Origin of the sequence: Pontibacter korlensis, from assembly GCF_000973725.1 — a bacterium.
GTDB lineage: Bacteria > Bacteroidota > Bacteroidia > Cytophagales > Hymenobacteraceae > Pontibacter > Pontibacter korlensis.
Window position 1 is genome coordinate 3261563 of the sequence record NZ_CP009621.1, and the last position, 115343, is coordinate 3376905.

Consider the following 115343-nt stretch of genomic DNA (forward strand, 5'->3'; position numbering starts at 1 on the left):
ATGTTTTGGAGCTTAGGCTCTGCATCTGTGTCTGTTATTTTAAGTTCAGGCCGCCTGAAAAGGCAGCATAAAGTATAAATCTACTGTAGATTATTTTAACAAGTATGAAGGGGGAATAGTTGAGTTATACCGAAATTCCTGTCAAAGCACATTTTGTGGCAAATTACTTTGTGCTACTTAGGTTCTGGGGACGGTGTTTTAAAAAGCATGGGAAACGGCTGGTGCGGCAAGAAAAATATCTAATACGGAACGTGTGACGTATCTACTTTGGAACCATAAAATAAAGCTACGAATAATGAAGAATGCAAGCTCTAACACCTCGCTGCGAAGCCTGATAAAAGACCCTTCTCAACTGGCTGATATCGTTCGGGACCCAAAGAGTGGTATCGACTTTTACAATGGCCTTTCTGCTAAAGAACAGCAGTATATCGTTTTTGCTGCCGCAGCAGGACTTATCGCCTACGGCATCTATCTGGGTAGACAAAACAAATAGCAAGCCCAGGCTTCAAAAGTACGGTTTTTGATAACCGTACTTTGACATTCAATCAAAAGGTTCAGGCTTTTTTACCGCCTGCCTTTTCCTTTCTTTGCTTTGTGCCTATCTGCTTTTATCTGCTTAAACTCTTCATTTGATACTGTTACAGTATAATAGGCCTCAGTTAAAATAGTCAGGTCTAAGTCAAAGTCGTAGGTAGCAGTAACAGCGAGCTCTTTGTTTGGGTTTAGCTCATACCCTTCACCTACCTTGTCATAAACTTCAAACTCATACTCACCCTCCTCCAGGTGTTTGTTTGGTATGCGTGCCAGGCAGTCGCCGGTAATTACCAGTGGCGTGTCCAGGTCATCTTCAAAATTGAATGGCTGGAAATACTTTCCGTCTTTTTTATGTGTGAGGTACTCCACACGGTCTATATGGATTTCAATTTCCTTGTTGCCACTGTCTCTGCTGGTCTTGATATCCTGTAAGTTGCCCTTTAGTTTCATATGCTATATTATACTGTGTTAGCCCGCTTTTCATACGATGTAGTTGCAAACTTAAGTAAAATGCCCAGCAAGGCGGGTAGGCATGTCTAAAATAAACTCAGTAAGTTTGCTTAAGCAAGCACAAAAAACTATGTCACAACCAAAACTCTTTATGCTCATGCTGGGCTGCAGGCCAGCCGGAAGAAATACCGAACAGCATGATATGTTCTTTAGTATCGCCGACTCTGTTAAGGATCTGGTTCCTGAAATAAAAGCTTTCTGGCCAGAGGCTAAAGGCAATATCCATGTGGATGCCTGGCGGGAGGTAACACAGGTAAACGGCCATAGTATAAGTGTAGTACCGAAAGAAACAGGAGAGCCAGCTGCTGATGCAGAGAAGCTTTTTTTCCTGAACCTAGGCGGCTATAAGCCAAATGAGTTCGACGAGTTCCACTATAAAATGCTGGCCGTAGCACAAGACAGTGCAGGTGCTGTAAAACAAGCCAAGAGTACTGCCTTCTATAAGCACACCGGCTTTAAAGGTGCCACCTCTCACATCGACGATAAGTTTGGTGTAGATGTGGACGAGCTGTACCCGGTGCAGGATATTCTGCCAGAGGAAGTAAAGCAGAAGTATAGCCTCAAGATTACTCTAGGTGCAGGTGGCGCAGAAGATGAAATGCACCTGGGCTATTTCCAGCTACATAAGCTATAGATGGCCGTTTCTTGCTAAGGAATGAGGGTGTAGGAGTAGTTGCTCTATCCTCATTTATCAGCTCAGAAACAAACATGCTTTAGCCTGCTGCGTTATTAAGGGGAAGTGATATAACCAAACTACAGAACTATGAACAGAAACTTTGGAAATAACAACGGCCCCAATAAAAACCATTACGCCGACTTTGACGAGCATGGAAATCCGCGTACAGGCAATATCAACAGCCTCTCCCGCTATAATCCTGAAAACCGTTACCCAGGGTCAGAGCAGCAGCACAGGCACAGAGGCGATTTTAGTAATTTCCGAGAGCAGTATGAGCCTGACAACCGTCATGGCGACCGTACCACCCATGCAACACGCGCTTACGGCGATTTTAGCCGGGGCTCACGCTACGGCGAAGGCGGTAGCATTTCCGGCGGCGGATCGGCTTATGGCCACTCATACTATGGCTTGTCTGGCAACGAGGGGCCGCGCATAACGCAGCACGACATGAACCGCTCCGACAGCAGGCAGTACGATGCCTACGGCGATTATGAGCACTACCGTAACCGCGACCAGGGAATCAGGTTCGGGCGCAGCAGCGACGGTGGTTACATCAATGATAACAGAAACAGGGATAATCGCGGCGCAAACTACTATGACGACAGCTATCCTGGCTCACAGCGTGGTATGGGAAATGGCAACAGAAGCGACGATAGCGGGTACAGCATTGGCGACTTTGGCCAACGCTACGAAGACAGACAGCGCAATTACTTTAGCAACCGTGATGACAGGGACCGTGATCGTGGCTACAGATCAAGTGAAGACGATCGAGGCTTTAGTGAAGGCCGTAGCCGGCACAGTGGTCGCCGGAACCATGACTGGTAACATAAATATGCCATTGCCTAGAACTGTGGCTTAGTGCTACATACAAACAGCCGCTTCTTCAAACGAAGAAGCGGCTGTTTTCTTTAGGGAATATTCTAATCAAGTTTACTCCAGTTCCACCAAAACAATGCTGGCGGAGTTAATACAGTACCGAAGCCCAGCCGGCTCAGGTCCATCATTGAATACATGCCCCAGGTGGCAATCACATATGTTACACATAACTTCTATGCGGCTCATGTTGTGGCTGTTGTCGAAAGTATACTTAATGGCACCTCTGGATGCAGGTTGTGTAAAGCTGGGCCAGCCGGAAATAGCATGGTACTTCTCTGTTGAGTTAAACAGTATACTTCCGCAGCAAACACAGGCATATACTCCCGGGTCGTAGGAACGGCAGTAAGCGTTGCGGTAGGGTGGCTCGGTATCCTTTTGCCTGGTAACCTGGTACTGTAGCGGGGTAAGTTGCTGCCTCCATCCCTCTTCGCTTTTTTCCACTCTTCTGGCAGGCTCAGGGTTGCTGTACTTGGCGTTCTTGATAATGTCAATCCAGCGGAGCATGGTGTTGGGGTTTAGCTTTTAGGTGTAAATGCAAAAGCCCCGGGAGTACCCGGGGCTTTTGGTATACATAGGAAGTATTTATTAGTCTTTTTCGTTGCCTAAACCCTCATTGCTCTTATGGCCTTTCAGTGTGCTGGCATTAGGCTGGTTGTTACGGAACTCCTTATCGGTGCTGTCAGCTCCACGGGTAGTTGTAGTCGGGTTCTGGTTTGAACCTTGTGGGCTGTTCTGATTCGGGGTGTCTTTTCCTGCTTTTGCACCAGCACTATTGCCCTCACGGCTCGGTTTGTTTTCACCACGTGTATTATCGGCACCACCAGCAACAGGGCCTGTATCTCTTCCTTCTGGTCTTCCGCTCACGTTACCACCTTCTCCGGCATGCGTCTTCAGCTCATTGCTCTTATTATTATCTGCCATAATTGTTTCTCTTTGGTAAAACATAAAAATCAATACACCGGGCAATCCGGGGTATTCAATTGTACGGATGAATCAAAGGTTTAGGTTGGAGAAAACGTCCTGTTGCCTTGTCTGCATAGTAGCTTTTTGTTTAAAAGAACCTGTATACAGCATACGCAAGTGCTTTGATCATTGTGTACGGAGGTTAGGGACTAGCTTAATAGAAGAAGGCTATATACAGGGTTAACTTTATATAGTTTCTATACGTTTCTTGTGGTGTATGTATTTAAGCAATAACTAGTTAAATATATAGCTAACCATCTGTAAAAACTTAAAGTAACAGCAAACTATGGAAAGATTTTTAGGTAACTACAGCCCTTATTTATATGCCATCCTGCGCATAGTGGCAGGTCTTATGTTTGCTATGCACGGAAGTCAGAAACTGTTTGGCTGGCCTGGCGATGGAAACACAGTGGAGCTATTCTCGATGATGGGGCTTGCTGGCATAATAGAGTTTGTGGGCGGGTTGATGATAGCCTTAGGGCTGTTCGCCAGTTGGGCAGCGTTTATTGCCAGTGGTCAGATGGCGGTTGCCTTTTTTATGGCTCACCTTCCTCAAGGCTGGAACCCTCTCCTAAACCAGGGCGAACTAGCGCTGCTTTACTGTTTTCTGTTCCTTTATATTGCTTCCAGGGGGGCTGGCATTTGGAGTGTGGACGGGGCAAGGCACACAGATGCAAGAGACAGTGCCACCATGCATCGCCGGTATTCCTGATGCCATTCAGCTTGTTATTCTACTTCTGACTCATAAATCACTCACTGTTACCAAGTAGCGTCCACCGTTGCCATACTTCCTTTTGTCTAATCTTCGTATGAACAAGAATCTTAGCAAGAGGAAGGTATGGTTACAGAAAGATCTAAGTATAAAACAGGCCGCCTGACAGCAAGGACCGCAAACGGTAGTGGCGCAGATGTCTTTACTACTGGTGTGCAGCCTTTAGGACTGGGTAACAGGAAAGACGGCTTGCTGTATGTGCCGCAAGGCTATGATAACAGCAAGCCTGCTGCACTGGCTGTTATGCTACATGGAGCCGGAGCTCCTGCTGAACAAGGTTTATCGCTGCTGCAGCAGTATGCGGATGAACATAACATCATACTGGTGGCACCGGCCTCGCGAAAGTACTCCTGGGACATTATTGCCAGCGAAGGCTTTGGACCTGATGTCATCTTTATCGACCAGGCACTTTCGCATGTATTCGAAAACTATAGTATAGATCCGGCTCATCTGGCCATAGGTGGCTTTTCTGATGGTGGGTCATATGCGCTTTGCGTTGGGCTGACAAACGGGGACCTTTTTACCCACATCATCGCTTTCTCGTCTGGCTTTGTTTTTACTATGGAGAAAAATGGAAAGCCAGAGGTATTTATATCCCATGGCATAGACGACCCCGTGCTGCCCATCGATCCTTGTGGCAGGCGCATCGTTCCCCAACTAAAGCAGCAAGGCTTGGAAGTGAGCTACACAGAGTTTGATGGAGGCCACGAGATTCCTAACTACATTTCCGGAAGTAGTGTAAACTGGTTTCTTCAGCAGGAGAAATAATTACTTGCCTTCTGGTCCGTCAGCTACGTGATCGGCATGGAAAGCGCCTCGCTGCCCCAAGGGTTCTTCCTGTCCAACAGTGGTGTCTCTTGCAGTTTGATGCTCTAGTTCAGAGTTGATTTCGGCGCCTAAGAGTATGATAAAGCTGGTAAGGTTAAACCACAGCATCAGGATAATGACAGCAGCCACAGGACCATAAGTCTCACCATAATTGCCGAAGTTGTTTACGTACCAGGAGAACAGCAGCGAGCCTAGCAGCCAAAGCACTGTAGCAATTCCTGAGCCCCAACTCACCCATTTAAACTTCGGGTTATCACGGTAAGGAGCTACTTTATAAATGAGTGCCAGCGACAGCATAATGATTAATGCTAGTAAAGGCCATCTGCCCCATTCGATAAGCGTCTGCACAAAACCTGGTAACCCTAAATTTCCTACCAGTGCCGGAAATCCAACCAACAAAGCAAAACAAAGACCGCCCAGTACGATTCCCCCAACAGTAAAGAGAAGTGTAATAGCGTTAAGCTCTATAAAGCTCCTGGTATTTCGTTCATCATAAGCAATGTTGATGCCTTCAAACAGCGACTTTGTGCCGCTGTTGGCGCTCCACAAACTTAGGAGTATACTTAGTGCCACGCCCCAACCAAGCGTTGAGCTTGAGTTTTGCGCAATGCTTCTCAGCCTTTCTGTCAGCATCTCGTGTGTTTCGCTTGGCAGTACAGCAGTTAGCTCTTCTATGTGCTGCTCAACTGCAGCTGGGTCTGTAACCAAGCCATAGATAGAGATGATGGCAGCCAGAGTAGGGAACAATGCCAGGAAGAAATAGAATGCTACGCCGGCAGCTACAATGCTTATATTGTCTGTGCCTAATTGCTCTTTTACCCTAAGCATCACTTCTTTCCATCCTCTTCCGGGTATCTGATGTGGCGCTTCAGCCTCTCTTCCTTTTGTGTCTTTCATAGTTTCGTAGTGTTCGTTGCATAGTTATTTATAAAACGGAGTGCAATTTCTATGGTTAATAAACTTGAGCCAGATTTAAGGAGTTGGGGTACAAACGGCTGGTTTGAAAGGGGCTTTAGCGTGTGAGTAAAATATGCCTTCAACTATAAGTTCTATTGTTTGCCATGAGTGGTGCAGAGAAACTTTGCTAATGCAGCCTCTGTTTTAACAGCATGGCAGGAATAATAACATTGATAGCAGCAGGAGCCTTACTCGTAGTATGGAGTAGCGTTTCAACATCTGATAGCACTACAGAATTTAGCTTTCACAAAGAGCCGCATGGCACGTGGTATATCGATTTACCTGACTACCCAGGGCCTAAGGGAGATTTGGCTATGGTGGCAGGTGCCGACGACATGCTGGACTACCTTGCAAAAGGGAAAACACGTGTAGAGGTCGAGATGAGTGAGCAGCCCTTTGCAGGTGCACTAGAACTGGTGCGGGTAAAGCTGGGAGAGCCGGGAGGCGGCGCGTTTTATAAACCCACTAACCACCAGATTGAGTCTGTCTGGCTGTGTGATGTGACTTTGTATGCTTTAGGTAAGTTTCCGGAAAAAATCTACTTTAAGGCAGTAGGTTAAACTAAATGCTACGCCACCGTTTAGCTAGCTTCTATATCTTCGTCTTCATTGCCTAAAATGTACCCGTAAGGCTTTAGCTTCGGAATCCGGTCAAATAGTACTTTGAGGCTGGCAAACAGCGGTACAAACAAAATCATGCCGGGCACACCCCAAAGCAGGCTGCCGAGCAGGATAACCATTATAGTTGCCAAAGGATTGAGCTTTACCCTTGAGCCTGTGATGTAGGGGGTTAGCAAGTTTGCCTCTACAAGCTGCGTCACCATAAAGAAAACCAGCACCAGCACCGGGTAAATAAAAGAGTCTTTCATAAGCAAAGCAAAGGCAATTGGCAGAGCAATGCCAAGGAAAGATCCAAAGTATGGAATTAGTCGCAGCAGGGCTGTAACCAGGGCAAAAAGTATAGCATGTTCAATACCAATTGCCCAAAAGCCAAGTGCATATACTACTGCCAGAATGGAGATGACGGTAAAAGTGCCTTTCAGGTAATCATGTATGATGCGCGATATTCTACCAAGTATAACTTTTGATTCTTTCTGCCCCTCAAAAAGGCGAAGCCTGACAAAGAAGTTCTGAATCCGTTGCTGGTAGATCAGGAAAAAGAAGGTATAGGTAAGGATGATGAATATGAATAGAAGTATAGAAAGCCCCTGCACTACAACGTCTCTCAGGCCTTTATAAACAGCTTTAGCTATATCAGGTTTCTTTTCTTCAATGATCTCTTCCTGTTCATAGCGCGGGATATCAGTTGTTTTGTACAGTAACCACTGCAGCCTGTTAGTTTTCTCTTCCAGCTTCTGCTCCAGCCTGGGCATATCTGCTTCCAGGCTCTGAATCTGGTAAAAAATCAGTGCGCCGATTATAATCAAAGAAGACAGTAGAACCAATATTGATGCAATGGCAGCTGTAGACTGTTTCAAGCCATAGCGCTGCAGCCGGTGTACCATAGGGTACAGCAACATGGCAAAGAAAGCGGCAATGGCAATGGGCAATAGGAAGGGTTTACCAAAGTACAGGAACAGGGATACCAACAGTATCAGCAGTAGTCCTTTATTAAACAGGCTTAGGTTAAGTCTTTCTGTATTCATCTTTGAAGAAAGGTAAACGCAAATACCTGAATGTTGTTTTTCCGTAGCAACCTAAGCTATTGGTAGCAGCATGTTAGCCAGAACCACAATCTTGTTAAGGCGTAGAACCTTTAACATCCTACTTCTCTGCCTTACTTAAAAGTAAGGCAGAGAAGTAGGAGCTTGATTAACAGACTGCCTGGTGGTGTGCCAGGCACTATTACTTAGATACAGTTATGACAGGAAAGGCAGTTTTAAATGGTTTGTTGGCAGGACTGGCTGGAGTAGCAGCAATGACCCTTGCCGAAAAAATAGAGCAGCAGTTTACCAAGCGCCCCAATTCTTATGTACCCGCTCATACACTTGAGCGGTTGCTGCGTCGCTCTGGTAAACCTGACTCAGATAACCTGGCGCTAAACTGGTCGATGCATTGGGGAGAAGGAATTCTACTGGGCATTATCAGAGGACTTATGGCGGAAGCAGGGTTTCGTGGGCCGGTAGGGTCCTTTATGTTCATGAACCTGCGCCTGCTAAGTGATCAGAGCCCGGAGAATGCTACTGGTGCGGGTGCACCACCCTGGACCTGGCCAAAAGACGAACAGGGAATAGACTTGCTACACAAAGCAGTTTATGCCTTCGCAACGGGTGCCGTAGCCGACTTACTTATTGATGGTCCTGCCCGACAACCTGTAAGCAGAGCCGGTTGGACAGTTGGAGAAAAAGCCTAAAGCCAAAGATGGTTGAAGCTACCGGACTAACTGCTGAGGTACAGCCTGTAGTTCTTAGGATAATATACCAATAATCTAAAACCGGCCTTTTGTAAAATCAAATGGCCGGTTTTATTTTTTACCAGCCTCATATTCAGAAAGTACCTCTGCTAACGCCCGTTGATAGTCGGGGTTCTCGTTCATGCCGTTATGCCTCTGGCCTTTTAATGTTATCACCTTGTCGGTTGGCTTCAGGTGCGCCTTTAGCTTTTCAGAGGAGCCGGGGTAGATTATCTCGTCCAGGTCACCATGGAATAGAACAACAGGAGCCTTAACTTTCCCTATGTATCGGTAGGTTTCAAGTTTATACTTTAGCAGAAAAGTGGGTACAAAAGAGTAGAGGTTTTGCATCAGGTCCACTAGGCTGTAGTAAGGAGCCTGCAGAACCAGGAGTTTCGGCCTGTTATCTGAAGCCAGTTTGGTAGCTGCTCCTGTACCGATAGAGTAGCCAACAATCACTATACTGTCTTCAGCATAGCTATCTTTCAGGTGGTCATAAGCAAGCTGAACGTCATCAAAGAACTGTGCCTCACTACTAATGTTTCCCCCACTTTTGCCATAGCCACGATAGTCAAGTATAAAAATATCATAGCCAAGGTCTGTGTAGGTTTTGGCTATCCAGCCCCAGGAGGCAACGGACCCTGCGTTGCCATGCAGGTAAAATATCAGTCCTCTGGGTGCAGGAGTTTTAAACAACAAGCCATGTAGGTGCACACCGTCCTTCGCTGGTACAAAGATTTCCTCAAATTCCTGATTAAACCCAAAAGTATAATCCTTCGGGAGCTTCTCCGGAAAGAAAATCATACTTTCCTGTTGAAAAGACAATAGACTCATAAGCAGCACATAAAGAATTGCTAATACAGCGACTGTTGTTAGAATAGCTTTGTACAAGACTCTACTATGCTGTTATTAATCTGCCTGCATACTTAGTGCCTTGCCTGCACCTAACTTCAGCCTGATGTACTTCTCTACGGATACGATGATGTTTAGCAGTACACCTGCACCAACTATGCGTAGCACCTGCATGACATCGAGCGGGCTGGAATTAAACAAAGTGTTCATGAAAGGCAAGTAGATGAACAGGGCCTGAAACAGGAACATGGTGGCGATGCCATAGTACACCCACATGTTTGTAAAGAAACCAATGTCGTATGTTGGCCTTATCAGGGAGCGGCAGTTTAAAAGGTAAAAAGCCTCCAGCACCACAAAAACAGTAGTAGCCACTGTCTGAGCTTCAGCTACCGTAGCGCCGTGCTTAATTTCATATAGGTACAAACCAAATGCTGCTACCATCAGAAGAAAGCCTACCAGCAGGGCTCGCATAACCAAGTCGCGTGTTAAAATAGGCTCATTGGCAGGGCGTGGTGGCCGATCCATGATGCCCGGCTCCTTGGGTTCGAATGCCAGCGTGAGGCCCAGCAATACGGCTGTAGTCATGTTTATCCAGAGTAGCTGCACGGGTTGTACAGGCAATTGTGCCCCGATAATAACGGCCGCAAGTATAACCAGCCCTTCACCCAGGTTGGTGGGTAGCGTCCAGACGATAAACTTGGTCAGGTTGTCGAATACGCTTCTGCCTTCTTCTACAGCTCCTTCTATAGAAGAAAAGTTATCGTCAGTGAGCACCATGTCAGAGGCGTCTTTGGCTACATCGGTGCCTGTTATACCCATTGCAATACCGATGTTTGCCTGCTTAAGGGCAGGTCCGTCATTCACGCCATCGCCTGTCATGGCTACAACGCGGTCACGTGCCTGCAGTGCTTTTACCAACCGTAGCTTCTGGTCGGGAGAAACGCGTGCGAATACGGAAGTTTTTTCTGCAACTTCCTCAAGTTCTTTATCTTCGATCAGCTGCAGTTCTTTACCTGTGATAGCCTTAAGTTTGCCGTTTATCTTTTCTCCCTTCAGGCCAATCTGGCTGGCAATAGCTGCGGCTGTAGCGGCATGGTCCCCAGTTATCATTTTAACATCTATACCGGCATGTTGGCAAAGTTTTACAGCCTCCACGGCTTCCTGGCGCGGAGGGTCAATCATACCCTGCAAGCCTAAAAAGATGAGTCCGGATTTGGTGTCTTCGTGTACTATGTCGTGTGTGCTTTCCGGCACCTCGGCCATAGCAAGAGCCAACACCCGAAGTCCTTCACTGGCCATTTCTTCTACTTGTTTGTTTATGGCCCCTGTGTCCAGGGTGTCTGTCTCACCATTCGGTTTCAGGGCTTTGTTGCTGCGCTCCAGCACGGCCTCTACAGAACCTTTAAGGTAAATAATATGGCGATTGCCTCCGTGCAAGGTAGCCATGTACTGATACTCTGATTCAAAGGGTATAACATCTTTGCGCGGCAGCTCACGCACGAGCTTTTCTTTCTCGAAACCTGCCTTGCTGGCCGCTACTTCCAAAGCGCCTTCGGTTGGGTCACCTTCTATTGCCCACTGCCCGTCTTTTTCTTTAACATTACTGTCGTTGCACAACAGGCCGGCCACGAGACATTGCTCCAAGGCTTTGTTGGTGCTAAGGTCTACCTGCTGCCCCTCATCTACTACTTCTCCCTCAGGCCGGTAACCGAGGCCTTTTACTTGATAGACTTTTCCTCCTGCCATAATCTGCTGTACCGTCATCTGGTTTTCGGTGAGGGTGCCTGTTTTATCTGAGCAGATCACGTTGGTGCTGCCAAGGGTTTCCACCGCCACCAGTTTTCGAATGATAGCCCTGCGTTTTGCCATTTTTGAAACTCCTAGTGCCAGCATAATGGTTACAGCTACTGGTAAACCTTCCGGTATGGCACCTACAGCCAGGGCAACGGCTATCATAAATGCCTCGCCTATGCTCTCGCCACGCAGCATTACTGTTGCAAACACTATCGCGGAGAGCCCTAGTATCACCCAAAGCAGTAAATGGCTGAACTGCCTGATGTTTCTGGTAAGCGGTGTTTCAAGATCCTGCGCGCCCGCAATGGACTTCTGAATTTTACCAACTTCGGTATGGTCACCGGTTGCAACGACTACTCCCGTAGCCTGCCCGTAGGTAACAACCGTTGAAGAAAAGCCCATAGAGAAGCGGTCACCAAGCACATTATCGGCTTCTACCGGTGTGACATTCTTCTCAACGGCTACTGATTCTCCGGTAAGGGCTGATTCATCCACTTTCAGGTCCCGCTCTTTTACCAGGCGCACATCCGCCGGAAATTTATCTCCTGCTTGTACAAGCACTACATCTCCCGGTACCAGTTCCTGCGCGTCAATTTCCTGTTTATTCCCGTTGCGCATTACGTGTGCCTTGGCTGTCATACTTTTAGCCAGGGCATCAATAGCCTCCAGTGCTTTTGACTCCTGCACATAGCCAATGATGGCATTTACAAACACTACAGCAAAGATGACAATGGCATCCGTATACTCTTCCAGCAGAATAGTTACCACCGTTGCAGCAAGCAGAATGTAGATGAGCGGCTGATGAAACTGCAGCAGAAACCTGACCAGTGCACTCTGCTGCTTTTTGGGTGTCATTACATTGCGGCCATAGCGTGTTTGGCGTTTTTTTACGTCTTCATCGCTTAGTCCTTCAGCAGCGGAAACCCCCAGTTTTTCTATTACCTCCTCAGCGGACAGGCTGTGCCAAGGGTGAGGTTTATCAGTCGGCAAATGTTGTTTGCTTACTTTTTTTTCTTCCGTTACATTCATGGTAAGATATTCTTCTCTTCAAAAAGGCTCTATAGTCTTACGGAGTATGTTGGTAACTAGCTATATCATATGTATTTGTTGCCATATTACTAAAGTGGTGCCGTGCCCGGAAGATGAAAAGTTGTGCTGCTGCTTTCGAGTCTAGAAGCGAATCTTATTGAGCCAGGTATGCTCCGTCTACTGCATAATAGGCACCTGTTACAAAAGAAGCTTTTTCAGAACTTAGCCAAAGCACGAGCTCTGCTACCTCTTCTGATTCTCCCAGTCGTAGGCGAGCCAGCATTTCAAAGGTTTCCTCTGTCATACCAGCCTCTGTCAGGAGTGGAGTCTTAATGAAGGCAGGACCTACGGCATTAACACGTATACCCTTGGAAGAATACTCCAGCGCACCATTCTTAGTTAGCCCCACAGCGCCATGTTTGGCAGCTACATAAGCTGCTGAATTTGCAAAGCCTACCTGGCCAAGTATGGAGGAATTGTTCACGATGGCCCCGCCACCATTCTGGAGCATTTGCTTTATTTGATAGTGCATACAGTAGAAAACACTATTCAGGTTAACTGCAATTACTTTATTCCAGCCGGCTATACTCATCTCGCCAACAGGGTTTGCCTCACCGCCAATGCCTGCATTATTAAAAGCTATGTCTAGTCAGCCATACGTCTCTACTGTCTTTTTAACAAGGTTCTCACAGTCTTCTGGCTGCGCCACATCTGCTCTTACAAATATCGCTTTGCCTCCCTGGTTTAGAATGGACTCTACTACTTCCTTGCCTTTGGTTTCGTTGATGTCTGAAACAACGACGCTTGCGCCCTGCTGGCTGTAAAGTATGGCTGTGGCCTCGCCTATACCCGAGGAGGCTCCGGTTACGATGGTTACTTTTCCTGCTAATTGCTGATGTGAGTTCTTTTCTATTGCGCTGTAGGTGTTACATTATAGACGGTGTAAAAATCGTCACCTGATGTTTCCAAAAGAATGATAATAATCAGCTGTGGAGGTGCTTATTGTCAGAATTTCAAAGACTTGAGATGAGGAAGGCGCATAGGTATAGTATACAGTAGCTTACACTAAGATCATGCACGGGTAGTATGCGTAAAGAAAGGTGATTATGTACATCTTAAAGTACTGTGTTTTAAGACCTGAACTGAGGGAAATAAAAAGGTCGGACTAATCTATAAACGTTATGAAAAGGAGGAACAAGAGTTATGAAAGCTACTGCTAAATTGTCGCTGCTTTTATACTTACTGTTGTTAAGTACAACGCTTTACGGTCAGCAAAAAGAGATAACTTATGTTGATCTGGTAAATCGGCTTACTGATCTAAAGGCTCTTGCCCTACCTCCGGTAGAAGGTGAGAAGAGCGCTATGTGGTCGAGCTATGACAGGCGAAGCAAAATAGATGAAGCTACCGGTGAGTTTATAGACTGGAGCGCCAACAACGACGGCCTGGACCCGCAGTATATACGGAAGGAGGGCAATAACATGGTGCTTGCAGAGATGGAAGGTCCAGGTGCTATGGTACGTATGTGGTCTGCCAGTCCGGGTAAGGGGCGTGTAAAAGTATACATTGACGGGCAGGAAGTGCCGGTAATAGACCTGCCGTTTATTCAATACTTTGATACAACTTCTATTCCTGCCTTTGGCTACTCGCAATTGGTGTATGAAACTGCCGCAAGAGGCTTCAACAACTATGTACCCATTCCTTACCAGAGGTCTTGTAAAATTGTAGCGGAGCCGGAGTGGGGGCAATATTATCACTTCAACTACATCAGCTTTCCGAAAAACACAAAAGTCGAAGCTTTCAACCAGAAGTTGACGAGTCAAAATAAAGCAGCTTTGGCCAAGGTGAACAACTTCTTTCAAAACAAGTTAGGTGAACTTTCATATGAAGTCACAAAAGGTGTAACGAAGAATGTCTCTGAGAAAATAGCAGCTGGCGAATCCAAAACAATCACACTTAAAGAAGACAAGCCATATATGCTCTTAAGGCTCAGGTGAAGGTGGCAGATGATCAGCGCCTGGATGAGGCTTTGCGTAAGTTGATATTGCAAATCCGCTGGGATAATGAGGAAGCGCCTGCCGTATGGTCTCCCATAGGAGATTTCTTTGGTTCTGCGCCTGGGTACAACCTATATAAAACCTTACCTATGGGTATGACCAAGGAAGCAATGTACAGCTACTGGTACATGCCCTTCGATCAGTCTGCCACCATTACACTTACCAATCATTTTGACCAGCCTGTTAGCCTTAACCTATCCATTGGGTTAGAAAACAGAAGTCGGAAAGACAATAATTTCAGCCGTTTTCATGCAAAGTGGCACCGCAACCTGGAGTCCATTTCTGACTAAACCCGCTGGCCAGACTGGACGGTACTGGAAACAGAAGGGCGGGGCCGCTTCTTAGGTATGTCTTTGATGGTCTGGAACCCGAAGGGCGGCTCCTGCAAGCAGTATGGGGGCGAAGGCCACTGGTGGTGGGGCGAGGGAGACGAGAAGTTTTTTGTAGATGGAGAGACTTTCCCGTCTACCTTTGGTACTGGTACTGAGGACTACTTTGGTTACGCCTGGTGTATCCCGAACTATTTTACCCGCGCTTTTCATAGCCAGAGCCACACCGAAGACAACATGGGCTACCAGGCCTTGAATCGCTGGCAGGTGATAGATAATGTGCCCTTTCAGAAGTCGTTCAGGGCATACCTGGAAAAGTACTTCCCGGATAAATGGCCTACGCAATATGCCGTCACTGCTTATTGGTATCTGAATAAAGGTGGGGTAGACCCTATCAAGCCCACACCTGTAGCTGAGCTGTATGGTTTTGAAATTCCTTACCAGGTTTACCGCAAACCTGGCGTTATAGAAGGGGAGAGCATGCAGATCGAAGATAACTCAGGTGGATGGGCCACAACAGATGTGTTTGCGGATGAAAGGATATTTGACCGAGTAAGCGGCCATAAAATACTTTTATGGCACGGAGATCCTAAAAAAGAAAACAAGCTAACCACTACGTTCAAAGTTGATAAACCAGGTACCTACAGCGTAAAAGCGCAGGTGGTAAAGTCTCCTGAAGGAGGTAAGTTTGGAGTGGCGCTAAATGGGCAGCAGGTAAAGAAAGAACTCAACTTTAAGTCTGAAGTAGCCCCAGGTAAAGCAGAGGTAGTTGACCTTGGCACCTTTGAGCTGAAGCCAGGAAAACAGGTAATGGAGTTTAAGTGGATTCCGGCAGAGGGCTTCGGGGAGAAAATGATGATCGACTACATTGATCTGAAACTTATGTAAAAAGCAAAAACGGCCATTGTTGTGGGGCTGGAAGATCCGAAGCGGTTAGCCTATACTAATAAAAAAATCCCTGCCGCTACAAGAGCGGCAGGGAAGGTTAGGCTTAGTTTATGTTTGTTTAAGGTGAGCCAATATGTGTACTGAGAGCAGGAAAGCAGTAAGCTGGTCCCTGCTCCAGCAAGGTTAGTCTTAAGCTACAACATTTATGATTGTCTCAGAGAAGCGCTCCATTTCTTCTAACTGAGGGCTGCACTGCAGCAGGAAAAAGTCTACTCCTACAGCCTCAAACTCTGCAATACGGTCCTGTACCTGGGCAGGTGTACCCAAAAGTCCTGAGCGCAAGCCACGGTTTGATACAGAATAATCCTGCAGGGTAAGCTGTCGCTCTAACTGCGTACCCGAAATCCACTGCTGCATATTTTTAAAACCAGCATTAGACTCTTTCACATTAGTGATGCGGTCTATTTCCTGCTTTACCTCCTGCTCAGAATTACGGATAATGCTGTAAGCAGCAACTCCGAACTTCATTGGAGGCAGTCCCCATGCTTCGCGACGGCGCTTCATGTCGTCGATACGCTTACCGATGAGCTCAGGCGAATCGCCGTGCATGACGTAGCCATCGCACTGCTTGCTGATGAGCGTCTTAGCAGCCTCTGATTCACCACCTGCATAAATGAAGGGCTTTTTCTTCGGCTTTGGCTGTAGTACGTTGTCATCTACTTTGTAGTACTTGCCTTCGTAGGAGAAGTGATCCTGCTCCCAAACACCTGTGACCACGTTCAGCCACTCTTTTGTGCGGGCGTAGCGGTCATCGTGCTCTTCAAAGTGTAGTCCATACTTGGTGGCCTCATCCTTCCACCAGGAAGACACTACGTTCAGGGACAGCCTGTCGCCACCGATCTGTGCTATGTTAGCTGCCTGCTTGGCAAGTATAGCCGGGTTATGAAAGGTAGGTCGTACGGCTACCATTAGCTCCAGTTTCTCTGTTACTGCCGCTAGTGCCGCTGCCGTTGACCAAGCTTCCAGAGATGGTGCCTGTTCGCCTTTAATATCATTCAGGAACAGCTCAGCAATCAGGGAAATGCTGTAGCCCCAGTCTTCGCTTCGCTGCGCCAGCTTTTTTACATAATTCCAGTCCGACGACATACTTTCGTCTTCTACGTTTCGAAGCCAGCCGCCAAATACCGGTAACCAATATCCGTACTCCATGCTTATACCTCCTCCTTCTTTAGCTGAGCTTTCTCTGCAAGGAAGTCAACAAGTTTAGCGTGGGGGTTAAAGCCGATCACATTAACAGCATCAGCCACGAAGTTAGAAAGGGCATTCACATCGTAGTAGTAGATCTGGCCGTCACGGTCATCTACAGTATACTCAATGCCTCCAACGTCGATGCCAGCTTCCTGCACAATGCGCTCAATAGCGTCAATTACTTCCTGCTCAGGTGTAAAGGCTTCTACTTTCATGCCGTTCTTAGGAGCATCGATAGCACATGCGTTCCGTACCAGTTCTTTACCACCGGTAGTCTGGCAGATGTCGGCAGGGCAGAGGTTAAAGCTTTCGCCGGAAGTATAAACCTTGATGGCATACAGAAACTTGCCTCCCAGAGTCTCCACACGGTTAATGTGGCCACCACGAGCAGGAATAAACTCCTGTACCAGGGCAGTGTGGTCTATACCTAAGGCTATTTGACCAGAGGTTACAGCCAGTGCTAACTCCTCCTGAGAGTCGAAACGAGTAATACCTGCACCGCTACCACCAATGTTGGCTTTTACCACGATAGGGAAGCGAAGTCCTTCAGCAGCCTTTACAGCCTGCGAAGCATGGTTGATTACGCGGGCTTTCGGGTAAGGCAGACCCAGTTTCTCCAGCAGTGACATTTGCAGTGCTTTCGAAGTTTCGTACTGGAATGCTTTGTAACCATTAATGACGGTTACACCTTTTGCCTCCAGGTGTGCCAGCAGGTTTAAAGTATAGAAAATGCCTTGCTCGTTGTTGCGCAGGTAAGCAGAAGGGCTCATGCGGTTGAAGAACAGGCTGTAGTTCTGCTCCGGAGAAGCAAGGTCATAAGTATGTTCTGCTGCATTCAGGCGCTCAAAAGCGATGCCACGAGCATCAAGCTCGTTAAACAAAGGGCGGAACCACTCCTGGTGCTCATGAAATATAGCTATTGGTCTTTCTGATTGATTAGTCGACATAAGTCTGAGTTTAAAGTATAAATGAGTTTATAAGGGTTCTTAAGGACTTCCTGCAGCATCAACCTGGCAGGAAACAGGCTACTAAAATGCTTGGGGCTCAGGGTGTAGCATTGTTAGGATCTTTCTGCAGCAAGTGCAAAAAAGACAAAGCTATCCCTTGGGGCTACGTGTAAGAGGTGTTATGGCCTAAATAGAATTATTGCGACAACAGCTCTTGCAGCCGGGCTAGCAACAACAGCAACAACAAGTATGAGAATAGATAGAAGATGAACCGAAAGAAAGTGATGTAATTCGGTTTTGTAAGTTACCCGTAAGGTTGTAAGCTGAGATTTTCATGTTAACCAATTTATATCCCCTAAATTTTTTAGGCAGGAATTAGCACCTGGTTTAGTAACTGGTTGCTAGAAGTTCTTAGAGCCTGTTCTCTCCCTTCTTCTTTATAAATCAAATACGGTGTAGGTATTATGACTTTACGGTTGCAAAGTTGCAAGCAGAATTTTTTATTTCCAAATGTGAGGAAAAAAAATGTAGCTACATCAATCTTGTTAAGCCAAAATTCACTCTAAATGAAAAAGTAATTATGGCTTTTACTCCTGCTTTATTGATGCCTCTTCTATTTCTTTCAAGGCTTCGGCTCTTGGTTCGGCCAGGGCTGCCTGCATATCCTGTTCTTCTATCTGCTGGTTAACTCCTTTGGCCTGTTGCACCAGTGCTTTGAACAGCCTGCGGTGTAATTTGCTCTGTGGCAGGTATTCAGGGTGCCATTGCACGCCAATCATGAAATCCTGCACGGTATGTTCTATGCCTTGCACTACCTGGTTTGGTTCACGGGCAACTATGTCGATTGCTTGACCAGGCTCTTTCACAGCCTGGTTATGCAGCGCATTTACCTCTAATTGTTGTGTTCCTAATACGCGCTCCAACTTACTTCCCGGCTTTATGTGCACTTTCTTCACAGGAAACACACTCGCAGGATTAGGTTCCTCCATGTAAAATGAGTTTATACTTCGGTAAAGCGTTCCCCGGAAGTATACGTTCATTAGTTGGGCTCCGCGGCAAATGCCCATAACCGGAAGTCCTTTTTTTGTGGCCTGGTCCAGCAGCTGAAACTCCAGGTGGTCACGTTCACGGTCCAGGCCAAAAGACAGCTTCCGGCTCATGAGCTTGCGCACAAAAAAGACTGCCGGATACCACACCCACCGGACGAATCGGCCCACGCGTCGGAAAATGTTTTTGTTGGGCTGCCTTAGCGTTTGTTGCAGGTAATCATCTATCACATGTTCCTGCTCATAAGTGCTGGGATCCACATCGGCACCGCCGCCTATAATCAGGGCCTGCAGGCCGTCTGCAGTACGAGGTCTGGAAGGAGTGATACGAACAGGCCATCCACCAGCAAGCAATACCGACAGGGCGGTGAAGAACCAGGCAGCGCCTCCTCCCTTGTCAGGTCCCGTTATACCGATGGTAGGTCTGTTGCGGTCTATCTTATACTTTTGCTTTAGTAGGTTAGCCATTGTTCTGTTCTTTTAATCCATCTGCTCTCGAATCCGACAAGGGTGTCTTCTTTCAAGGCGATGTACTCCTGGCAAAGTTGGTGCACTTTTTCCCGGTTGTAAGCTAGTTCTTCTATGAATACCCAGTTGTTCCATTCCTGGGCCAGTGTCCAGTCGGGCTGCGCAACGGAGCTGTTGGGAAGCCTGTAATGGAAAGTTTTCCGAGCCTTCACCTTGCCTATATCAGAGTAGCTTTCCAGCAAATCGTTTCTTAAGGCAGCAAACAACGGGTACAAGTCTAATGGGCGGTTGCGGTCCGGGTTATATACATGATAATCTTGTATAAGCTCAGATAGATCTGGGTGGTAAGAAGTATTTAATGCCAGCTCCACATACTCGGTAGGGTATGGGTTTATAAACGGGCTCATTTTACGAGCCAGGTCAGTCTTGCCTTTCTGCAGCAACCACGGGTAAAGCAGAAGAAAAGCGCGTAAGTAGGTAAGTATAGTTTCGACGTCGGCAGCAGGTACCTCTACATTAATATGGGTGCCAAATGCATTGGTAATAAATGATTCTGTTCCTTCCGCACGGCGGTCGTAAAGAGCTTTTCTAAGTTTTTCCAATTGGTCCAGTTTAGTGCAAGGCACAGGGGGGCAGGCAATCTCATTGGGAATCACCTTCGATATGATACTACTCAACGTTTCTTCTACCTCATCCTCTAGCGTACCCGAACCTAGTTTAACATCTTCTATATGAATATTGAAAGTTTCGAACACACTTTTGTAGCGCTTCTCCGTGAGTAGCGTTAAGTCGAACTCCACAGTAAAATCGCCGAGCGATGTTCCTTTTACTTTCTGCTTAAACCTGTTCTTTTTCTCTATTTCGCCCCCGTAAAGATCTTGTATAAGCTGTGCTGACTCCTCAACACCCACATTAGTATATTCCAACTCGAATCCCACTGTTCGGGCCTCTCCATTTTCGTTATGCAGGATAGGTGGTTGCTTAAATTGCATAGATTAAAGATTCTAATGTTTAAGTTAAAACGTCAAATACCAGATTCAGTTATGATTTAAGGTTTTAGCCGGAGGAGAAAGCTATGCTAGGCTTTTTAAACTCTTGCTCTGTACGTTCCGCAGAGGTTTGATTTTTGGCTCTACCACTGCCAGAATGAGCATGTAGGATAACCTGCCTTGCTACAAATGGGTAAAGACATGTCTGTAAACCATATATGCTATTTTGATACTCAGAAGAATTTCAGTTTTTATTGTTTTTTTAAGCCTGCTGGGATGTGCCAGCCCTAACCTGAAGGAGAGGGGCTTCGTAACGGAGCAGGCGATGGTGGTGTCGGCACATCCGCTGGCCTCGGAAGTGGGTGCAGAAGTGATGAGGCGAGGTGGGAATGCAGTAGATGCAGCTGTTGCCGTGCAGTTTGCGCTGGCCGTTGTGTATCCGGATGCCGGAAATATTGGAGGTGGTGGATTCCTTGTTTTGCGGCAGCAGGATGGAACAGTGGACGCGCTGGATTACCGTGAAAAAGCTCCTGCCGCAGCACACCGGGACATGTACCTGAATGAGGAAGGGCAGGTAATTGAGGGCCTAAGCCTGAAGGGGCATTTGGCTGCTGGTGTACCAGGCACGGTAGACGGCATGGTGCAGCTGCATGAAAAGTATGGCAGCATGCCTTGGCATGAACTGGTGCAACCGTCTGTTGAGCTTGCCGCAAAAGGATTCCCCCTTACCCAGAAAGAAGCTAAAAAGCTTAACGAGCAGCGTAAGGATTTCATAACGTACAGTACCCAAAGGCCTGAGTTTATACTTAAAGACAACTGGCAGGAGGGAGATATTCTTCGGTTGCCAGACCTGGCGCGTGTCCTGGGGTTGATAAGGGACAATGGACGTGCAGGATTTTACGGAGGCCCAACGGCAGACCTGATAGTGGCAGAGATGGAGCGCGGCGGCGGTATCATCAGCAAGCAAGACTTGGCAGCCTACCGTGCTGCTTGGCGTGACCCAATTACGCAGCAGGTAGGAGAGTATAATGTTGTTTCGATGCCTCCACCATCCAGCGGTGGCATCGCTCTGATACAGTTACTCACTATAGCTGAAGAATATCCTCTGGAGGAGTGGGGATGGAATACGGTAAAATCGGCACACCTGATGGTAGAAGCCGAGAGAAGGGTATATGCCGATCGTGCGCAGCATTTAGGAGACCCTGATTTTTATGATGTTCCTGTGGAAGGGCTGTTGGATACTGCCTATATCAGTAGCAGGATGACAGGTATTTCCTTAGAAAAGGCAACCGACAGCGATACTGTATCGGCAGGAGTTCCGGCACCGCCCGAAAGTCCTAACACCACCCATTATTCTATTGTGGATGCGCAGGGTAACGCTATTTCTGTAACTACTACCCTGAACAGCAGCTTTGGCTCCAAAGTGTTTGTAGGCGGAGCAGGCTTCCTGCTCAACAATGAAATGGATGACTTTAGTGTGAAACCTGGCCACCCTAACAGTTATGGCTTAATAGGAGAGGAAGCTAACGCCATAGCACCTGGCAAACGTATGTTAAGCTCCATGACACCAACTATTCTGGAAAAGGATGGAGAACTGTATATGGTGGTGGGAAGTATGGGCGGTTCAACCATCATCACTACAGTCTACCAGATTATCCTAAACGTTACCAGGCATGGGCACACCATGCAGGGTGCTATAAGTGCAGGGCGTTTCCACCACCAATGGAAGCCTGACTGGATCTTGTCAGAATGGGGGGCACTGGGTGCTGGCACTGGCTTAGGACTATGGTTAAAGGGCCATAAGATAGCTCCAAAAACCGGTGGTATTGGAAGAGCCGCGGGTATTTTGGTGTTACCGGACGGCAAACTGGAGGGTGGCGCTGATCCTAGAGGAGACGATGCAGCAGCAGGTTTTTAGGTAGTGAAGTGATTTTAAATATTCAGCCCCACCAAACCTACATTTGGTGGGGCTGAATATTTAAAAAGTATGACCAGTAGTTTTCAGAGCAGCCTATGCATAAGACTGCTGCAGCCTGAAGAACAGCTTTGAGATCGGGATTAGCATGATACCTGCCAAAGCAAATGCTACAAATGAAACCTTCAGGTTGAAAGCATGTGCCAGAAAGCCAATCATAGGCGGACCAATCAGCATCCCTACAATACCAAAAGTGGCAATAATAGAGATAGCGATACCTGGTGAGTACTTCTGTGAGGCTCCGGCCAAAGTATAAGTCATGGGTATAACAGAGGCAGTACCAAAGCCAACAAGGGAGAAGCCGATCATGGCAGGCCAGAAGCTTGGGAAAATGATGGAAATAGTGATGCCAGAAAAGATCAGTAATGCGCTTAGCATATACGTGGTAGCCATACCTATTCGATCAACTATACGATCCGATACAAACCTGGAGAATGCCATAAAAGACATAAAGGTCAGGTAGCCGGCAGTAAAAACCTCCTCATTTACCACTTGCTGAAAGTAAATGCCACTCCAGTCGAACATACCACCCTCGCAGACTGCAGCAAAAAACACCAGGAGTCCCAGGTACAAGATGTAGGGGTCAGGTTTTCCGAAGGCTAGCTTATTGCCAGAAGTGGAGCGGTCGTTTCGGAGCAGGAAGCGGTAAGAAGCCAACCCTGTAAGCACTGTAATGATAGATACAGTTAGCAGGTGAGGAAGCATGCCCACATTTAGGGAAACAAGCAGCGTGGTAAAGGCTACACCAACAATACCTCCTGTGCTCCACAAGCCGTGAAATGACCCGTTTATCTTCCTGTCATACTGTTTCTGTAAAGTAATGGCCTGTGTATTCACCGCAATGTTAAAGATGCGCATACTCAGGGAGAACAGGAATAAAGTTACCACCAGGGCAAAGACTGAGTTGGCCAAAGCGATAAACAGCAGGCATACAGAGTTTATTAGAAAAGCAACGGACAAGGGTATCCTGGTTTCTAATTTAGACACCAGCCAGCCGGATAAGGGTAAACCAATCAGTGAGCTGACGGGCATGGTCAGCAGAACGCTGCCCAACTCCGCCTCATTCAGGTCAAGAGCATTCTTGATGGTAGGAATACGGGAGGCCCAGCTGGAAAAATTGAAACCGGCCAGGAAGAAGTATACACTAAGTGAAATCCTTTGTTTATTTATTAATTGCATGGTAGTCCTTTACTGGGGCGCAAAGATGCGCATAATATTTCCTCAACAGGTGTTAACTTTTATTTAAGCCTGCTTAGGAGGTAGTAATAAACTCATGATGTCAGATGGGGTAGTGCCAGATCAAGTCCCCCACGGGTAAAGGTCTGGTGGCTCGTTTCGTACTGAAATCTCTTCAATAGGATGGAGGGCATTCGTTTTGTCAATGTACAGGAAGGCATCATAGCGCTTGGGTATGATGGAGGGCACATAATTGCCTAAATGCTCCAGCTCCGGATTATACACTACGCCAATGGCCCTGTGGCCTATCGGCCGCTTCAGGTGCTTTTGATCCTGGAGGTCCTTCGAAAGTATAATCTTGTTGGTTGGGCTAAGTTGATGTAGGATCTGCTCCCAGCTACCTTCTGTGGCAGGTGGCATTTGTATGCTCTTGATAGGAGCACCCCAGCCTCCGGCTGCTATCACAGTGCCGCTGTAAGACCCGAAACCAACTATAAAAACATTTTCCTCTCCATACTCTTTCCGTACCAGTTGGCCCACATTCACTTCACCCTGGCTTGCCATGTCGGTGTAGCGGGCGTCACCTACATGGGTATTGTGCTCCCAAACAATAGCCTTGGAGCCTGGTCCATAAAAGCTTAGCAGGCGCTGCAGGGTCTGCGTCATGTGTTGGTCCCTTATGTTCCAGGAGGCGGTGTTGCTACTCACGGCTGTGCGGTAGTATCGCTCTCCGTTATAGGCAACCAAGGCATTCTGCTCTGCCACAAACTGCTCCTCACTTTTGGCTTCTCCACTGGTTTTGCTCAGTTTCTGTACTTCTCTCCAGAGCCGGTTAGTTTCAGCTCTGCAATTAGCGTCAGCGTTGGCTACAGCCTGCGCGTACTGCATGGCATCGGCACTATAAGGCTGAAAACACTGGTGCACCTCTTGGGCCGCTTTCACCAGCGAAGGGTTCTGCTGTATATAGGGCATCAGCTCTGTCATCGACTCCCAAAGGCAGTATACATCCAGACCAAAGAAACCTATCTTGGAGGTATTGATCACAGTCTGGTTATATTGGTTAAGCCAGGTAACCAAAGAGGCTACCTCGTAATTTCCCCACATCCAGGTAGGCCATCTGTTATACTGTTTTAGTAGGTTTACGGCGGCCGCACTATCCTGAGCTTCTCCCTTGATAAACTGGTTCACCCTGTAAGAATCAGCCCACTCGCCTTCAACTGCAATAAAGTCAAAACCCTTTTCCTGTATGAGCCGCTTGGTGATGGCTGCGCGCCAGGTATAATATTCCGATGTGCCATGAGATGCTTCTCCTAAAAGCACAATACGCGCGTCACCGATCTCTTGCAAAAGCACATCCAGGTCTTGTTCGGTTTGCAGAGGGTAGTTGGGTATAGTAAGGGTTATGGCCTTATCAGCCCTCTGCCTCTGCTGTGCCGGCGCATCTTTGCAGCTTACCATTGGAAGAACCCACAGCCACAACAGACATAAAAATGCGACACTTCTTTCATTCATGTTATTCATACAGCACCATCCGGTAATTTCCCTAAAGTTTACTTTACTGGCGCATGCTTAGTTGCGAGTGCTTCTGCAGGTAATGCCCAACACATCAACTTATTCAGTAACAGTAACTGCCTGATAACCCGCGGAGGAATGGAGGTATAGCAATCAGTTCCATAATTCATACTGCAGCTAGTGCCACGACTTGCACCTCTGCCTGCTCCCACAGTGCAAGGCTCAGGAGCATTACTTTCTGCCTCTACAGCACAGAAACGGCTTTCTTTGCTTTTAAGATAGCACTATATAAGTATAGGTATGTATTGAGTAAGTACAATATTTGAAACCTTGATTGTTTAGACAAGTATTTATTTACACGCGAATAATACCCATTCAGGATGCTTTTGTAAAAGAAGGAATCCAAGAATAGTACGCAACGCTACCTTATGTTCCACATTAACTAGAAAAAAACTTAATATGCTGGCAATGACTTATAGGGGGCCTCAGCGGGTCCGCTTAGACCGAAATAAACCCATGCCCGAGATCCTGCATCCACAGGATGCGATTGTTCGGGTTACCCGCTCTTGTATTTGTGGCTCCGACCTGCACCTGTACAACGGAAATGTGCCTGATACCCGTGTTGGAGAAACCTTTGGCCATGAATTTATAGGTGTAGTAGAAGAGATAGGCTCGGATGTACATAAGCTGAAAGTAGGGGATCAGGTAATTGTGCCCTTCAACATTGCCTGCGGCAAGTGTACGTTCTGTAAGCAGGAGCTATACGGTAACTGCCACGAAGCTAACCCACAGGCCACAGCAGTTGGCGGTATATTTGGCTACTCACACATAGCAGGTGGCTATAATGGCGGACAAGCAGAATATGTACGTGTACCTTATGCCGATGTAGGGCCAACAGTTATACCAGCAGGTATGGATCCGGATGATGCGGTGTTGCTGACAGACGTGGTGCCAACAGGTTACCAGGCAGCTGAAATGGGTGGCATTCAGAAAGGCGATACCGTGGTGGTTTTCGGAGCCGGACCTGTAGGAATAATGGCAGCCAGATGTGCCTGGCTCTTCGGGGCAGGCCGTGTAATTGTTTTCGATAAGGAGGAGTACCGCCTGGAGTTTGTTAGAAATTATGCCCAGTGCGAAGCCTACAACTTTATGTCGATAGAAGACCCGGTGGTGTTCGTGAAAAGAACCACCGACTCACTTGGTGCGGATGTAGTGATTGATGCCGTTGGAGCTGAAGCAGCCGGTAGTGCCTTACAGACCTTTACCGGTAGAAAGACACTGATGCAGGCAGGTTCTGCCACAGCCTTACAGTGGGCTATCAACTCTGCCAAGAAAGGTGGCGTTGTATCTGTAGTAGGCGTATATGGCCCTACGGCTAACCTTGTGCCGATAGGCAATGCCCTGAACAAAGGTTTGACAATCCGAGGAAATCAGGCGTCTGTGAAGCGCTTGCTGCCGAAGATGATTGAGCATGTGCAAAACGGAATCATCAAGCCAAAGTCGCTTATCACGCACCGTGTGCCGCTGGAAGAGGTAGCAGATGCCTACCGTATTTTCTCCGATAAACTGGATAACTGTATCAAGCCGGTTCTTATTCCACCATCAGCCAGAATATAAAAAACATTATTATGGAAAACAGACCTGTAGATTATAATACAATAAACGGGTGGGGAATAGACGCGGATCCTAAAAACGATCCGACCTACCCGATGAGGAAGCGCTCCAACGAAAACCATGAAGGTTACAATTGGGACCGCCCACCTCTGCAACCAGTAAACATTGAAGTACTACACTCGATTGAGCGGCCAAACGTGACAGCTGTTTTTGGGACATCTGCGCCGCCAAGAGGCCTGAGTGGTATGATCCGGCGCTATGCATTTAAGTATGGCGAGGGGAGCTTTGCTCACTGGCTACCGCTGGTGCTCGCAGACCGTGTAGACGTTGTAGAGGGAATCATAGAAGACCTGAAGAGTGGGCATATCCCTAACATCTTTGCCGAAAGAGGTATGAAAGCACAGTGGAAGTATGACCGCATGGGCTTGCTTCAGAGTGTAGCTGTTGCGGCTGTCATAACCACAGCTGCTGTTGCCTGGTTTCGAAGAAAGTAGAGGCTTTTGCCTTAGACATACTCAGGCTTAATATTTTAAAGGAAAGGGTGCTCTTTTTAGGGCACCCTTTCTTCTTGTATGAGCTCTAAAGCCACTCTGATACATTTTTACACACCTGTTGCTGTACCTTAATTACTGTAAAAGAATTGTAAACAAAGCTATTTCGTCTGGTAGAATTTGTATACTTGTACGTGTGCAGTTTATGGTGCCAGTATCCTTCAAAAACGTATAGTTAAGGTGTATTTTATTTAGAGCAAGAACCAGTATGCAACAGCTCCTGAAGCCCATATCAATATATCCGCTGGTTTACTTCCGTATCCTGTTCGGTTTGTTGATGTTTTGTGAAGGCGTGGGAGCCGTGCTGATAGGATGGGTGCAGGACCATTATGTGGCACCTTCCTACCACTTCGGGTACATTGGGCTGGAGTGGATTAAGCCGCTGCCAGGCAGTGGTATGGTGTACCTGTACCTGCTAATGGCAATGCTGGGAGCTATGATTATGGTGGGCTGGCGCTACAAAATATCCTCATTTATCTTCTTTCTGCTTTTTGGCTACAGTTTTTTCAGTGAAAAAACGCACTACCTCAATCATCACTACCTTATTTTTCTGGTAAGCGGGCTGATGGTGCTGTTACCTGCGCACCGGAAGCTTTCTCTGGATGTAAGGCGGCAACCTGATTTAGAAAATGATGTGGCGCCACAGTGGACACTTTGGCTTTTCAGGGTGCAGCTCCTGATCGTATATTTCTACGCCGGCATTGCCAAAATCCAGCCCGACTGGATGGCAGCAAAGTCAGTGAGTATCTGGATGTCGCATAAGACCCACTATTACATCATTGGACCATACTTGAACACGCCTTTTATGATCTGGATGATCAGTTGGGGAGGCGTGGTGTTTGACTTGCTGATTGGCTTTGCTTTGCTGTGGCCCCGCACGCGTATGGCGGCCTTCTGGTTAGCCTTTGCCTTTCATATTTTCAACTCTGCTGTTTTCCATGTAGGAGTGTTCCCATACTTTATGATTGCAGCCAATGTGCTCTTTTTTACCCCGGAGCAGATTGCCCGTTGGTTCTTCCGGAAAGAAATATCGCCTGTAAGCTTGGAAAGCCAGCCTCTGAAGCAACCAACATGGCAGAGGCGCCTGGGCGTGCAGTTCTTTATACTTTACCTGGGATGGCAGTTGCTGTTTCCGCTTCGGCACTTCTTTATTCCCGGAGATGTGAACTGGACCGAGGAAGGCCACCGTTTTTCGTGGCGCATGATGCTGCGCACAAAGAGTGGCAACGTGTACTTTACTGTGCGTGATGCGGCCACCCAACGGTCTGAAATTGTGTGGCCGAAAGTATACCTGGTAAAGGAGCAGCTAAAAGAGCTGCACAAGCACCCTGACATGATCTGGCAGTTTGCCCAGTTTCTGAAGGAGGAGTATAAAAAACAAGGTATGGTTAGCCCTGAGGTATACGCTCACTCTAGCCTTAGCTTAAACGGCTACCCAAGGTACCCAATAGTAGACCCTACTGTAGATTTAGCCGCTTTGCCTTATACTTGGGGTGCTAAAAATTGGGTAACGCCACGACCTGTTGCAGATGGCTGGCCCTGGGTAAAACGGGTGCTCTCGGAGGCGGAGACAAAAGAGTAACGACGTGTATTGGCCAGGAGCCTTTCTGCTGAAATAGTAAACTGCCTGCCTGACCTGTCGTAGATACAACAAGTTAACTGAAAACAAACTTAAGAGTATCATGGCAGAAACAACAACACCTACCTTTCAAAGAACTTTCACGATTGGCGGCGACCTTACTGTAAACAGAATGGGCTACGGTGCCATGCGCATAACTGGCGAAGGCATCTGGGGGCCACCAAAAGACAGAGAGGAAGCAGTTCGTGTCTTGAGGAGAACAGTAGAGCTAGGTATCGATTTTATCGACACTGCAGACAGCTACGGACCAGATGTGTCGGAGGAGCTGATTGCAGAGGCACTTTATCCTTATCCGGAGGGGCTGGTAATTGCTACGAAAGGCGGTTTAACACGCACAGGCCCGAACCAATGGCCAATTAACGCGCACCCAGACCACCTGCGCCGCGCCCTGGAAGGAAGCCTGAAGCGCCTTAGACTCGATAGGATAGACCTCTACCAGTTGCACCGGGTAGACCCGGAGGTGCCTTACGAAAAAACGCTGGAGTTTCTACAGCAGGTACAGGAAGAAGGGCTAGTTAAACATATTGGCCTCTCAGAAGTGGATGTAGACCAGATAAAGAAGGCACAGGAGTATGTAAAGGTAGTTTCAGTCCAGAACAAGTATAGCGTGGATTTCCGCAAGTGGGAGAATGAGCTGGAGTACTGCGAGCAGCAGGACATGGCCTTTATCCCCTGGAACCCTATCAATGCAGGAAACATAGATGAACTGGAGCCACTGAACAAGGTGGCACAGAAGCATAATGCCTCTCCTTACCAGGTAGCCCTAAGCTGGCTACTGCACAAGTCGCCGAACATTCTCCTGATTCCGGGCACATCTAAGGTAAAACACCTGGAAGAAAACTATAAAGCTGCCTCCATATTACTCTCCGGAGAAGACATGGAGGAGCTGGAAAAGCTAAGGAAGGATGAATAGCCTACCTGTAGGCTAGCTTAGAACTGGTGAGCCTAGTCTAAGCCCTGATAGGCATTTGCACCTGGCCGAGTGCATCAATGATCTTTTCGGCTACCTCAGGGCTATACTGGCTGCGGATGTTTTCTTCGTTCACCACAAATCCTGGTGCAGCCGGGTCACCATCTATACTATAAGCAGCTTTATCACCATCGGAGTCGGCGCTTTGGTCTAGGTCCTGGATCAGGGCACCGGCACGGTGGTTCAGTGCTGTCCAGATCAGCCTTTCTACGTTCGGGCCGTTTTCAAACTTCTCCGGAAAGCGCTCTTTTGCCTTCTCTGTGATTGCATTTGGGTCTAGCTCATTCACCTCACAAATCTGGTGAAACACTGTCATGTCTCTTTTATTCTGATCTTCCATTCTCTCTTTTTTGGGTCTACTTACGCATACAAACAGTATAGAGTCGGAGATACGTTAATTATTTAAAGAGCGAATGCCAGGAGCTTTATAAAAACTAAGGGAGAGGGCTGAACAGACTTCTCCCTTTTCACATGCTCTGCTTTACTGTTATTCTTTCACCATAGCTTTGCTATCAACATCTTTAACAAACTTCACTAAGCCGTTAAAGTATGTTTTCTGGTCGTCATACATAGCCATGTGGCTCCCTTCCGGGCAGTGCAGGTAGCGGCCCTGCGGTAGCTGGCTGGCCATCCATTTCATATGCTCCGGGTCCATGGTGTCGTGCTGGCCACCTATGGTAAGGGTTGGCACCTGGATTTTAGGAAGATCGGCGGAACGGTCCCAGTTTCTCAGCGAAGCATTTCCTCTTATACCAAACTCGCTGGGCCCTTGCATTTGCACATACACCGTTTGGTTCATGTGGTTGAACATTCTGTTAACTGGGTCAGGCCATTGCTCTAAAGGCATGCGCAGAGCGTGTTTTGTGTAAAAGTTGGGCAGTAACAGCTCCATATAGCGCGGGTTCGAAAAATCGCTTTTAGCCTCAATCTGCTTTATTTCTGAAAGTACAGCAGGTGGCATCTGCGGTCCTAGTACCTCTTCAGCATACTGGTTATAAGCAGGAACGCTTGACATCATGTTAGAAATAATCAGGCCCTTCAGTTTGTCCTGGTGCTTTAACGCATATTCTGTTGCCAGTATACCTCCCCAGGAGTGGCCGAGCAGGTAAAAGTTGTCTTTATTCAGACCCAATGCCTGTCGTACCTGCTCAACCTCCTCCACAAAACGCTCAATGTTCCAGAGGCTGGTATCGGCAGGTTGGTCGCTGTAGTGGGAGCCAAGCTGGTCGTAGTAGTAATATTCTATTCCCGCTTTCGGAAAGTAACTGTCAAAGCATTCAAAAGCCTCGTGTGTGCCTCCCGGGCCGCCATGCAGTAAGAGCACCTTCATGGTAGGGTTGTTGCCAACGCGCTTGGTCCAGACATTAAACTCACCTTTTGGTGTGTTGATTTTGATCATCCTGGCACCTCCACTCAATTCATCCTCACGGCCAGAATAGTCCAGATAAGAAGTAGTGGTTTGTTCGTTTGATACTGCCGTGGAGTCTGCAGGAGCTGAACAACCTTGTGTTAAAAGTATAGCCAGAAGTGCCGCGGATGCTGTTGATAGTTTCATGGTTTAGTCGGTTAAAGGAAAGGGAGATACTTTAGTAAATATAGACGTTTTACAACAGTATCAAAATGGCAGTTATGTGTCTGTGAAGAAAGCAGGTGTCCAATGTTTACCAGTCCCATTCATCATCGTAGCCGTCCCCCAATTCTCCAAATCCAGGTTCATCGCCCAGCAGGTCGTCTACCAGTGCTTGCTGATCCTCTTCAAAAATCAGCTCACCCCGCAGCAGGAATCTATTCGCATCCAGCAAGACCTCATAAATGGGTGTGTGGATGTGCTTGGGTATCCTGTACAAGCGCGGATCATTTTTGGTAAAAGGGGTAGCAACCTTGGAGCTGTACAGGTAGGGTAGAAGCGTTTTAGAACAACTTATGGCAATGCGGTGGATATCGTGTTCTTCGAAGTATTCCTGCAGTCTGCCGTTGATGTTTTCGAAAAACTCTACTGTTTCGCCTAGGCGCACCCTGGAGCCTGCACGGGACTTTCCTTTGGTTTTAAGATACTTGATCTGGCTCTTGCCTTGCTTTTTCCGGACCATATAGGAGCGGAAGACTTTATGATTAAGGTTAACGCCGTTTTCGAAATAGCCAATGGCACAATTACCTGACTGTATTAGCAGGATCACATAATTTACCTGCTCCTTAGGCTTAGCTGTACCTGGTGCAGGCACTGTTAACGGAAGCCGAAAGGAGATTTGCTCATTCCCGTCTTTATCTAGCAATGTCAGCCGGTGTTTTTCATAATCATATTGCGTAGGCAATGAAGCCTGCTGGATACGATGCAGTAATTCGGCTGACTTATCGGTAGGTAAAAATCGGTTCATGTGTAACAGGTAGTGTTTTTCAGCCTGTAGAGGGCAGGTTGGCAAGTTCGTAAAAGCAACAGAAACTTAGTAGTACGCAAACATGATTTAAGTAGCGTCTCTGTATAGAGAGGTTGTAAGTATAGCTAAGTTGTAAAGTGTTGAGCCTAAGTGACCTTGTCTGGAAAGATATATTGTAAAGTTTAAACCTAAGTACAAATTGGATTCGTACTATTATCTATGAGGTATATCCTCACCTTTACTCTATCTCTAACCAAAACCATTGTTCATCATGAAGACTTTAAAATGCCGAGATGCCGGGTTCGACTGTGATGGTGTAGTACGGGGAAACTCTGATCAGGAAGTATTGGAGCAGGCAGGCAAACACGCAAAAGAGGTACATGGCGTAACTGTCACCCCTGAACTTGCAGCACAGCTAAAACCGCTGATCAAGGAAGACGGAAAGCAGCGATAGTTTGTGTTTCTTTAGCTGCCTGTGAGCTGGAATAGGAGTTGAAGCCAGGTGCATCCTTTTCCAGCTTTGTCTTTTAATGCGGACAGAAGTTTATGTGAAAAACATGTTTCCTTCTTTCAGCACAGCATCGTAGTGCCCTTTGTTGAACCTGTACAAATAAGGAGCTTTATGTGCGCCTCCTTTTCGGCGTATACCTAAGCGATCTAGAATGCCCAAACCCAACATTTTACGCTGAAAGTTGCGTGGATCCAAGGCTCTGCCAAGTATAGTCTCATACAGGCGCTGTAACTCAGGCATGGTAAATTCCTCCGGCAGCAGGTTGTAGCCTATAGGTTGCCAGTTGAGCTGAATTCGTAGCGACTGGCGTGCTACCTGAATGATGTGTTGATGATCGAACAGCAGTGACGGTAAGCTCTGCACATCCCACCAGCGGCATTCATCAGCCAAAGCATCAGGAGCAGGAGTAACCTTTGCATAATCTACCAGCGCATAGTAACCTACAGATACAGCACGATCAAACCATTTCTCCGGGGCTACCAGATGCTTTAACTTTTCTTTTATTTCTTCCTTATCATAACGCTTTACCTGTCCAAACACCTTAAACTGCTGCAGAAATATATGCTCTAAACCTGTACGCTCTTTTAGGGTACGGCAAGCAGCTTCATCCACTCCCTCATCTTTGCGTATAAGTCCACCAGGTAAGCTCCAATCCTGTGTTTGGCGTAAGCGCAGGAGCAACACTTTTAGCTTATCCTCATGAAAAGCCAGTATAACGCAGTCCAACGTAAGCTCAGACAGGAACGGGAATGAAAATGGTATGTCTGTAGGTTGTTGCGCCACTTGATTATAAACTATCGGGTATGGTAAAAGCCTTCATTATGTTATTTTGACATAATAATAAAACTTTCTATCATTATAAAAATATTTCCACGTAAGATCAACCTGAAACGACCGGACTAATTTATGCAACACCTAAAAACGCTCTTTCTTTTTTTGCTACTGAGCATGCAGCTGTTACCAGCCACCTATGCCCAGAAAAAAGCAAAGTCTACTGGTAAGCTGGCAGCTAACCAGGCCAAGACAGTAAACGGTATAGTGGAGGGCAGCCTAGAAAAAAGCGGCATACGCTCTTTTAAAGGAATACCTTTTGCCGCACCTCCCGTAGGTGACCTGCGCTGGCGAGAGCCACAACCGGTGGCAAACTGGAAAGGTGTGCGCAATGCCAAAAACTTTGGGCCACGTGCCATGCAGCTCCCGATTTTTGGCGATATGAACTTCCGGTCCGATGGTGTGAGTGAGGATTGCCTATACCTAAACGTATGGACACCGGCCAAATCGGAGAATGAGAAGCTGCCGGTGCTGGTATACTTCTATGGAGGAGGTTTTGTGGCAGGGGATGGATCTGAGCCACGGTATGACGGAGAAAGTATGGCCAAAAAAGGTATCGTAACGCTTACGGTGAATTACCGCCTGGGTGCGTTTGGTTTCTTTGCGCACCCTGAGCTTACCAAAGAATCGCCGCACAACTCCTCAGGCAACTATGGCTACCTGGATCAGAATGCTGCCCTGCGCTGGGTGAAGGAGAATATTGCCGCCTTTGGCGGAGACCCTTCCAAGGTAACTATAGCAGGGGAGTCGGCAGGCTCTATCTCAGTAAGTGCACAGATGGCAAGCCCATTGTCCAAGAACTTAATTGCAGGAGCCATTGGAGAGAGTGGTGCCTTGGTTAACTCTGCTTTGGATCCTATTCCGCTGGCAGAAGCAGAGCAGAACGGGGTGAAATTTGCCAATAGCCTTGGTGCAAACTCCTTAGATGCGCTTCGTGCCATACCTGCGCAGCAGCTCCTGGAGGCCTCTGCCAAACCGGGAATAGGACGCTTTATGCCGACTATCGATGGTTATCTCTTCCCAAAGGCACCTGTTGCTATTTTTGCTGCGGGTGAGCAGGCAAAAGTGCCGCTGCTGGCTGGCTGGAACTCCGAAGAAATGACCTATATGGCTGTACTGGGAAATGAAAAGCCAACGGTAGAGAACTACAGAAAAGCGCTAAAGCGCCTGTATGGAGACAAAGCCGAGGAGGTTCTGCAAGTTTACCCTGCCTCCACGGAAGAGGAGGTACTACAGGCAGCCGCTGATCTGGCCGGGGACCGTTTTATCGCCTACAGTACCTGGAAATGGATAGACCTGCACAATAAGACAAGCAGCCAGCCTGTTTACCGATACCTTTATTCCCGCCCTCGCCCGCCAATGGTGCCTGAAATGGGTAATGCTTCTCCTGGTCTGGCTGGCGGAGTTGTGAAAGAGGATGACCCGAAGGCCATTAAAATGCCACAGGCCAAAGGGGCGGTGCACTCTGCAGAGATTGAGTATGCCATGGGAAACCTCGCTACAAACAAAGTATATGCCTGGACACCGGATGACTACAAAGTATCGGAAGTGATGCAAAACTACTTTGCCAACTTTATCAAAACCGGTGATCCGAACGGCAAAGGACTTCCGACCTGGCCAGCACTTAATAAAGGGGAGAAGGCACAAGTACTGCACATCGATGTACATACCGAGGCTAAGCCAGTGCAAGACCGTGCCCGTTATGAGACACTTGATAAACTGCACAAGAAGTAGAAAGTAAGTTATTCCAAAATGTAGCCTTGGCTAATTAGCAGAAGTATAAAAGGATCCGCAAAGAGTGAGTTTTCCTCTCTGCAGATCCTTTCTTTTTTTGGTTCGGATAAAGCCTATTTATAAAGTAAAGCAGCTTATTCTTTTCCCTGTCCTGCTGATGCTTCTGCTTCTATTCCCTTGTTGAAGGCTTTGATAAAAGCGTGCCGCAGAATGTTCAGGAAAGTCGCTGTGGCATCGGTATCAGGTTGGTTGATGTTTCCCTCTATAGGCACCTGTGTGGCTATTTGATCCCGTTTCTGGTTTTCTGCAGCCTCAGTAAATAAACCAGCTACAGCCTCCCAGGCAGCCCTGAAAAAGCCGTCTTCTTGCTTATCCTTTTCCCAGTTAAGCACCTTCACATTTTCAAAGAAGGGCTTTACGTATCCATTCAGTTGCCCGTCCATTAGCTTAAGCTCGCTGTACAGGTCCATTCTTCCTCTTTCCACATCAAACTTACCGTAGGCTTTTATAAAATCGTTGATGCTGGTCAGGTCTACACTGGTGAGCTGGGCCGTCATGTCAAAGTCAGGAATCTCCTTAAGCAGGTTTGCTTTCATACTTCCTTCTAAGGCTCCGCCACCTACCGATGTACCGGTAAGCCGCACAGTAGAGGGAAGTTCATTGCCTGCATCTTCAACATTAGCCAGGTTCAGCGCTACCATCTGCATATCGCTTATGTGCAGGTCTATCGAAGGTTTTTTGTTAAAGTCGAGGTAAGCCAATTTGCCGTTATTAACTATAAAGCGGTTAATGGTAATGGGCATCAGGTCTTTTACAACCTCGGTCCAGTGTTCTTTGGTAGGTTCTTCTGTGGGTGCTGCGTTAGGCTTTGCCTCAACCATGTTTAACTGGGGCTGTCTCATGATTACCTCTCCCACAACCTTTCCTTTAAAAAGAGATTTCCACTCAATTGACAGGTCGGATTCAGCTATTTTCAGAAAAGGATACTTAGGGTTGCCTCCTTCTTCTTCCAGTATCAGGCCTTCTATTCTGTAAGCTCCCCGGTACAGGCTCAAATCAACATCTTCTACATGCCCTTTGTAGCCCGGAAGAGCATTCAGCGTCCTGTTTACATAATCTTCTACAATGTAAGGGAGCGCTATCCTAAAAGCTATCAGCAATAGAATAACGGCTGCTGCTGTTGTATATGACTTCTTTAAAACCATAGCTCAAATCAGGTAAAGCAATTAGTATACGGTGCAAAACCATCTTGTTATACTTTCCGGTGCTCAGGCTCCTGTATAATACGCTGCTGGGCTGTTGCTAGTAATGATTTTGGCTGCTTGGGCGCTAATAAAAAAACGAGCCGCTTTCCTGCAAGGAGAACGGCCCGGTTTAACGTTGCAAAAATAAGCAGCCTTACTTTAGCTGTGGTGTGAGCAACTCTTTAAAAAACGGCTCTAGCTCCTGTGCCAGTATGGCATGGTCTTCTACGCTAGGGTGCCCTGTACAGCCTCTTGCCTGGATTGGCTGAAAGAAATGCAAGGCTACAGGCTCATCAGAGGGACTAGCAGCATCTACGTTTGTTTTGATGGCTGTAAGGCAGTTCTCCAGTTTTTGTCTGCTACTGCCATTCAACATGGGACTGCTCAGAAGCGCGATGCGGGCCTGCGGGTACTTTGATTTTACCTGGTGCACAAACTTGATATAGCTGTTTACAAAGCTCGCACTATCGAAAGGCAGCCTCTCTTTTTTACCGTCGCCGTTACTGAAGTCGTTCGTGCCCAGCGCTATACTTACTACCTGTGGCGTAAAGGTGCTGAAGTCCCATTGCTTTGAAGTGTTTGCCTGGAAATCTACCTTACCATACACCTCTGGCATGGTAGGACCGTTGCTGTTCCAGTTACGGTAAGCTCCAATTCCGCTCACACTGCTGAGTACATAGTTCACATCAAGTGCGCGGGCTATCCGGGGGGCATACGCCATGTAAGCATTGTGCTGATCGTGGTATTCTCCAGCACCACAGGCTACTTCCGATGGGTCGGCAGCAGCGCCACAGGTAATACTGTTGCCTATAAATTCTATCATAGGAGCTTCAGGCCTTTGCAGTGCCTGCAGGTTTTCACCTGCTACTTTTTCAATAAGTATAGGCCCTGTATGTGCCTCGGTGGCTTTATAGATCCAGACAGTGTGTTTGCCTTCTGTCGGGGCAGTTATAACAAGTGGGCCAGCTGAGTTACCTGTTATCTTTACTCTTTCCTGGTATTCTCCATCCAGCTCATACTGCAAATAGCCATGCGAATAGCCATCTGGAACGGAAGCAAAAACACGAGCTTCTTTACCTTCGAAGCTAAACCCAAAATGTACTGCCGAACTGATTAGCTCCAGTTGTTGTACATCAGTAAGCTGATAGCGTCCATAAGCCTGCAGGGCAGTTGCAGGAAGTTCAGTAGCTTGCTCAGTACCTTTTTGGGTGGAAGTGCAGCTCAGGCAAAACAGGCCAAAGGCGGCTAACAAGTGCGTGGGTTTTATGATCATATATTTCTGATTCAGGTACTTTTATACTACTACAAGATGCTTCTAAATCCTGAATATAACAATCCCTCTATACTGCTTTTGGCACCTCACACCTTATTGGCATAGGCACTACAGGGGTAGGGCGGAGGAATATTCTAGGCTGTAAGGTATGATGAGTGCCGGTATAGCTTTAGCCGAGCCAATTAGGTTACTTTGCCGTTAAAGTATAAGTAAACAGAAAACATGAGCAAAGCATATAAACCCATAGATCCAGCCTTTCATAGCGAACTAGAGCAATTAGTAGCCAAAAGGGTAGGTGCCAGGCTACAGTTCTTTACTGATATCCACGAATTTATTACCCGGTTCGGTACTCTAAAAGAGTTGGTGACAAGAGGAGAGGAGGAGTACCTGATACTATCGACAGGAGAGGAGATACGCCTCGACAGGATTGTCAGAATTGATGATAAGCCCGCTCCCGGCTATGATGAGGAGTACTTCAAGTGCGATATAGGGAGATAAGCACCTGCTAGGAAGCAGCAGCAGTAGTTAGCCAATGCGAGATTGCAGTGTCAAGCGTAAACTGCAGCCTCAATGGCCAACTAATTATATGCTGCGCATTTTGATTTCTTTCTCTATGGCTGGGCTCAGCACCATGATCAGGTGTTCGGCGAAAGCTGCATTCGTTATCTTCTTTTCATCCATGAGCACGACCAGGCCCATCGGTTCATTATCTTCTGAGAGTAGCATACTGCCCAAGTAGCTCTCAATTTGTAGGTCCTGCAGGTCTTTATCCCCAGGAAAAGCGGGAGCTACATCATAAGGGTAATAGCAGAATTTATGTGTAAGAGTATTCTCGCAAGGACTCCCTTTGATTGAGTAAGTATAGTTTTGCAGCAGCTCCCTGCCGGCCAGGTACACGAGAGTATGCACGTGCTGCCTGTCAGCAGATAACTGCCCTATCATTACATACTTTACACCAACATGTTCAGCAATAAAGTTGGCGAGCTCTACAAGGTAAGTATCGTGCCTTGGTTTTTGGGAGAGAACTAAAGCCGCTTCCAGTATTCTTTCCTCTTCCACACCTGGCTCGTATTGCCAATATTGTATATGCCTGTACTCCATTCTGTCAAAACAGTAAACTTCGAACACCAAAATTACATGTTATAAACCTGGTATTGGTGTTTTTTAAGTATAGCCGGCGTTAATAATGGCCAAGGCTTACATCTGCCTTGCAAGAAGAAGCCTTGTTACCCTTACGCTTGCTCCTTTTCGGCCAATGCTTTATAACGCTTAAGGGCCTCCACATAATAGTAGTCGGCATACGTGAGTGGCACATCAACCTCTGTTCCGGCAGGTTTGTGTCCTACTCCGTGCTTCAGAATGAAGCCACCGTTTGTGCCAGGGGCAGCCATATAGGTTTCAGAAGACAGGCTTCGAAGGATGCTCTCTGCCGCCTGCAGGTACTCTTTCTTTTTTGTTTCCCCTACATAAAGGTTCAGCTCAAGTAAAGCTGATGCGGTGATAGCTGCAGCTGATGCATCACGTAGCGCGTCCGGAATACCAGGTGCATTGAAGTCCCAGTAAGGAACTTTGTCTTGCGGCAGGTTGGGGTGGTGTAATGTGAAATCTGCAATACGCTGTGCCTGCTGCAGGTAATTTTCATCTTTGGTCTCGCGGTAAGCATCTACAAACCCGTATAGCCCCCATGCCTGGCCTCTGGCCCAAGCCGATTCATCAGCTGCTCCCTGGGCAGTTTTCTTCTCCTGTACTTCGCCGGTTGCCGGATTATAGTTTATAACATGGTATGAGCTGTTATCGGGGCGGAAGTGGTGCTGCATGGTGGTGTTGGCATGCGTAACGGCAATGTCGTAATAGGTAGAATCACCGGTTTCCTTCGTTGCCCAAAAGAGCAGGTCGAGGTTCATCATGTTATCGATGATTACGATAAAGTCTTCCGGAGCAGAGTCCCAGGATCGGATAGCACCTACTTTAGGGTTGAAGCGGGTGGCAAGAGATTTGGCACTGTTTAGAAGCACCTGCTTGTAAGCAGGAGAGGGTTTGATGCGGTGTACATTGCCAAAGCTGTCGTACATCATAAAGCCCAAATCGTGGGTGGAGGTGTTGTGCTGCTCTTTTTCCAGCAAGCCCAGCACACGTATGGCCTCATCATACAGCGCCTGGTCTCCTGTTTCCTCATACAGGTAAAGCAGTGTGCCCGGATAAAAGCCGCTGGTCCACCACTCCGAGCCACTGGTTTCCAACTCATCCCTTTCGGCATGGTAGGTTTTGGGCAGCCTGTCTTGTGGCAGGCGCGACATCAGGTATTTATATTGCGCAGCAGCTTCTTTAATACTTGCATCAGCAAAGGACGCTACACTTTCTGAGGCGCTCAGCTCCGTAGCCTGTGTTTGCTCGCTGCTGCTACAGGCAGCGGTACCGAGGCTAATGCCTGCCAGCAGAAGGACTTTCGCAAAAAGAGTTTTGTTTAGCATAAAACCGTCAAATTTCTGTTGGTGTTGATGGACTTCCTTAATGCTGCGTCACTGGCAAGGTCTTATTTTGTGATACTAATCCTCCTTACCAACTTCCCACTTTACTGACAAATGCCAGAGGAGCCTGTACTTTTCAGCAGTTAAAATATAGTGAAAATAGTTTGATCAACCACTGCTTCAAGGTTTTTCCTGGCTCTGAGTGCTGCTTCTAGACGCTTCACAGCTCTGCTAACATAGCGTGTTTGGCCGGAGATGGTATGATAAGTACAGCTGTTTGGAGTATTATATTGGGCAAGATCTTCTTTGCATTTGCGTCATGTAGGGATCAATGGTATAGCTGCTTTACTGTGTTAGTTGTATATAAATAAAATTCAATAAACAGTATAATTGCTTGCAGAGTAGTTAGCGTCAAAATGTCTAATTTATGGTGAAAACTACGTATTAATAACGATAGAACAGGATGGCAAATACGGGTTTTTTACTTCTACATCATTATACCTCTCATATTACAAAACAAAGGCCTGTACATCTTGCGTAAGCATTTCATCCGGAAGCGAAGCCATTTTTATAAAGGAATAGCTCTCCAGGCTGATTATCAAGACAGTAAGTGAACTCCTGAGGCTTGCTTAATGCAGACTCAAAAGTGTACAAGCAGGAGCGGAAGCAGGGCTTAGGCATGGTGTCTTGGTCTATTAAGAATGTACAAAATATTGTATAATAGAAGATTGTACATTTTTAATGATGTTATTATTCCTTTTATCACAAACTCTATCAACACAAAGGCTATGAATACGCTAGTGCGCCAGGGAGAGGCAAGAGGTGTGTTTGGTAACTACCAGATCCCTCCGCAGTTTTTAGATGAAGTGTTCAGTAATGCCGGTAAAGTAAACCCGCAGTACGAATCTATATACCGGCAGTTCATGCAGTTTTCTAAGGAGGACTTCAAAGAACTGAATGAACACGCAAAGAAATCGTTTTTTAATCAGGGCATCACCTTCTCTGTTTATAACGATAAGGCAAAAGGTTTGGAGCGAATCTTCCCTTTTGACCTGTTTCCCCGCATTATTTCGGCAGCTGAGTGGGCAAGGCTGGAGGAGGGCATCATTCAGCGTTGTGTGGCACTAAACCTATTTATCCAGGACATCTACAGCACAAAGCACATCCTCAAAGACAAGGTGGTGCCTGCCGAGCTTATCTTCTCTTCTAAAAACTATATGAAAGAAATGCTGGATATCAAGCCGGTAGCAGGTGTGTACAACCATATCTCCGGGACTGACCTGATTAAGCACAGCGATGGGGAATACTATGTGTTGGAAGATAATATCAGGTGTCCGTCGGGAATCAGCTATGTGCTTACTAACAGAGTCGCTATGAAGCGCTCGCTCTTTCAGATGTTTAAAGAATTTAATGTAAGTACTGTGCAGGAGTACCCGCAGGAGCTACTCGCTACCATGCAATCAGTCGCCCCTGATGGCGTGGTAGCACCTACTTATGTGGTACTGACTCCGGGTATCTTTAACTCTGCTTACTTTGAGCATGCCTACCTGGCGCATAACATGGGTATTCCGCTTGTGGAGGGAAGGGACCTGTTTGTAGACAACAACTTTGTTTACATGAAAACCATTAATGGACCTCAGAAAGTAGATGTGGTTTACCGTCGGGTGGACGATGAGTTTCTGGACCCTATGGCTTTTAATCCTAAATCCGTATTGGGAGTGCCGGGCATTATGGGAGCTTATAGAAAAGGCAACGTAAGCCTGTTAAATGCACCAGGCACCGGTTTCGCCGACGATAAGGCTGTTTATACTTATATGCCGGATATAATCAGGTATTACCTGGACCAGGACCCTATCCTGAATAACGTAAAGACCTATCGCTGCGAAAAGGAGGACGAATACAAGTATGTGATGGAGAACATGGAGAAGCTGGTAATTAAACCGGTGGACGAAAGTGGGGGGTACGGCATCCTGATCGGCGACAGGGCTTCTAAAGAAGAAATAAGTGAGTTCAAAATTCTGATTTCCCAGAACAGGCGCAAGTACATTGCCCAACCCATTATGTCACTATCCATGCATGCTACTTTCATAGAGGGAGAAGATTGTTTTGAGCCTCGTTGTGTAGACCTGCGGACCTTTACGCTTCTCGGCAAAGACAGGAGCTTTGTGCTGAAGGGAGGCTTGTCAAGAGTTGCCCTGAAAAAAGGAAGTCTTATTGTGAACTCTTCGCAGGGAGGAGGCTCGAAGGATACCTGGGTGATGAAAGATTAACTAAAAGTATAAAAAGCACAGATTCGTACAGGGACTTGGTTTAAGTCAATGTTCCTGTTGTCTCAACATGTAAAGCAACATATGTTATCAAGAATTGGAAACAGCTTGTTCTGGCTGGGTCGCTACATTGAAAGGGCTGAGCATATAGCCCGTTATGCAAGGGTACAGTATACTTCTTCTGTAGATGCACCTTTAGGGCAAATCAGGGAATTCGTTTTAGAGTCTATACTGGATATGGCTGGCAACAGGCAAGGCTACTTTAGTGTGCATCAACAGCTGAACGATGATGCTGTGATCGACTATACAGCCTTTTCCGACAACAACCCTTATTCTGTACTGGCTTATATCAACATGATCCGCGAGAACGCACGAGGGGCTCGGGACAGTATTTCCATAGAACTCTGGGAGGCTATCAATTCTTTCTACCACAAGATTAATGCCTATACTACTGCCGGGTTTCAGGGCAAGGAGTTAGAGTATTTTGCAAGAAAGGTTGAAGAGAACAGCTATGTGATTAAGGGGTATATCGAAAACACACTGCTCCGCAATGAAGTATGGATGCTGATCTCGCTGGGCATATACCTGGAGAGGGCTGTGCAGATAATACAGATCCTGCGCACAAAACTAAAGGACCTGGAGAAACTGGATACAACAAAGCTTAGCGGCGGCGCACTGGAGAATTTTCATTGGAACACGATACTGGAAAGTACAGAATCTTCTGATATGTATATGCGCAGCTATAAAACCAGCCCTAACAGGCGAAACGTGATGGACTTTCTTCTGTTTGATGCTACGTTTCCTAAATCTGTTGCTTTCAGCCTGGCGAGTGTTCAGCAATGTATACAGCATATTTCCTTTCAGGAAGACACTAAGAAAGGGTCGATAAGTTTTATGGCCGGTAAGCTGGCTTGCCGCTTTCAGTATGATACGATAGAGGAGGTAGAGAATACGGCTCCCCAGTTTCTGGAAAAAATGTTGGGAAGTATTTATGAGCTTGCCCACCTGCTTAACACCAAGTATTTAAAGTATAGTTAAAACCAGGCTTTTTTGAGTATGAGCGCAGAATACACGGTTAAATACTATACGCATAACACGTATGATGAAAGCGTGCGTGAAGCTTTTTTCTCTTTCCTGATCATCCCCTGCCAGGATGAGACCCAGACTGTCCGTAGCTTGTCTTTTGAAAATTCACTTCAGGCAGAAGTATTTCATCATCATAACCCTTTTGGCTTCGAGGTTACCAGCCTTCGTACGGCGCAGAACTTTACTGAATTCGAGTTTCAAATGACGGCTACTGTCGAAAAAAGCCCTGTTTACCTTCCAACTGGTAGCCGCCTGCTATCGGTGGAGGAGGAGCAGAGCCTGTTGGCAAGGCATGACTTCTACATAGATCACCACCTTTACCTGGCTACCAGCCCATACACTCAGATCAAAGATGAACTCTACGGGAGGTTGTTATTCAGAAAAGAAAACCAACCGGTGTTTGACTACCTGCTGCAGCTAAATACATTTATTTACCAGATGCTGAGGTTTGATCCGGAGCCAACCCACGTGCATACAACTGTAAGCGAAGTGATCGAGCTTGGCAGGGGCGTTTGCCAGGACTACACGCACTTATTCATCGGGGTGGCCCGGCTTAATAAGATCCCTTGTCGCTATATTTCCGGGTACCTGAACCAGGGCCTAAGCCTGTCAGGTACTGCCGTTATGCATGCCTGGGCAGAAGCCTATATTCCTGGCCATGGCTGGCAGGGCTTTGACCCAACAAACAACTTGCTGGCTGACATCAATTATATAAAAGCAGCCCATGGGGCAGACTATAGTGATTGTAGCCCGATAAGAGGAATGCTGAGAACAAACGGCGCTCACAGGACCAGCTATGGCGTAGAGATAATACCGAACCAGATGGCAGAGTCAGCACAGTAGGTATAGTTTGGGCAGGCCTTGAAAAGGAGGCGTAATTTAAACCCTATTAACTATTAGCATGAGAACGTTTCACTGCAGTTGCGGCAATAAGCTATACTTTGAAAACTCAATTTGTTTGTCTTGCCATAGGGAAGTAGGCTGGTGCCCTGTTTGTGAGGGTATACACGCCATGGAGCCCAACGGTGCTGGTGGCTACCAATGTACCAACCCTGAATGCAGGGCCAAGGTAGTAAAGTGTTACAATTACGCTACCTACAATATATGCAACCGCATGGTGGAGGACAGGCAGCACTTATGTGATTACTGTAAACTTACCGAAACCATCCCTGACCTGTCGGTGGATGATAACTTAACGAAATGGTATAAGCTGGAAGTAGCCAAAAGACGCTTGTTATACTTGCTCGACCGCATAGGACTGCCCTATGGTTCTAAAGACGAGCAGTTTGAGTTACCTCTTTCCTTCGACTTTAAGGGTGACGTAGACCCATCCAGCCTAAGCTGGATGGGTATAGGAGAGGGCGAAAAGGTATACACTGGGCACGCCAACGGCAAGATCACCATCAACATCAAAGAAGCCGACTCGGTGGAGCGCGAAAAGCTGCGAGTACAGATGAATGAAACACAGCGGACGCTTATAGGGCATTTTCGCCATGAAATAGGTCATTATTACTGGCAGTTGCTGGTGCAAGGCAAGGACGAGGAGGCTTACAAAAAGATTTTCGGAGATCATGAAAATCCTTCTTATAGCGATGCTTTAGACCAGTATTATAAAAATGGCCCTAAAGAAAATTGGCAAAAAAGCTATATTAGTGCTTATGCTACCATGCACCCTTGGGAGGACTTTGCAGAAACCTGGGGCACGTACCTCGATATGGTTGCTGTGCTTGATACTGCAGACAATGCTGAGCTCCTGCAAACACCCGGAGATGACCTGGAAAATGCGCAGCTGGACGAGATGCTTCAGCGCTATACTGATCTAAGCCTAAAGGTAAACGAGGTAAACCGGGCTTTAGGACTGCCAGACCTGCTCCCGGAAACATTTTCGGAAACAGTGGCAGACAAGTTACGCTACATCCACAGGTTGATTAAAAAGCACCGCGGGCCAGATATGTGAAGCACTCTTTGAACGGATACTCGCGGCCAGCAAGCTTGTGGGTGAAAGAGGGGGAGCAGGTAGCCCTACTAGAACAAACTTTATCTTGTGCTAGTAGGGCTACTTTTCGTATGTACTCAAGAAGTAGGAGCCGGGCTATACTGAGGCAATGTAAACTGACAAGCGCACCCAAAATGAGACGGACATTACTGCTAATGCTTCTTTGCTCCTGCGCCACCCAAAGGCAGGCTGAGAAGTTTTTTGATGAGCATCCGGAGGAACTGGCCGTGTATATCGATAATAACGAAGCCTATACTAAAGCGCATGGCGGTACGTATGCTGCTAAACATTTCCCCTCAAAGCTTCAGGCGCCCACCATACAACCAAAGCAAAGCATTTACCCAGAAAAATCTGTCCCTTTGCCAATGCTAATAAGCAGGCCCGGCTTCAGCTTTACACCTGTTAAAAGAAGATGCCCAGACTGTCGCAGTGCTACCGTCACTAAAACAGTTTACCTGCAGGATACAGCCCTGGTAAACGCACTACGCACAGAGCTGCACCAGGAACGCCAGGAGCATGGAAAAGTAAGGCACCAGCTAAAGCGCACAAAAGTAGAACGTGACTACTGGCGCGAAATGAACCGTAAGAAGTTCTGGACGCTGATAGCCATGGGCATCTTTGCCGTACTGTACATTCTGTTCAGGTTGTTAGCTTCCAGGGTGAGGGAGAGAGAAGAGTAACATTTAATTAAAGTAATGACTAAGCCATTACCGACCATGATTTTGCTGTTTCGCGTGCAAAGTCGTGGAAGCTTCGTGGCGCATGCCCCAATAGTTTAGTTTGACGGTCTATGTCCTGTGCGGTGGCATGCAGGCCTTCTTTCTGAAAGTATTCATACATCAGCCTGAAATCAAATACCATCCAGGAGGGCAGGTACTGCAGCGACTGCTGCTCCCATGCATCCATGTCGTCGCCTACATAGCTTATGGGTATCCCTAACACTTCGCTCCATACTTCAGCCGTACGCTGTCCTGTCATAGGCTCTGGCCCTACCATATTATATACTTCTCCTTCGTGGCTATCCGTAGTTATGGCTATGGCGGCAGCCTCGGCAATGTCCCGCACATCCACCCGCGAAATACCAACACTGCCAATAGGTTGAGGGTAAACCTTGTGCTGCAAGATCACATCTTTATACCAGAAGTCGTTTTGGTAAAAGTTGTTTGGGCGCAGAAAAGTATAAGCCATGCCGGAGGATTTTATGGCTGCCTCTACGGCTAACTTAGAACCAAAGTGGGGGAGGTATATCGCCCTTTCGTACTCATGAACTGACATGTATACAAACCGCTTCACACCAGCCAGGCGGGCACCATTTACAGCAAATAGTCCCTCACTGGTTTCGGTAGTGCTCACAGGGTTCAGCATAAACACGGCATCCACTCCTTTGAAGACAGAACGGACTGTGCTCGGGTTAAGAATGTCTCCAGCTATTACCTCTACCTTTTCCGACATGCCCATAGCCTTATCGGCGTTTCGAGTTAGCACCTTTACTTCTGTACCACGTGCCAGAAGCTCTTTTACGACCTGGGAACCGACCGTTCCGGTGCCGCCAATTACTAATGTTTTCATAGTCTGAAAGTTTGATTTTAAAGTTGAGTGAGAAGTATACAACTGAGGGCAAAAGACTGTGAAGCAATACGTGTAGTTGAGTAAGAGGCGGAGCTATCTAAAATGACTCTCATTTTGTAGTATTATACTATGTTTTAATTATACGTTTAAATGGTCTGTATAGTTTGTATCAAACAGCATCACTACCGCTGTTATACTTCTGTTTGCTGTTGTCTGCTGTTGCAAACAAGTGGTTTTTAACATACTAGGCTTCAGGGGGCTATGCTCTTGGTTTAAGGTTGCTGTTGTAAACATAGAAGGATTCTAGATTAAGTACAGCACCTGCGATTTGAGTAGAGAATGCCCCAATTGCCCAAAGAGAGAATCAAACTACTAGGCTTTAGAGTCGTTAATAAATAAAGAGAACTTTTTTGGACACTTAACTAAAAGCTATGAACAGACGAGATAGAGATCAGTATGACTATGGCCGCTATGAAGGCTACAACAGAAACGATGAGCATTATCACAGCGCAAGAAACCTGACAGATGATTTTGAGCGCCATTACCAGCGGGAAGTTGGCCATAACGACAATGACCGTAACCGCATCCCTCATTCTTATCACGAAGGTGACATGAGCGGATCTTATGAGCGCCTGAGAGACAATGACCCTAACTTCAGAGGAAGCTCAGGTAACCTGGGAAACGACTGGAGCAGAAGCTCCGACCATTCTGGCAGCAACAGATCAGGTCGCGACAGAGATGACTTCAGCACTGGTCGTGATGTATATACTCCTTTCCGTGATGACTACAGGGGAAACCAGGGCAGAAGCTGGCAAGACAGCGCCAGAAACCAGAGCGATCGTGGCAACAGACGCCAAGGCTATATGTTAACTAACTACGACGGTACCTTTGGCCGCTACGATGACCTTGAGCGCGACAACAACAGAAGTGATTCTGGACGGGGAAATTACTCCAACTCAAGAAACAACTTCGGCGGTTCAGACTATTCTGCCCGCAACTATGGTGGCTCAGGCTATATAGGCGGCCAAAGAGGCACAGCTTACGGGAGTAGTTCCTATGGTTCCACTGGTGGCAATTACAGCGGCTACGGACAAAGAGGAGATAGAGATAACAGCTATGGCCGTACTAGCAGAGACGACAACGACTGGCTCGACTCTGACAGAAATAGATATTACTAATCACTAGTTAGTATAAGTGAAGCGGCCGCTGTCCTAGGGCAGTGGCCGCTTTGTTTTTTGGCTGTAGGTAATGTCTAACAGGTAACTCACCCACAACAGCAACCAGTGATGGAAGCAGGAAGTAACGTGAAGAGGAGCATTTTACATAAAATTAAGCTGCGTCACATCATTAAAGAGTAACTTGTATGCTTAATTGCAGCTAGAGATACTGCTTATTGGTCATATCGATCCTTGCCAAAAGGAGGAAACATAGAACTTCATGCCTAAATCAAAAAAGCTCCAGAACGTTACCGTTGCGCAGGTTTTCAAAACCATCATCTGGCCCCGCAGGAGATACCTGTTTATCGGCTTGGTGCTGATCATCATTAGTAGGATAGCTGGCTTGGTGCTGCCGGGGGCAAGCAAATACCTGGTGGATGAGGTAATTCCAAACAATAACAGCACTATGCTTTGGTGGCTGATTGGAGCCGTGGTTACAGCAATTGTAATTCAGTCCGTTACCTCCTTTGCGCTAACGCAGATACTGAGCGTGGAGGCACAGCACCTCATCTCGCAGCTAAGGGCTAAAGTACAGCGGCACATCATACAGTTGCCCATTCGCTTTTTTGACAATACCAAAACCGGTGAGTTGGTGTCGCGCATCATGACGGACGTGGAAGGGGTGCGGAACCTGGTAGGCACTGGCTTTGCCCAGATGGTGGGTGGCGTGTTGACTTCGCTCATCTGCCTTGTTCTGCTTATCGTCATCAGTCCGCTCATGACCCTGTATGTGCTTTTTCCTGTGGCCATTTTCGGCCTGATCTCGCTGAAGGCTTTTGGCAAGATCAGGCCAATTTTCCGGGAGCGCGGCGTGATCAATGCAGAAGTAACAGGCCGCCTTACTGAGACGCTGGGTGGGGTGCGCGTAATCAAAGGCTTTAATGCGGAGGAGCAGGAGATAAAGACCTTTGAGGATGGTGTAACCCGTCTTTTCATGAACGTGAAAAAGAGCCTGATCACTACCAGCATGGTTACTTCAGCGGCTACACTCTTGCTGGGGCTTGCTTCTGCGGGCATCATGGGCATAGGTGGCTACCTGATCATGAACGCAGAGCTGACCTTTGGTGATTTCCTGGCCTTTACCTTATACCTGGGTTTCATGATCGCGCCCATCCTGCAGATGAGTAACATCGGGAGTCAGTTTACCGAAGCCTTCGCTGGCCTTGACCGTACGCAAGAGATTCTGAACACTCCCCTCGAAGATGCTACCGGCAATCGTACACTTCAGCTCGATCACATCCACGGCGACATTGTGTTTGACCATGTATCCTTTGCCTATGAGCCGGGCAAGGACGTGGTGAAGGAGGTGAGCTTTAAAGCGCCTGCTGGAAGTGTTACGGCCTTGGTAGGCACCTCCGGCTCCGGCAAAACCACCATTGCAGGCTTAGCCGCTTCCTTTCTGAACCCCGACAGCGGTACCATTACAGTAGATGGCCACGACCTGCAAACCATCAGCCTGCAGAGCTACCGTAGCCAGCTGGGTGTGGTGCTGCAAGACGACTTCCTGTTCGAGGGCACGATCCGCGAAAATATACTCTTCCCGCGCCCTAATGCTACTGAGGACCAGCTGATGCAAGCCGTGCAGGCGGCCCATGTGCAGGAGTTTACCGACCGCTTCCCGGAGGGGCTAAACACGCGTATCGGAGAGCGAGGCGTGAAGCTATCGGGCGGGCAGCGGCAGCGTATTGCCATTGCCCGTGCCATACTAGCCGACCCGCGCATCCTGATCCTGGACGAGGCTACCTCCAACCTCGACACAGAAAGTGAAAGCCTGATACAGGCCAGCCTCAAAACCCTGATGCAAGGTCGCACCACCTTTGTTATCGCCCACCGCCTCAGCACCATTCGCCAGGCCGACCAGATACTGGTGATTGAGCAGGGACACATTGCCGAGCAAGGCCGTCACGAAGAACTCCTGGAGAAACTGGGAAGATACTACCAGCTGTATACTTACCAGGCCAGAATCTAAGTCTTGAAAACATGTGCTTATCTGCTATACTAACTTACTCCAATACAGAAGAAAAGGCAGGGTTTGAATAGTAGCGGCAGCGGGGAAATTAATCATTCAAGTATAGCGGAGAATATGACTATTACCGCTATACTTGAAAGATTATGTTGACAAATTTATATGAAGAACACACTCTTACTCCTGCTTCTTATTTACAAGCTGTGATAAGGAGGATGCTTCCCCCAGCATTACTTACCCCTCAACTTACAAAAGCCAGAAGATCAATAATACGACTCCTGTTTATATGTTCACAAGCGTTGGTGAGGTAAAGAATCAAGCCCTGGTTAATCCATTTGCGAAAAGAACGAGTGATTGGTATTACCCGGAGAGTAAGGAGGAACCCGTGAGTTGGAATCAGTACCTGACGTTACGTTCGTCTGAAGAGGCAGAAAGTACATTGAACGGTACTACCAGCAGCCTGAATGTGCAGAGGAAGGCGTATTTACTAATAAAGAGGAAAGTAGTGTAACAGTCCCTTACAACCAGGTACACTTAAACGATTTACAGGTAGCATGATCAAAGTATAAGCCTATAGTGGCTGAGAAGAGGGAGTCAGCCCCTGCAACAGGTTATGCTTACACTTACAAAACTAAGAGCAGGTTTTATACAGAACTAAAAAACAAGGAGCTGCATATTCACAGGATGCTTTTTACCCTTAAAAGGCCAAACGCGGCTACAGTAACATCGGCTATATCAAATGTTTTCGATCCTGAAGGCCTGAACTTACTACAGAAAGGGGATACCTTGATTGTGCAGTCATTTATGATTGCCTCTGTAAAGCAGTAAGCCGTTTTAAATTTTTCTACAACCTCTCGGAGCACTGATCTACTACTGCGCCTGTTAAGCTGGTGTAAGCTTGTAGATTCAATTAGGCATGTGAAAATGGCTGGTGCTTGGTGCCAGCCATTTTCACTAACACCAATGTGCTTTTCTAACAGGTTAATTTACTTACCAGCTGCAGCCGAAACAGGAGGTTGTGCAGGCGGCACAACATTTTTGATAGGCTTTGTAGATTTTAAGTAGGCAAATACAGCTCTCAATTCTTCATCTGTCATATGGCTAATCATGTCCCAGGGCATTGGCGGTAACAACATACGTCCAGACTCTATGCCTTTGTGTTTTCCTTGCCGGATAGCAGTGAAGAAATTCTTTTCGGTCCAGTTACCGATTCCGGTGGGGTCGGAGGTTAAGTTGGCGGCATAGGAAATTCCCCAGGGGCCAACCCAGGCAGTTAAGGTCTGGGTTACAGCTAATCCTTTCTGCTCAATTTCTTTACGATCTACATCAGGAGGTGGTAACTTTGCCGGGTGCCCCGACAAAGCGCGTGAAAAGTCCATTACCGGGCCTTTGTCTGTCATCTTTTTAGGCGTGTGGCAATCGTGGCAGCCACCAATGTACACCAGGCGCTCGCCAAGTTGTAGTTGTTGCTTGTTGGCCTGTTGCAACTGCTCCAGGCTTGCTAGCTCTGCCTTTTCCTTTGTGCGGCCTTTAGTGAACTGTGCTAACAGCATTACCCCCAGGAAAACAACCAGGGAAGTAAAAAGTAATCTTTTTTTCATAGTATAAGGTGTTAGGAGTCAGGTTTTAGGCTTGTTAAAAGCCTTACCTAATTTACCTTTATTCCATGTGATTATAAATAGCAGGCTACAATATCTAGTAAAGAGTAAAGTTAATGATGCTAAAGGTATAATTTAGGAGATGAACTACTTTGCTAGAGTTGAGTAAGTGCCTATTAATGATTGTTTTACATTTGAGTAGGCCCTGCAAACATACACTTATAGACTCACGCTTGCAGCAGCGGAAAGAAGCAGCGAAACAGTTTGCTTTGCCAACGGTAAAACATATGTCCCAAGCCTGAGGAACATAGCCTATGAAAGAACTTGAGTTTAAGTTTTACCACTTACCCGATGTTAGCCTGCATGTAGCTACAGCTGGTGAAGCTGCAGGAGAAACAATCGTGATGTTGCACGGCTTCCCGGAGTACTGGTATGGATGGCACAAGCAACTGAGCTTCTTCGCCAGCCATGGCTATCACGTGGTAGCACCTGATCAGCGGGGCTATAACCTGAGCAGTAAGCCTCAGGCGGTAGAAGAGTACACGCTGGAGAAGTTAGCAGGCGATATAATCAGGCTCATCAGCCAGTTGGGGAAAGAGAAGGTAGTGCTGTTAGGGCACGATTGGGGAGGTATTGTCGGTTGGGTAATCGGCATGTACTATCCGCACCTGCTGCAAAAGCTTATTCTGCTCAATATACCACACCCAGCCGTTATGCTCAACCACCTCAAGACAAACCCACGGCAGATGCTCCGGAGCTGGTATGCCGCCCTCTTTCAGGTTCCGGCTGTACCTGAGAAAGCAGCCAGGCTGCTGGACTTTCGACCTCTGGAGAAAGCTATGACAGGTACTGCCAAGCCAGGCACCTTCTCTAAAGAAGATATGGCTGCCTACAAAGAAGCATGGCAGCAGCAAGGCGCTTTAACCAGCATGATTAACTGGTACAGGGCCTTCAAGTACACGGAACTAAGTCTGAATAAAAATGTGGAAGTACCCACGCTGATGATCTGGGGTAAAAAAGACACGGCACCAGGTGCCGAAATGGCAGAGCCAAGTATAGCCAGGTGTCCAAATGGTAAGCTTATCTTTCTCGACGATGCAACACACTGGCTACACCATGAGCAGCCAGACAGGGTTAATGAGGAAATCCTTGCCTTCCTGCGCAATAAATAGTGAGGGGTTAGGAATATATACACGGTAACAGAGCAGGTTTTCTGATAGGATATATTTCAGCCTATCCATAGTGGAGATGAACCGCTTGCTGCTGTTTGCTCCTTTCTAAAAGCAGGACCTATAAAAGCTGTGGGACAGAAGAAGACTGCAAGTATACAGCAGCATCAAAAGCTGATGAAGTTAAAATCTATCCTCTACCCACATTTTACGGGCCACTCCCAGGCCTACCATGCTACCCTGGCCACCTCCCCGCAGCAGGATGGCTACATTTTGCCCCTGCCTGATTTCGCTCAGGCTGATGCTTCTCCCATCCGGGCCCACAATCTGCGTTGTGGGCAGCACCAGCACATAAGCGCGGTTGTAGCGGGAGTCTGGCGAAGGAGAAAAATTCTCAACCTCCAGCATCACCTGGCCTTCGTTGTACCGGCTCGTGGTAATGCTGCCCCTGATGTCTACGCGCTTGGGTGGCAGGTTCCGGTTATTTACTGTCGTCTCAGCAGTGTCCGCTGGTGCAGAACTGGTCTGGCAACCAGTTAGCCAAAGTGCGGTGAAAGAGAATAATGCCACCAGAAGTGTAGGTATAAGTATAGCTCTCATAGTTTTTTGTCTTGTACAACTATATAACGCTAAGTAGCTAAACCTGGGTTTGCCTGGTGGCAACGGTATCGGCAGTAGGCGATTGTATCTGCAAAAGAGCTGGTGCGTTGGGTCTTGGATGGAACTTTTACAGGTGGATAAAAAGAACAGGCACGAACTATATTGCTCGTGCCTGTCTGGTTATTTATCAGTAGGTTATTAACTACTGCTTGCGGGAAAAGCTCCAGGTGTATACGCCGAGTTTAGAGGTTGTTTTTTCCTCATCTGGTGCCTCTTCCGGGAAGCCTGCCCAAGGTCTTTCTTCTACCCAAACCATAGCCGTGTCAGACATAGATGTAACGTTATACTTGGTTGTAAGCTCACCCTGGCTTAGCTCTATGTAAGTAGAGTCGTTTGCATCCGGAAAGCTGTAATTCCAGACATCTTCGTTGGAGCTGCCTGGTAAAGTAACAGTCATGCGCTGCCCGTCGAAATGAAAGTTTGCCTGGCGCGCTACTGAGTCGGCATACATCACAGTGTCTGTATCTGAGTAGTAAATTCTCTTAACAGAAGTATTGGTCCAGTCGCCTCTCATGTCTGCATCAATCTCAGAAACAGCCGGAATAACTGCGTCTGAATCATTGTCGTTGCAGGAGGTGAAGAACAGGGAAAGGCATAAGGGTATTACGAGTAACTTTTTCATTAAAAGTACAATTTAAGTGAGTAAAGGAATTAAGTCTGTAGAGGTGTATCCCTAGGCGTATCGGTGAGTTTTGACTTTGTAGGTCATCTAGTACGTGGTACCTGCTGCAGGGTTTATTAGACATACACTATAAAGCAAGCTAAACTTTAGAAGCAGCTGTTAATCACGGTTATAAAAAATGTGAACAAATAGTGCGATGCCGGTGCTGTTGAGAGGAGCCTGCTGGCATGATCGGCGGAACTATAAGAATCTTGTTGTCGCTAATAATGAAAGGGTGGAGGTGCAGGGAAAAAGTGGTGCGAGTTAAATGAGAGTATCCGAAAAAGGTGCAACTGCTACCATTCACTGGGGCGTTTGATGGGGAACCAGTGCCTTTATCCTAGTTACTATAAACCAAGTTTTGCCGTGGTACATCTCCACAAAAGTTTTCATAATGGATATGCCCAGGCCAACTTGTTTTTCCCTCTTTAATACACTCCAGCGCCATACTACCACATCTTTGGCAGAGGGGCTGTGCCAGCCAATGGAACAGGAGGGAAGCCTAAAGCTATAACCAATTGGGTTTGTGTAGGATCTATATTACTGCTAGTAGGGTAACACTAGATGTAAAATAATAAGTAATATTTAAGATGCCACCCGTATTATTACGTAGAAGTGCGTGTAAATACTTCCGGCTTAGCCTGGGAGCAGCGAATTGTCTTAGTGAGTTTAATTAAAGTAAGTACTGGCCGTGTTGAGGCAGAACAGTGCTGCCAGTTATAATGTAGTATGTCAGGAATCAATCTTCAGGGAGAGACTGAAAAAAGTCTGGTAGCTGCTTTGATGCAGGGGAGGCAGGAAATGTTAGCTAAGCTGTATGATGCCTATGCACCCGTTCTGATGGGTGTTATATCACGCATAGTACAGGATGCTGAGGTAGCCGAAGAAGTGCTGAAAGAAACTTTTGTAGCTATCTGGACCCGGATCGGAGTATACGATGCCTCAAAAGAGAGGCTGCTAACCTGGAGCCTGGCCATTGCCCGCGGTATGGCGCTGGAAGCCATAAAGACCAACAGATACAGTACTGCTGCCAGAACCTCAGCCAGCACCACAAATAATGGTGCAACGCAAAATAAAAACGTAACTTTACAAAAGCAGGAAATCAAAAAAGAGGACCTGTGTAACCTTGCTCCAAAGGAGAAAGCCGTACTGGAGTTGCTTTACCTGAAAGGCCGCACCTGCGCTGAAACAGCAGGTGAGTTGAACATGACAGAAGAGGAAGTAAGAGTGATTTTAAAGAGAGCGTTTACCTATCTAAAAGCAGAAAGACCAGCATGAACCCTATTACAGAATTCATGGAATCCGGGGTTATAGAGCTGTATGTAATGGGTGCTGCCAGCCCGGAAGAAGTAATTGCCGTTGAGGCAATGGCTGAAGCCTACCCTGAGGTAAAGCAGGAAATAGAGCAGACCAGGCTGGCAATGGAGTATTACGCACAGGCACATGCCGTAAAGCCACGGCGTACGGTTAAAACCCTGCTGTTAGCTACCGTAGATTACCTGGAGCGCATGAAGAAAGGTGAACTACCGGAATCGCCGCCTATTTTAACCCCTGAGTCCAAAATCAGCGATTATGAAAAATGGCTGAAGAAGGAGGATGCGGTGTACAACGAAGATGCAGATGGCTTGTATGCCAAAATCATTGGTTACACGCCTAAATATACAACTGCCATTTTGTGGGTAAAAGATCGCTCAGAAGAAGAGGTGCACCACGATGAGTATGAGCGCTTCCTGATACTGGAAGGCACCTGCACCTTTACCACAGGAGGCGAAAAACATGATTTGGCGCCAGGAGACTATTTCGCAATTCCGCTACACACGCCCCATCAGGTAATAGTTACTTCTGATACACCCTGCAAAGCTATCTTACAGCGTTTGAGCATAGATTAAGACATCACCTAAAAGTAAAGGAAGAGCCGTTGCCCACATGCGACGGCTCTTCCTGTTTACAGATGTGATAAAGCCGTAAGCTAACGCCATTGGGAAAATAATAAAGTAGCTACACTAATTGCTACCAAGTTCCTTATAAAGTGGTAGAAATGCAGTACATACTAGTTTTGGCCCCGGTGGTGGGCAAGAAGAAGTATCATTGTGATATTTCAGTGTGTTCTTAATAAAATTATAGCTGATATAAGGTATATTGAATATCGGAACAAGGATAAGGCTGCCTTTATGAAAAGATCGTTACACTATACTTTTGCCCTGTTATGTCTGGTATATACACTGGCAGGATGTGGGAAAGATGGAGAAAGTACAGCGGAGCTGGATACCAAGTTCGACATCACCGTGAAGAATGCAGCCGGCACTCCAGAAGCAAACCGCGAGGTATACTTGTTCCGAAATCCGGCTACTGAAACCAGCGGTCGCACGCCACCTAACGCGCTAAAAAAGATCACCACCTTAGCCGATGGTATAGCACGATTCAACCTGAAAGGAATACCTGATGTTGCCACAACCGGCACTTTATACTTTACGGTGCTCCAGGGCAGTCAGCATAAGGTGCTGGGTTCTATTGGAGTAGCTTATACAAAAGGCGAAACGCTAACCCGGGACCTGGTGATACAGGAAAATAATGTCCCTGCACCTAACCCGAATGCAGCATACAAGTATGGCTTTTTGCCTGCCACAGTTACGCACGAGCTAGCCATGAGTGAGTACAACCGCTGGAAAAACACACAGGTAGTGCCATGTAGCGATGGCCTCCGTGTAATTGCAAACCCGGCCAATGAAACGAAGGTGGAGGCCATCGGCTTTGGCTTGTTGCTGGCAGCCTATGCCCAGGACAAAGAGACCTTTGATGGCATTCTGCGTTTCTACAACAGCAAACGAACCACGCAAGCGGCTAATATGATGGCCTGGTCTGTTACCTGCAGTGGCGTGCTGGACCCCGGTAGTGCTACCGACGGAGATATTGATGTGGCCTTTGCCCTGATCGTGGCCAGCAAGCACTGGGGCAACAGCTACCTCGATGCAGCAAAAGAGATTATCCAGCTTATCCGGGACAAATTAATTATGCAGTGCAGCGTAAGCGGCGAAAGCATGTACGTATTGGCCCCCGGTTACTCCGGCAGGGCTTGGGGCGGTTGCGAAATGACGGACCTGATGTACCATACTCCTGCCTTTTTCAGAGTATTTGCTTCCGTAACTGGCGATAACCGCTGGATTGAGCTGGCGGAAGATACTTATACTTTGCTGCAGAATGCAGCGCACCCCGCCACAGGCCTGGTGCCTGATTGGCAAACAGCAAGCGGCACGCCTGGCCCCGGTGGCAGGGCAGGGCACTTCGGATACGATGCCTGCCGTGCTCCATGGCGACTGACTTTAGACTACCTCTGGAACGGCAACACACAAGCCGAAGCCTGGGCAAAAAAAGTATCGGACTGGGCAAACCAGGTTGGGCCTGCCAATATAGTAGATGGCTACCGGCTAGAGGGCACCCCCATCGGCACGAACGGACTGAACAGCTCCTTTCTTGGTGGTTTTACGGTAGCCTCTATGGGCAGCAGCCAGGCACAGGTAGACAGGTTTGGCACTGAGCTAAGCAAGCTGCGCGATACTTACTGGTTTAACCTGAACACCCGCTGCCTGTACCTTTTCACACTGACAGGTAACTTCTGGAACCCGCTGGAGAAGTAGATAATAGCTGGTATAAAGTAAACTGAAAGCAGTGTCTCAAAAGGCCTTGCGGTGCTTCTAAACCTACAACGCTTGAGCCTGGACTTGGAGCATAAAGAACAGCTACGGGTGAGGGCGTGCCGCTGTATACTAGCCTGGTGGAAAACAATTCCACCCAGCGCCTTGTTTGGAAACCGAAGGCTCTATCATTTTATGCTGTACTAATGTAATGCTAGGGCTAAATTTGAATAATGGGCTGAATCCTAAGGGATAATGTTACCTTTGTTGCTTGTCTTGGTGAGTACCGTGCCAAACCAGGACGCATGTTTAAACTCCAACGATTTGATTAAAAACGAATACATTAATGTAAAGCCTGCTTACGAGAAGCCGGAATCCATTATACCGATAAATGACCAGGAACGCCTGCGGGCATTGTACCGCTACGAGATACTGGACACACCTCCTGAGGAGTTTTTTGAAAAAATGACCCGCATGGCTGCCAAATTGCTCAAAATGCCAAACGCCTTTATCTCACTCGTTGATGTTGATCGGGTCTGGTACAAATCTAATTTTAGTAGCCTGGCAGTGCCCTGTGTAGACCGTGAAGACAGCCTGTGCTCGCTTACCATTATCAATGAGGAAGAGGTGACGGTTTTTGAGAATACGCTCCTGATCCCGTCGCTTTTAAGCAGCCCTTATGTAAGCGCAGAGAACGGCATACGGTTTTATGCCGGCGCTCCTCTTATAACCTACGATGGCTATAACCTGGGCACCATATGCGTAGTGGACGGTGAGCCAAGAACGATCACCAAAGAAGAAAAAGACCTGCTGAAAGATATGGCTGACCTGGTGATGAACCATATCGAAATGCGCGCTATGGCCCGCAAAGCGATCAGGAAGCACGATGAACTCTATACCGGGTTTGTACGCGAAGTGGAGCTGCCATTAAAAGACCAGCAAGCGATTTTACAGGAAGCAGTGCAGGTGCCACGGCCGGTAAACATCCTGAATAAGGCTGTTAGCACAGTGGCTGAAATGCGCGATAAATTAAGCCAACTCCTAAGTTCTTCCTTGCAGGAAGAAGAGGTGCTAATGCCAGAGCGCGAAAAGGTGTCTGTTGCTACTATCTCCCAAAAGGTTGCTGATGAGCTGAAGCCATTGGCAGATGCTAAAAAGCTGGAAGTATTTTATTCGGTGGCTAGCCGCCGCGAAATGTTGGTTGATCCTAAGCTGGTTTATGAAGCACTGTTCCTGCTGGTACACCACCTGATCAAGTATACGCCGCAGGGTAGCTCCATTGCCATTGATATTTTCGAAAGCGAAGGCCAGTTCAGGATAGAGATCAGCAATGAGCGCAGCACCTTAACAAAGGCTGACCTGATCAAGATGTTCTTCCGGTATGCTACACTGGAGGGGAAGGTAACAGCAAATGAAAACTCCAGCGGATTAGAACTGGCAAAGGCTAAAAACATTATCGAGAGCCATGGCGCTACAATTATGGCCAAGGTGGCAGAGCGCGGCAACGGAAGCAAAATTGTGATAGAGTTTCCAACTGCTTAACAATAACCACCTGGTGCAAATCACTGGTAAATAGGGCCAGCGCAAGCTTGTAGTGCTGCTATCTTTCCAAATAGTATAGCTCCAATACAAAAACCTCCCTTTACAAAGGGAGGTTTTTGTATTTTAAAATTCAGGGTCATCGTGATAAGCAGGTACTACAGAATTACCCATATTTACCCTCTCTAAGGAGGGGAACAACTTGCTGTCTAAAATACCTCTATGGGGAGGATGACCGCCTAAGCCTCAGTAGCATTTCCTGCTCCACATGCTTCTTCTCATCCTCATCCAAGAATTTAGCTCCAGCCAGCGGTGTGAGAAAGTATAAATAACCTTCAGCCGAGCGCCGGGATCAACTTGTATTACAAAAAGTTAATATAGTACTTACATTTCAGGTAAATTCGGTGTAGTTTAAGATTGCTTACAGTTTACTCAAACCATACTTCTTAAAGAGCCATCTGAAAACACCATGAAAAGAACCCTTATTAGCTGTTTCCTGTCTCTTTCTTTTTTCTTTTGCCAGGCGCAGAACACCGCTACACTAGACGCTTCCGGAAAAGAGAACCTGCAGATCAACAAACACATTTACGGCCACTTTGCTGAGCACCTGGGCCGGAATATCTACGGGGGCTTTTATGTAGGAGAAGACAACACAAAGATTCCGCATACCAACGGCGTTCGTAACGATGTTGTGGAGGCGCTAAAGGGGCTGCAGATACCGAACCTGCGCTGGCCGGGTGGCTGCTTTGCCGATACCTACCACTGGAAAGACGGCATCGGACCAAAAAGGGAAAGACCTACCATCGTGAATGCCTGGTGGGGAGGCCTAACAGAGAACAATAGCTTCGGGACGCACGATTTTCTGAACATGTGTGAGCTGCTGGAAACAGAACCCTACCTGGCCGGAAATGTGGGCAGCGGCACGGTGCAGGAAATGATGGACTGGGTGCAGTACGTCAACCTTAAAGGGGAGAGCCCCATGTCGAAGCTGCGCCGCCAGAACGGTAGAAATGAGCCCTGGAAGGTAACGTATTGGGGGGGTGGCAACGAGCCCTGGGGTTGTGGTGGCAACATGACAGCCGAGTATTATGCCGATCTGTTTAAGCAGTATTCTACCTATCTAGGCAAAGGCTACCTAGACCAGGGCATCGTCAGGATTGCCTCCGGGCCATCTTCCAGTGATTATGAATGGACAGAAGTACTTATGAAAAAGATACCGCTTCACCTGATGGAGGGGCTGGCGCTGCACCATTATGCTGTTATCGACTGGCAAGCCAAAGGACCCTCTACCACTTTTACAGAGCAGCAGTACTTTACCACCATGCAAAGGGCCCTGCACATGGATGAACTGATCCGGAAGCACGGCGCTATCATGGACAAGTATGACCCTGAGAAAAAAGTAGGCCTGGTGGTAGACGAGTGGGGCGGCTGGTACGATGTAGAGCCAGGTACAAACCCCGGCTTTCTGTATCAGCAGAACACCATGCGCGATGCCATGATTGCTGGGGCCACGCTAAACATCTTCAACAACCACTGCGACCGTGTGCGTATGGCCAACCTTGCCCAGACCATCAACGTACTGCAGGCCGTTATACTTACCGACGAGGAAAAAATGATCCTGACACCTACCTACCATGTCATGGAGATGTACAAGGTGCACCAGGATGCCACTTTCTTACCAATAAAGCTGCAAAGCAACAGCTACGAAGTGGGAGGGGAGAAATTGCCGGCTGTTTCGGCTTCGGCCTCTAAGGCTAAAAACGGCGTAACGCATGTTACCCTAGTAAACGTACATGCCAGCAAAGCGCAGGAGGTAGCCATTAAGGTAGAAGGTGGCCGCTACAAAACGGCTAAAGGAAGAATCCTTTCTTCTAGAAAGCTGCAGGACTTTAACTCATTCGACAACCCGGAGAAGATAAAACCGCAGCCGTTTAAAGGTGCCAAACTAAAAGGCGACAACCTGAACGTGGAGCTTCCGCCATTCTCTGTGGTGGTGCTGGAGTTAACATAACAGAAGTTTAAAAACCAGGTGATAGGCTAATAGGATAGTGCTTGCTAGTGCCTTTCTGTGCTTTTGCGTGCTTAAGGTTCCTGCTGTTTTCGTGCTGAAAGTATAGCTGCCCTGAGAAGGCAGGAGCTTTAAGCTCGCACCAGCGGGTAGGCAACAGAAAGGAATATTCGCTTGAAGTGTGTAGACGGGCTTATCTCATTTTTCTCTTCTTTCGGAGGGCTCATGAGACATATATTTTTCTCTGGCCTGTTGCACCAAAGTTTTGATGAAGGCTATGTCTTCCTGGCTCTTCATATCCTGAGCTGAAGCCTCTTCAATGGAGCTCAGTTCCTTTTCCAGTAGAGGTTTGTGCTTGTCTTCTTTATCGCGCTTGCTCACCTTGGCAATCAGGTCTATGAGCTTTGCCTGAACGGCTACATCTTGTGAAGAATACGCACGGATACTGGAAGTGCAGAGGTAAAAGATTTTCTCGAAAGGCACAGGCGCATAGATGATGGAGGCTGTGCCATCCTTATGTGTCACTACTTTCTGGCCCCTTAACTCCTGAAGCCTGCAAAGCAGGTCCAGCAGGTAGTCGATGGCATGCATAGCTGTGCCGGGGTCATTTATTCCCGGGCTAAGGGCCTTTACAGCAATCTCTGTTAGATGTTTAAAGCTGTAGAAGTAGTTCTCCTTAATAGTTTCCTGGTGCCGGAATATGACGTTCTCTTCCAGTATCTGCTGTGTCTCCTCATTTAGAGGTTTATTTACCTTCAGGAAAGGCTCTCCCTTAAGTAAATAAGTGCCTTGGTGAACGAGCACCCTAAGCTTAAGACCCTTCTTCCTGGAAACCTTCATAAACTCTTTTGAAGTTATAGTATCGAAGTAGCCGGAATCCCAGGCTTTAACAAGATAGAATTCTTCGTCTTCTTTCCAGTCTTCATGGTAGCTCCCACTATCCAGTTCTCTGTCGAGCACATACCTGGTGGTGTGGTATATGGTGCTGAGTATGTTTCCGATCTGAACTTCGTTGGATATTTTATGAATAAAGTAAATGAAAGCGATGAGGCAGGCAAAGCCCAGGTACATGCTGATGGCGACAGAAAGCAAAGGTACTTTAGGACCCGCAGACATCGTCCGCACATTGCTCAGCACCACAATTATAAATCCAATAGTACCTATAATGGTACCTAGTACCACCTGGCTGCCCTTCCTGTTGAGCAGATCCGGCAACAGCCTGGGAGAGAAGCTCGTCGTAACCTGTGTGAGCACGATCATTACCATGGCAAAGGTGAAGGTAACAAGCGAGATGAGACCTGTAAGCAAAGATGAGAGCAGATCGCGGGCTGTATTTGCGTTGTCTATTTTCAGGAAGGGCACCTTGTTTATAAGTGAGCTCCCAACGGAAATCCTATCCAGGTAAGTAGTTACCATGGCAAGGGCAAAGAGGCCCATGGAGATAATGATAGGGTAGAAGGCAATACTTGTTGTAACCTGTATATAAGTCTTTTTTACAGCATATATCAGTTTAGCGAAGTTCATAGGGTGAGTTGCATAATTGGAAGCCATCAAAGACAAGTGAATCCGGTCAGCATAGCTGGCACACGTTTCCAGTTTCCACAACAGAAAACGTAAATACCAGGCTGCGAGTTTGTTTTAGCAGTACCTAGAAAAACTCCGGTTCCTGCTGCCCTGGCTACTTAGCTATAACAGCAGAAGGCTTACTTCTTCAGTAGTTTTACAATCTTCTTGTTTTTGAATATGCTTACAATGCTCTTGGTGGTCATCAGGAGCGCCAGGCTTCCGATGGCCACTATTTTTACCACCGTTTGCGGGTCGCGGATGGTGCGGAACCGGGTATTTCCCTCTTTGATTTCGATATAGCCTACCGGCGTTAATGCCATGCCGCCGCCGCCACCATAACCTGCTCCGTTTTTCTCTGTGCCGGTACCTTCACCGCCACCAAATCCATAAGCAGCTTTTGAAACAGGAATCACCGTAACGCCATCCCGTTCTACCGGCTCACCATATATGGTAGAGCTTTTAGAAGCTGTGCCTAATTTTTCAGCCAGCCGTTCCACAAAGCGGGGTTCAGCAGCGCCAACCGAACTGGTATTTTTGTCCATATGCAGGTGTTTGGTTATAGTATATAAAGGAATACTAGGTACGAATGCCTTCAACTGAAGTTTGGGTGTAGCGGGGTTGGCACCATATGTCAAGGAAGTGTGTGCTGCAACTGAAAGTATAGTTGCTTAAAAAGAAAAGGCAAGAGCTGCCTACTTGCGGCAGCGAGGAAAGTTTAGAAGAGGAACAGGTTGCTGATACTGGTCTGTAACGAGCTAGTATTCCGGACTAGCGAGGTCACAAAATAGGCAGGCAACCCCTGTAACTTCATCTGAGTTATCAAAGGTCCAGACCGATGGGGCCGGATCCTTATTGCTCTCTGGTGCGTGTGCAAGTTATACCGCTTCCTTCTGTATGTATGGTGAGAAAGCCCAACTAAAGTTTTGGCGTGCAATACATTATATTACATTAATTATATACTTATAAAATATGTGTTTATATTTATAAGGTAAAAACTTGCTTTAAAAGATGGTCCGTAAACTATACCTGATTCTGCTTTGCACCTTGGTAATGAGTACCTCCACAGCACTATATGCACAGGGAGCAAAAGATGAACTTGCAGCATATGTCCAACGACTGAAGGAGTCTTCGGCTAAAGGAGGAAGCGAAACCGCTTTCATGTCAGTGGGATCAGATTTTTTGTACGCTCAGGAATATTTTGAAGCAGGTAATTATTCTTCAGCCGAGTACAGCTTCGCTAACATTGTGCGGTCGCACAAAGACCATGCGTTTGCCAACTACCAACTAGCCATTTCACTTATCAAACAGAATAACCCCGAAAAGGCAAAGCTGGCACAGGAGTACCTAGAACATGCTTTTGCACTGAATCCTTCGCTTAAAGCCCGGTTCGCCATAGATGTTCCAGCCCGGAAAGAAGTCGGGGCGTCTGCACCAGCCACGCCTGTTGAAGCCAAAGTGCCAGCTAATAGCACTCCGAAAGAAACAGCACCTGTCACAAAAGACCTGGAAGATTATATAGAGCGACTAAAGCATTCTTATGCCACAGGTGGCCAGGAAACTCAGATATTTTCTGCAGGCCAGGAAGCCATTTTGGGTATACAGTATTATGAAAAAGGTGAGTTCAGAAGTGCCGAAACAAGCTTCGGCCTTTCGTTGGCCAGAGATGCAGAAAGCCCTTATGCCAACTACCTGATGGCTGTGTCGCTGGCTGCTCAGGGTAAAGAGGTTGAGGCAAAACCCTTCCTCCAGAAAGCTACCGCCGCCGATAATACACTTGTGCAGCGCTATGCCGGAGATGTGGCCTCGGGTAAAGCTAAATGGAATGAACTGCAGGCTGCTAAGCAGATAAAGACAACACCAGTAGCAAAAGTAACTTATGGTGGTGCCCTGGTTTACGGGGATTATGTCTGCACCGAAACGTTTTGGAACGGGCCTAATGCAAACCCACTTTATCGGTATGAGGATAGAGGCTACTTTGCGCTGAAAAAGGATGGCACCTATCGATGGCTGGATAATGGAGGTACAGGCAAGTATAGCTATAATTCTAAAACTGGTGCAATCACATGGCTTTCCGGCCCCTTGAAGGATAAAGCTCCTAAAGCTTCTAACTACCAGCCGGGGACAACTGTAGCCCAGGTAACGGTAGATTTTGAGGGCTATAGCTGGGAGTGTGGCTGCAACAAATAGTGCGCCTTACTCCATGTTTTGGTAAGGCAGGTAAAGCCGATCTAAGGCTCTGGATAACAGGAAGGCATACAGCCCTATTACCTCTGGTGCTGACTCAGGCTTATAGCTCGTACCTCCGCTACTGCAAACTGCAAAAGAGGCCTCGCGGTGTCCGAAGTCCCCCTCGAGCGTCTTTTTTGCTACGAAGCATCAGTCTATACAAGCCAGACACTCGCAGGAGCTGCGCACGCAGCGAGGTCGGGGCATCTTCTTTTTTCGGCTCTCCTGGTTATGCTACGTCATAGCTTTACACCACCGCAAAGCTGATAAAGTATAGTCTTACTTGATACGGGATTTATATTTTGCGACACGGTACACGTAAAGCTACTAAAACACATAGCAGCATTATGAATCTGACAGTAGGTTGTAAAGTAGAATGGACAGAGTCGGTGTACACGCCTTATGTAGAAGGAAAGATCTCAAACTTTATCGGGGAGAGAACAATTACCGGAAGGATAACGGCAGAAGGATATGCGAAGAAAACGAACTATCATTTCTTCACGATCCATGTGTATGGGGCGGAAGGCGTAAACGCGTACGAGATAGAAGCGAACAGTAAGATCGTCCGTCGGGGTGTGGTACTTTACCCGAAGTGCAGGCTAATTTCTACCCCGGACAACTACGAGGAACTAGTAAAGGAAAAAGCAGCGCGGAAGGACAACAGCAGCCCCGTATGTTACGCCCAGTCAAAAGAGTTACGGGAAGGTTTCGAAGACTAGCTTTACAACAACGGTTTTCAGTGTCATAAAAAAGCCCCTGTTTTAGCAGGGGCTTTATAGTTTATTTTACCGGTACGGGTACTAACTCACGCTCGAAGTATACCAGGTCCTTCTGCGAAGGATGATCTTTTACAGTACAGTAATAGATGCGTTTCAGGTATTGGCGGATGGTTAATACTAGATCTGGATTCACTTTTGCGAACACATCGGATCCAATGGGAAACTTGTTTTCTGTCATACTATAAGGTACGCATTTAAAAGGAATAACAACGGGTTAAATACACTTATATTCCAAAAGGTGCCATTTGGTAAGATCTGGTGCTATGGTAGTGTGAGCTTTTATCTTGTGCTGTTGCAGGGCACCGCTGGCGCGAGCTTGCAGCTCGTGCCTTTATACTGCAACTTCAATCTCCAGCACACCCTTACCTCCTCTAAAATCTATGGCGCTGCTATACTTCCAATGGTGCGGCTCCGACACAAAGCCAGCTTCAACAGGGTTGTTGTGGATGTAGTTTATTTTCTGATCTATTACGGCTGCGCTCCATAGTTCGATAGGTTGGTTGTGTTGCTGCCAGAATTGCCGGTGCTTTACATTGCTGTTCTTCAGGCCCGCCCGCTCCATCAGCCAGAGCATCCATTCCTTCCGGCTCTCCTGTTTATGTTCGGCTATACTTAGTCCCCTTTTGAAGGGGATAGGGGGATGTTTCTGCTTGGAAGTATAGGTTTTCAGTTCCTTCAGCAGTATGTTCGGGTTATTGTCTTTGGCCCGGAAGATGAGGTGCACGTGGCTGGACATGATGCACCAGGTATAGATTTCCATTCCCTTATTTTTCCGGCAGAAGTCCAGGCTGTCGGTCAGTAGGGCAAAGTACTCCTCCCGTGTGCACACATCTATCTCAAAAATAACCCTGTAAGATTATACTTTAGCTGTTCTATCTCAATACGTTAAATAAAAAATATTATTAAAATATTTTGCGCAACCGAATGTTTGCGCGTATATTAGCAAACGAACGGTTGCATATTTGAGTTGAGAAATGAGAAGAGACGTTTTCCAGGCTATAGCAGACCCTACCCGAAGAGCCATTATCGGCTTAATTGCCTTGCAGGCCATGACTCCGAATGCTATAGCCGAACATTTTGATACCAGCAGGCAAGCTGTTTCAAAGCACTTGCAGATTCTTGTAGAATGCCAGCTTGTAAAACAGGAACAGCAGGGACGGGAGATTTACTATCAGCTTGAGGTTGCTAAGATGAAAGAAATTGACAAATGGTTGGACCAGTTCAGGAAGATCTGGGAAGACCGTTTCAACCAACTCGACACTATATTTTCTAACATAAAACAAAATAAGCCATGAAAAAAGACCTTGAATTCGAGTTCTCCGTGAACAAGGAAAACAACACGATTACAGTTAAAAGGGAGTTTGCAGCAGAGCTCCCGCTTGTGTGGGATGCTTACACAAAAAGCGAGATTCTGGACCAATGGTGGGCGCCAAAACCCTGGAAAGCCCGAACCAAAACGATGGATTTCAGAGAAGGTGGCTACTGGCATTATGCCATGGTTGGCCCTGAAGGCGAAGAGCATTGGGCATTGGCTAACTACAAGACCATTGATCCTAAAAAGCGCTTTACCGCGCTGGATGGCTTTGCAGATGCCGAAGGAGTGGTAAACACGCAACTGCCGCAATCGAAGTGGGAGGTAAGCTTTACACCCGAAGAGGAAGTTACCTTAGTAGAGAACCTGATCATATTCGATGACCTGGCACAACTCGAAGCCACCATCCAGATGGGCTTTAAAGAAGGCCTGACCAGTGCAATGGAAAATCTTGATACATTACTGGTTGCTCAAAAACAGGAGGCCTAAGGGCTGTAAGCTGCAGAAAAGAAATTTATTTAATAGCATACTATAAAAGCGGAGCTGGTGCATAACCTTAAGGCTCCGCTTTTATAGTTTATAGTACTCATTCATCTTCTGCTAGTGTAAGCTTGTAGCTCGTACTATTGCTTTTGCTGAAGGTACAGCTGCGTGGAGAATAAAAGGCACGAGCTACAAGCTCGCGCTCAATGTCATTAAGTTAAGGGTTTTATAGTACGTTCTTTCTGTTTCTCATCAAGACCGGGGTCTTTCGGTGGCGGTACTTATCTTTCTGGCGTGGGTATTTTCTGCCTGGCCTTACTGGCTCTACATGCTGTAGAAAACTTTCCTTGAGTTCTGGCAGTATTTGCTGCGGCGAATCCGAAGTGCGTAAGGCTACTACATTTTTCTTCAGATGCCCTACGGCAGTTGCCGGGTTGAGCCTGTAGGCCAGCTTGCTGTGGCTGTAGCGGTCTTTCGGCTCTTGTTGCAGCTCATCTGCCAGCAAGGCCTGCATGTTCATCAAAAACAAACTTATGTAGAAGGCCTGCGCAGTGGCTGCCTGGCTAAAGCCAGAGAAGCACTCCCCCCTGAGCACACATCGTAAGCGGTCTCTACTCCCCGGCGCAGCGCATAGACCTGCTTTAAGCATTCTACAGGAAACTCCTCTTTACCCGGAGGTGTGGTAAGCAGCAGGGCCACCTGCCCGTTATCCAGCCCAGACTTCACCAGCCGAACCTGTACGGCGGTGTTCCTGCCATAGGCTTTATCTTTGACGGGCATATTCTCCCCCGGCCTGATGGCTACCACTGCATCATCTTCGGCTGATTGGGCAAAGGTCTTTACCTGCTGGCTGAAAGACAACCTCAGGCGCATGAGCACATGCATGTTACACTGTTGGTGCTCACAGACCACCTCAAATGAAGCATAGTTGCGGTCATAGACCAACAAATCACCCGCCCAGCTCAGGTGCTTTAAGGCGGCAGAAGGCTCTCCCTGGGCAAAAGGTTGCAGCACCCCGTCTATGACCATACCGTTAGGCAGATCATGCATCACCGTGATGTAACAGGTGGTTGCTGTGGGTGCCGTAGGCTGCTGCCAACCCCGAGCTAAAGGGCAGGTCCAGCGTGGAGCCGTCTGCGGCCAGGATGCGCATACACTTTAACAGCCCTGCCCTTTCATCATTATCTGTGTAAAACGCCAGGTTGAAGGTGTGGAGTAAGGTCGGTGAAGGCTTCTGCCTGGCCTGCGTGCAAGCACCCAGGCTTAAGCTCACCTTCGGTTGGGCAGGCTCCTTGAAGAACTCTCCTATCTCCAGAGCCAGGCTTTTGTAGAGCCATCAAAACCGCCAATAGCTTAAAAGGTAGTACACGCTTCCTGGTGAAGTCTTGCGACCTGCTTTTATACTTGGCTCCACCGCATTTACCATTAAAACCCCCTTACGCGACAAATAATCTGCTCTTTCTCATGAAAGAAAAAGCAATGCACATAAGATTAAATTCCTTAACTGAATGACATTGGGCTCGCGCCAGCAAGGGCAAAACTAAACTATTGATTAATCAATTTCAGAGAGTGCTTCTTCCATTTCTTCGACCGTAGGTTCTAAGATGTTTCTAACATGACAGTTTGTTTTCAACTGCTCTGTAATGGCTTTCTTCCTTTCAGAAATGAAATTAAAATAATTATTGTTAAGGAGATGATCCACCGCAGCTTCGTTTATACAATGGTTTGACAAAATGCTTATCAACTTATTCTTTCCAGCTTGCCCCCCTCCATAATCTTTTATGATATCTTGGACATAATCTGACGGCATCCTATCTCTAATAATATTCCTGTTTGTAGATGACAGCAGCCCGGTTTGGTTAAAGACGGAGTCAATTTGATAATTGGTTTTTAGAAATTTATCTGCGGAGCTGTTATCTTTTATACCTGTTTCTTTTTTACTACATTCCTCATTGCTGCCTTTGGGGAAATGTGGTGTAGGTCACATTCCAAATTTGAATTCACGCCTACTAACCTTCCAGACATACTCTCTCTGAAATTCTAGTAATTGGAACTCTCCAGAATAAATTGAATCAATAACATCTATTAAATTTACATTTCTAGATTCTGTTGTTTTCATTATATGATATTTTATTTATTGAATAAGACAAGCAAATAAATAAAGTAACCAAATTTAACGTTAATGAATTATAACTTAATCTGCGTATATAGATTAATTTAGTCTTTTAAACAGTAATAACTACACCTTTCTTTGCCCTTCAACCCATTTACCATAGACTTACCCGTTCGGGAAATTATACCTGCTGTTAGGGAGCACCTGGCGGCGCAGAACACGCTGATCGTAAACGCCCCTCCCGGAGCCGGTAAAAGCACTTTGCTGCCGCTGGCTTTGCTGGGCGAGGCCTGGCTGCAGGATCAGAAGCTCATCATGCTGGAGCCCCGGCGCCTGGCGGCCAAAACTATTGCCGAGCGCCTGGCGCAGCTGCTGGGTGAGGAGGTAGGCCAAACCGTCGGTTACCGTATTCGTTTCGAGAATCGCACCTCCGCTGCTACCCGCATCGAGGTCGTAACCGAAGGCATCCTTACCCGCATGATCCACAGCGACCGCTCGCTGACAGGTATAGGCATCGTGATCTTCGACGAGTTTCATGAGCGCAGCATCCATGCCGATGTAGCCATGGCCCTGAGCCGGGAGGCGCAGCAAGCACTTCGCCCGGACCTGCGCATTATGGTCATGTCGGCCACCCTGGATATGCCCCAGCTCACGAGCCTGCTCAAGGCCCCTGTGGCGCAAAGCATGGGGCGGCAATACCCCGTCGAGACCTTTTACACCGGCGATGCCGACGACCGCATGCTGCCCGAAATGACGGCCAAAGTAGTGGTGCAGGCAGCAAAGGAGCGGGAAGGGGATATCCTCGTGTTCCTGCCCGGCGAAAACGACATCCGGAAAGTAGAAGAACTGCTTCGCAGGCAGCTGCGCGATTTTAAGATTCACCCGCTGTTCGGTATGCTGCCCTTCGGCAAGCAGTACGCCGCCATTATGCCTAACCGTGAAGGCAGGCGCAAAGTGGTGCTGGCAACAAGTATAGCCGAGACCAGCTTGACCATAGAAGGCATTTCGGTGGTGGTGGATACGGGCTTCGGCAAAACTTCCCGCTTCGATCCGAAATCGGGTTTGTCGCGCCTCGAAACGGTGCGTATTTCCAAAGACGCCGCCGACCAGCGTGCCGGTCGCGCCGGTCGGCTGGGTCCCGGCACTGCCTACCGCATGTGGAGCAAAACCACCCAGGAGCGCATGACACCGCACCGCACCCCCGAGATCATGGAAGCTGACCTGTCCTCGCTGGTGCTCGACATGGCGCAGTGGGGTATTACGGATATCCGCGGCCTGACCTGGCTGAACCCGCCACCGCGTGCTGCCCTGCAGTCGGCCACCGACATGCTGCACCAGTTGCAGGCGCTGGAGCATGGTCGCATTACGGAGCACGGCAAAAAAATGCACGCGCTTCCGTGCCACCCGCGCATAGCGCACATGCTGCTCAAAGCCGAAGAAACCGACCAGGTGGCCTTAGCAAGTGATATTGCCGCCATCCTGGAAGAGCGCGACCCGCTGGACCGCAACGCCGGCATCGACATTAATTTAAGAATAGAAGCCCTCCGCAGGTATAGAAAAGAGCAGGGGCAGGGCAAGCGTTTCGGCAAGATCGAGAAGGTAGCTCGCTCGTACCGCCAGCTGTTTAATGTGGAAACCGAGAACGGTGAGTTCGACGATTACGAAACCGGTGTGCTGCTCACGCATTGCTACCCGGAGCGCATCGCCTACGCCCGCCCCGGCATTAACGCGCAGTTCCAACTGGCCAGCGGCCAGTATACGGCTGCCGGTCACCGCGACGACCTGGCGCACGAGCCCTGGCTGGCCATCGCGCACCTGCACGCCGGCACCGGCGACAACCCGGGCCGCATTTTCCTGGCCTCGCCGCTCAACCCGCGTGACCTGGCTCCGCTTGTAAAACAGCAGGAAAGCTACCACTGGGACCTGAACGACGGCGAGTTAACGGCTTCTATGGATACCCGCATCGGCAGCATCGTGCTGCAAAGCAAACCGCTGCCACCACCCGACGAGAAGCACCGCTTACCTGCCATCTCCGAAGCCATCAAACTGGAAGGCGAGCACCTGCTGGACTTTAATGAGGAGCTAACCCAGTGGCAAAACCGTGTGCTGAGCCTGCGCAAATGGCGACCAGCAGAAGGCTGGCCCGACGTAAGCACCGCTACCCTGCTCCTGACCAACTGGGACTGGCTGCGCCCACACCTCTTCGACATAGAACACCCCGACGAGCTGATGGAGCTGGAGTTGCTGCCTATACTGGAAAAGTTTTTAAATGATGAGCAGCGGGCAAGGCTGGAGGTATTGGCCCCTGCAAGTATAAACTTGCCAGATGGTTCTTCGATAGAGTTGGAGTATAAGGCGCAGGGCGAGCAACCGAAGCTGGAAATACGCCTGCAGGACATCCTGGCCTGGGAAGAAAGCCCTACCGTAGACGACGGCGAATTGAAAGTAGAACTGCACCTGCTCACCCCGGAGCTAAAGCCAATCACGACGGTAGCTGACCTGGCGACGTTCTGGAAAGGCAATTACCGCGTTATAAAGCGGCAGCTGGAGGCGGTGTTTCCGGAAGTGAAGTGGGGGAGGTAGGGGAGTTGATGAGTTTCGCAGACGATTAACCTGCCCCTCCCAGGCTAATCTTGTAGGGAAAAGTTTGGGTCTTGTCCTGATATAGGTTGACAGTTTTTCAAACAAACTATACCTATGGAAGACCACATTCGAGAACTACTCAGCCGCTATCAGTATAGCGAGGAAGTCAAGGAGGCCGCTGCCTTTCGCGTGCTTTTTGGAGGAGAAGATGCTAAGGATATTATGCAGGAACTTGGCGTACACAACGTCAAAACAATTCATCACTGGGTTACGGACTACCAGCGTAAGATTGAGCAAGGACTTATATCTTTACCTCCCATGACTGAGAAGCAAAAGCAAAATTTGGAAGCCCTAAAGCAGCGAAACAAACAGCTGGAGAAATCCCTGGAGGAGGCTAATCTCATGATCCTGGCCCTGCACACGATGATTGAAGTGGCGGAAAAGGACCTGAAAATCTCGATCCGAAAAAAGTCTGGTACCAAACGGTCCTGACCCTGCAGCATAAGGGAAAAGCAAAGGTAAGTGTCGGTAACCTTTGCCGGTTGTTTGGTAAAAGCCGCCAAGCGTTTCATCAGCGAAGGGTGTTCCTGGATCAACGTGCAGCCCAGGCTATGCTGGCATTGGATCTGGTGACTGCCATCAGAAGGGAGATCCCCGGGCTGGGGACCAAGAAGCTGTATCTTCTGCTGCGGGAGCCGATGCAGAAAAGCGGTATTACTATGGGCAGGGACAAGCTGCATGAGTTGCTCCGGGAACACCGTCTGCTCATCCGGTCTAAAAGATCTGTGCCCAAAACCACTCATTCTAACCATCTTCTAAGAAAGTATCCTAACCTGATCAAGCAGCTCCCTGTCCTGGAGACAGAGCAGGTCTGGGTGTGCGACATGACTTACATCTAAGTGGGGTTCGACTTTAACTACCTGTCTCTGATTACCGATGCCTACTCCAAGAAGATCGTGGACTACTGCCTGCATCAGTTCCTGAGCACGGAGGGCTGCCTGAGAGCCTTGGAAATGGCGCTTGCCACGCGCAGTAAACAAAGCAGCAAGCTGATTCACCACTCTGACCGTGGCGTGCAGTACTGCAGCTTTGAGTATGTAAAGAAGCTAAGGGCAGCAGACATCGCTATTAGCATGACAGACAGTGGAGAGGCGTACGAGAATCAGATTGCCGAAAGGGTGAATGGGATACTGAAGCATGAGTTCAAGCTCAACCAGGTGTTCAAAACACATATGGAAGCTCTATTGGCTGTAGAAAAGGGTATCCGCAATTACAATACGCTTCGCCCTCACATGAGCTGTAGTTACTTAACCCCCTCACAGGCTCATCAGGTGGAAGAGCCTTTAGTGAAGCAGTGGAAGAGAAAGTCATCAGTGAGTGAAGCTGATAGCGTATGAGCAAAAAAAGCTGTGGATTTATGGATAACTCCTGCAGAGTTACCCACAAGTCCACAGCTGCGATAATAGTGGTTACTGGTGAAAAAAGCGTCAAGTTAATTTAGTGCTCAACTAGACATTAAAAGAGGGAGTACATACATTTGACAAGCTATAGCCGTATTAATTTTATAAATTTATCATCAATTCAAAATCGTCAACTTTTTCCAGGACGGGACCACCTATAAACTTATTTTAGGACGAGACAGCTACTTTCGGTGCTTACCCTCAGCGGGGGTTGTGTTATGAAAGTTTTCTTTCCAGGTTTTGTTCAGATTATAGCCTAATGTGTAGCTTGGTTTAATCTCATAATTACCTTAAAATCAGGCAATACAAGCTTGCTGGCCACCTCCTTAAACCAACCGCTAACTGGAGCAAAAGTCTTCATATTTAGCTTTAACAGCTAGATGATATCAGACTAAACGCTTACCACCAATTCTTCACCCTCAAAACTACTCCCTCTCCTTAGAAAACTTTTACGGTTGCCTCCATTCCTTCATTTCTATTATCAAAAACACAAGAATTCTCTTTTGTATCCTACTTTTATAGCTTTAATTCGTAGAAAATGTAAATATATTGTAAAAAATATTAAAATATAGATGTAGTGATAGTAGCAAGGAGGTAATACGCTTTACCGGTCTTGAGTAAACAGACGGTGTATGTTCAGGGAGTTAGCGAAGCATCTTAATATAAAAAGTGGTGAGGTAAGGCTGGTCAGGTCTCTGTTCCTGGTGCAGTTCTTATTGGGGGCGGCTATTGCTTTCTTTTCTACGGCTAGCCTGGCGCTTTTCCTTTCCTCTTTCGAGGTAACGGTGCTGCCTAAAGTATACCTGATGGCCGGAGCTTGCCTGTTGCTCTTCAACTATGTGTACACGCACGTAGAGCACCGCTTTACACCAGCCAAGTTATTACAGCTGGCATCTGTTTTCTCAGCTTTTTCTATATTTCTGTGCTGGCTGGCTTATACTTTCTTCTACTTTGAGTGGCTGACCATAGCCCTAATTATCTGGAACCTGGTTATCTACCTATTAATAGGAGAGGCTTTCTGGGGTATGGTGGCCATGCAGTTTAACGTCAGGGAGAGCAAGCGACTGTTCTCGATAGTAGGGGCAGGGGACATTCCGGCTAAAATGCTGGGCTACCTGTCTGTTTCGGTGCTGGTGCCTTTTATTAGTGTCATCAACCTGCTTTGGATGTCTATTGCCAGCTTTACACTTGCCTTTGTGTTGCTGGGCAAGTTTAAATTAGAACAGGTGGCAGCTATGGAGGATGCCGGTGTTCACCATACTTCCACTGCGCATCACCAACCGGAAAAATCAATCATAGGGCAGATCTTTCATAACAGCCTTATACTTAGTATTGCTATCTGGTTCCTGATTGCCTACATGATCTTGCTGCTGGTAGATTATACCTTTATTTCTGAGATAAAGCTGGAGAGCACCATCAGTCACGAACTGGCTACTTTCATAGCTGTTTTCTTTGCCTTCGGGCGCTTTCTGGCTATCCTGTTCAAGTTGATCTTCAGCAGTAAGGTAATTGCCAGGCTGGGGCTTACGAACTCCTTGCTCATTGCTCCGGCCCTGCTGTTCCTGATCAACATTATTAACCTGGTGGCAGGGGAGGAGCTGATTACCCACCTATATATATTTGGGGTGATGGCGCTGATAGCAGAAGTGCTCCGCTCAACGCTGCAAGAGCCGGTAAGTCTGGTGCTTTTTCAACCCCTGGACCCGCACAGCCGACTGAAGGGCCATGTTATAGCCAAAGGTTTTACACTGCCATTTGCCCTCCTGACTACTGGTACGCTGCTGTCGTTTTACCTGCAGCACTATGGCGAGCTGTCTGTTACCTTCGTTTCTCAGCTGCTGCTTGTGCTGCTTATTGTTTGGGCAGGTAGTGTTATCCTGATCAAAAGAGCTTACCTGCATACTTTGGTGGAGGCCCTGCGCAAAGGGCTTTTTACCGGTTCCGAATTGTTCCTGAACAGCCAGGATGTGAGAGCGCTGCTGGTGCAGAAAACCGACAGCAACAGGCCACAGGAGGTTATTCATGCGCTGGACCTGCTCGAGCAGTCAGGTTATATGGGCATGCAGGAGCAGTTGCTAAGGCAGCTGCAAAGTAAGTTTTTCGAGGTGAAGGAGTACGTGCTTTCCCGCATTATTGCCAACAACATATCGGCTGCGCTATCGCTCATAGAAGAACAACTCGCCAGGAAACCGGAAGCTGAACTGGAGCCGCTGCTTATCCGGGCGAAGTACTCTCTAAGCCTTAACGGCACAAAGGTGAGGCAGGAAGAACTGCAGCAACTGAAGCCGGAAAACAAAAAAGCTGCCCTGCTTGGCCTGCTTTGCCGACCTGGTGCCACCGCGCCTGCCGCTAAGCAGGAGCTATCAAATATGGCAACCGGCGAAACAGCAGAAAAGCTGCTTGCCCTGGAAGTTATCGCAGAGCTGGATGGCAGCAAGTACGCACACTTAGTAGAAGCACTGCTGCAGGATTCGGCGCCTGTTGTATACAACAAGGCTATAGAGGTGGCCGGTAAGCAGAGGCGCTACCACTTGTTTAAGTTAGCAGTAGCAGTGGCAGAACGCCACCAGGCTTACAAGGCCTTGCATAAGGCACTGACTTACTATGGAGATGCTGCCTATGAGGTTGTTCGAACTTTAACAGCACCGGTTTCAGCGCCTCTGCTCGACGTACTGCTGAAAACTGCCGGCCGTACAAAAGGAGAAGCTTCTACGCTTTTCCTGGAAGGAGCTCTAAAGCATTATCCAGCTAAGGCAGACCTGGTTGTGGAGGCGCTTTGGGAGAAAAAAGCGGAGGTGTCTGTGGAGACAAAAAAGGGACTGGAGCAGTGGCTGGATGACAAGCTGAGTCAGGGTCAGCTAAAGAAGCAGTACTACCTGCAACTGATGCCCGATAATGAAGCTACACTACTGCAGGAGGCAATCTGCTCAGAAATACACCAGGATATACAAAGTATACTTAAAGGCCTTGCGCTGGTTTATGACCAGCAGCGTATAGATAGGGTTATAGAGCTCTACAAAATGGGCTCCATGCACAAACTTTCTAATGCTGTGGAGATGCTGGAACTGCTTGTGTCTAAGAAGTACTTCACCAGCCTGGATGACCTGATTGAGTTCAGAGAGGACGTGAAAAATAACCAGCTACGGGTAACCAGCGGCAGGGACGTAAATACTGCTGCCGTTGTGGATGAGATATTAACCGGAAACAGGGCAACCTGCAATTCCTGGACCAGGGCTGTGGCCTGCTACCTGATTCCGCGGCTCCAGGATAAGGAGTTTCTACTTCCTGCGCTGGCCCGTGTTCCGGATAATGGAGACCCGCTTTTCCGGGAAACCAGAACGTATGTTGTATCCATGTTAAGCTAAGAAATACCTATGCTGCTGATAGAAAAGGTGCTGATGTTGCGGTGTTCGGAGTCTTTCAGAAACATACCTGAGCAGGAGCTGATTGGGCTGGCCGGGGTGCTGGAGGAAGTATACCTAACGCCCGGGGAGTGTGTATTCTCAAAAGGGGAGATCGGTAAATGCATGTATTTCATTTTTAAAGGCAGGGTACGCATACATGACGGCGACCTGACACTGGCCTTGCTGGAAGAGAACGACATCGTAGGAGAACTCTCGGTGCTGGATGCCGAGCGGAGATCGGCTAGTGCCACGACCACAGAGGAAACCATACTGCTTAAGCTGGAGCAGGAGCCTTTTTATGAGATCATGATGAACAATACGGAGGTGCTGAAAGGAATACTGAAAACGTTGTGCCGCAGGCTCCGCATTATGGATAGTAAAAGTGCCAGCCTGCAGCATCCGGCCTCAGCTAATGAGCCAAGCCTTTTATAGGCCTTAAACTGATAGCATAAACACTGTATAACTAGCACAGACATAGACAACATGCAACCCGAAAAGCCTATGAAAGTTTTGATAGTTGACGACGAGGCAGACGTTCAGCCTCTGTTCGAACAGCGTTTCCGCAAGGAGGTGCGTACCGGAGAAATAGACCTGGCTTTTGCCTTCAACGGCGAAGAAGCATATGACTATGTTGAGAAACATCCGTTTGAGGTGGTGCTTATACTTTCAGACATCAATATGCCGGGCATGAGTGGCTTGGAGCTATTGCGCCTGCTACGGCAGAAGTATGCTGTGGCTCCGCCTATGATCATCATGATCACTGCCTATGGTGATAAGGAAAGCTATCAGCAGGCCATGCAGTTCGGTGCCGATGATTTCCTGACCAAACCCTTAGACTTTAACCTACTCAAAGGTAAACTCAAAACGCTGACTTTTGATGGCAAAGATATTGGTAGTTGATGACGAAGCAGACATGGAGCTTCTGATAAAGCAGAAATTCAGGCGCAAAATACGGGATAATACATATGAATTTGTTTTTGCACAAAATGGAGTAGAGGCTTTACAAAAATTACAGGAGCACCCTGATCTGGACCTGGTTCTAACAGACATTAACATGCCAGAGATGGATGGCCTAACCTTGCTTACCAAAATCCCTGAGGTCAGCCCGATCATTAAGGCTGTTATTGTATCGGCCTATGGCGATATGGAAAACATTCGGACTGCCATGAACCGTGGAGCCTATGACTTTATATGCAAGCCGGTAGATTTTGAGGATTTGGAGGTGACCATGAACAAGACCTTGCAGCATGTAAACCAAATGCGTACCACACTGCAGGCTATCAAAGAAAACAACATCCTGAAAATGTATGTGGATGAGTCGGTGCTAAGCTTCATGACGCATACCGAATTTGAAACAAGCCTGCTTCTGAACGAGTCTGTTGAAGCCACGGTGATGTTTATTGATATCTGTGGTTTTACAGCCATATCAGAACATGTGTCGGCCAATGAGGTTGTTAACCTGCTCAACAAGCTGTTTGACCTGATGGTGAACGAAATAACAGATCAGGACGGACACGTAGATAAGTTTCTAGGCGATGCCGTGATGGCTGTTTTCCAGGGACAGTACCACCTGGACCGTTGTGTAGAGGCCGCCCTGGCTGTACGGAAAAAGCTTTGCTCCTTTGAGGAAACATTGTCGGATGGCAGGGTATACAAGCCTGAGGTATCCATAGGTATTAATGCCGGTGAAGTGATTTCCGGCAATATTGGCTCCAGCTCCCTCCGAAGGCTGGACTATACGGTTATTGGCGATCCGGTAAACGTGGCGCAGCGACTGCAGTCAGTGGCGCAGCCAGGGCAGATCCTTATCACCGACAAGTCTTTTGAAAAGATCAAGGAGTCTTTTGTCTGCAAGCCGATAGGGGAGATTAGCCTGAAGAACAAGTCCCATCCGGTTATGACTTACGAGGTGCTTGAGTAGGCGGCTACAGGTCAGGCAAGGAAAAACCAGGCGATCGCGTAGCTTGCCAACACTAAACACAGGCCAATCACAAACACAGTGTAAGACAGTTTCAGCAGGCGGTATTTCTTCTCAAGCACTTTGCCCTGCAGGTAAATATTATCGATCATGCTGTTGTACAGGCGGTCAGAGTCATGCATAATTTCACGCATGTTGGCACGGTATACATCAGCACTCAACGTGGTATAATCACCGAAAAAAAGATAATCAATGCCCCCCGGCTTCGATGAGGTTTTTTTGATATTGGGCCGGGTGGCCAGTACGGCAATAATGGTTGTTACAATGCAGACCACTGTCAGGAAAAAGGCCGGTATGATGAGGTGAGGTACATCGGAGAAGCTCTTTATAAAAGAGGAAATCATGATAGAGGCGATGATGGCATTGATAGAGATCATGATATTTGCCTTGCTGTCGGCTATGACGCTCAGTTGTAAGTGACTGGCCATGGTAGTACGGAACATAGTCTCTACACCTTTTATCACCTTCTGTTCTTTCCCTTTCTGCAGGTTTTTCTTGAGCTTTTTGTTCTCCTCCCACAAGACCTGCAGCTCCGGCGTGGCACTGATGATTTCTTCCCGCTTTTGCTTTAGTGTTTTGATGTTCTTCTCCTTTCCGGCAGAAAAGGTATGCCTGGCATAGGAGGTGAAGTAGCTGTGCTTCTTCAGTAAAGTTCTCTGCTCATCTATCCATTTAAGTTCTTCATTTAAAGCGCCCGGTGTCAGGCCGGCTTTTCTTTCTTCGTGCAGCAGGTAGTCTTTGGAGGCCATAAAGCTGGCAACAGCATCACACAGCACTTCTTCCAGCAGGTTTTTGGGCTGCTGCGGGTATTGAGTGGCGACTATGCACTGCATCACTGTGTTTATGTCTGCGGCAGTAAGTCCGCTGCTTTCGAGGAATTGTGCTGCCGGAGATGGCTTAACCTCCTCTGGACTGGAATTTTGGTGGTTACTCAGGTCATACAGCCAGGCGGCCAGCAGCAGTAGCTGCATGTCGTGCTCGTTCAGCCGCACAGATCTGCCAACTTCTTCTGCCACGGCAACCAGTGCCCTGGTATGCTCCAGAGTAAGAGCATGAGCCGTATCCAGGCCATTGGTAGGCAGTTGATGCGCAACATATACATGCGTTCTTTCCAGTATATCGGTATCCATCATGGTGTGCATGGTTTAGGGTTTTACTGTGGTGCAGGTAAGCAGATTGTGAACTCCGTGTATTCTCCTTCTTTGGTCTCCACTTTCAGCTCACCTCCATGGCCCTTGGTAATGATATCGTAGCTCAGGGATAGGCCCAGGCCGGTGCCCTGGCCGGTAGGTTTGGTGGTGAAAAAGGGCTGAAATATTTTGCCTGCTACTGTGGCGGGTATGCCTGCTCCATTATCGCGCACCCTGATCTCCACCTGCTCTCCCAGGCTTCTGGTGCTTACTCTTACCTCCGGCTGATACTGCCCGTTCAGCTGCGATTTTAATTGTTGCGTAGCGTAGAAGGCATTATTGAAAAGGTTAAGCAGTACGCGCCCGATCTCCTGGGGCACTACTTTTACCTTCCCCAAGGCAGGGTCCAGGTCGGTTATAAGCTTGGCGTTAAAGTTCTTGTCCTTGGCTCGAAGGCCGTGGTAGGAGAGGCGCAGGAACTCATCTGCCAGGGCATTGATATCTGTTGGCTGCTTATCGCCGGTAGAGTTACCCGAGTGCTGCAGCATATCTTTTACGATGCAGTTAGCCCGCTTGCCATGCTGTGTTATCCTGTCGAGGTTCTGCTCCAGTTCATCTAGCAGCTCATTTAAGGCTACCGCCTTGCCGTTTTTCGGACTAGCCTCTTGCTGTAACTCCTCTTTTATCTCTTGCACCAGCTCTACAGAAAGCTCAGAGAAGTTATTTACGAAGTTGAGCGGATTCTGTATCTCATGGGCGATACCGGCGGTTACCTCACCGAGCGAAGCCATTTTTTCTCGCTGTACCAGTTGCTCCTGCGCCGACTTTAATTCTGCCAGGGCCTGCTCCAGGTGGTCCCGTTGCTTCGTTATGGTTTGTTTCTGGACCTGCAGCTCTTCATTGGATTTGTTGAGCTCTGCAATTAGCTGCTGCAGCCTTTGTGCCTGTTCGTCAATCTCTGCCTTTTGCTTGCGGAGCAGATCATTGGTTTTTTTCTGCTTGCGGTTATTCCAGACAAGTATACCTGCTATCAAAGCTACCAGCACCAGCACTGCCAGTAGAGCGTATTTTTGCTGGCGTTGGCTGCTGGCCCTTTCGGCCTGCAACTGTTTGTCTTTAGTTAGTACTGTAATCTGAGACTGCTTTTTATCCAGCTCATATTGAAACTTCAGGGCAGCCACCATGCTTTTCTTGTCTTCCCCTACAAGGCTGTCTTTATAGGCGATATACTTTTGTTGTGCCTCGTATGCTTGGGGAAAGTTTTTTTTAGCGGCGTAAGCCTCTGCCAATACATGGTAGGTGTTGTGGATGTTGCGCTTAAAGCCAATTTCCTGCGCTAGTGCCAGGGCACGGCTGGCATAGTACAGGGCACTGTCGGCATGACCGGCGTTGAGATGTACGGAGGAAAGCTGGTAGTAAGTGTCTGCCACGCCTTCTCTCTCTCCTAAAGACTGGTACAGCTTAACAGATTGAGTTCCGTAGCTTAATGCCTGCGCATACTTCTTTTGATTTCCCTTTACTTCCACCAGGTTGCGCAAAACAAGCGCTTCCAGCTGTTTGTTGCTCTTTTCCCGGGCTATGTCTAAAGCTCGCCTATAAGCTGATTCGGCATGGTTATACTGCCGTTGGTCGCTGTAAATGCCACCTATGTTGTTGAGAAAGCGGGCAATCTCATTTTTGTCGTTCAGCTGTTCCTGTAGCTTTAAGCCCCGCTGAAAATAGGTAAGAGCAGACTTTAGCTCGCCCATTTCTTTGTAAAGCACCCCAACATTACCCATAATGGAGGCTGCTTCTTTGTGCTTGTCAACGCTCTCAAATACCTGCACGGCCTGCAGGTAATACTGCAGCGCCTGTGGGTAATCAGACTGGCTGTGGTAGATGGTACCTTTGCCATTAAACGCCCAGGCGACAGTGGTGCTGTCGCCAATCTGCCTGGCTACCTGTTGTGCCTGTTCAAAAGCACGAAGAGCAGCCTCGTAGTTTGCCTTTTGATAATGGTGGCTGCCGATACGGCGCAGGGCAGTGGCTTCTACTGGTTTATAGTTTAATTCCCCGGCTAATCGCAGGGCCTGCTGGGCCAACTTATAGCTTTTTTCGGGGTCTGTTCCTCTTAGCTCATAAGCCAGGTCGTTCAGCAGCTTTGCGCGTACTGTATCAGCTTGCTGGTGCTGTTCCAAAAGGGTATTGAGGCTGTCGGCAGCAGTACTTTGAGCCAGTAGCGGTGTAACTGCCAGCAGGAAGCCAAGTGCGAGCAGAAAGGCTGAAGTTTTCATTGCGGCATTGATAACATGGCGTACAGCCTGAACAACAGGTTAATGTCTGAATCTGGTAAGGCTTAAAGGCAACTGCAGTTTTGTTAATCGCCTTGCTTCTGTGCTTGTGTAGCTAGCAGGAATAAAGATCAGTTCGTTGTCCTGCCCCGGAGGTTCCAGTTAATGCTTTGTAGGTGCTCTGCCCCATCCTAAAGTATGGATAGCAGAGCGAATTCTTTTATCAGGAGGTTATACTCATACGTGCTTATGCTACAGCCTATTAATATGTATTTATAACGCTTAAGCTAGATAAGAGTTAAATAAATGGTGAACAAGTGCAATATATTCTTGTGTTTTTGAGTATTATATGTTTTTGCGTATAATTTATACTATTCTTTGTTAATCCCGTAAATACTACATCGAAACAGTACGATTGCCTCCACGTTCGGCTTCTGGCTAGCAGAAGCTGGTATTTGCCCTTGCTATCATTCTTTTCTTTACGCTTTACACCTTAAAATTTCAAGTCATTTCTTCTGCTTAAACCTGCGTTGCTGTGCACAGGCTGATTATTATCAGGTGCTTACAAGGTAAAGATCATCATGAACAATCTAATATGCTGTACCGCAAACTCCGTCACTTTCTGAGCCTCCTACTCCTGTGGGTAACATTCGGACTTCCGCTCCTGGCGCAGGATCTTATTTTTACCAAAGTACCGCTGGATAGGGACACGGGTCTTGACAATGGTTTAGGTTTGATAGCCGGTATTACGCAGGATAAGCAGGGTTTCCTGTGGCTTGCTACCCACTCTGGCTTGTACCGCTATGATGGCTATACTTTAACAACCTATAATAACCAGCGTTTCGAGGTAAACTCACTGGCTGATAACCGGCTAGAAAGTATACAGGCTGATCGTAACGGTACTATCTGGATTGGCTTTTGGGCAGCAGGGCTTGACAACTATAACCCCAAGACGGGCAAGTTCACACACTACCGTCACAACCCCCACGATCCTAAAAGCCTGAGTGATGACCTAGTGACAGCGATTCTGCAAGACCGTCAGGGAAATGTGTGGGTAGGCACCCATAAAGGCCTTAACCTGTTTCACCCGAAAACTGGCACCTTTACAAGGTACCAGCACGACCCTAATAATCCGTCAAGCCTGAGTGACAACAAAATCAGGGCACTCTATGAAGATAAACAGGGAACGATATGGGTTGGAACAGGCAGTCCCTGGGAGTCGAAACCAGAGGAGGGAGGTCTCAATCGCTTCGATCCCAAAACAGGTACTTTCAAGCACTATAAGCATGACGCAGCAGACACCACAACGCTGAATTCAAACTGGATACGGGCCATGCATGAAGACAGCCGGGGTAACTTTTGGATTGGCACCCACGGAGATGGCTTACACCGCATGAACCGCCAGAAAGGTACCTTCGAACGGCTGCACTACGACGCACAGCACCCGGAAAAGCTTAGCCGCCCCTACGTGAATAAGGAGAGGCAGAACGATGGGGTAGATATTATTCTGGAAGATGATGCTGGTGCTGTTTGGATAGGCACCTATGACAGTGGCCTTAACCGGTATAATCCTGCAACCGGTAAAGTCGTGCAATATCAAAAGCATGGTGCTGATGTAACAGGATTGGATGACAATAATATTTGGGCAGCACATGCTACCAGGGAAGGAATACTCTGGTTCGGTACTGCCAACGGTAACCTGTATCGGGTTGATCCGCATCGCCAGCGGGTGAACCATGTGGCTACAAACTCTGACGTGTACAGCTTCCACGAAGACAAGGCTGGCTTTCTTCTTATTGGTACCGCCAACGGCTTATTGCATAAGGATCTTAAAAGTGGCAAAACCAGGCGGTTCGTACATGATCCAAATGACCCTGCTAGTATAAGCGCAGATACTATCTATTCTATTTATAAAGACCTGAGGGGCAACTTTTGGTTAGGCGGAGCCAGTGGGGACCTTAACAAGTATGACCCTAAAACAGGCACGTTTACACGCTACGTACATGATGAGAAAGTGGAGGAGAGTATAAGTGCAGGACCTATTTTTTCGATGTTGGAAGACCGGCAGGGAAATTTCTGGGTTGCTACCGGTTTCGGCCTGGATAAGATGGACCGGGAGCAGGGTACCTTTACCCATTACAGAAGCGATCCTGAAGACCCCGGTAGCCTTAGCCATAATGGCGTAGTGTCTGTGTTCGAAGACGAATCAAATTATCTGTGGGTAGGAACCAGGTTTGGAGGAGGCTTGAACAAGTTTAACCCTATAAATGGCTGGTCGAAGAAGTATCTTTTAGGTACAAATATTGTTCATATCATCAAAGATGCCAGAAATGTGGTCTGGGTGGCAACTGAGAGTTCAGGAGTGTTCAGGTACGACCGCAAAAACGACATTTTCGTTTCTCTGGGCTCTCAACTGAACGAAGACATTAGCCACATCAGAGGTTTTGTGGAAGACAACCAGCAAAAGCTCTGGTTCAGTACAAAGCACGGACTCATGACCCTGGACAAGGAGCGGGATAATATTTCTTTGCTGGCCGAATCCTATGGTGTGGTACCAGGTTCCTTTACTTTTCCGGGTGGCTACATAGGACTGGATGGGAAGCTATATTTCGGAAGCAAAACAGGCTATTACTCTTTTTCGCCCCAGCAATGGCAACCTAACAACACACCTCCACAAATTGTACTGACAGGGCTGAAGCTGTTTGATGATGTGGTGCAGCCGGGAGGTTGGGGCCCGTTGAAGGCTCCATTGAATGAGGTAGGGATGTTGAAGCTAGGTCCTGATGAAGATGTCTTTACGTTCAGCTTTACCGGGATACATTTCAATAACCCGGAGCAGAACAGGTTTTACTTTAAGCTGGAAAACTACGACCACGACTGGCGAAGGGCTGCTGATCATACCGCCTCTTATTACAATGTACCGGCGGGGGATTATGTTTTCCGGGTAAAAATAGCTAACAGCGACAATGTGTGGGCTGAAAGAGCCCTAGCTGTAAGAGTGAAGCCTCATTGGTGGAACACCTGGTGGGCATATATTGGCTATGGGCTCCTTTTGGTTGGAGTAGTCGTCAACTTTAACCGCCTACAGCGCAGGCGGCTGATCAGAAGGGAAAGATACCGTGCACGTGAGCGCGAGCTGGCCCAGGCACGTGAAATAGAAAAAGCGTATCACAAGCTAAAGCATACCCAGGCCAAACTGATACAGTCTGAAAAAATGGCTTCCCTGGGAGAGCTGACTGCCGGCATTGCCCACGAAATTCAAAACCCTTTAAACTTTGTGAATAATTTTTCTGAAGTGTCGCAGGAACTGGTGGAGGAGCTGGAACAGGAAGCGCAGGTTGGAAATAATGAGCAGGTGCTTGCCATTACAGCCGACCTAAAGCAAAACCTGTCTAAGATTCATCAGCATGGCAAGCGGGCAGACAGCATCGTAAAAAGTATGCTGCAGCACTCCAGATCCACATCAGGAACAAAAGAGCCTACAGATGTAAATGCCTTGGCAGATGAGTACCTGCGCCTGTCGTATCATGGTTTACGGGCTAAAACAAAAGGCTTTCAGGTAACTCTGCTTACTAATTATGATAAAGACCTGGAGCGGGTGGAGGTGGTGCCACAGGAGTTAGGGCGTGTGTTGCTTAACCTGTACAACAATGCTTTCTATGCAATAAAGCAGAAAAAAGAGCGGTTAGGAGCAGACTTCGAGCCAAAACTGGAGGTCAGTACCTCCCGCCGAAACGATCAGGTAGAGATCAGGATAAAGGATAATGGTATTGGCATACCTGAAAAGGTGAAGAATAAAGTTTTTCAGCCGTTTTTTACCACCAAGCCTAGCGGGCAGGGTACAGGTCTTGGTCTATCCATAAGCTACGACATCATTACCAAAGGACATGGAGGTGAGCTATCGGTAGATTCCGTGGAGGGAGAGTATACTGAATTCCACATCCTGTTGCCTATTACAGTTACGGCTCCTCCCACCGCTGTTTCCTTAGCAAGCGCCACATAGCGTTTTTTCTTTGAGCCTCTTCTTGCTGCATACATCCGCACAGCAAGAAGAGGTAGAGAGGTAGGATTTACTCTTGAAATAAGCCGAACAAGCCATTTGTCATTTCGGGCTTCAAAGAAGCATGTTTTTCGTACAACAGGTGGTTTAACACTTAAAGTTGGTATATAAATCTCCTGCAAGAGCGTGTATTCTTTTGAACCAATCTGGTTGCCACTAAAAAAAGTGCTAACAAAAAATGCTGTGTTGGAGTAAAGGGATAGCTAGAGACTTAGCTCTGTGCTATAAATGGGTTTTTGCTCCAGAAAAGTGCAGTAGTATAAGTCCTAAGCTTTCTGCTTTAAAATAATCGACACCTCAAACATAGGATTTAAATCTTAGAAAGATGATTCAGAAAACGTATTTGAAAACCAAAGATCAGTGTAAGGTTAAATTTTCAGTAAGTATAGAAAGCGCGGACAGAGTAGAGATAGCAGGCCTTAACAATGACTGGGACAATCCCATCCCTATGAGTAAGAAAAAGGGTGGTGTGTTTGAATGTGTGCAGTCGCTGCCAAAAAACAGCCAGCATGAGTTTAAGTATCTGATAGACGGCAGCGAATGGAGAAACGATCCGGATGCAGACGGCGAAACCCCCAATGAGTACGGAGGCACCAACAGTATACTTTCTGTATAGATTGTGAGACGACAGCCGAAACATCTCAAGAGATAAGCTTGCTTGCATCTGGGTGTAGAGCCTGCCATTTATTACCTCACGTTCTAAACTTAAGCCTGACCAGCAGGTTTAGGTGCGCATGGCTTTGAGCTGGCCAATAGCTTTATTTTTGTGCTTATCTGGGTCAATGCTATTAGCCTTACTTCAAAGGAAGGAATATCCCCCTAAAGCAGGGTGGAGATGGTGAGGTGTGCCCTTTTCTTTACAGCAAAGCGTAATGACACCTTAGCTGAAAAAACTAAAGCTCCAAAAGGAGATTTAAAATGTCACTTATGAGATTTTTACAGGTTCTGCCAACCTAAAAGACCAAGGTAAGAGCAGGTGCCAACAAACACAGAGGAGATAAACACGCCCAACGTAATGGCTATAAAGGCCTTCTTACGGTTTATTTTAAAGATGTTGGCTGCGATAGTGCCCATGTAAGCACCTGTACCAGGCAGAGGTATCATCACAAATACCATAAGCCCCCAGAAGCCATGCTTTTCAACATTTCCACCCACTATTTTTTTAGCTCTCCTGGAGAAGTATACCACACCGCGCTTATAAGCACGGAAAGGCCAGAACTTTCTGCTAAAGGTGTCAATCATCCACATTAACAGCGGGAAAACCAGCGAATTTGCCACTGTGCCAACCAAAACAGCCCAGAAAAGATGGACGTTGTTCAGCATAGCATAGGGTATACCGGCACGAGCTTCCCCAAACGGTGAAAGACTAAGTAAGAAAGTATGAATAAGCGTTTCCAGCATAAAATATTATTTAACAGGGCCTGCTTATATGGCTCTTCATTTTATTGCCAAAGCAGGTAGTAACCCCAATGCACCAGAGCTAATATTTACCTCACTTCGGGTGCTTCAGAGGCTTAACAGGGCAAAAATCTTAAAAATTCAAACATCGCCTAGCTGCAGTCGAGATTTTTTTAATAAAATTAGCAACTACACCGCTAAGCTTAATTTAATCTGAGTTAAAGCCTATATGGCTACGCATAGCTTTTGAGGCCTTAGCCATCAAAACCGGGTGATGGAATACAACGGTCTTGTTGCTAGGCTTTTAAATGGTAATCTCATTTCTTCCGAGACCCTTGCCACATTTTTATACGGCTCCTATAGAAGGTATAATTGTACATTACAAAGAACATGATCTGTTGGAATTGATATGCCCTTCGTAACCTTTGATAGCAGGTATGCAAAACAGATAAGAGCCATTATTATATTTACTGTACACACATCACAAAAAAGTTGGCCTTTGTAGTCGAAGGTTTTAGGAGGTGGAAAAGCAGAATATTAAAGTTTAAACATATTGGTTATAAAAGGGTTTAATAGAGTACAAGCTAATTTTTTAAATCTAAACACCCTCTAACCCTGATTTTATATGGCAATAACAAAATGGGCTATTGACCCCCTACACTCAGAAGTATATTTTAAAGTTAAGCACCTGGTAATTTCTACTGTAACGGGCTCTTTTAACAATTTTACAGGTGGAGCAACTACACAGGGAGAAGACTTCAACAATGCTGAGATACATTTCTCACTTGATGTAAAAAGTATCTACACAAAAGTTGAGGCTCGGGATGCACACCTTAGATCAGCTGATTTCTTCGATGCTGAAAATCACCCTAACATTCACTTTCAGTCGACCAGCTTTACCAAAATGCATGGCGATACTTTTACTTTGTTTGGGATGCTGACGATTAAAACCATTACCAAACCCGTAGAGCTTACAGCTGAGTTTGGTGGCTTTGCACATGATGAGCATGGAAACCTGAAGGCAGGCTTTGAGGTAAGTGGTACCATTAGCCGTTGGGAGTTTGGCCTTACATACAACCCACTAAGCAAAACAGGAGGACTAGTGCTGGGTGAGGATATTACCTTAGTAGCCAGTATACAGCTTGCGCAGAAAGAAGCGCAGCCTATACAGTCTTAAGAATTTAGCAGTTTTGACTGTACCTCTTTGATAAAGTAGGATATACATTATTAATAAGTAAGGGCGAGGTTGTTTCAACCTCGCCCTTACTTATTAATTAAACTGCCTGTAGTTCTTTGTCCTCCTTTATGCTTTTATCCCATTCCTCTGCGTTTTCGATGCCCAGCTTCTTAGGGCTAAAAACTGGATCTAGGCCTGCAGCACGTTGTTCCTGGTAATCTTTTAGCGCACGCAGTGCAGGTTTTCTCAGTAGTATAATGGCAATAACGTTTAGCCAAGCCATAATACCCACCCCAATGTCACCCAGCATCCAGGCAGACTCTGCTGTTTTAACAGACCCGTAGAAGGTAGAGGCTAGTATTAATGCACGTAGTGCCCATACCATCCATTTGTTGCCTGTTGAGTTAAGATAACTAATGTTGGTCTCAGCTATGTAGTAATAGGCCATAATGGTGGTGAAGGCAAAGAAAAGAAGGGAGATAGCCACAAAGCCACTGCCTAGGGATGGAAAGTGTGTATTTACAGCTAGCTGAGTATACTCCGGGCCAAACGCCACGCCTGGCAGGTTCTCTACTATAAAGCCTCCTTCAGGATTCACAACGTTATACTGCCCGGTGAAAAGGATCATGAAAGCTGTTGCGGTACAAACAAATAGTGTATCCACATACACAGAGAAAGCTTGTACTAAACCTTGTTTTGCTGGGTGGCTCACTTCTGCAGCCGCAGCAGCATGTGGTGCTGTACCCTGGCCTGCCTCGTTCGAGTAAATACCGCGCTTCACACCCCAGGAAATAGCCATACCAAAAACACCGGCAAAAGCAGGCTCCAGGTCAAATGCTGAGCTAACGATCAGGCTGATCACGGCTGGCACCTCAGACAGGTTCATGCAGATAATGATAATGGTCATGAGGATATAGGCTCCAGCCATAAAAGGAACCGCCACCTGTGCTACTTTGCCAATACGTTTTACACCACCGAACACGATGAGCGCCAGCAGTACTGTAACTAGTCCACCTGTTACGGCTACAGGCACACCAAACGCATTGTTCATACCGGAAGCTATACTGTTACTCTGAACACCCGGCAGGAAAAGTGCCATGCTGATGATAGTGGCAATGGCAAAGATTACGGCATACCACTTTACACCAAGGCCTTTTTCAATATAATAAGCAGGACCGCCTCTATACTCACCGTCTTTTACCTGCTTATATATCTGACCCAGGGTTGCTTCCACAAAGGCAGAAGCACTGCCCAGAAAAGCAATTACCCACATCCAGAATACAGCTCCCGGGCCACCCATAGCAATGGCCGTGGCTACACCAGCTATGTTACCTGTACCTACGCGACCTGCAATTGCAATAGAAAAAGCCTGAAAAGAGCTAACTCCTTTTTGGGATGATTCCCCATTGAACAGAAGGTGCAGCATCTCACGGATGTAGCGGAGCTGCAAAAACTTAGTTACTATTGAAAAGTATATCCCCGCCCCAAGGCAAAGTATAATTAGTGCGTTACTCCAGACAATGTCGTTAATTGAACTGATAATGTTTTCCATGTTTAAAAAGGCAGGGATAATAAAGTAAAAATCCTTTTAAAGCTCCTATTCCGGTAAGGGGCCATGTATTCGTTCGCTTAAATTAAGGGAAATTTTCCAGAATAGCATGAAAAGTTGTGTGGGAGGAGGGAGCGTGAGTAATGTGCAGATTTAAAAAAATAGCTTCTGGGGAGTATCCTGGATTGAATCCTAAAAGGGTATATGTTTGGCTAAGAGCAGAATGTAGTGTATCCAAAAGAGCAGACTGTCTGCTTTTAGTCCTGGTTTAGACTTATCTTAAGATGGAAGAGGCAGCAGAGCTATAGTTTACTGCGGCCTCTTCTTTGTGCCCCGGGTAGGAGTAGCTGATAGTGGATCCTCAGGCCAGTGGTGCTTTGGGTAGCGACCGCGTAGGTCTTTGCGCACCTCAAAATAACCACTACTCCAGAAGCTGCGCAGGTCTCGGGTTACTTGTACAGGGCGTGAGGCAGGAGAGAGAAGGTGTATAAGCAGAGGGACCTTGCCTCCACCAACACGTGGTGTATCAAGCATACCAAATACTTCCTGCAGGCGCACGGCCAGTACAGGAGTGTCGGTGTCAGAATAATCAATCGCGATGCGTGAGCCGCTCGGTACCTGTAGGTGAGAGGGGGCCAATTTGTCCATTTCCTGGCGTTGTTCCCAACTCAGCCCGGATAGCAAGATCTCCTGGAAATCGAGCCGGGACACCTGGTCCAGTGAGCGTAGCCCGAGAAGGTGAGGTGCCAACCATTCATTTATACGTTCAGCAAGTGATTCGCTCGATACATCAGGCCAGGTAGTAGGGTCCAGTGTATGCAAAAACGCTAGACGCTGCCGTACGCGCAGTGCTGCGTCAGACCAAGGCAAGCGATCTATACCTTTTTCGCGGAGAGCCTGCAGAAGAGCTTCTGAAACCATTTCAGGGTCAGGTTTGGTAATAGCACTCTCGTCCAGCACCAATGCTCCGAGACGGCTAATGCTGCGTGCCTTTACCTGTTGAGTAGCCTCAGCCCACTTTACTTCCTGTAAAGTCTCTACCTGATCAGAGAAATGCTCCTGCAAATCGGCCTTAGTGATTGGGGCTGCCAACTGTATGCGGGGCTGCTTTGCTAAGTCTAAATGGGCTACAGCGTAGAATTCAGCCTCCCCGAAGAGCTCAGTAGGTAAATTAGCCCGCTGCCCGCTTACAAGCCTAACTCGTCCTGAAGTTTCTCGCTGTGCCAGCCGGTCTGGATACGCAAGGGCTGTAAGTATACCTGCCTGTTCAGGATTTATGCTACTGCCGGCTTCCCGCAGCCTCTGTCGCAGGTTTAGAGCCTGTTCCTTTACCCGTCGCAATGCGTTTTCGTCTACCATAAAGCCAGGAGTAGGAGGTCGTTGCCCAGCCAGCAATTCCAGACGCAGTTGCAGGTCAGGTATGCCGTCTCCCCAAGATAACTGTATAGGCTTTAGAATGTCTCGCTCCGATAATAGCGCAGCCAATGCACAGGCAGTAGCACCAAAGCTTAATTCATGCCCACGCATAACCAGGTGGCCTAACCGTGGGTGTATACCAAGTGAAGCCAGCGCCTTACCATGTGCTGTTGGGTTCCCACTATGGTCAATGGCTTGCAGGCGTTGTAGGAGGTCTTTTGCCAATGCTAGTGCAGCAGCAGGAGGAACATCAAGCCAGTTAAGTGTTGTGGCATCCTTCACTCCCCACAGAGCGAGCTCCAGCACTAAGCCTGTCAGGTCCGCCTCAAAGATCTCTGGAGCTTGCCTTGCTGGCAATTGTAACTGATCTGCCTCTGACCATAAGCGGTAGCAAATGCCTGGCCCTAACCTTCCGGCACGACCTCTACGCTGGTCTGCACCAGCCTGAGATACAGGCACCGTGTCGAGTGTGGTTAGTCCTGTGCGAGGCACAAACTTAGGCACGCGTGCATAGCCACCATCTATAACAATCTTCACGCCTTCTATGGTTAAGCTTGTCTCGGCTATACTTGTTGCCAACACAATTTTGCGTTTTTTCTTAGTTGAAGGCTGTATGGCTGCTACTTGCTTAGAGAGTGGCAGGTCGCCGTGAAGCAGGTGGAGTTCCACCTCTGCAGGAAGCTTTTCTTCGAGTTGCTGAGCGACTTTTCTTATCTCTCCCATACCTGGCAAGAAGACAAGTATATCCCCTTCAAGTTCCTGGTTCAGCACTTTTAGGATTGCCCTAGGTACAAGGTTTGACAGCCGTTGTGCTAGGTAAGCGCCAGCGGCAGCAACTTCGGCAGGAGGGAGGTAGTTCGTTTGCACCGGAAAAAGACGACCCTCGCTGCGGACAACAGGTGCCTTCAACCACTTGCCAGTGGCTGTTGCGTCCAGGGTGGCACTCATTACCAAAATGCGTAGGTCAGGCCTTAATACAGCCTGTGCATCCAGGGCAAGTGCCAAGCCTAAATCTGCCTGCAAGTTTCGTTCGTGAAATTCATCAAAGATGATTGCCGCTACTCCCTCCAGTGCCGGGTCATCTTGGATCATGCGGGTGAGAATACCTTCGGTTACTACTTCTACTCTCGTTTTCCGGGACACCACATGATCCATCCGAACCCAATAGCCCACAGTCTGGCCTACGGGCTCCCCAAGAAGGTCTGCCATGCGCTCTGCGGCTGCCCTGGTAGCTAACCTGCGTGGCTCCAACACCAGTATCTTACCGTTTTCACGCCAAGCTGCATCCAGCAGCGCCAAAGGCACGAGCGTAGTCTTACCTGCACCAGGCGGTGCCTCCAGCACAGCTCGATTATTCGAGTTTAATACCTCTAACAATTGTGGTAGTGCCTCTACTACAGGTAGGTCAGGAAGTGTGGCAAGTAGTTTAGAAGTAGTATTCACTCCCCAAAGTTCGGGATTGTTTTTGAAAATTGCTGATGTGAATAAGCAGATGAATCAAAACTGCCTTCCTGCCATTTCGAGCAGAGCGAGAAATCCTTTCAGAGTCTGATAAGGAGTTCGCTAGTACACCCTTTCAGTTTTTAACAAATATGAAAGGTCTACAGAGACAACCTTCTCAGTTTTTGTCCCCGTAAACGCTAACATGTCCTCCTGCAACTATATCGTCTACATTACAACAAAACCGCGTAAAACGACCCTCTACACAGGCGTAACTAATGATTTGCCAAGACGGCTGCAGGAGCACTTTGTGAACAGTGGAAACGCATCTACGTTCGCAGGTAAGTACTATTGTTATAACCCCGTCTACTATCATGCTATTGAGCGAGAGAAGGAAATTAAGAAGTGGAACCATAGTAAAAAAGAAAGTCTAATCACCCGGTTTAACCCATGTTGGAAGTTTCTTAACCTAGAAGTACAGGTTGAGTAGAACCAGTAAAACTGAAAAGGGTTTGATCACAGACACAGCTAAAGTTCTTTCAATATTTCGTATAGATCTCTCACTGCGTTCGAGATGAAAGCATAAGGGGCTGTCCAAAAAGGGCGGCCCCTTTTTCATTTTCTCCTCTTTTGCTATTTTAGTAGGTATGAAAAGGCGCAACGTTGTTTTCAAGGAGCAGCCGGGCCACCAGGTGGTCCTGTTCCCCCAAAGCATCGGAGACCGCATCCCGGAAGGCCACCCGGTGCGGCTCGTGGACCGGGTGGTCGATGAGCTCAACATCGACCGCATCATAGCCACCTACAAGGGCGGGGGCACGAGCAGCTACCACCCACGGATGCTCTTGAAAGTGCTCTTCTACGCTTACCTGAACAACATCTACTCCTGCCGCCGCATCGCCCGGGCCCTGGAGGAGAACATCCACTTCATGTGGCTCTCGGGCGGCAGCACCCCCGACTTCCGCACCATCAACGACTTCCGCTCCCGCCGCCTCAAGAACCAGATCCAGGACTTGTTTGCCGAGCTGGTGCGCCTCTTAAACCGCCTGGGCTACGTGAGCCTGGAGACCCAGTACGTGGACGGCACCAAGCTGGAGGCAGCAGCCAATCGCTACACCTTCGTGTGGCGGGGCTCAGTGGAGAAGAACAAGCAAAAGCTGGAGACAAAGATCAAGGCCGTGCTCTCGGACATCAAGCAGGCCATCAAAGAAGACAGGAAAGCGCCTCAGGAGCAGCCGCCCGAGAAGGTGGACGCCCAGCGCCTGAAAGAGGAGATCCGCCAGCTCAACGAGCGCGTGGCTGAGCTGGACAAGCAGGCCCGCAAGCAGGTGGCCAAACTGGAAAAAGAGCACCTGCCGCGACTACAAAAATACGAGGAGCAGCTAGAGAAGCTCGGTGAGAGGAACAGCTATAGCAAAACAGACGAGGATGCCACTTTCATGCGGATGAAAGAAGACCACATGAAGAACGGGCAATTGAAGCCCGCCTACAACGTGCAGATCAGCTCCGAGGGCCAGCTGATCACCAATTTCTCTTTGCACCAGCGCCCGGGCGACACGGCCACGCTGATCCCGCACCTGGAGCAGTTCCAGGCCCATTACCAGCGGCAGTCAAAAGAAGTGGTGGCCGACGCCGGCTACGGCTCGGAGCAGAACTACGCCTGGCTCGAAGATAACCAGGTAGAGGCCTACGTCAAGTACAGCTACTTCCATCAAGAGCAGAAGCGCAAGTTCAAGAACGACATCTTCCACGCCCAGCACCTGTACTACAATGAGCAGCAGGACTTCTTCGTCTGCCCCATGGGCCAGCGCCTGGAGCGGGTGGGCCAGTACACCCGTACTTCTGAGTTAGGTCATGTCTCCTCTGTCACCCGCTATGCTGCCCGCCGGTGTGAGGGCTGCCCGCTGCGGGGGCAGTGCTTCAAGGGCAGGGGCAACCGCATGATCGAGGTCAACCACCGCCTGCGCCAGTTAAAGGCCCGGGCACGGGAGCGGCTCTTGAGTAAGGAGGGAATCCGCCACCGCAAGCGAAGGGCCATTGAGCCCGAGGCTGTGTTCGGGCAGGTGAAGAGCAACAACCGCTTCACCCGCTTTAGATTGAGAACACTTGCCAAAGCCGAGGTGGACTTTGGCCTGGCGGCCATGGCCCACAACCTGCGCAAAATAGCCCGCAAGGGAGTGAAAGCCTTCCGGCAGGCCCTGGAGAGGGGCGCCTCCGGCCTTTCCCAGCAGCTAAAACAGCCAACTGCGGCTCATACCGGCCTGCTGGACCAGCTGACTACCATTTTCAGCCCGAGAAGAGCCGTTTTCCAGCTGGCCGCCTAAAAAACAAAATCAACCGGATAAACCAAAAGAGGCTGCCCTTTCCGGACAGCCTCTATGCTGTTTAATGTAGCAAGTACTACATCTCCAGCATCAGTTTGGATACTTCTTTTGAAGGTAGATCTGACTTACCCATCAGATAAGTATCTATGGCACGGGCAGCTTCACGTCCGTCGGAGATAGCCCAGACTACCAGCGACTGCCCGCGATAGGCATCACCAGCGGCAAAAATACCGGGTATATTAGTTTGCCAATCCTCTACCTTAAAGTTGCCGCGTTGGTCGGTCTCAAACTCAAAGCTTGCCTTGAATGCATCGTGCATTGGACGCTCATAACCAATAGCGATAAAGGCAAGATCGCATGGAAGTATCTTTTCGCTATCAGGCTTTTCGGCATACTCGCGGCTGTTCTTCCACTCTAATTCCACTACCTTTAGGCCTTTCACAAAGCCATTTTCATCGGCTATGAATTCCTTTGTTAGCCAACCCCAGCTGCGCTCACAGCCCTCTTCGTGCGAGGAAGATGCTGTGAGAGTCATAGGCCACTCTGGCCACGGGTTTTCTGGTGTACGTACCGAAGAAGGCATTTGGCGGTACTGTAGCTGCGTGACAGATTTGGCAAAATGCCTGTTAGCTGTGCCCACGCAATCAGAGCCTGTGTCGCCGCCGCCAATCACCAGCACATGCTTATCCTTGGCGTGAATATCTTGTTCTACTGGTATCTCTTCTCCGGCTACTCTACGGTTGTGCAGTGTGAGGTAGTCCATGGCAAAATGAATACCCTTCAGGTGATTGCCAGGAATATCCAATACCCGAGGCTTGCTTGAGCCTATAGCCATCAGAACAGCATCGTGCTTGCGGTGCAGCTTCTTAAGCGTTACATCCTTGCCGATCTCGACACCTAAATGAAAGTGGATGCCTTCTGCTTCCAGGATGGCTAGCCTGCGGTCAATGGTCCATTTCTCCAGCTTAAAGTCGGGTATACCATAACGCAGCAAGCCGCCGGCTTTATCGTCTTTATCATACACATGTACCTCATGGCCCGCCTGGTTTAGCTGTGCAGCGGCTGCTAGGCCTGCGGGGCCCGAACCTACAACAGCTACTTTTTTACCAGTTCGACGCACAGGAGGCTGTGGTTTTACCAGCCCCAGCTCAAAAGATTTCTCCGCAATGGCTTTTTCAATATGCTCAATAGCTACTGCTGGCTTATTGATTGACAGTACACAGCTGGACTCGCAAGGGGCAGGGCAGATGCGGCCTGTAAACTCAGGAAAGTTGTTCGTGCTGTACAGAATCTGTGCGGCACGTTCCCACTCTCCCTCATACACCGCATCATTGAAGTCTGGTATCAGGTTACCCAGAGGGCAGCCGTTGTGGCAAAAAGGTACACCACAGTCCATACAGCGGGCGGCCTGCATTTTTGTTTTTTCCTCCGGGAAGGAAGTATAGATCTCGTTAGAGTCGTTTATTCTTTCTTTGGGAGCGCGTGCTGCTGGCAGCTCGCGGCTAAATTTCAAAAATCCGTCTGCTTTTCCCATCAGGCTATTACTTTAAGCGTTTCACTTTCTTGTTGTTGCAGGGCCTTCTTCAGGTCGTGCGGCATTACTTTCTGGAAGAACTTCTGGTGTGCGTGCCATCCTTTCAATAGCTCCTTAGCCTGTACACTGCCGGTATAGGTTGCGTGTTCTCTCAGCTTTTGCTCAATCCAGGCCAAGTCAGCTGTATCCGGCTGCTCCAGGTTCACCATGTCCAGGTTACATTGTTCCGGGAAGGCGTTGGTAGGATCGTAGATGAAAGCCATACCACCGCTCATACCAGCGGCAAAGTTTTTACCTACAGAGCCCAGCACCAATACTTTGCCACCTGTCATGTACTCACAACCATGGTCGCCAATGCCTTCTACTACTGCCTCTGCACCCGAATTGCGCACACAGAAGCGCTCACCAGCCATACCATTAATGTAGGCAGTACCCGAGGTAGCGCCATACAGAGCCACGTTACCGGTAATAATGTGCTCATGTGCTACATAGGTTGTACCTTCAAAAGGCTGCAGAATCAGTTTTCCGCCAGAGAGACCTTTGCCCAGGTAGTCGTTTGCTTCGCCTACCAGATGGAAGGTAAGACCAGGGGCAAGGAAACCGCCGAAGGTCTGCCCGGCAGAGCCATGGAAGGTGGCGTAAAAGCTATCTTCAGGTAAACCGGCTTTGCCATACTTGGTAGAGACCTCATAAGACAACATTGCACCAACAGAGCGGTCTACGTTAATGATGCGGTACTGCAATCCTTCTTTTTTGCCGTTGTAGAAATCAGCAATCAGCTTTCTGTCCAGGATCTCCTGTATATCATGCTCCTGGTGTATCTGGTGGTAGATACCCACATTGTTAGGGGCCACCTCCTGGTGCAGGATAGGATCGAAAGTAAGGTTCTTGAGCTTCCAGTGGTCCAGGTCGTTGCGTACTTTCAGTACCTGCGGTTGCCCAACCATCTCATTTATACTTCTAAAGCCGAGTGTAGCCATAATTTCGCGCAGTTCCTGGGCCATAAAGCGGAACAGGTTTACCACGTGCTCTGGCTCACCGGTAAATAACCGTCTTAGTTCCGGGTTTTGGGTGGCAATGCCTACCGGGCAGGTGTTGAGATGGCACTTGCGCATCATAATACAACCTTCGGCTATTAGGGCTGCTGTGGCTACGCCATACTCTTCCGCGCCAAGTAAAGTGGCGACCGCCAGGTCGTAGCCGGTCATCAGCTTACCATCGGTCTGCAGTACAACACGGCTGCGCAGGTTATTTTTTACCAGCGTCTGGTGTGCCTCAGCCAGGCCCATTTCCCAAGGTAGGCCTGTGTGGCGGATAGAGCTCAGCGGACTGGCTCCTGTACCACCGTCGGCACCAGAAATCATGATGGCATCGGCTTTTGCTTTTGCAACACCTGCCGCAATGGTACCTACACCAGCCTCAGCTACCAGCTTCACATTGATGCGGGCATTAGGATTGGCATTCTTCAGGTCGTAGATAAGCTGCTTAAGGTCCTCGATAGAGTAGATATCATGGTGCGGGGGAGGTGAGATTAAGCCTACACCAGGGGTAGAGTGCCGCACGCGGGCTATCCAATGGTCTACCTTATGGCCTGGCAGCTGACCACCTTCACCAGGCTTAGCTCCCTGGGCAATCTTTATCTGTATTTCATCAGCATTAGCCAGGTAATGACTGGTTACGCCGAAGCGTCCCGATGCTACCTGCTTGATGGCAGAGCGTTCAGAATCTCCGTTTTCATTAATAATGTAGCGTGCCTCATCTTCGCCGCCTTCGCCGCTGTTGCTCTTGCCGCCAATGCGGTTCATGGCAACGGCCAGGGTGCTGTGTGCCTCATGCGACAGAGAACCAAAGGACATGGCACCAGTAGCAAAGCGCTTCAGTATACTTTCTACAGGTTCTACTTCATCCAAAGGCACGGACTGACGCTTTCTGAATTCAAACAGGTGGCGCAGTGTGATTGCCTTTTGCTGATGCTCCCGCAGAAGCTTTGCGTACTCTTTGTACAGGCGGTAGTCGTTTAGCTTGGTAGACTTCTGCAGCAAATGAATTACTTCTGGCCGCAGCAGGTGCTCCTCGCCGCGTCTTTTCCATTGGAAGAAGCCACCAGTCTCCAGCAACTGCTGTTCATCAAGATAAGCCGACTGATGCTTTACAAGAGCCTCCTGCTCCAGATCCTCAAAGTTCAGGCCCTCCAGACGGCTTACGGTTCCCTTGAAGCACTTCTGAATTACCTCCTGCCCAAAGCCAAGGCACTCAAAAATCTGCGCACTCTGGTAAGACTGTAGCGTGCTGATACCCATTTTGGAAAGTATCTTAAGCAGACCATTTCCAACTGCCTGTATATACTTTTCAGCATAGTGCTCAAACTCAAACTTTTGCGATACGTCCAGCTTTTGCTGTTCCAGCAGGTGCTGAATAGTATCGTAGACCATGTATGGATATACACAGCTGGCTCCGTAGCCAATTATTGTAGCAAAATGATGCGTTTCCCAGGCATCACCAGCCTCAACTACAAGACCTGTTTTGGTTCTGATGCGCTTTTCTACCAGGTGGTGATGGATAGCCCCCACAGCCAGCAAAGAAGGTATGGCCGCACGGGTAGGTTCGATAGCACGGTTAGAGATGATGAGTATTTTCTTGCCTTCTCCTACTGCAGCTTCAGCCTCAGCGCAAATTTCATCCAGCGCTTTTTGTAGCGAACCTTTTTGGGTAGTAGAGAAAGTGGCATTGATGACATGATGCTCAAACCCTTCCGATTTCAGGTTGATGATCTTGTTAAAATCACCGTGGCTGAGCACTGGGTGCGAAATATGTATCTGTCGGGTATGAGCTGGTGTTTCGTCCAACACGTTTAGCGATTCGCCTAAGCGCGTAAAGAGCGACATCACCAAGCGCTCACGTATAGGGTCTATAGGTGGGTTACTTACCTGCGCAAAGTGCTGCTTAAAGTAGTTGGCTACGTGCTGGCTTTGGCGCGAAAGTACAGCCAAAGGAGTATCCGATCCCATACTTCCCAGCGGCTCCTTGCCAGTGGTAGCCATGGGCTGAATGATCAGTTTCAGGTCCTCAGAAGTATAGCCATAGGCTTTCTGTTTCAGCCTTAATTTCTCCGGCGAAACAGCATTTAAGCGTATCTGCGGTTCAGGGCGCTGGTGCAGCTTAATACGGTTCTGCTGAATCCACTCCAGGTATGGCTTATCGTTGCATACCATCTGCTTGATTTCCTCATCCTCGTATATCCTGTGCTGCTCCAGGTCAGCCAACAGCATTTTGCCCGGCTGTAATCTGCCGCGGCGCACAACGTCTTTCGGGTTAACAGGCAATGCACCTGCTTCAGAAGCCATTACGAGTTTGCCCTGCTTGGTTATGCAGAAACGCACAGGACGCAAACCGTTACGATCCAGGGTAGCGCCAATTTGTTTACCGTTAGTGAAGAATAGAGCGGCAGGTCCGTCCCACGGCTCAATCAGGGCAGCATGGTATTTATAGAAAGCCTTTTTATAGGTGTCCATGAAGCGGTTGTCCTGCCATGCCTCCGGTACCAGCATCATCATAACGTGGGGGAGAGGCCTGCCGGCCAGCGTAAGGAGTTCCACCATCGCATCGAGGTTGGCAGAATCCGAGTTAGCAGGATTTGTGATAGGTAGAAGCCACTTCATTTCTTCTTCTGTGAAGAGAGGAGAGTACATGAGTGCCTCCTTCGATTTCATCTTGTTCACGTTTCCACGTATGGTGTTAATCTCGCCATTATGCGCAATGAAGCGGAACGGTTGGGCCAGTTTCCAGTTAGGGAAGGTATTGGTTGAGAAGCGGGAGTGTACCACAGCCAGAGCCGACTTAAACTCCGGGTGGCGAAGGTCGTGGTAATATTTTTCTACTTGGTCAGTTTTCAGCTGTCCCTTATAAATAATGGTGCGGGAAGAGAAGCTGGCAATATAAAAAGTGCCGTTCTCGCCGCGAACAGTTTGGTTGATTTCGTGTGTGATCAGGCTACGGAGAACAAACAACTTGCGCTCTAATTCGTCTCCTTTTATACATTCATCGGTGGGACGTACAAATACCTGCTCTATATATGGCTCCACTGCCTTGGACTCATGCCCAGGCACACGTCCGTTTACAGGTACCAGGCGATAACCAAGCAGCGTAAACCCCATTCTCTGTATGCACTTGTTTATAGCTTGCCTACACTTATCCCTTACCTCATAAACTGTAGGAAAGAAAACCATGCCAACGCCATAGCTACCTTCTTGTGGTAGTTTGATGGCGAAATCGCTTAGTTGCTTTTTTAGGAAACTGTGGGGGAGCTGCACTAAAATGCCTGCTCCGTCTCCGGTTTCCGGATCACTGCCTGTAGCGCCCCGGTGCTCCATGTTTGTGAGCATGGTTAGCGCATCTTTAACGACACTATGAGATTTTCTGCCGTTCAAATTCACAACGCATCCAACACCACAGGCATCATGTTCAAACTCGGATCTATACAGTCCTTTAATTGGGGAATTATGCTGGGTCATGTAGAGGAAACTAATGGTAATACATAACTCTTTCGAGTTGGCGAATTTTTAAATTACCACATGTTCTTCTTAAAAGCAAATGTAAATTTAAAACAGTGGTTATTTTTTAATCAAAAAACTGTTAATTTGGCAATACAGCATTCGTAAATTTAAGATTTGTTAAAAATGAGTTATTTTAGAAGGTTGTGCTTAACATTATAATAAAATAAGGTTGCTTAACTTTTTTACTGGTGTTACTGCTTCTGCTGCTGATTTGCTTTTATTTCAGGGTATGAATTTTTGGCAAGAAGTACTGTAGCAACTACGGCTTGTGCTTGTTAGACTGTTCGTGTATGAGCCTTTCAGATGAGATGCATCATACTTGGTTATAGAAAGCAAAAATGCCCTACCAAAAGTATCTGGTAGGGCATTTTTGCTAAAGTGCAGAAAGAAACCTTTTGAAGACGGCTAATTTGGATACATAGAGCCAATCAAGTCTGCATACTTTTCGGCAATAACTTTACGCTTTAGCTTGAGTGTTGGGGTTAGCTCGCCACCTCCAATTGTCCAACTATGTGGCATCAGTACAAACTGCTTGACCTGCTCGACAGGGTTAAAGAATTGGTTGTAGTGGTTTACCGCCTCTTTTACAAGGGCACGAACCTGCTTGTCTGCTACCACTGCATGGTCGCCTGGGTAGGGCAATCCCTGTGCAGCATACCAGTCTTTAAGCATATGGAAGGCCGGTACAATCAGGGCGCCAACAAACTTTTGCAGCTCACCCACCACCATAATCTGCTCTATCCAACCGCTCTCAACCATGCGGTTTTCTATAGGCTGTGGGGCTACGTACTTACCGCCGCTAGTCTTAAAGAGCTCTTTCTTGCGGTCTGTAATTTTCAGGAATTTACCCTCTATCATAGCGCCAATGTCGCCGGTATGCAGCCAGCCATCTTTTATTACCTCCGCCGTAAGATCTGGTCGTTTATAATAGCCCATCATCACATTCGGGCCTTTACAAAGTATTTCGCCGTCTTCGGCAATCTTTACCTCTACATCCTTGAGCAGCGGACCTACAGTGCCAAACATCCTGTTCTTTTCGCTGTAGCGGTTGCCACTGATAATAGGGGAGGCCTCGGTTAAGCCATAGCCTTCCTGAATCACAAGCTGGGCGGCCGTAAATACTTTCAGCAAGCGCACCTGACAGGCAGCGGCTCCGGTTATGATAGATTTAACTTCGCCTCCTAGCGCCTCACGCCATTTACTGAAAATTAACTTATTGGCTAGAGCCAGCTGTAATTTGTAGCTGGTGCTGAGCGGCTTGTTTATCTCGAATTGCTCGGCTAAGCCAAGAGCCCAGTAAAACAGTTTTCTTTTGATGCCGGTTAATTCTGAGCCTTTGGCCATGATGCCCTCGTACACTTTCTCCAGCAAGCGCGGTACTGTCGTGAAGAGTGTCGGCTTTACCTCACGCAGGTTCTCACCAATCTTATCCATGCTTTCGGCATAGTATATCGACACTCCGCAGTATAAAAAGCAGTAAGTAGCCATGCGCTCAAACGCGTGGTTAAGTGGCAGAAAGCTTATGGCTCTTTTCCCCCGCACACCAATCTCTTCAATTATAAGTGAGCTGCTGAATACATTGCTGATGATGTTATAATGAGACAGCATTACACCTTTAGGCGTACCGGTAGTGCCGGAAGTATAAAGTATAGTGGCTAGGTCAGATTCCTGAACCAGTTCACGGCACTGCTTTACCTGTTGTTCAGTTTCAGAGTCAACAGCTGCAAGCAGATCAGTCCAGGAGCGGGCGTCTGGTACTGGTTTAAAAGTAAATACTGCTTCTAAGGCTGGTAACTTGCTCTGGATACTGTTGATTTTTTGATAAAGTGCCTCATCGCCTACGAACACCATTTTTACACGGGCATCCTGAAGTATAAACTGAAGCTCGTTGTTGTTGATGTTTGGGTAAACTGGTACCGACACTGCTCCAATCTGCTGGATGGCCAGGTCTACCATCATCCACTCAGGGCAGTTGTGGCTGATAATGGCGATTTTGTCTCTGCCTTCTGTTGTGCCATCGCCTCTTGTAAAGCCTAGCTTAAGTAAGGCTGCACTGATTTGATTTACCTTATCGTAAACCTCCTGTGTGCTATACTTTTTCCATGCTCCGTCTTCTTTAGAGCAGAGCATGTCTTCCAACGGAAAAGCAGCCAATTGATAGGTAAGGCAGTCGAATAAGCGTTTCGGCTTATTTACCTGCACGGTAATCTGATTTTGCATTAGTATCTCTACTTAAACAAACCACACATCCTCCGGCGACAGCGAGACGTGTACCTTATCGCCCTTCTGATAGTGACGCTCTGTGGTTCTTATTTTCACTACATCATCCTGTAGCTGTACTTCAACTTCATAAAAGCTTCCAAAAAAGCCAGTACTATTTACTACGCCAGAAAGTGCCTTGTTTCCGTCCGCTACCAATTTTAGGCGCTCTGGCCGCACTAGAATGTTTTTGCCATCCGGATTCAAGCCAAGAAGCTGTGAGAAATTGCGGGTACTAACACTGCTCAGGCGGTTGTAGCTTCCAAAAAGGGCTGCAGTATACTCATCGACCGGATGTCGGTACACCTGCTCTGGCGTTCCGACCTGTACTAGCTGGCCTGCCTTAAGCACCAGAATTTCATCTGCCCAGGATAAGGTATCGTGCGGATCATGGGAGATAAGGGTACAGGTTATATCCAGCTCCTCGCCAATATCCCGGATCACTGACTTCAAAACATCCTTATGAGCTGTATCAAGGTTTGAAAAAGGCTCATCCAGCAGCAGGAGCTTAGGGGAGGTACTTAGCAGGCGGGCCATCGCAATTCGCTGCCTTTCGCCACCAGATAGTTGGTTTGTTTTTCTTGGCAACAGATGTGTTACGCGGCAAATATCATACAGCATATCAGCCCCTTCGTCTGTCAGGGTGTTGGCATACCTTAGTACCTGCTCTACCCTAAGAGAATGTGGCAGCTCGAAGTGCTGTGACAGGTAAGTTATACCCGGGTGGCCCGGCACGAGCTTGTCTACTGGGCCAATTACTCTTCTGTTTTCGAAACGAACCTGGCCTGCTGTTGGCTGCACTAGCCCTGCAATGGTTTTTAACAGAGTGCTTTTGCCGGAGCCTGTCTCTCCAGTGATAGCGATATTTTGAAACTCCTGCTGGGTGAAACTGATGTCGTTCAGTACGGATTTGCCTGCTTCCTCAACACAGATGCCAGCTACTTCTAAAAAGCTCATTAATTCAGATAAGGCAATAAAATATGGATTGCTTTTAAACAGGTTCTGCGCCCTCGATAAAGCTTGATAGCTTTTGCAGTTACAGTGTTAAGTACGACAGCCGATGGTTTTCAATATTAAGGTATACCTGCTATAAGCAAGCTTCAGAACCGAATACAAAGGTACTGGAAAACATTTTAAAGATGGCGATTTCATCGGCTACCTGGACCTTATAGAGGAAAACACTTACCGCGAATCTGCCGTGGTAATGGAAGATGCAGAGGTTTACATTATCTCGAAAGAAGATTTCTTCCTGCTGCTTCACAACAACTGTTTAGTAGCCAATCAGTTCATCAAGATTTTATCTGATAACCTGGCTGAAAGAGAGGAGAGACTTTCAAAATTGGCTTACAACTCGGTAAGAAAGAGAGTAGCAGATGCGCTGCTATTCGTTGAGAAGTAGTATGCCCCTAAGTCTCTGCATTCTGGAGCGCAGGTAACTATTTCGCGGGAAGACCTTGCAAGTATAGTGGGTGCCTCTAAAGAAACAGTTATCCGAACCCTGGCTGATTTCAAAGACGGAAACCTGATTAAGAGCCAGGGCAGCAAGATTACGGAAGGTAAGAAATTAAACCATCCATTTAACGCTGATTATTTGAAAGCCCCAACCAAGTATAAAAGGATACTTGGCTGGGGCTTTCGGTTTACTGTACTACCTTCTTCTACGGATGAATCAAAAGCATTTTGTATTTGAAATCAATTCTTTGAGAGCTGCTGAGCTATAAAGAACGTCACTTCCTGAAAATAATATGAACAGCTTTGCTACTTGAACTGTTGCTGTTCTTTCGATAACAAATCGGTTAGTGTTGGTACATGCTTTTAGTAAAAGAATTATGAAGCTTTTGAGGTTCTTGAAAATTATTTAACACAAGAGAAACCGGAAAGAACAGAGCTTTTCAAACTAAAGCTGTTATACTCGCAGCCAAAATGTAAGCTTACATCGAAGCCCCTTACCAATAAGCAATAGGAGAAACCATTGAATTACAAGAATTAAAATAGATAAAGATTGAAAAAGAATTTATTGCCGCTGGCCTTAGGCGGCTTAGGAATAGGAACAACGGAGTTTGTAATGATGGGGCTACTGCCTGACGTTGCTGCTGATTTCAATATCAGTATCCCGGAGGCGGGGCACATGATTTCAGCTTATGCGCTGGGTGTGGTGATTGGTGCTCCTTTACTGGTAGTGGCCAGCCGTAGCTTTGCGCCAAAGAAAATTCTTTGGACCCTGATGGTGGTGTTCACCCTCTTTAACGCCTTCTCGGCCTTCGCGCCTAGCAGCATGACACTGCTCTTTGCTCGCCTGATGGCCGGTCTGCCGCATGGGGCGTTTTTCGGGGTAGGTTCTGTGGTAGCCAGTCGGTTGGCCGAAAAAGGCAAAGAGGCTCAGGCCATTTCCTTCATGTTTGCCGGTCTTACCATTGCCAACTTGCTTACGGTGCCGCTCGGTACCTACATCGGCCACCACTACTCCTGGCGCTATACCTTTATCCTGATAACCCTGATTGGCTTAGCTACGCTGCTACTGATTCAACTATGGCTGCCGGCTCTTTCTGCTACTAAGCAGGGAAATGTACGCTCAGAGCTGGGTTTCTTTAAGAGCCGTGAAGCATGGCTGATCCTGTTAATTACAGCTATCGGTACAGGTGGTCTTTTTGCCTGGATCAGTTACATTGCTCCTCTGATGACTGAGGTTTCTGGCTTTGCACCCGACATGGTGCCGTACATCCTAATACTAGCTGGTTTTGGCATGGTGGTGGGTAACTTTGTAGGGGGCAGGTTAGCTGACAGGGTGAAGCCTGTAAAAGCTTGCCTCTTACTGCTGCTGTGTATGGCAAGTGCGCTGCTTATCATCTTCTTTGGCTCTGAGAGCAAAGCCGTTTCACTGGTTATGACCTTTGTAGCGGGTGGACTTTCACTGGCTATTGCAGCTCCTATACAGATCCTGATGATTAAGACTGCTAAGGGAGCTGAAATGCTTGGGGCAGCCACCACGCAGGCAGCCTTTAACATAGGTAATGCCTTAGGTGCATTCTTTGGCGGTCTGCCTATTGCTATGGGCTACGGGTATACTTCTCCTGAATTGGTAGGTGCACTAATGGCTACAGTAGGAGCCACTTTTGCTGTCATGCTCATGAAAAGGCAAAGTGCACAAAGCCAGCAGGTGGTGCAGGATGTGTATCAGGAGGAACTAGTTTGACATTCCCACCGCTAAAGCAGGTTGGATTCCTGGGCTACCTGGCTACTGCGACCGTATATCTCCCAAGCTGAAACGGTCTGCCCGACCGCCTTCTTTCTTATATTTCTAGCTGCGTTCACATCCCGGTGCAGGGCATGTTTGCTGCAGCAAAGGTAACAGCCGGCAAGTGCAGGCGGTAGAACATAGGGTAAGATCGAACCCAGCAAAAGTGAAAGGATGTCGCACCACATCCAGGGCGTCTTTGCCCACATCGACGCCCAGGTTCTGACAGAGTAAATTCTTCATAGCTGAAAGGGGCTTAAGTGGACAAAAAACATTCATCTTCCGGGCCTACACTCACTCATGCCTGCGGATGGGGTACTGTCCAGGCTTTTAAGATGAAGAGAAAGGGAAGGGCTTGCTTGGGGGCGACATCATCAAAGTGTCTAGTGCCAGGGCTTTCTCCTTCCCTTTCTGTTAGCTTACGTTTAAGAGCCTGATAAAATTGCACATACGCTTATACTGCCAAAGATATGAGTGCGAGGGCTTTCTTTGGCATTTACTCGTAAAAAAGTTGGCTCCTTTGGTTCTGTGCCTTAGTTACTATACAGGTCCAGATAATTTTCGAAAAGTGCGGCCCTATACTTTGGTAAAGTATAGGGCCGCACTTTTTGCTTTACATGATCGGAATAATTTGTATATTACTTATATCATGATATACCAATATATGCTGCCTTCCGAAACAACTTTATCTTACCATCTTGATCTTGCCCGTCGCACGATTTTTTCAGGGTGGCGTAGCCAAACCGAAAGCGAGGCTTACAGAGGGGGTATGCTGCAGGTAGCTGATCTTATAAGCAAAAATCATATCGAATACTGGCTCTACAATGCCTCAAAGTTTACGGCACCTGATCTAAGCGATCAGGCTTGGACATTAGAAGTACTTGGCCCGTTGCTCGCAGAGACGGAGCTGAAAAAGATAGCTGTATTGGTGCCGGAAGATGTATTTCTACAGGCTGTTGCCGAAGGGGTACGCAGTAAAGCAGAAAACATCTTCTACGGTAAGATCATTATGGAAAACTTTCTGGATCAGCAAAGCGCAGAAGACTGGCTATTATCAGGAAGCTAGTTTTTGCGGCAGATTGAAGGGGGAGAAACTTACACTTCAATGCTACGTTGAGCCTTCTGTTTACCAGTTAGTCACGAACTTACCTTTATCAAAACGTATGTTAGAGCGACGGGTGTACCGCATACCTAAAGCGGGTTCTATCAAAAACCTGAAACTACAGACAGAAACCCTAAGCCATCCTGGGGCAGACGAAGTATGCGTACAAGTAAAGGCGATAGGGTTAAACTTTGCTGACATCTTTGCTATACAAGGCCTTTACAGTGCCACCCCAAAAGGACCTTTTATCCCGGGACTAGAATTTTCAGGTGAGGTTATAGCAGTTGGAGAGAGGGTGGAGGAATGGAAAGTAGGAGACAGGGTGATGGGCGCAACAAAGTTTGGAGGCTATGCTTCGCACCTGAACATCAACCACCGTTACGTAATTCCGCTCCCAGGCAGTTGGAGCTTTGAGGAAGGAGCGGGTTTTCTGGTTCAGGGCTTGACAGCCTACTATGCGCTTAAAGAGCTGGGAAACCTGAAGAAAGGAATGACAGTGCTCATACACAGTGCTGCCGGTGGTGTGGGCATACTGGCCAACCGTATCTGTAAAAAGTATGGAGCCTACACCATAGGTAGTGTCGGGCGGGCTGACAAACTAGAATTCCTGCTTAATGAAGAGGCGTACAATGCTGTCATACTTCGTGACGGAAACTTCTATGATAAACTTAAGGTTACTTTAGGAGAGCGCCCACTGCACCTGATCATGGAGTGTATAGGAGGTAAAATCCTGAAGCAAGGTTGGCAGGCAATGGCTCCCATGGGCCGTATGGTGGTGTATGGTAATGCCAGCTTCACTAGCCATGGCTCTAGCCCAAACTACCCGAGGCTCATATGGAAGTTCCTGCGGCGACCCAAGATTGACCCCTTACGTTTGCCCACCGAAAACAAGTCACTAATGGGCTTTAACCTTATTTATCTTTATGAGCAAACAGATATGATGCACCAGCTTCTTGGAGAGTTACAGTCGCTGGACCTTAAGCCGCAGCATATTGGACATGTGTTTGCGTTTGAAGCCATGCATGATGCTATTCGTCTTTTTCAGCAGGGTAAAACTGTAGGAAAAGTAGTCCTAAGGGTTGGGGACTAAAACTCTAATGTCGATTAGTAGGTGCTGGTCGGTAGTTTGCTAGCATGTGCATCACGATAAACAAATATAACTACTGATTCAAGATTAAGGGGTTGTTAAGGTATGCTGGCTACAGGGTATAACTACTTCGGCAAAACACTTGGAGGACTATAAGTTAGGTTGCTACTCTACACCTTTATGGTGCCATCACTGGCAGCACTAGTTTCTAACAGTTGCGGTTTAGATAGTATTTATAACTATGTTCGTGTTAAATCGTAATCAATCTATCCTACATTAGCCCCATTCATGTCGACGAACTCGCTTTCTAGCTCACAGGAAGGAATTAGTATTCAGACTTTGCCTTTTCAGAAGATTTTTGAGGCACAGTCTGCATTAGTAGTGTTACTTTCCCCGGACCTTGTAATTCAAGGTGCTACGGACAATTATTTGCTGGAAACTTTTATGAAGCGGGAAGAGATCATTGGCCGGAACCTGTTTGAAGTATTTCCTGATAATCCTGATGCATCTGTAGCATCCACCACAAATTTGAAAGCTTCCTTTGATCAGGTCTTTGCTACCAGAAAGTCTCATAGAATGGATATTTTTCAATACGACATTCCTGACCCAAATAATCAGGGAAGCTTTATCGAACGTTTCTGGACTACTGTAAATACACCTGTTCTAAACGAGCAGGGGGAAATAATTTGTATTATACATGAGACCGCCAATGTTACAGATGAGGTAAAGGCCAGGCTTGAGCTAAAAGAAAGCCAGGAGAGGGAAAAAGTCGCTCTGGCTCAGGCAGAACAGCAGCGTTTAAGGTTAGAGCGATTGTTAGATCAGGCTCCAGCGGCCTTTGCTATGCTAGAGGGACCAGATCTGGTTTATAATGTGCTGAACAGCTCATACCAACAGCTCTTTCCAGGTCGGGAGATGCTAGGCTTACCACTGTTTGAAGCACTACCTGAGCTAATAACTTCACCCGTTTACCAGATAATCAATAATGTATATAACACAGGGGAAACGTTTGAGGGTAAGGAAGTTCTGATTCCGGTAGCAAGGTATGAAGGCCAGCCTGTAGAAGACATTTACTGGAACTTCATCTACCAGGCACTCTTTGATGCAGACGGCAAGGTGAACGGTGTTCTGATCTTTGCGCTGGATGTTACGGAATTTGTGGAAGCCCGTAAGCAGGTAGAGAAAAGTGCAGAGGCGCTCCAGGAGCTTAACCGTGAATTGGAGGAGCGTGTAGAGAGCAGAACACAGGAGTTGCGCACTGTACAGGCAGAGGTCCTGAATCAAAAGCAGCAGCTGGAAAGCATCTTTATGCAAGCTCCTGCAGCCATCTGTATCTTGGACGGTCCTGAACTTACCTACCAGTTAGTAAACCCTGGCTATCAGCAAATATTTCCGGGAAGGGACTTGTTAGGGAAGCCTTTGATGGAGGCACTGCCTGAGTTACAAGGAACAACCATTCCTGACCTTCTTCATAATGTGTATCAAACAGGTGAGACCTATATAGCAGAGGAGTTACACCTGATGCTGGCACGCCATGAGGATGGCCCTCTGGAGGAAATGTTTTGGACCTTTACCTACCAGGCCCGCTATAACAGCGAAGGTGCTGTGGATGGTATCCTGGTTTATGCGCATGAAGTTACTAGCCAGGTAGAAGTACGGAAAGCTATAGAGGCCAGTGCCCGCCAGCTACAGCTTGTTACGGATTCGCTGCCTGTGCTGATTTCTTACCTGGACAAAGATGAACGGTACCGTTTTGTAAACCGCGCTTACGAAGGGTGGTTTAACCTAAAGGTAGAGGACGTTTTGAATAAAACTGCCGTGGAGGTTGTAGGGGAGAAGGCCTATAAAACAGTAGAGGGGTATATAAAAAGGGCGCTCGCCGGTGAACAGCTTACTTATGAGCTTGCTATGCCCTATAACCAGGGGCTGCGGCATACACGAACTAATTTTGTGCCGGATATAAGAGATGGAAAAGTAGCTGGTTTCTTTGCATTAGTGTCAGATGTTACAGACCAGGTAGAAGCTCGGATAACCTTAGAAAAAAGGGAGAAAGAGGCCCAGATGATGGCGGAAAAATTAGCCACAGCAAACGAGGAGCTTCTTAAAGCCAACGCTGAGCTTGGTGTCGCCAACAAACGTCTTATCCATATAAACACCGATCTTGATAACTTCATCTATACTGCCTCCCATGATCTGAAAGCGCCTATCTCTAACATAGAAATGCTTATGGAGGAGCTGCTGGTTGAGTTACCTGACGAAACTTTAAAGCAGCAGGAAGTAAAGAGCATGATAGGCATGATGAAGGGAGCCATAGCTCGTTTCAAAAAAACCATAGCCAGCCTGACAGAGATATCAAAGCTGCAGCAGGATAGTTTTAGTAATGCAGAGAAGGTAAATGTAGAGGAGGTAGTAACAGATGTAAGGCTTGACCTTGAGCAGCTGATTGCTAAATCTGAGGTTCATATAGAGACGGATGTAAAAGGCTGTATTACGGAGTCTTTTTCTGAAAAAAACCTGCGCAGCATCATTTACAACCTCTTGTCAAACTCTATCAAGTACAGTCACCCGGATAGAAAGCCAGTGGTAAGAATTACTTGCCATGAAGAACGTGAGTTTTTTGTACTTAAGGTACAGGATAATGGCTTAGGTTTGTCACCAGCCCAGCAGGGTAAACTCTTCTCAATGTTCAGGCGCTTCCACGATCATGTGGAGGGATCTGGCGTAGGACTCTATATGGTAAAAAGAATAGTAGATAATGCAGGAGGCAAAATTGAGGTGGAAAGCGAGGAAGGGAAAGGCACTTCTTTCAGTGTATACTTTAGAAAGTAGAGCACGATCACTTCATCCTTTTAATCTAGAAATCCTGTTTTTGACGAGTCAGGTTTCACCAGATGGGCACGACTCTGGAGACGGAGCAGTAAGTATGGTATAGTAGGAGAAAGAGTGCTCATAAATAGGAATGACACCTTTTGTTGAAAAGGCGTCATTCCTATAAAATCGGTTTTATCAGCACAAATATCAAGCTTCAATCTTACCCATTACCGTCAACTGCTCAAGTGTAGGGTTAACACTTCCACCCTCTGGCTCCAGCGTTACGGCAAATGCCTGTGCTGATTTAATTGGCTTCATTTTCAGCATTGTTACCTGGTTGCCGCTGGTAGGTATGAGTCCTGCATCAACAGGTGTTCCCTCATCTAAGGCCCAGAGTTGGTACTGCATGCCCGAAGGTGGTGCCGGCAGGCTTACTTTATCGATATATACTTCCTGTTTCTGCGGGTGCCAATATACTATGGCATTCGCGCCAGGATGCGCTTTTACGCCTTGCAGCTTAACAGACTGGTAGCTTGGGTCGCGGAGAATAGCCAGCACTTGCTCTAGTTGCTGAGTTCTGAGCGAGGTGTTTTGCATATTCTGCGCCAGGAGCTGTTCAGAGGAAACAGCTGTTGCCAAACGCTGTTCAGCGTCCTGCCACTTTGTATAGAAGTGGTAGCTTAACATGCCTGAAATCAGGAACAGCACGATACTGGCAGCAAACATCCACTTATACGGAGACGTTTCTTCCTCCAGTGGCAAGGTATAAGAAACAGTTTCCGGGTCCTCTTCAAAGGCAGTTGTCGTTGCCCCTGAACCCTCGATAGGTTGAAGCCTGCTTAAGATTCTGTTCTTTAATTCCGGCCTTGGTGGCACTGCATGCACTTGGGCATAATATTCCATTGCCGAGCACGCTTCGTCCAACGCTGCCCGAACTTCAGGAGAGCTCGCAGCACGTAATTCTACCTCTTCACGCTCCGCCTGTATAAGACCACCGGCTGCATAAAGCTCAAGAACTCCAGATGCTATGTATTCTTCGTTAGACACTACCCTTAAACAATTTTGATAAAAATTTAACTGCACTGCGTGCTCTGGTTTTCACCGTACCCAGTGGAATATTGTATTCTTCTGCGATTTCATTTTGTGTCATTCCCTCAAAATACATGAGGTTGATGATTGTTTGTTGCTCAGGGCTTAGTTTTTCAACGACCTCCCTAACCCCTATATGATCAGGGTTAAAAGCGCTGCTGCTAAAATTTACTTGGGACCCTGATAAGGAATTTGTGGATCCCTTCATGCGGTATTCTTTTGAGCGGAGCTTATCGATCGCCAGGTTTCTGCCAACGTTTAGCATCCAGGTAAAAAGCCTGCCCTTTTTTTCATCGTATTTGTCAAAAGACTTCCATATTTTTATAAAAGTCTCTTGCAGCACATCCTCAGCTACTTCCTCGGTTTTTACAATCTGCAAGATAACACCGTATAGTGTGGCACTATACATGTCGTAGAGTAAAGAAACTGCAGCGTTATCCCTGGCGCGTAAACGAGCAATCAGGTCTTCTTCGCTAGTTTTTTGTGTCGTATTATCCGCCAAGGAAGCTAAACAGTTTGTAACCCAACCCTATGATAGAGTTTATCAAAATTAAGAGTATTTCTGAATTTCACTAACTGCAAATTATTCAAAAGGTTGTAGTTATAGCCTTATTTAAATTGCCTATACACAGATAATCTGTGCACCGCCATAAAATGATGAAAACAGCTACTAGGTTTAGTGAAAGCAACTATACTACTGACCTTTCTGGTAAGATATGAAAAAAGAGCTACAAGTGCAGCTCTCCTTTCAAACTATGAATCATGGGAAAACTATTCGAAGAGCGACACAATTTGCGCTACCTGTTCTTTAGTTAGAGGTTCGTCGAAAGCACCTGTAGCGATAGCAGTAGAGTAACCATCCCCAACAGTTGAAACGTCATTAATTCCGCCCTGCATGAGGTTGTCTTCTCCGGCATAAACAGGCTGAGCTCCGGCTGGAACGTTACTGTTATCACCTGCTCCTACTATCCATCCTAAATTGCCACGCATACGTCTGATATGGGCTGCATGCCGCGCCTCTACAGAGTGTATCTGCAAGGCAGCTGTGAGCACCGTGTCGTTGTTTATCAGGTTAGGGGCCTGTCCTTTATATGCTCTAACTCCTGTATCTTCGAAGGCCTGCGCAAGAGTCAGGAAAGTCTGGTAGTTTGTGTTCCAGTCAGGGAAGTTCTTACCAAAGTTGAAGGTAGGCTCGCTTATCGGTGTGCCGTTCAGGCTTTGGATGGTGGCAATGAGCAAGTCTACGTGAGCTGCTTCGTGCATCTGTATCTTCTCGATAGCGGCTCTTGCTGTGCCATCTGTGATAAGTCCTGATGCTGCCAGGGCCTGTGTGTAGAAGTTGCGCTCCAGGTACTCAAGCTTCAGTGCGAAGTTTAAAACCTCCAATACCATGCTGTTGCTCTGGCCGTATGCCTTCTGGAAAACCGAACCCAGGGCAAAGGGAATAGCCGCCAGCGCTGTTTTCTTTCCTATGCTGCCGAGGCTTTTAAACGCATGTCTTCTTGAGTCCATACGAGAGTATACTTCCGGATCAGCTTTTTCTATCTCTTCAATAATGTTAAATATGTTCATGGCTTGGTCTCCTTACTGTGGTAAATTGTTTGCAGAAATTTTT

General features: G+C 47.6%; 97 protein-coding genes, 4 pseudogenes and 1 riboswitch (2 of these 102 running past the window's edge). Of the genes and pseudogenes, 54 read left to right on the forward strand and 47 right to left on the reverse strand.

Annotated elements, in window-relative coordinates:
• Nucleotides 1–25 carry the 5' end (the start) of a protein adenylyltransferase SelO gene (locus PKOR_RS13930; protein WP_046311518.1) on the reverse strand. The gene continues 1532 nt to the left of window position 1, outside the view, so the window shows 25 of its 1557 coding nt (coding positions 1–25); it begins with the start codon at nt 23–25; the stop codon falls past the left edge of the window.
• Nucleotides 26–295: 270 nt separating this feature from the next.
• Here PKOR_RS13930 and PKOR_RS13935 point away from each other — a divergent pair, with 270 nt between their 5' ends.
• Nucleotides 296–493, forward strand: a complete 198-nt coding sequence (locus PKOR_RS13935; RefSeq protein WP_046311520.1) for a hypothetical protein — start codon at nt 296–298, stop codon at nt 491–493.
• Between the two features lie 71 nt (nt 494–564).
• Here PKOR_RS13935 and PKOR_RS13940 read toward each other — a convergent pair whose 3' ends face one another.
• Entirely contained in the window at nt 565–984 is a 420-nt protein-coding gene (locus tag PKOR_RS13940) for a hypothetical protein (protein WP_046311521.1), read from the reverse strand.
• Nucleotides 985–1114: 130 nt separating this feature from the next.
• Here PKOR_RS13940 and PKOR_RS13945 point away from each other — a divergent pair, with 130 nt between their 5' ends.
• Nucleotides 1115–1678 carry a DUF1543 domain-containing protein gene (locus tag PKOR_RS13945; protein ID WP_046314503.1) on the forward strand — a complete coding sequence of 188 codons (564 nt, stop codon included), beginning with the start codon at nt 1115–1117 and terminating at the stop codon, nt 1676–1678.
• Nucleotides 1679–1807: 129 nt separating this feature from the next.
• Entirely contained in the window at nt 1808–2545 is a 738-nt protein-coding gene (locus PKOR_RS13950) for a hypothetical protein (RefSeq protein ID WP_046311522.1), read from the forward strand.
• A 105-nt stretch (nt 2546–2650) separates the two neighbouring features.
• Here the strand turns inward: PKOR_RS13950 and msrB are convergent, their stop codons facing one another.
• Together msrB and PKOR_RS13960 are read right to left on the reverse strand one after the other, a co-directional pair.
• Complete coding sequence (gene msrB / locus PKOR_RS13955; RefSeq protein ID WP_046311523.1) at nt 2651–3100, reverse strand: peptide-methionine (R)-S-oxide reductase MsrB; 450 nt, start codon at nt 3098–3100, stop codon at nt 2651–2653.
• Nucleotides 3101–3181: 81 nt separating this feature from the next.
• The gene (locus PKOR_RS13960) at nt 3182–3517 is read right to left on the reverse strand and encodes a hypothetical protein (RefSeq protein ID WP_046314504.1); all 336 of its coding nucleotides are present in this window, start codon (nt 3515–3517) and stop codon (nt 3182–3184) included.
• 328 nt (nt 3518–3845) lie between these two features.
• Between PKOR_RS13960 and PKOR_RS13965 the strand changes: the two genes are divergently transcribed.
• Together PKOR_RS13965 and PKOR_RS13970 are read left to right on the forward strand one after the other, a co-directional pair.
• On the forward strand, nt 3846–4271 hold the full coding sequence (locus PKOR_RS13965; RefSeq protein ID WP_046311525.1) for a DoxX family protein: 426 nt from the start codon (nt 3846–3848) through the stop codon (nt 4269–4271).
• Nucleotides 4272–4397: 126 nt separating this feature from the next.
• Complete coding sequence (locus PKOR_RS13970; protein WP_046311526.1) at nt 4398–5099, forward strand: alpha/beta hydrolase; 702 nt, start codon at nt 4398–4400, stop codon at nt 5097–5099.
• On the opposite strand, the gene PKOR_RS13975 is transcribed toward PKOR_RS13970, so the two are convergent.
• Nucleotides 5100–6056: a YihY/virulence factor BrkB family protein gene (locus PKOR_RS13975; RefSeq protein WP_046311528.1), complete on the reverse strand. Its 957-nt coding sequence runs from the start codon at nt 6054–6056 to the stop codon at nt 5100–5102.
• Nucleotides 6057–6268: 212 nt separating this feature from the next.
• Here PKOR_RS13975 and PKOR_RS13980 point away from each other — a divergent pair, with 212 nt between their 5' ends.
• Nucleotides 6269–6676 (forward strand): DUF6717 family protein, encoded by a 408-nt coding sequence (locus PKOR_RS13980; protein WP_046311529.1) that lies wholly within the window; start codon nt 6269–6271, stop codon nt 6674–6676.
• Nucleotides 6677–6696: 20 nt separating this feature from the next.
• Here the strand turns inward: PKOR_RS13980 and PKOR_RS13985 are convergent, their stop codons facing one another.
• Nucleotides 6697–7761, reverse strand: coding sequence for an AI-2E family transporter (locus tag PKOR_RS13985; protein WP_046311531.1), 1065 nt, complete (start codon nt 7759–7761; stop codon nt 6697–6699).
• 215 nt (nt 7762–7976) lie between these two features.
• Between PKOR_RS13985 and PKOR_RS13990 the strand changes: the two genes are divergently transcribed.
• On the forward strand, nt 7977–8468 hold the full coding sequence (locus tag PKOR_RS13990; protein ID WP_200897369.1) for a hypothetical protein: 492 nt from the start codon (nt 7977–7979) through the stop codon (nt 8466–8468).
• 111 nt (nt 8469–8579) lie between these two features.
• On the opposite strand, the gene PKOR_RS13995 is transcribed toward PKOR_RS13990, so the two are convergent.
• The 3 genes and pseudogenes from PKOR_RS13995 to PKOR_RS14005 form a co-directional block, all read right to left on the reverse strand.
• Nucleotides 8580–9311 carry an alpha/beta hydrolase gene (locus PKOR_RS13995; protein WP_235336400.1) on the reverse strand — a complete coding sequence of 244 codons (732 nt, stop codon included), beginning with the start codon at nt 9309–9311 and terminating at the stop codon, nt 8580–8582.
• Between the two features lie 105 nt (nt 9312–9416).
• Entirely contained in the window at nt 9417–12182 is a 2766-nt protein-coding gene (locus tag PKOR_RS14000) for a cation-transporting P-type ATPase (protein WP_084694799.1), read from the reverse strand.
• Nucleotides 12183–12336: 154 nt separating this feature from the next.
• Nucleotides 12337–13095, reverse strand: a pseudogene (locus PKOR_RS14005) (SDR family NAD(P)-dependent oxidoreductase).
• Between the two features lie 290 nt (nt 13096–13385).
• Here PKOR_RS14005 and PKOR_RS14010 point away from each other — a divergent pair.
• Both PKOR_RS14010 and PKOR_RS14020 read left to right on the forward strand, forming a co-directional pair.
• Nucleotides 13386–14177, forward strand: a complete 792-nt coding sequence (locus tag PKOR_RS14010; protein WP_052738864.1) for a DUF2961 domain-containing protein — start codon at nt 13386–13388, stop codon at nt 14175–14177.
• A 2-nt stretch (nt 14178–14179) separates the two neighbouring features.
• A pseudogene (locus tag PKOR_RS14020) lies at nt 14180–15454 on the forward strand (glycoside hydrolase family 172 protein).
• Nucleotides 15455–15643: 189 nt separating this feature from the next.
• Here the strand turns inward: PKOR_RS14020 and PKOR_RS14025 are convergent.
• The 4 genes from PKOR_RS14025 to PKOR_RS14040 form a co-directional block, all read right to left on the reverse strand.
• The gene (locus PKOR_RS14025; protein ID WP_046311537.1) at nt 15644–16663 is read right to left on the reverse strand and encodes an LLM class flavin-dependent oxidoreductase; all 1020 of its coding nucleotides are present in this window, start codon (nt 16661–16663) and stop codon (nt 15644–15646) included.
• A gap of 2 nt (nt 16664–16665) precedes the next feature.
• Nucleotides 16666–17649 carry an ATP-grasp domain-containing protein gene (locus PKOR_RS14030; protein ID WP_046311539.1) on the reverse strand — a complete coding sequence of 328 codons (984 nt, stop codon included), beginning with the start codon at nt 17647–17649 and terminating at the stop codon, nt 16666–16668.
• A gap of 343 nt (nt 17650–17992) precedes the next feature.
• Nucleotides 17993–18095, reverse strand: a riboswitch (SAM riboswitch).
• 141 nt (nt 18096–18236) lie between these two features.
• Complete coding sequence (locus PKOR_RS14035) at nt 18237–19163, reverse strand: gamma-glutamyl-gamma-aminobutyrate hydrolase family protein (protein ID WP_046311540.1); 927 nt, start codon at nt 19161–19163, stop codon at nt 18237–18239.
• Nucleotides 19148–20155, reverse strand: coding sequence for an amidoligase family protein (locus tag PKOR_RS14040; protein ID WP_046311541.1), 1008 nt, complete (start codon nt 20153–20155; stop codon nt 19148–19150). The genes PKOR_RS14035 and PKOR_RS14040 overlap by 16 nt, the downstream gene beginning before the upstream one ends.
• A 322-nt stretch (nt 20156–20477) precedes the next feature.
• Between PKOR_RS14040 and ggt the strand changes: the two genes are divergently transcribed.
• Nucleotides 20478–22070 (forward strand): gamma-glutamyltransferase, encoded by a 1593-nt coding sequence (ggt, locus tag PKOR_RS14045; protein ID WP_148561812.1) that lies wholly within the window; start codon nt 20478–20480, stop codon nt 22068–22070.
• A gap of 93 nt (nt 22071–22163) precedes the next feature.
• On the opposite strand, the gene PKOR_RS14050 is transcribed toward ggt, so the two are convergent.
• Both PKOR_RS14050 and PKOR_RS14055 read right to left on the reverse strand, forming a co-directional pair.
• Nucleotides 22164–23306 carry an MFS transporter gene (locus tag PKOR_RS14050; protein WP_046311542.1) on the reverse strand — a complete coding sequence of 381 codons (1143 nt, stop codon included), beginning with the start codon at nt 23304–23306 and terminating at the stop codon, nt 22164–22166.
• 120 nt (nt 23307–23426) lie between these two features.
• The gene (locus tag PKOR_RS14055; RefSeq protein ID WP_235336412.1) at nt 23427–24815 is read right to left on the reverse strand and encodes an erythromycin esterase family protein; all 1389 of its coding nucleotides are present in this window, start codon (nt 24813–24815) and stop codon (nt 23427–23429) included.
• Between the two features lie 459 nt (nt 24816–25274).
• On the opposite strand from PKOR_RS14055, the gene PKOR_RS14060 reads away from it, so the two are divergent.
• From PKOR_RS14060 to PKOR_RS14075, 4 genes are all read left to right on the forward strand, one after another.
• On the forward strand, nt 25275–26432 hold the full coding sequence (locus tag PKOR_RS14060) for a zinc-dependent alcohol dehydrogenase (protein ID WP_046311543.1): 1158 nt from the start codon (nt 25275–25277) through the stop codon (nt 26430–26432).
• 11 nt (nt 26433–26443) lie between these two features.
• Entirely contained in the window at nt 26444–26923 is a 480-nt protein-coding gene (locus PKOR_RS14065; RefSeq protein ID WP_046311545.1) for a hypothetical protein, read from the forward strand.
• Between the two features lie 265 nt (nt 26924–27188).
• Nucleotides 27189–28562: an HTTM domain-containing protein gene (locus PKOR_RS14070; protein ID WP_046311547.1), complete on the forward strand. Its 1374-nt coding sequence runs from the start codon at nt 27189–27191 to the stop codon at nt 28560–28562.
• Nucleotides 28563–28662: 100 nt separating this feature from the next.
• A complete protein-coding gene (locus tag PKOR_RS14075) occupies nt 28663–29532 on the forward strand; it encodes an aldo/keto reductase (RefSeq protein ID WP_046311548.1) in 870 nt (289 codons plus the stop codon).
• Between the two features lie 37 nt (nt 29533–29569).
• Here the strand turns inward: PKOR_RS14075 and PKOR_RS14080 are convergent, their stop codons facing one another.
• From PKOR_RS14080 to PKOR_RS14090, 3 genes are all read right to left on the reverse strand, one after another.
• Nucleotides 29570–29929: a hypothetical protein gene (locus PKOR_RS14080; protein WP_046311550.1), complete on the reverse strand. Its 360-nt coding sequence runs from the start codon at nt 29927–29929 to the stop codon at nt 29570–29572.
• A gap of 147 nt (nt 29930–30076) precedes the next feature.
• Nucleotides 30077–31144, reverse strand: coding sequence for a proline iminopeptidase-family hydrolase (locus tag PKOR_RS14085; RefSeq protein ID WP_052738866.1), 1068 nt, complete (start codon nt 31142–31144; stop codon nt 30077–30079).
• A gap of 106 nt (nt 31145–31250) precedes the next feature.
• Nucleotides 31251–31964 carry a hypothetical protein gene (locus tag PKOR_RS14090; RefSeq protein ID WP_046311552.1) on the reverse strand — a complete coding sequence of 238 codons (714 nt, stop codon included), beginning with the start codon at nt 31962–31964 and terminating at the stop codon, nt 31251–31253.
• Nucleotides 31965–32235: 271 nt separating this feature from the next.
• Here PKOR_RS14090 and PKOR_RS14095 point away from each other — a divergent pair, with 271 nt between their 5' ends.
• The gene (locus tag PKOR_RS14095; RefSeq protein WP_046311554.1) at nt 32236–32418 is read left to right on the forward strand and encodes a DUF1059 domain-containing protein; all 183 of its coding nucleotides are present in this window, start codon (nt 32236–32238) and stop codon (nt 32416–32418) included.
• 90 nt (nt 32419–32508) lie between these two features.
• On the opposite strand, the gene PKOR_RS14100 is transcribed toward PKOR_RS14095, so the two are convergent.
• Nucleotides 32509–33258, reverse strand: coding sequence for an NUDIX hydrolase (locus tag PKOR_RS14100; protein WP_046311555.1), 750 nt, complete (start codon nt 33256–33258; stop codon nt 32509–32511).
• A gap of 123 nt (nt 33259–33381) precedes the next feature.
• Here PKOR_RS14100 and PKOR_RS14105 point away from each other — a divergent pair, with 123 nt between their 5' ends.
• Nucleotides 33382–35040 (forward strand): carboxylesterase/lipase family protein, encoded by a 1659-nt coding sequence (locus tag PKOR_RS14105; RefSeq protein WP_046311557.1) that lies wholly within the window; start codon nt 33382–33384, stop codon nt 35038–35040.
• Nucleotides 35041–35174: 134 nt separating this feature from the next.
• Here the strand turns inward: PKOR_RS14105 and PKOR_RS14110 are convergent, their stop codons facing one another.
• Nucleotides 35175–36245 carry a DUF748 domain-containing protein gene (locus tag PKOR_RS14110; RefSeq protein ID WP_046311558.1) on the reverse strand — a complete coding sequence of 357 codons (1071 nt, stop codon included), beginning with the start codon at nt 36243–36245 and terminating at the stop codon, nt 35175–35177.
• A gap of 193 nt (nt 36246–36438) precedes the next feature.
• Nucleotides 36439–37557 (reverse strand): SGNH/GDSL hydrolase family protein, encoded by a 1119-nt coding sequence (locus PKOR_RS14115; RefSeq protein WP_052738867.1) that lies wholly within the window; start codon nt 37555–37557, stop codon nt 36439–36441.
• Between the two features lie 222 nt (nt 37558–37779).
• Between PKOR_RS14115 and PKOR_RS14120 the strand changes: the two genes are divergently transcribed.
• Nucleotides 37780–38055, forward strand: coding sequence for a hypothetical protein (locus tag PKOR_RS14120; protein WP_046311560.1), 276 nt, complete (start codon nt 37780–37782; stop codon nt 38053–38055).
• 84 nt (nt 38056–38139) lie between these two features.
• Here PKOR_RS14120 and PKOR_RS14125 read toward each other — a convergent pair whose 3' ends face one another.
• Nucleotides 38140–38658 carry a hypothetical protein gene (locus PKOR_RS14125; RefSeq protein ID WP_046311562.1) on the reverse strand — a complete coding sequence of 173 codons (519 nt, stop codon included), beginning with the start codon at nt 38656–38658 and terminating at the stop codon, nt 38140–38142.
• A 131-nt stretch (nt 38659–38789) separates the two neighbouring features.
• Nucleotides 38790–40028 carry a glycoside hydrolase family 88 protein gene (locus tag PKOR_RS14130; RefSeq protein WP_084694801.1) on the reverse strand — a complete coding sequence of 413 codons (1239 nt, stop codon included), beginning with the start codon at nt 40026–40028 and terminating at the stop codon, nt 38790–38792.
• Nucleotides 40029–40813: 785 nt separating this feature from the next.
• On the opposite strand from PKOR_RS14130, the gene PKOR_RS14135 reads away from it, so the two are divergent.
• The 5 genes from PKOR_RS14135 (at nt 40814) to PKOR_RS14155 (ending at nt 46054) form a co-directional block, all read left to right on the forward strand.
• Nucleotides 40814–42295 carry a circularly permuted type 2 ATP-grasp protein gene (locus tag PKOR_RS14135; RefSeq protein WP_046314513.1) on the forward strand — a complete coding sequence of 494 codons (1482 nt, stop codon included), beginning with the start codon at nt 40814–40816 and terminating at the stop codon, nt 42293–42295.
• A gap of 81 nt (nt 42296–42376) precedes the next feature.
• The gene (locus tag PKOR_RS14140; protein ID WP_046311564.1) at nt 42377–43330 is read left to right on the forward strand and encodes an alpha-E domain-containing protein; all 954 of its coding nucleotides are present in this window, start codon (nt 42377–42379) and stop codon (nt 43328–43330) included.
• An 18-nt stretch (nt 43331–43348) separates the two neighbouring features.
• Nucleotides 43349–44221 (forward strand): transglutaminase-like domain-containing protein, encoded by an 873-nt coding sequence (locus PKOR_RS14145; RefSeq protein WP_046311566.1) that lies wholly within the window; start codon nt 43349–43351, stop codon nt 44219–44221.
• Nucleotides 44222–44279: 58 nt separating this feature from the next.
• Complete coding sequence (locus tag PKOR_RS14150; RefSeq protein ID WP_046311567.1) at nt 44280–45335, forward strand: zinc-binding metallopeptidase family protein; 1056 nt, start codon at nt 44280–44282, stop codon at nt 45333–45335.
• A 173-nt stretch (nt 45336–45508) separates the two neighbouring features.
• Entirely contained in the window at nt 45509–46054 is a 546-nt protein-coding gene (locus tag PKOR_RS14155) for a hypothetical protein (RefSeq protein WP_148561695.1), read from the forward strand.
• Between the two features lie 19 nt (nt 46055–46073).
• Here the strand turns inward: PKOR_RS14155 and PKOR_RS14160 are convergent, their stop codons facing one another.
• A complete protein-coding gene (locus PKOR_RS14160) occupies nt 46074–46943 on the reverse strand; it encodes an SDR family oxidoreductase (RefSeq protein WP_046311570.1) in 870 nt (289 codons plus the stop codon).
• A 431-nt stretch (nt 46944–47374) separates the two neighbouring features.
• Between PKOR_RS14160 and PKOR_RS14165 the strand changes: the two genes are divergently transcribed.
• The 3 genes from PKOR_RS14165 to PKOR_RS14175 all read left to right on the forward strand — a co-directional run bounded on the left by PKOR_RS14165 (nt 47375) and on the right by PKOR_RS14175 (nt 50637).
• Complete coding sequence (locus PKOR_RS14165) at nt 47375–48121, forward strand: hypothetical protein (protein WP_046311572.1); 747 nt, start codon at nt 47375–47377, stop codon at nt 48119–48121.
• 259 nt (nt 48122–48380) lie between these two features.
• On the forward strand, nt 48381–50129 hold the full coding sequence (locus tag PKOR_RS14170) for an ABC transporter ATP-binding protein (protein WP_046311573.1): 1749 nt from the start codon (nt 48381–48383) through the stop codon (nt 50127–50129).
• Nucleotides 50130–50412: 283 nt separating this feature from the next.
• A complete protein-coding gene (locus PKOR_RS14175; RefSeq protein WP_046311575.1) occupies nt 50413–50637 on the forward strand; it encodes a hypothetical protein in 225 nt (74 codons plus the stop codon).
• A 475-nt stretch (nt 50638–51112) separates the two neighbouring features.
• On the opposite strand, the gene PKOR_RS14185 is transcribed toward PKOR_RS14175, so the two are convergent.
• The gene (locus PKOR_RS14185) at nt 51113–51727 is read right to left on the reverse strand and encodes a c-type cytochrome (protein WP_046311578.1); all 615 of its coding nucleotides are present in this window, start codon (nt 51725–51727) and stop codon (nt 51113–51115) included.
• A gap of 311 nt (nt 51728–52038) precedes the next feature.
• Here PKOR_RS14185 and PKOR_RS14190 point away from each other — a divergent pair, with 311 nt between their 5' ends.
• On the forward strand, nt 52039–52896 hold the full coding sequence (locus tag PKOR_RS14190; protein ID WP_046311579.1) for an alpha/beta fold hydrolase: 858 nt from the start codon (nt 52039–52041) through the stop codon (nt 52894–52896).
• 180 nt (nt 52897–53076) lie between these two features.
• Here the strand turns inward: PKOR_RS14190 and PKOR_RS14195 are convergent, their stop codons facing one another.
• A complete protein-coding gene (locus PKOR_RS14195) occupies nt 53077–53493 on the reverse strand; it encodes a hypothetical protein (protein WP_046311581.1) in 417 nt (138 codons plus the stop codon).
• Nucleotides 53494–53695: 202 nt separating this feature from the next.
• Nucleotides 53696–54175, reverse strand: coding sequence for a hypothetical protein (locus tag PKOR_RS14200; RefSeq protein ID WP_046311583.1), 480 nt, complete (start codon nt 54173–54175; stop codon nt 53696–53698).
• A gap of 768 nt (nt 54176–54943) precedes the next feature.
• Between PKOR_RS14200 and PKOR_RS23545 the strand changes: the two genes are divergently transcribed.
• From PKOR_RS23545 to PKOR_RS14225, 5 genes are all read left to right on the forward strand, one after another.
• Nucleotides 54944–55492 (forward strand): RNA polymerase sigma factor, encoded by a 549-nt coding sequence (locus tag PKOR_RS23545; RefSeq protein WP_052738868.1) that lies wholly within the window; start codon nt 54944–54946, stop codon nt 55490–55492.
• Nucleotides 55489–56103, forward strand: coding sequence for a cupin domain-containing protein (locus tag PKOR_RS14210; RefSeq protein WP_046311584.1), 615 nt, complete (start codon nt 55489–55491; stop codon nt 56101–56103). Before PKOR_RS23545 ends, PKOR_RS14210 begins: the two co-directional genes overlap by 4 nt.
• 282 nt (nt 56104–56385) lie before the next feature.
• On the forward strand, nt 56386–57849 hold the full coding sequence (locus PKOR_RS14215; RefSeq protein WP_046311586.1) for a family 8 glycosyl hydrolase: 1464 nt from the start codon (nt 56386–56388) through the stop codon (nt 57847–57849).
• A gap of 321 nt (nt 57850–58170) precedes the next feature.
• On the forward strand, nt 58171–59388 hold the full coding sequence (locus PKOR_RS23550) for a GAF domain-containing sensor histidine kinase (RefSeq protein ID WP_052738869.1): 1218 nt from the start codon (nt 58171–58173) through the stop codon (nt 59386–59388).
• Nucleotides 59389–59854: 466 nt separating this feature from the next.
• Nucleotides 59855–61396 (forward strand): alpha-N-arabinofuranosidase, encoded by a 1542-nt coding sequence (locus tag PKOR_RS14225; protein WP_046311588.1) that lies wholly within the window; start codon nt 59855–59857, stop codon nt 61394–61396.
• Nucleotides 61397–61591: 195 nt separating this feature from the next.
• Here PKOR_RS14225 and PKOR_RS14230 read toward each other — a convergent pair whose 3' ends face one another.
• On the reverse strand, nt 61592–62917 hold the full coding sequence (locus tag PKOR_RS14230) for a DUF2254 domain-containing protein (RefSeq protein WP_158453779.1): 1326 nt from the start codon (nt 62915–62917) through the stop codon (nt 61592–61594).
• Nucleotides 62918–63096: 179 nt separating this feature from the next.
• Nucleotides 63097–63501 (reverse strand): spore germination protein GerW family protein, encoded by a 405-nt coding sequence (locus PKOR_RS14235; protein ID WP_046314516.1) that lies wholly within the window; start codon nt 63499–63501, stop codon nt 63097–63099.
• Nucleotides 63502–63967: 466 nt separating this feature from the next.
• On the opposite strand from PKOR_RS14235, the gene PKOR_RS14240 reads away from it, so the two are divergent.
• Together PKOR_RS14240 and PKOR_RS14245 are read left to right on the forward strand one after the other, a co-directional pair.
• The gene (locus PKOR_RS14240; protein ID WP_148561696.1) at nt 63968–65146 is read left to right on the forward strand and encodes a tetratricopeptide repeat protein; all 1179 of its coding nucleotides are present in this window, start codon (nt 63968–63970) and stop codon (nt 65144–65146) included.
• 386 nt (nt 65147–65532) lie between these two features.
• Nucleotides 65533–65904 carry a hypothetical protein gene (locus PKOR_RS14245; RefSeq protein ID WP_046311594.1) on the forward strand — a complete coding sequence of 124 codons (372 nt, stop codon included), beginning with the start codon at nt 65533–65535 and terminating at the stop codon, nt 65902–65904.
• 61 nt (nt 65905–65965) lie between these two features.
• Here PKOR_RS14245 and PKOR_RS25295 read toward each other — a convergent pair whose 3' ends face one another.
• Together PKOR_RS25295 and PKOR_RS14250 are read right to left on the reverse strand one after the other, a co-directional pair.
• Complete coding sequence (locus PKOR_RS25295; protein WP_200897370.1) at nt 65966–66142, reverse strand: hypothetical protein; 177 nt, start codon at nt 66140–66142, stop codon at nt 65966–65968.
• A 153-nt stretch (nt 66143–66295) separates the two neighbouring features.
• Entirely contained in the window at nt 66296–66793 is a 498-nt protein-coding gene (locus PKOR_RS14250; protein ID WP_235336426.1) for a transposase, read from the reverse strand.
• 145 nt (nt 66794–66938) lie between these two features.
• Between PKOR_RS14250 and PKOR_RS14255 the strand changes: the two genes are divergently transcribed.
• Both PKOR_RS14255 and PKOR_RS14260 read left to right on the forward strand, forming a co-directional pair.
• A complete protein-coding gene (locus PKOR_RS14255) occupies nt 66939–67259 on the forward strand; it encodes an ArsR/SmtB family transcription factor (RefSeq protein WP_046311597.1) in 321 nt (106 codons plus the stop codon).
• A complete protein-coding gene (locus PKOR_RS14260) occupies nt 67256–67765 on the forward strand; it encodes an SRPBCC family protein (protein WP_046311599.1) in 510 nt (169 codons plus the stop codon). The genes PKOR_RS14255 and PKOR_RS14260 overlap by 4 nt, the downstream gene beginning before the upstream one ends.
• A gap of 220 nt (nt 67766–67985) precedes the next feature.
• Here PKOR_RS14260 and PKOR_RS14265 read toward each other — a convergent pair whose 3' ends face one another.
• Together PKOR_RS14265 and PKOR_RS14270 are read right to left on the reverse strand one after the other, a co-directional pair.
• Nucleotides 67986–68279, reverse strand: coding sequence for a hypothetical protein (locus PKOR_RS14265; protein ID WP_148561697.1), 294 nt, complete (start codon nt 68277–68279; stop codon nt 67986–67988).
• 11 nt (nt 68280–68290) lie between these two features.
• Nucleotides 68291–68809 (reverse strand): hypothetical protein, encoded by a 519-nt coding sequence (locus PKOR_RS14270; protein ID WP_046311601.1) that lies wholly within the window; start codon nt 68807–68809, stop codon nt 68291–68293.
• A gap of 1201 nt (nt 68810–70010) precedes the next feature.
• Here PKOR_RS14270 and hrpB (PKOR_RS14285) point away from each other — a divergent pair.
• The 8 genes from hrpB (PKOR_RS14285) to PKOR_RS14315 all read left to right on the forward strand — a co-directional run bounded on the left by hrpB (PKOR_RS14285) (nt 70011) and on the right by PKOR_RS14315 (nt 79240).
• Nucleotides 70011–72455, forward strand: coding sequence for an ATP-dependent helicase HrpB (gene hrpB / locus PKOR_RS14285; protein WP_046311604.1), 2445 nt, complete (start codon nt 70011–70013; stop codon nt 72453–72455).
• A gap of 114 nt (nt 72456–72569) precedes the next feature.
• Complete coding sequence (locus PKOR_RS23555; RefSeq protein WP_052738871.1) at nt 72570–72947, forward strand: transposase; 378 nt, start codon at nt 72570–72572, stop codon at nt 72945–72947.
• A gap of 119 nt (nt 72948–73066) precedes the next feature.
• Nucleotides 73067–73354 (forward strand): hypothetical protein, encoded by a 288-nt coding sequence (locus tag PKOR_RS24485; protein ID WP_148561698.1) that lies wholly within the window; start codon nt 73067–73069, stop codon nt 73352–73354.
• Nucleotides 73355–73852, forward strand: a complete 498-nt coding sequence (locus PKOR_RS24490; protein ID WP_052738873.1) for an integrase core domain-containing protein — start codon at nt 73355–73357, stop codon at nt 73850–73852.
• A gap of 695 nt (nt 73853–74547) precedes the next feature.
• Entirely contained in the window at nt 74548–77280 is a 2733-nt protein-coding gene (locus PKOR_RS14300; RefSeq protein ID WP_046311606.1) for an NTP/NDP exchange transporter, read from the forward strand.
• A gap of 9 nt (nt 77281–77289) precedes the next feature.
• Complete coding sequence (locus PKOR_RS14305; RefSeq protein WP_046311608.1) at nt 77290–77751, forward strand: Crp/Fnr family transcriptional regulator; 462 nt, start codon at nt 77290–77292, stop codon at nt 77749–77751.
• Between the two features lie 69 nt (nt 77752–77820).
• Nucleotides 77821–78219 carry a response regulator gene (locus PKOR_RS14310; RefSeq protein WP_046314518.1) on the forward strand — a complete coding sequence of 133 codons (399 nt, stop codon included), beginning with the start codon at nt 77821–77823 and terminating at the stop codon, nt 78217–78219.
• Nucleotides 78194–79240 (forward strand): adenylate/guanylate cyclase domain-containing protein, encoded by a 1047-nt coding sequence (locus PKOR_RS14315; RefSeq protein ID WP_046311609.1) that lies wholly within the window; start codon nt 78194–78196, stop codon nt 79238–79240. The genes PKOR_RS14310 and PKOR_RS14315 overlap by 26 nt, the downstream gene beginning before the upstream one ends.
• Nucleotides 79241–79251: 11 nt before the next feature.
• On the opposite strand, the gene PKOR_RS14320 is transcribed toward PKOR_RS14315, so the two are convergent.
• Entirely contained in the window at nt 79252–80430 is a 1179-nt protein-coding gene (locus tag PKOR_RS14320; protein WP_148561699.1) for a Pycsar system effector family protein, read from the reverse strand.
• A 20-nt stretch (nt 80431–80450) separates the two neighbouring features.
• Complete coding sequence (locus PKOR_RS23570) at nt 80451–82700, reverse strand: tetratricopeptide repeat-containing sensor histidine kinase (RefSeq protein WP_052738874.1); 2250 nt, start codon at nt 82698–82700, stop codon at nt 80451–80453.
• 592 nt (nt 82701–83292) lie between these two features.
• Here PKOR_RS23570 and PKOR_RS14330 point away from each other — a divergent pair.
• The gene (locus PKOR_RS14330; protein ID WP_046311613.1) at nt 83293–86700 is read left to right on the forward strand and encodes a sensor histidine kinase; all 3408 of its coding nucleotides are present in this window, start codon (nt 83293–83295) and stop codon (nt 86698–86700) included.
• Nucleotides 86701–87082: 382 nt separating this feature from the next.
• Complete coding sequence (locus PKOR_RS14335; protein WP_046311615.1) at nt 87083–87373, forward strand: isoamylase early set domain-containing protein; 291 nt, start codon at nt 87083–87085, stop codon at nt 87371–87373.
• A 320-nt stretch (nt 87374–87693) separates the two neighbouring features.
• On the opposite strand, the gene PKOR_RS14340 is transcribed toward PKOR_RS14335, so the two are convergent.
• Nucleotides 87694–88158 carry a COG2426 family protein gene (locus PKOR_RS14340; protein WP_046311616.1) on the reverse strand — a complete coding sequence of 155 codons (465 nt, stop codon included), beginning with the start codon at nt 88156–88158 and terminating at the stop codon, nt 87694–87696.
• Nucleotides 88159–88780: 622 nt separating this feature from the next.
• On the opposite strand from PKOR_RS14340, the gene PKOR_RS14345 reads away from it, so the two are divergent.
• Nucleotides 88781–89332 carry a YceI family protein gene (locus tag PKOR_RS14345; RefSeq protein WP_046311617.1) on the forward strand — a complete coding sequence of 184 codons (552 nt, stop codon included), beginning with the start codon at nt 88781–88783 and terminating at the stop codon, nt 89330–89332.
• A gap of 97 nt (nt 89333–89429) precedes the next feature.
• Here PKOR_RS14345 and PKOR_RS14350 read toward each other — a convergent pair whose 3' ends face one another.
• Both PKOR_RS14350 and hrpB (PKOR_RS14355) read right to left on the reverse strand, forming a co-directional pair.
• Entirely contained in the window at nt 89430–90884 is a 1455-nt protein-coding gene (locus tag PKOR_RS14350) for an alanine/glycine:cation symporter family protein (RefSeq protein WP_046311619.1), read from the reverse strand.
• A gap of 306 nt (nt 90885–91190) precedes the next feature.
• Entirely contained in the window at nt 91191–93740 is a 2550-nt protein-coding gene (gene hrpB / locus PKOR_RS14355) for an ATP-dependent helicase HrpB (RefSeq protein WP_046311621.1), read from the reverse strand.
• A 202-nt stretch (nt 93741–93942) separates the two neighbouring features.
• Between hrpB (PKOR_RS14355) and PKOR_RS24105 the strand changes: the two genes are divergently transcribed.
• Entirely contained in the window at nt 93943–94227 is a 285-nt protein-coding gene (locus tag PKOR_RS24105; protein ID WP_071843153.1) for a GIY-YIG nuclease family protein, read from the forward strand.
• 157 nt (nt 94228–94384) lie between these two features.
• A pseudogene (locus tag PKOR_RS14360) lies at nt 94385–95908 on the forward strand (IS1182 family transposase); the annotation flags it as partial.
• 226 nt (nt 95909–96134) lie between these two features.
• Here PKOR_RS14360 and PKOR_RS14365 read toward each other — a convergent pair.
• From PKOR_RS14365 to PKOR_RS14380, 4 genes are all read right to left on the reverse strand, one after another.
• Nucleotides 96135–97592, reverse strand: coding sequence for a glutamate synthase subunit beta (locus PKOR_RS14365; RefSeq protein ID WP_046311622.1), 1458 nt, complete (start codon nt 97590–97592; stop codon nt 96135–96137).
• Nucleotides 97592–102103: a glutamate synthase large subunit gene (gene gltB, locus PKOR_RS14370; RefSeq protein ID WP_046311624.1), complete on the reverse strand. Its 4512-nt coding sequence runs from the start codon at nt 102101–102103 to the stop codon at nt 97592–97594. Before gltB ends, PKOR_RS14365 begins: the two co-directional genes overlap by 1 nt.
• A gap of 447 nt (nt 102104–102550) precedes the next feature.
• Nucleotides 102551–104365: an AMP-dependent synthetase/ligase gene (locus PKOR_RS14375; RefSeq protein WP_046311627.1), complete on the reverse strand. Its 1815-nt coding sequence runs from the start codon at nt 104363–104365 to the stop codon at nt 102551–102553.
• A 12-nt stretch (nt 104366–104377) separates the two neighbouring features.
• Entirely contained in the window at nt 104378–105361 is a 984-nt protein-coding gene (locus PKOR_RS14380; RefSeq protein WP_046311628.1) for an ABC transporter ATP-binding protein, read from the reverse strand.
• Nucleotides 105362–105542: 181 nt separating this feature from the next.
• Here PKOR_RS14380 and PKOR_RS25630 point away from each other — a divergent pair.
• From PKOR_RS25630 to PKOR_RS14390, 3 genes and pseudogenes are all read left to right on the forward strand, one after another.
• Nucleotides 105543–105803, forward strand: a pseudogene (locus PKOR_RS25630) (Crp/Fnr family transcriptional regulator); the annotation flags it as partial.
• A gap of 39 nt (nt 105804–105842) precedes the next feature.
• Nucleotides 105843–106094, forward strand: coding sequence for a helix-turn-helix domain-containing protein (locus tag PKOR_RS25635; protein WP_262501872.1), 252 nt, complete (start codon nt 105843–105845; stop codon nt 106092–106094).
• Between the two features lie 312 nt (nt 106095–106406).
• Nucleotides 106407–107597 carry an MFS transporter gene (locus tag PKOR_RS14390; protein ID WP_046311629.1) on the forward strand — a complete coding sequence of 397 codons (1191 nt, stop codon included), beginning with the start codon at nt 106407–106409 and terminating at the stop codon, nt 107595–107597.
• A 105-nt stretch (nt 107598–107702) separates the two neighbouring features.
• Here PKOR_RS14390 and PKOR_RS24770 read toward each other — a convergent pair whose 3' ends face one another.
• Entirely contained in the window at nt 107703–107882 is a 180-nt protein-coding gene (locus tag PKOR_RS24770; protein WP_148561700.1) for a hypothetical protein, read from the reverse strand.
• Between the two features lie 406 nt (nt 107883–108288).
• Here PKOR_RS24770 and PKOR_RS14395 point away from each other — a divergent pair, with 406 nt between their 5' ends.
• The 3 genes from PKOR_RS14395 to PKOR_RS14405 all read left to right on the forward strand — a co-directional run bounded on the left by PKOR_RS14395 (nt 108289) and on the right by PKOR_RS14405 (nt 112657).
• On the forward strand, nt 108289–108705 hold the full coding sequence (locus PKOR_RS14395; RefSeq protein ID WP_148561701.1) for a hypothetical protein: 417 nt from the start codon (nt 108289–108291) through the stop codon (nt 108703–108705).
• Between the two features lie 97 nt (nt 108706–108802).
• Entirely contained in the window at nt 108803–109831 is a 1029-nt protein-coding gene (locus PKOR_RS14400; protein WP_046311632.1) for a synaptic vesicle VAT-1 family membrane protein, read from the forward strand.
• Between the two features lie 285 nt (nt 109832–110116).
• Nucleotides 110117–112657: a PAS domain-containing sensor histidine kinase gene (locus PKOR_RS14405; RefSeq protein ID WP_046311633.1), complete on the forward strand. Its 2541-nt coding sequence runs from the start codon at nt 110117–110119 to the stop codon at nt 112655–112657.
• 189 nt (nt 112658–112846) lie between these two features.
• Here the strand turns inward: PKOR_RS14405 and PKOR_RS14410 are convergent, their stop codons facing one another.
• The 4 genes from PKOR_RS14410 to PKOR_RS14425 all read right to left on the reverse strand — a co-directional run.
• Complete coding sequence (locus PKOR_RS14410; RefSeq protein ID WP_046311635.1) at nt 112847–113686, reverse strand: anti-sigma factor; 840 nt, start codon at nt 113684–113686, stop codon at nt 112847–112849.
• Nucleotides 113679–114230, reverse strand: coding sequence for an RNA polymerase sigma factor (locus PKOR_RS14415; RefSeq protein ID WP_235336450.1), 552 nt, complete (start codon nt 114228–114230; stop codon nt 113679–113681). Before PKOR_RS14415 ends, PKOR_RS14410 begins: the two co-directional genes overlap by 8 nt.
• Nucleotides 114231–114499: 269 nt before the next feature.
• Nucleotides 114500–115300 (reverse strand): ferritin-like domain-containing protein, encoded by an 801-nt coding sequence (locus tag PKOR_RS14420; protein WP_046311637.1) that lies wholly within the window; start codon nt 115298–115300, stop codon nt 114500–114502.
• A gap of 12 nt (nt 115301–115312) precedes the next feature.
• Nucleotides 115313–115343 carry the end of a ferritin-like domain-containing protein gene (locus PKOR_RS14425; RefSeq protein WP_046311638.1) on the reverse strand. The gene runs 686 nt beyond the window's last position, so 31 of the gene's 717 nt are visible here — the last part of the coding sequence; its start codon lies off the right edge, out of view — the gene reads right to left on this strand; the stop codon is at nt 115313–115315.

Excerpts from the sequence above, each read along its gene's own strand:
- PKOR_RS14135 (WP_046314513.1), top strand. The coding sequence starts at position 40,814 with ATGAATACGCTAGTGCGCCAGGGAGAGGCAAGAGGTGTGTTTGGTAAC.
- PKOR_RS14400 (WP_046311632.1), top strand. The coding sequence starts at position 108,803 with ATGTTAGAGCGACGGGTGTACCGCATACCTAAAGCGGGTTCTATCAAA.
- PKOR_RS14080 (WP_046311550.1), bottom strand. The coding sequence starts at position 29,929 with ATGGAAGATCAGAATAAAAGAGACATGACAGTGTTTCACCAGATTTGT.
- PKOR_RS14320 (WP_148561699.1), bottom strand. The coding sequence starts at position 80,430 with ATGATGGATACCGATATACTGGAAAGAACGCATGTATATGTTGCGCAT.
- PKOR_RS14260 (WP_046311599.1), top strand. The coding sequence starts at position 67,256 with ATGAAAAAAGACCTTGAATTCGAGTTCTCCGTGAACAAGGAAAACAAC.
- PKOR_RS14190 (WP_046311579.1), top strand. The coding sequence starts at position 52,039 with ATGAAAGAACTTGAGTTTAAGTTTTACCACTTACCCGATGTTAGCCTG.
- PKOR_RS14210 (WP_046311584.1), top strand. The coding sequence starts at position 55,489 with ATGAACCCTATTACAGAATTCATGGAATCCGGGGTTATAGAGCTGTAT.
- PKOR_RS23570 (WP_052738874.1), bottom strand. The coding sequence starts at position 82,700 with ATGAAAACTTCAGCCTTTCTGCTCGCACTTGGCTTCCTGCTGGCAGTT.
- PKOR_RS13990 (WP_200897369.1), top strand. The coding sequence starts at position 7,977 with ATGACAGGAAAGGCAGTTTTAAATGGTTTGTTGGCAGGACTGGCTGGA.
- PKOR_RS14060 (WP_046311543.1), top strand. The coding sequence starts at position 25,275 with ATGCTGGCAATGACTTATAGGGGGCCTCAGCGGGTCCGCTTAGACCGA.
- PKOR_RS14365 (WP_046311622.1), bottom strand. The coding sequence starts at position 97,592 with ATGGGAAAAGCAGACGGATTTTTGAAATTTAGCCGCGAGCTGCCAGCA.
- PKOR_RS14175 (WP_046311575.1), top strand. The coding sequence starts at position 50,413 with ATGTTCACAAGCGTTGGTGAGGTAAAGAATCAAGCCCTGGTTAATCCA.
- PKOR_RS14075 (WP_046311548.1), top strand. The coding sequence starts at position 28,663 with ATGGCAGAAACAACAACACCTACCTTTCAAAGAACTTTCACGATTGGC.
- PKOR_RS14000 (WP_084694799.1), bottom strand. The coding sequence starts at position 12,182 with ATGAATGTAACGGAAGAAAAAAAAGTAAGCAAACAACATTTGCCGACT.
- PKOR_RS14115 (WP_052738867.1), bottom strand. The coding sequence starts at position 37,557 with ATGATCATAAAACCCACGCACTTGTTAGCCGCCTTTGGCCTGTTTTGC.
- PKOR_RS14140 (WP_046311564.1), top strand. The coding sequence starts at position 42,377 with ATGTTATCAAGAATTGGAAACAGCTTGTTCTGGCTGGGTCGCTACATT.
- PKOR_RS14215 (WP_046311586.1), top strand. The coding sequence starts at position 56,386 with ATGAAAAGATCGTTACACTATACTTTTGCCCTGTTATGTCTGGTATAT.
- PKOR_RS14200 (WP_046311583.1), bottom strand. The coding sequence starts at position 54,175 with ATGAAAAAGTTACTCGTAATACCCTTATGCCTTTCCCTGTTCTTCACC.
- PKOR_RS14310 (WP_046314518.1), top strand. The coding sequence starts at position 77,821 with ATGAAAGTTTTGATAGTTGACGACGAGGCAGACGTTCAGCCTCTGTTC.
- PKOR_RS13985 (WP_046311531.1), bottom strand. The coding sequence starts at position 7,761 with ATGAATACAGAAAGACTTAACCTAAGCCTGTTTAATAAAGGACTACTG.
- PKOR_RS14335 (WP_046311615.1), top strand. The coding sequence starts at position 87,083 with ATGATTCAGAAAACGTATTTGAAAACCAAAGATCAGTGTAAGGTTAAA.
- PKOR_RS14035 (WP_046311540.1), bottom strand. The coding sequence starts at position 19,163 with ATGGCTAACCTACTAAAGCAAAAGTATAAGATAGACCGCAACAGACCT.
- PKOR_RS14305 (WP_046311608.1), top strand. The coding sequence starts at position 77,290 with ATGCTGCTGATAGAAAAGGTGCTGATGTTGCGGTGTTCGGAGTCTTTC.
- PKOR_RS13975 (WP_046311528.1), bottom strand. The coding sequence starts at position 6,056 with ATGAAAGACACAAAAGGAAGAGAGGCTGAAGCGCCACATCAGATACCC.
- PKOR_RS23545 (WP_052738868.1), top strand. The coding sequence starts at position 54,944 with ATGTCAGGAATCAATCTTCAGGGAGAGACTGAAAAAAGTCTGGTAGCT.
- PKOR_RS14085 (WP_052738866.1), bottom strand. The coding sequence starts at position 31,144 with ATGAAACTATCAACAGCATCCGCGGCACTTCTGGCTATACTTTTAACA.
- PKOR_RS14130 (WP_084694801.1), bottom strand. The coding sequence starts at position 40,028 with ATGCTAAACAAAACTCTTTTTGCGAAAGTCCTTCTGCTGGCAGGCATT.
- PKOR_RS13950 (WP_046311522.1), top strand. The coding sequence starts at position 1,808 with ATGAACAGAAACTTTGGAAATAACAACGGCCCCAATAAAAACCATTAC.
- PKOR_RS14105 (WP_046311557.1), top strand. The coding sequence starts at position 33,382 with ATGCAACACCTAAAAACGCTCTTTCTTTTTTTGCTACTGAGCATGCAG.
- ggt (WP_148561812.1), top strand. The coding sequence starts at position 20,478 with ATGGTGGTGTCGGCACATCCGCTGGCCTCGGAAGTGGGTGCAGAAGTG.
- PKOR_RS13960 (WP_046314504.1), bottom strand. The coding sequence starts at position 3,517 with ATGGCAGATAATAATAAGAGCAATGAGCTGAAGACGCATGCCGGAGAA.
- PKOR_RS13980 (WP_046311529.1), top strand. The coding sequence starts at position 6,269 with ATGGCAGGAATAATAACATTGATAGCAGCAGGAGCCTTACTCGTAGTA.
- PKOR_RS14040 (WP_046311541.1), bottom strand. The coding sequence starts at position 20,155 with ATGCAATTTAAGCAACCACCTATCCTGCATAACGAAAATGGAGAGGCC.
- PKOR_RS14150 (WP_046311567.1), top strand. The coding sequence starts at position 44,280 with ATGAGAACGTTTCACTGCAGTTGCGGCAATAAGCTATACTTTGAAAAC.
- PKOR_RS14330 (WP_046311613.1), top strand. The coding sequence starts at position 83,293 with ATGCTGTACCGCAAACTCCGTCACTTTCTGAGCCTCCTACTCCTGTGG.
- PKOR_RS14405 (WP_046311633.1), top strand. The coding sequence starts at position 110,117 with ATGTCGACGAACTCGCTTTCTAGCTCACAGGAAGGAATTAGTATTCAG.
- PKOR_RS14225 (WP_046311588.1), top strand. The coding sequence starts at position 59,855 with ATGAAAAGAACCCTTATTAGCTGTTTCCTGTCTCTTTCTTTTTTCTTT.
- PKOR_RS13935 (WP_046311520.1), top strand. The coding sequence starts at position 296 with ATGAAGAATGCAAGCTCTAACACCTCGCTGCGAAGCCTGATAAAAGAC.
- PKOR_RS13965 (WP_046311525.1), top strand. The coding sequence starts at position 3,846 with ATGGAAAGATTTTTAGGTAACTACAGCCCTTATTTATATGCCATCCTG.
- PKOR_RS14120 (WP_046311560.1), top strand. The coding sequence starts at position 37,780 with ATGAGCAAAGCATATAAACCCATAGATCCAGCCTTTCATAGCGAACTA.
- PKOR_RS14235 (WP_046314516.1), bottom strand. The coding sequence starts at position 63,501 with ATGGACAAAAATACCAGTTCGGTTGGCGCTGCTGAACCCCGCTTTGTG.
- PKOR_RS14145 (WP_046311566.1), top strand. The coding sequence starts at position 43,349 with ATGAGCGCAGAATACACGGTTAAATACTATACGCATAACACGTATGAT.
- PKOR_RS14375 (WP_046311627.1), bottom strand. The coding sequence starts at position 104,365 with ATGCAAAATCAGATTACCGTGCAGGTAAATAAGCCGAAACGCTTATTC.
- PKOR_RS14185 (WP_046311578.1), bottom strand. The coding sequence starts at position 51,727 with ATGAAAAAAAGATTACTTTTTACTTCCCTGGTTGTTTTCCTGGGGGTA.
- PKOR_RS23555 (WP_052738871.1), top strand. The coding sequence starts at position 72,570 with ATGGAAGACCACATTCGAGAACTACTCAGCCGCTATCAGTATAGCGAG.
- PKOR_RS13970 (WP_046311526.1), top strand. The coding sequence starts at position 4,398 with ATGGTTACAGAAAGATCTAAGTATAAAACAGGCCGCCTGACAGCAAGG.
- gltB (WP_046311624.1), bottom strand. The coding sequence starts at position 102,103 with ATGACCCAGCATAATTCCCCAATTAAAGGACTGTATAGATCCGAGTTT.
- PKOR_RS14395 (WP_148561701.1), top strand. The coding sequence starts at position 108,289 with ATGATATACCAATATATGCTGCCTTCCGAAACAACTTTATCTTACCAT.
- PKOR_RS24770 (WP_148561700.1), bottom strand. The coding sequence starts at position 107,882 with ATGAAGAATTTACTCTGTCAGAACCTGGGCGTCGATGTGGGCAAAGAC.
- PKOR_RS14420 (WP_046311637.1), bottom strand. The coding sequence starts at position 115,300 with ATGAACATATTTAACATTATTGAAGAGATAGAAAAAGCTGATCCGGAA.
- PKOR_RS14340 (WP_046311616.1), bottom strand. The coding sequence starts at position 88,158 with ATGCTGGAAACGCTTATTCATACTTTCTTACTTAGTCTTTCACCGTTT.
- PKOR_RS14240 (WP_148561696.1), top strand. The coding sequence starts at position 63,968 with ATGGTCCGTAAACTATACCTGATTCTGCTTTGCACCTTGGTAATGAGT.
- PKOR_RS13995 (WP_235336400.1), bottom strand. The coding sequence starts at position 9,311 with ATGATTTTCTTTCCGGAGAAGCTCCCGAAGGATTATACTTTTGGGTTT.
- msrB (WP_046311523.1), bottom strand. The coding sequence starts at position 3,100 with ATGCTCCGCTGGATTGACATTATCAAGAACGCCAAGTACAGCAACCCT.
- PKOR_RS13945 (WP_046314503.1), top strand. The coding sequence starts at position 1,115 with ATGTCACAACCAAAACTCTTTATGCTCATGCTGGGCTGCAGGCCAGCC.
- PKOR_RS14170 (WP_046311573.1), top strand. The coding sequence starts at position 48,381 with ATGCCTAAATCAAAAAAGCTCCAGAACGTTACCGTTGCGCAGGTTTTC.
- PKOR_RS14010 (WP_052738864.1), top strand. The coding sequence starts at position 13,386 with ATGAAAGCTACTGCTAAATTGTCGCTGCTTTTATACTTACTGTTGTTA.
- PKOR_RS14125 (WP_046311562.1), bottom strand. The coding sequence starts at position 38,658 with ATGGAGTACAGGCATATACAATATTGGCAATACGAGCCAGGTGTGGAA.
- PKOR_RS14160 (WP_046311570.1), bottom strand. The coding sequence starts at position 46,943 with ATGAAAACATTAGTAATTGGCGGCACCGGAACGGTCGGTTCCCAGGTC.
- PKOR_RS14265 (WP_148561697.1), bottom strand. The coding sequence starts at position 68,279 with ATGAACATGCAGGCCTTGCTGGCAGATGAGCTGCAACAAGAGCCGAAA.
- PKOR_RS24485 (WP_148561698.1), top strand. The coding sequence starts at position 73,067 with ATGCTGGCATTGGATCTGGTGACTGCCATCAGAAGGGAGATCCCCGGG.
- PKOR_RS14065 (WP_046311545.1), top strand. The coding sequence starts at position 26,444 with ATGGAAAACAGACCTGTAGATTATAATACAATAAACGGGTGGGGAATA.
- PKOR_RS14090 (WP_046311552.1), bottom strand. The coding sequence starts at position 31,964 with ATGAACCGATTTTTACCTACCGATAAGTCAGCCGAATTACTGCATCGT.
- PKOR_RS24105 (WP_071843153.1), top strand. The coding sequence starts at position 93,943 with ATGTCCTCCTGCAACTATATCGTCTACATTACAACAAAACCGCGTAAA.
- PKOR_RS14110 (WP_046311558.1), bottom strand. The coding sequence starts at position 36,245 with ATGGTTTTAAAGAAGTCATATACAACAGCAGCAGCCGTTATTCTATTG.
- PKOR_RS14300 (WP_046311606.1), top strand. The coding sequence starts at position 74,548 with ATGTTCAGGGAGTTAGCGAAGCATCTTAATATAAAAAGTGGTGAGGTA.
- PKOR_RS14380 (WP_046311628.1), bottom strand. The coding sequence starts at position 105,361 with ATGAGCTTTTTAGAAGTAGCTGGCATCTGTGTTGAGGAAGCAGGCAAA.
- PKOR_RS14055 (WP_235336412.1), bottom strand. The coding sequence starts at position 24,815 with ATGAATGAAAGAAGTGTCGCATTTTTATGTCTGTTGTGGCTGTGGGTT.
- PKOR_RS13940 (WP_046311521.1), bottom strand. The coding sequence starts at position 984 with ATGAAACTAAAGGGCAACTTACAGGATATCAAGACCAGCAGAGACAGT.
- PKOR_RS14350 (WP_046311619.1), bottom strand. The coding sequence starts at position 90,884 with ATGGAAAACATTATCAGTTCAATTAACGACATTGTCTGGAGTAACGCA.
- PKOR_RS14070 (WP_046311547.1), top strand. The coding sequence starts at position 27,189 with ATGCAACAGCTCCTGAAGCCCATATCAATATATCCGCTGGTTTACTTC.
- PKOR_RS14195 (WP_046311581.1), bottom strand. The coding sequence starts at position 53,493 with ATGAGAGCTATACTTATACCTACACTTCTGGTGGCATTATTCTCTTTC.
- PKOR_RS14245 (WP_046311594.1), top strand. The coding sequence starts at position 65,533 with ATGAATCTGACAGTAGGTTGTAAAGTAGAATGGACAGAGTCGGTGTAC.
- PKOR_RS14155 (WP_148561695.1), top strand. The coding sequence starts at position 45,509 with ATGAGACGGACATTACTGCTAATGCTTCTTTGCTCCTGCGCCACCCAA.
- PKOR_RS14165 (WP_046311572.1), top strand. The coding sequence starts at position 47,375 with ATGAACAGACGAGATAGAGATCAGTATGACTATGGCCGCTATGAAGGC.
- PKOR_RS14030 (WP_046311539.1), bottom strand. The coding sequence starts at position 17,649 with ATGTCGACTAATCAATCAGAAAGACCAATAGCTATATTTCATGAGCAC.
- PKOR_RS14345 (WP_046311617.1), top strand. The coding sequence starts at position 88,781 with ATGGCAATAACAAAATGGGCTATTGACCCCCTACACTCAGAAGTATAT.
- PKOR_RS25295 (WP_200897370.1), bottom strand. The coding sequence starts at position 66,142 with ATGACAGAAAACAAGTTTCCCATTGGATCCGATGTGTTCGCAAAAGTG.
- PKOR_RS14095 (WP_046311554.1), top strand. The coding sequence starts at position 32,236 with ATGAAGACTTTAAAATGCCGAGATGCCGGGTTCGACTGTGATGGTGTA.
- PKOR_RS14255 (WP_046311597.1), top strand. The coding sequence starts at position 66,939 with ATGAGAAGAGACGTTTTCCAGGCTATAGCAGACCCTACCCGAAGAGCC.
- PKOR_RS14230 (WP_158453779.1), bottom strand. The coding sequence starts at position 62,917 with ATGAACTTCGCTAAACTGATATATGCTGTAAAAAAGACTTATATACAG.
- PKOR_RS14270 (WP_046311601.1), bottom strand. The coding sequence starts at position 68,809 with ATGCATGATCTGCCTAACGGTATGGTCATAGACGGGGTGCTGCAACCT.
- PKOR_RS14050 (WP_046311542.1), bottom strand. The coding sequence starts at position 23,306 with ATGCAATTAATAAATAAACAAAGGATTTCACTTAGTGTATACTTCTTC.
- PKOR_RS14025 (WP_046311537.1), bottom strand. The coding sequence starts at position 16,663 with ATGGAGTACGGATATTGGTTACCGGTATTTGGCGGCTGGCTTCGAAAC.